This is a genomic window from Acinetobacter sp. WCHAc060006, from assembly GCF_004209135.1.
Classification (GTDB): Bacteria; Pseudomonadota; Gammaproteobacteria; order Pseudomonadales; family Moraxellaceae; genus Acinetobacter; species Acinetobacter cumulans.
Map to the genome: position 1 here is coordinate 1 of NZ_SGSS01000011.1, position 112,708 is coordinate 112,708.

Genomic DNA, 112,708 nt, shown 5'->3' on the forward strand with positions numbered 1-112,708 from the left:
GCTTTATTCAAAACACCAAATCTTGGCTCATCAATTTTCTGACATTAATTTCTCAAATAAACTTCGAGTAATTTCTACCATCAATCAATGAAAATAATTTCGATCGATCAACCAGTAAAAATCCACACAAGTTGTTCTTCATAATCTCTTAATGATCTTCTTGTTGGTTCGTCACCAACAAGCTAGGTCGGCTATATTACACTAAATTTATTTAGTGTCAACAAGTAATTCAAATTATTTTAAACTTTCTTTCTAAAACCAAACTTAATCTTTTCAACCAAGTCCTTGTTTTATCAGAAGTTTTAATCTTCATCACCGCCGATGGATGTGCATTCTACAGCATTTCACATCCGTTGCAACCCTATTTTTTATTTTTTTCCATTTATTTTTAAAAAATCCTACCAGGTGTCTTTTTATTGTTCAAATTCGGCTATTTTTACTTGTTTTTAATCAAAACTGGCATTGAATCTGCTTGTTGAAAAGCCGATAGATGATCTTGATGATGCTCTTGCCAATTTAAATTCCGGCAATCAATATATTCGCTATACCCCTCTTCCCCCTCTTCTTGTTCTTCATTCAACTGCAAACGATAACTAAAACTGCCCGCATAACCCGCACCCAAGCCAAATTTAAAATCACCTCGACTTTGTCCTTGCAAGCGAATCTGCATGGTTTCATTTTGCATAAACCATTCAAATTCACGTGGAAGATACATATTACGTGCATTGGGGGTGGTTATTTTGGGATAAACGCGATGTATTCGGAAATGGACTGCTGTATCGAACATCTGATGTTTATTTGCTTTAAGGTCTCTTAAGTAAATACGTGATTGTACAATCTGATTTCGTGCATCCCGTACTTGCATAAACATGAGTTGTCGATCATTGCTTAGATTCAACATGCTCATGCTGTAAAATGCCACAGGAAAATAAGGAAATGCCCTAGCTCTAGCAAACTCTAAAGTTCCGAGCTGTGCAATATCAAAAATTTGCCCTTTATAAACCACTTTACCAGCACATTGGCTTAGCACACTCCAATACTCTGCCATGCCCATTCGTAACTTGGTAATACATGAAACAAGATCCGAACTATTCACCTGTAGATCTAAACTGAGTTCTTGATGTTCGCGCTGAAATTGGAATTTTGGAAATTCACCATATATATCGACATGATCGGCACATTGAATATGTTTAGACGCCAGATGAAATGTCGCCTCTTTTGTATCACACTGAAACTGCCCAACCATGTGTGCACTACAACTGCTCATCAAATAAATTTGGTTGGTTGCATTTTTGGATTTAGCGTGAGCATGATGCAATATCGGTAAATTCAGCTGCCCTAATTGTATAAATAGGTTGAGGTAATGTAAGGGTGCTGGCAAATTTGGGATTTTAAGTGCAATGAGAATGCTTGGATATTTTTGTGTTTGTATATGAAAAGGTAGTTTTTGTTGTTTGCAATAAGGAGCCTGATTCAGCTGTTTGGACTGATCAAAGAAATCTTGAAATAACTGCATATCAAGCTCCTATTGATTTAGATTTTACATTTATAAGGCGCTCTGCTTTCTCGCCATTATGGTTGTAACAAAACCTGAAAGTGCATAAATGACTGCAATCACCAGTACGCCAACAGGAATATTATAAGTTACTGCAGCTAAAACAAATACCACGATTGGCAACACTGCGAAAGGGACGCGTTTACGGTCTACTGTTTTAAATGAATAGTATTTAATATTTGAAATCATCAGTAAGCCAACGGCAATAATCACCACAGCGTTGAGTGTTTGAATACCCGCTTCACGCAAATCAAAAACTGCAGGGAAATCACGGGCAACCAAGACCAATGAAATAATAATAACGGCGGCTAATGGACTGGCTACACCAATAAAATAGCGTTTATCGACCACACCAATTTGCACATTAAAACGTGCTAGGCGGAAAGCCGCACAGGCGGTATAGACAAAGCATGCAGCTAAGCCAATACGTCCAAGATCGTGCAAGCTCCAGCTATACATTAAAATCGCAGGTGCCACGCCAAATGCAAGCAAGTCAGATAGTGAATCAAACTGTTCACCAAATGGACTTTGCGCGCCAATAGCACGAGCAACTCGGCCATCTAAACCATCTAATAGTGCGGCAATAAAAATAGCATACACCGCTTGAGTGTAATCACCATTCATACTGGCAATAATTGAATAGAAACCTGATAACAACGCTGCGGTTGTAATCAGGTTCGGCCACAGATAAATACCTCGACGTTTGACTTTCTGTCCTTCATGGGTATGTTCTTCTTCCTCCACCTCAAAAGTAATGCCATCAAAGGCACTTTCATCTTTAGTAGAAGCTTCCCGTTCAGGTTTATTTATATTTGTCATTCTTCGATCCTAACTGTGACCTTTTGTCTTACTTAAATATTGTGTAGCGTCTGGCTTATTCGCCAACCAACCAACGTACAGCAGCATGACCACCACTTTCACTCATGCGAAGGTGTGGGAATAACCATTGTAATGCCTCATCTGCATCTTCTGAGAATTTCCAAGGTGGGTTAATCACCAATAAACCACAACCATTTAAGCCCACTGGTGTGTCATCTGGCCATACGCAAACTTCACATACCAACTGACGGCGAATACCCGTTTTGTACATTTTCTTTTCAAAACGTTCAATCATGGCGCGGTCTTTAATTGGATACCACACTGCGAAAACGCCTGTCGGCCATTTTTTATAAGCAGCAACCAATAATTCTACCAATTGTGGGAAATCTTTTCGTTCCAATTCGTAAGGCGGATCAATCATCACCAAGCCACGTTTCTCTTTTGGTGGAATAACACCTAAAAGACCTTCGTAAGCATCGCGCTCATGCAAGCCCGCACGTTTATCAAAAATATTGTGGCGTAACTGTTGAAATACATCACGTTGCATTTCAAAAATAGTGGCCTTGTCGGTTTCACGCATGCCTTCAAGCGCAAACCAAGGTGAGCCTGGATAAGCACCTTTGCCAAAATTTTCACGCATTTTTTCAACAATTTTTAAATATTGTTGCACGCCCTCTGGCGCATTACGCTTAATTGAATCATCTAGTTTGACCAGACGATGAATACCATTTAAAAACTCACCTGATTTTTGTGCTTCAGAGGTTGATAAATCATATTTACCTGCACCACCATGGGTATCTACATAGCGATAAGGTTTGTCTTTCGCATTCAGCCGACTCAATAACTGAAGCAATAAAACATGCTTCATAACATCGGCAAAGTTGCCTGCATGGAAATGGTGACGGTAGTTCATGTTTCTAAAATTCCTAATATCAACGGCTATTTTAGCATGAAAAATAGTTTCATTCCGATGCTATTCTTCTACTAGAATACATCGCTATTTTCTGACGATCATTAGGCTGTTTTATATGGATGCAATGCATCTCCCAAAGTCTTGGCCTGTTGAGCAAATTTTAGATAATTTAGCTCAACATGGCTTTGCAATTATTGACCAAGCATATTCACCTGAATACACAGGCGCATTGGTCCATGAATGTTCAACGCATTTAAATGAATTCCGCGATGCGGCCATCCAAAATGGCGTAGTCTCTAACATCCGCAGTGACCATATTTTATGGATTGATCAGCAACTCAAGGTCGCACAACAACATATTCAAGCTTTAAACGCCCTTTCACAACATTTGAATCAGGCGTTTTTTTTGGGCATTAAAGAAGCTGAAGCGCACTTTGCTTGCTATAACGCAGGTGAATTTTATGCATTACACCGTGATAACCCACAAGGTAAAAATGGACGTATGATTTCTACTGTCTATTATTTGCATGAAGCATGGGAAAATGACTGGGGCGGAGAACTACGCCTGCAAGATAAAAACAATCAATGGCATATTATTCATCCAGAGCCAAATCGTATTGCCATTTTTCAAAGTGATTTGCTCCACGAAGTATTAGAAGCCAAACATCAACGCCTTTCTATTACGGCGTGGCTTAGAACAGACCAGCCACTTTGGTAAGCACAAAACTTTAAATTTAAAAATTCATCCTCATATATGCTTCATTGCAAACATGAGGATGCCACCAATGCGTGACCTAACCAAAGACATCATTCAACGTATTGGTGAAACTGATCAATTGTATTTACAAGGCAATCAACCCGAACTGGCTTTAGAACGTGCTGACTTGCGCTTACAGTTGGTCACCTTAAGCCGTGTACGCCAAGAGCAAATCCATTTCCTACAAGAAGCGGTCGTGCTCTTAGAGCAAGGCCGCCTTGAATTCGAAGAAATGCCTCTGAGCTTATATATCGACTTGTCTTTACACTTGGCTAAAGCCTATATGCTGTATTTTGAAGTAACACGTGAAGAGCGCTTTGCCGTGATTACCCAACAAATCTTAAAGCCTCTTGCACACGATGATGATGGTGATATTTACTTTTTTTTGGCCTACGCAGCAGCTTCAAAAAATGAACCTGCTATGACACGCCACTGGCTGACTAAATATGCCAAAACCAATGCTTTTGACTTACAACTGATGCAAACACATCCTGCATTTGATACTTACCGTGCCGAAGCGTGGATGGAGAAGATTGTAAAAAGTCGCTTGCATTAAATGATGCATAAACTTCTGTAGATGCAAAAGCAAAAAGCCTCAATAAAAATTGAGGCTTTTTTTAAGTCGAAATTAAATTATACCGCTTGGAGTCTATAGGCATCTAAATGGAGTTGTTGATTCAGCTCGTCTACCCAAATGGCCCAATCATCATCTTGTACCAAATGACTGATTAACAGCGCACGCTGCCCCTTATTCCAAAATGGCGCATCATGTAGTGACACATTGGCTGCAAGCTGATGTGTACGCACATAGAGTTCAATAGCAGCAGGACTATTGGCCAAACCGAGCTGCGAAAATAGAAGTTCTAAGGATGGTTTGTTCTTCATGAGCTTTCGCCCTCCTTATCAGCTTAATTGTCATTTATTATTGAATTAACTTATAAGATATCTCAAAAAAAACCTAGTCATAAAACTAGGTTTGTTGTTACTTTTTGTGAGCACTTTTTAATCAGCATGCAATTGCTCATTCAGTTGATCAATAACCATCGCCCACTCATCATCTTTTTTCCAATGGCTAATTAAAAAGTCACGTTGTGATTGAGTCCAGAAATCGGCCTGATGCATAGGAACTTCAAGCGTCAGCTGATGTGTTTGAATAAATTGCTCAATAGCCTCTGGCGAGCTGTCTAAGCCCAATTGCTGAAATAATAATTCTTGGGTTACATCCATATCTAACATGGGAATTTTCCTGTTGTTTTATTATTTTTAACTTAGCATGTTCAACCCTCGGCTTCTGCTGATATTGCTCAACGCATTGTTATTTTTTGTGCATAAAAAAAACGCTCCGAATGGAGCGTTTTTTCTAACTTAATCTAAGTGATTAAATTATTTGATCATGTCAGCAACTGCTGCACGTTCTTCTTCAAGCTCATTAAGAGTGAAGTTGATACGCTCACGGCTGAATTCGTCGATTTCAAGACCTTGAACGATTTTGTATTCGCCATTTTCGCAAGTTACAGGGAAACCGAACATTACGCCTTCAGGGATACCGTAAGAACCGTCAGAAGGAATACCCATAGTTACCCATTCGCCGTTTGTGCCAAGAGCCCAATCGCGCATGTGGTCGATTGCAGCGTTTGCAGCAGAAGCAGCAGAAGACAAACCACGAGCTTCGATGATCGCAGCGCCACGTTTACCAACAGTTGGAAGGAATACGTCTTTGTTCCAAGCAGCATCGTTGATTTTGTCTTTTAAACTTTCGCCGTTTACTGTAGCAAAACGGTAGTCAGCATACATTGTTGGAGAGTGGTTACCCCAAACTGTCATTGTTTTGATGTCAGAAACTGCAACGCCAGCTTTTTGAGCTAATTGAGTCAACGCACGGTTGTGGTCAAGACGTAACATAGCTGTGAAGTTTTTCGCAGGAAGATCTGTAGCAGATTTCATAGCAATGTAAGCGTTAGTGTTCGCAGGGTTACCTACAACAAGAACTTTAACGTCACGGCTAGCAACTTCGTTAAGCGCTTTACCTTGACCGATGAAGATTTCACCGTTTACTTTAAGAAGGTCAGCACGTTCCATGCCAGGACCACGTGGACGTGAACCTACAAGAAGAGCGTAGTCAGCATCTTTGAATGCAACTTTAGGATCATCAGTACCGATCATGCCTTCTAGAAGAGGGAATGCGCAGTCATCAAGTTCCATCATTACGCCTTTAAGCGCTTGTTGAGCTTTCTCAACTGGAATTTCTAATAATTGAAGGATAACTGGTTGGTCTTTACCCAACATTTCACCGCTTGCGATACGGAATAATAAGCTATAACCGATTTGACCAGCTGCGCCAGTAACGGCAACACGAACTGCTTGCTTCATGTAATTATCTCCAATTGAGGAAGGTCATAATGATTAAATAGCTGTTCTATCTAATCTTAATAATCATAAACGGCAAAGATTGTACTCCAATCTTTTGGCAGTTGCATGTAAAAGAGAATGCTTTTCAACAAAAGTATGATAGGAAATATAAATAAAATAGCAATAAAGGCTTAAAAAGAACCTTTAATTGTGAAAGTTGCAGGGCAATTATTTTGTACGTTTTTCGGACAAGCCTTGTAATGCCCATTGTTTTGATAGCAAATTTTAATTTCTGTCAAAATGCTATTCGTTTTGTTCTGCTGGCAACTAAACTCAAATCCTTGGGTCGGCAAACCGGGGTTCAAACGCAACATACGGCTGCGCAAAACCGCTGCTTGCATCACACGGGTCTCTTGGCTGGTTAATTCATCAGGAATTTTGAGCTTTTCCGCATAGTTAATCATCATACGAAAATATTGATTGGCTGGCATAGGCACACAGCCCCCAACGCCTTGCCACAATTGTTTACGTGCATTTTCATCAGGCATGACTCGCGCAACCACTTTCGCTTGAATCGGAGGTAAATTTAAAACCGTATGACTCGTACAATTACGCTGCGCCGCCACTTCAGGATAAAGCCCAAGAACATTCAGGGAATAGCCCTCTAAACATTTGCGCTTTTTATTACGCTGAGGGTCAAGCGAGCATGCTGCAGGCACAAGCTGAATTTCCATAACATAACCCGCTGGTGCTGGGCTTGCATGTACAACTGCAGTACATATTCCCATACCCGCGATGCCATAAAAATATCGCAACAACTTGTTAGCATTCAACCTGCTTAACAGCATTTATGTTGTCCCCAGTTTTTTTAAATTTTTGGCGCCATTGACACAGGTATTATTGCGAATTTCTCAATGGAATCGTTTGCATACGCTGTCCAATCGTTTGTGATCCTTGCCCCAATAAGATACCGTAATGAGTCGCATTCGTCATTACATGTTTGACATAATCACGGGTTTCAGTGAGTGGAATCGTTTCTGTATATTGGTCAGCGGCAATCGGTTGTCCATCGGGTTGCCAACGTCGAGCACGATTTGGACCTGCATTATAGCCTGCTGTAGCAAGCACTGGACTATTGCTCAATTGACGTTGAATCATTGATAAATAGAAGGTGCCATAACGCACATTGGTATTCATGTCACTTAAGGCCGCAGGGTTATAGGTTTCCCCCATTTGGCGTGCCACCAGTTTGGCGGTATCCGGCATAATTTGCATGAGACCACCCGCACCAACATGGGAACGTGCACCAGTGACAAAACGACTTTCTTGACGCATTAAACCATACGCCCAAGCAGGATCAATGCCTGCATTTTGGCTATGTGCAACCACATAAGAACGGTGTGGCATCGCATAACGATAACCATAATTGTGTTTGGTTGTCGTACGATCTGCCGCATAAATGGCACGGTCATACCACCCCATATCGGTAGCACGTTTAGCTGCAGCCAAAATCAAACCATCATCATGTCGCAAATAAGCCTGTCGCACGGCCCAGTTCCATTCACGGTTCACAAAACTGTCCGAAGCACCAACGTTACGTAAAGCAAATGCACGGCGGAAGTGAATATCCTGACTCAAGCGCACTGCATCTTGATTGGTCGCTTCGCTATAGGCTGGAATATTATTATAGGCCTGCCCAATTCGGTCTTTGGCTAATAAATTATGGTAATCATCACCAACGGACAATTGGCGATAAATATCTTGCGCTGCTTTTTTAGATTTTGAATCAGTTTGTTGTTCGTACGCACGTGCTAACCAATACTGCCAACGGTCTTCTTGACGTTGAGTTACACTCATTCCCTCAATGGCACGAAGCAGACTATTCCAGCCATTAAAACGAATCGCTTGGCGTGCGTAAATTTCAGCTTCTTCAGGGCTCAGCGGTAAACCGTAACTGGCATCATAAAAATCGAGTACTTCACGATTAAAATTATTTTTCATCACCGTAGTACCACCGACATAAGCCACTGCACGGTACACAGCCTTTTGAGCATCTTCAGGTAATCCTTCTGCAGCACGACGCGCAGTCGAGAATGCAACATTTAAATCACTATCTGCTAAACGACCAATGGCATAAATAATATAGGCTTGATCTTCTTTGGTTGCTTTAGGTGCATTCCATAAATAGTTTAAAGCATTGGCTTGAATACTATTGAGCTGCGCCAAACTCAAATTGATGCCAATCGTTTGCGCTGTGGCAATGGCTTGACCTGGTTGACCTGCGCGTAACTGCCCCCACAAACGTTGCTGACGATCTTGTGTCGTCATAAGTGGGCTAGAGAGCATCATCCGCCCTAAGCCTGTACACGAATCAGGTTGCGAATTGGTAGTGAGCCATACATCTTTATATTCGGCAAAGACCAATGGATCGCCTGATTTAGCACGAACTTGTGCCATAGCACAGCTTTCTGCTTGGTCAGGATTACTGACATATTGTAAAACTGGCTGAGCCGAAGCAAAGTCTGCCATTTTGACTTTTTCTTCAACATAATCTGCTGACAGTTTTTCTGCCATCGCAGACTGAGGATAACGCTGTGCAAAGTTCGTAATTGAACTGGTCGGTTGCGAAGCTAAATTGGTATTGAGCATCCAATATTCAGGATAATAACCCAATGCATCGTTTTGCATTTGAGATTGGTATTGTTGCAATAACGAAATATTACCGGCATTGGCTGCACGTAGTGCATCATTAAACTGTTCGTCTGCGGCTTGTGCAGAAATGCTGGCACACGCGGTCGCGACACCTAAGGCAAGTAATGGATAATAATTTTGAGATTTGAAAATTCGATTTAGCATCTACGACTTGCCTTCTATTTCTTGCATCGTTTTATGACATCGCCCATGACATTTTTGGTGCTCATGTTTAAATTTAGCTATGCAGCTACATTTGCAGTTTTCAACCAGTTTAATAAGTCTAAACCAACGATATTGTTCTGTTGTGTAACCTTATGATTAAACAATATTAATTTTCAAACATTTTTCGTTCACAAATCAATATTGATCATTGGTTATTTTAAACTATAAGTTTAGCTCGAATTACTGTTAAAATACGGCCCTTTCAAAATTTCCTTATACAGAACTTCGCCACTTAGCGCCAAATTGCGTGCAAAGCAGCCAATAATGTATATCTCAAATCTATCCTAGGAGCCTGCATGACGGTTCAAACCTTCATTCCAAATGCTGCCCCAGCTGCCTCAGAAAACACTGTCTCCCAGCCACAGCACACCCCAGCGAACGATACAGCAGTGAAAAAACTGTACATCGAAACGCAAGGGTGTCAGATGAATGAGTATGATAGTCACCGTATGGCTGACCTGTTAGGCGACTCACACGGTTATGTACTAACCAAAGATCCAAAAGATGCCGATATTCTATTAATGAATACCTGTTCTATTCGTGAAAAAGCACAAGAAAAAGTGTTTTCTGAATTGGGTCGCTGGCGCAAACTGAAAGAAAAAAATCCAGACTTAATTATTGGTGTGGGTGGTTGTGTTGCTTCACAAGAAGGCGACAACATTCAAAAACGTGCCAATTATGTCGACATGATTTTTGGTCCACAAACCTTGCACCGTTTACCTCAAATGCTTGATCAACATTTTGAGCAAGTTGAAAAGCCGAAAAAAGAAAAAATTAAACTGGTGGATATTTCTTTCCCAGATATTGAAAAATTCGACTTTTTACCTGAACCACGTGTGGAAGGTTACAAAGCTTTTGTTTCCATCATGGAAGGCTGTTCTAAATACTGCTCATTCTGTGTTGTACCTTATACACGCGGTGAAGAAGTTTCTCGTCCACTCGATGACGTATTAGCAGAAATTGCAACACTGGCTGAAAAAGGTGTGCGTGAAATTTCACTATTAGGTCAAAACGTCAATGGTTACCGTGGTGAAACCTTCGAAGGTGAAATTTGCACATTTGCAGATTTACTACGTTTGGTTGCAGAAATTCCGGGCATTGGCCGTCTGCGCTATACCACTTCTCACCCGCTTGAATTTAACGACGACTTAATTCAATGCTACCGTGATTTACCACAAATGGTTTCGCACCTTCATTTACCCGTACAAAGTGGGTCAAATGATGTGTTACAAGCCATGAAGCGTAACCACACCATTGATGTGTATATCGAAAAAATTGCCAAACTGCGTAAAGTTCGTCCAGATATGCATTTATCCAGTGACTTTATTATTGGTTTCCCTGGCGAAACAGATGAGAACTTTGAAGAAACCTATCAATTTATTAAAGATATGGACTTTGATCACTCCTACAGTTTTGTCTATTCAAAACGCCCAGGTACGCCTGCAGCAGAGCTTGAAGACACCACTTCTGAAGATGTGAAAAAAGAACGTTTGGCAAAAGTTCAAGACTGGATTAAACAATCAAGTATTGATAAGACCAATGCGATGTTGGGTAGCATTCAACGTGTGTTGATTGAGTCTGTTTCAGAAAAAGATCCAAACTTACTGATTGGTACTGCAGATAACACTCGTTTAGTGGGCTTTATTGGTGATCCAGCTTGGGTGGGTCGCTTTGCAGAGATTGAAATTACCGACATCAAAACTTTGAAGTTTGTTTACGGTGAACTCTTGAATCTTGAGCCTGACGTGGCGTAATGTAGAGGTATTCGCTAGACAACTTAAAGGAATACTCTTGACTGCAGCGATTCGACGTACAGTAACATTTCCTGGTATTTCAGTTGACCGTTTACAAAGCATGCTTGGTGCATATAACGGTCACCTGAAACAAATCGAACAACGTTTAGAAGTCCAAATTGCTCACCGAGGCGATGCCTTTTTTGTCGATGGTGATATTAATGCGGTCGAGCGAGCTGAAGGCTTGCTCCACCGTCTCTTTGAAGAATCCGAAAGCACCGCACAAATTACCGCAGATACCCTTCACCTTATGATTCAAGGCAGTCAAACTGACCGTGAAATTCAAGAAGATTTTGATGATCAGGAACATACTGGCTTAGAAGACGTTTATTTACAAACGCGTAAAGGCCGTATTAACCCTCGCGGTGCAAATCAAAAACGCTATGTACAGCGCATTTTACAAAGCGATATTTCTTTTGGTATTGGCCCTGCAGGTACGGGTAAAACCTATCTTGCAGTTGCTGCCGCCGTTGATATGCTCGAACGCAACGAAATTCAACGTATTTTATTGGTGCGCCCAGCCGTTGAAGCGGGTGAAAAACTGGGTTTCTTACCCGGTGATTTAAGCCAAAAAATTGACCCGTATTTGCGCCCTTTATATGACGCTTTATATGAAATGCTGGGTTTTGAAAAAGTCGCTAAACTCATTGAGCGTCAAGTGATTGAAGTTGCACCCCTCGCTTATATGCGTGGTCGTACACTTAATCATTCATTTGTGATTTTAGACGAAGCACAAAACACCACGCCTGAACAAATGAAAATGTTTTTAACCCGTTTAGGTTTTGGTTCGCGTGCCGTGATTACCGGTGACATTACACAGGTCGATTTGCCTCGTGGCCAACAATCGGGCTTAGCGCATGCGCTTCGCGTGATTGATAAAATCAAAGAAATTCATATTACTCGTTTCCACTCTCGCGATGTCGTTCGTCATCAGCTGGTACAAAAAATTGTCGAAGCGTATGAGGGCTGGGACAGTGAACAACAGCGTTTAAGCGCAGAAGCCCGTGCAGAACGCAAAGCGCGTCAAGAAGCTCTCATTGCAGACAATGACGCCAAAGCCGATGCACAAAATGATGATAATTAAGGATTCATTTTGAAACTTAGCCTCTCCCTACAGCAGGATTTTCAAGCCCCTGAATTGGTATTGAAACGTGCTTATATCAAAAAAGTGGTAGAAACTACCCTTCGCTTTATTGATACCCAAAGTGATTGTGAAATTGGCATTGCCTGTGTAGACAACGAAGAAAGCCATAAACTGAATTTGGAATATCGAAAGAAAGACAAGCCAACCAATGTATTGTCTTTCCCTAGCGATTTACCAGATGAAATGGCTGCCGTCCTAGACGTATTTCCAATTGGTGATTTGGTCATTTGCATTCCCGTTGTACTGCGTGAAGCAAATGAACAACAAAAAGCGCCACTCACTCATTTTACGCACATGCTCGTTCATGGCACCTTGCATTTAATGGGCTATGACCATGAAACTTCTGAAGCCGATGCTGAAGAAATGGAAGCTTTGGAAATCGCAATTTTGGCGAAGCTTGGTTTTGACAACCCTTATTTAGAACAAGATTAAAACCTTAAAAAAGCGAACTTCGGTTCGCTTTTTTAACTTTGAGCTGAATATTCAACATCCCAATACATTAAATACAAAATCGTCAATAATAAGTAGTTAAAACAATGAAATATGTCGTTATTTTTAAAGCTCAGATATTAAATTTTGACGCGAGTTATGATCAGACCGCACAAGCCCTACGAGAAAAAGCCCTGAAACATTTTAACTGCCGCCACTTTGAAGCATTAAGCGAAAATGGGCAGGAAATTGCGTTGTCTTATTGGGACAGCCTTGCTGACATTCGAGCTTGGCATCAAGATGCAGAACATCAAGCCGCCCAGCTTTTAGGGAAAGAAAAATGGTATAAAAACTTTAGTGTCGATATTTGTGAAATTACAAAACAGTATGCCTCATGCTCAGCCACAGCGCACTAAGCCATAGCGACAGCCCCATCAACACTACACGAACGACCAAACCTATCATGACAAATTTAAACCATTCAAAGTGGGTATAACGCACATAGCTTTCGCCAAAGCGTTGCCTCATATTTGCAACTTGCTGACGTACAAATAAAAAATACCACAAGATTAAATACCAGAAAAAAAAGCCATTGACCATTGCGGTATTTGTGGGATAAGCCAAACTACAAATGACCGAGAGTAACCACACAGCTAAACCTGCGATCATCCAATTTTTTGCTTTGCTCGCCGCACCTCGATCATTCAGCTTTTGCGCATTTTTATACAGTAAATAACTACTACATATAGGGCTAACCAGAAGAGCCCAACAACCAGCAGCATTGGGATTCCATAATTTTAACGGCTTTTCTTGTAATTGAATTTCAGACATTGAATTTGCTTTTTCTATTTTAAAAACAAATATATCCTATGTTCTAATTCACTTCAAATTCTGCTTCTGCTGGGTCAAAACGCCATGTTCGCACAACACGAAGTTCAGAGATGTCTTTCATTTTAGAATCGAAATGAGCAAATGGTGCAGCTTTACGTACTGATGCTTTAGCCGCTTCGTCTAAAACAGGATGCCCAGAACTTTCCAGTAAACGAATTGCACGGATCCCCCCACTGGAATTTAAAATCACCATCAATTGCACTTCACCAGCTAAATTTTGTGCACGCGCCTGATCTGGATAGTTTTGGTTGCCATAAAATTCTACTTTTTGGCGGAATTTTTCCATATACGCAGCTGTATCATCTTGCTTGGCTTGCACACCATCAATGGTTTTAATTTTTTGCTGACGACTAAAGTTTTGCTGGCGTTGTAAATATTGCGCTTCAATACTGGCCACCATCGCAGCTTTGGCAGAAAACTGGCTTTGCAATTCTTCAGCTTGCTTTTTACGTTGATTCTCATCGGCCTGTTTTTGCCAACTGAGCGTGGTCATCAGCACTTTTTCTTCAAAGTTCAGTTCACGCTTTTGCTGAATTTTATCTAATGCTTGCTGTGCTTGCTCGCCACTGTCCTGATCAACCATAGGTGCAGGCATGTCAGTCGACATTCGGTGCTTCTCGCGAAACTTACCTGAGCCTTGTTGATCGGCTTGCGCAAGATAATCCGCATCTTCCACAGTCGTATCACTTGGCCGTAGGCTTACAGCAATTTCTTTGGTGGTTTCAAATGTTGCTTGTGGCACACCAAATTGCACCATTAACACCGAGATATGCAACACCGCAGCAGCAGTAAATGCACTGACAAATATTGGATCTTTCCACCACTCATTTTGCAACGGTTTGAATGTCTTTTTCTTCAGCATCACATTAATACGACAATTTGCCGAGTTCCCCAACAAGCATAAAAGAGTATAAAATAAACCTGGTTTTCATATTTTTATGAAAGCGAGAGGTTCATCAACAAATACACAACACATGACTCTGTGCACTTTAAAATCCTAAAAATGGTGCAATTTATTTTGCTAAACTGCAAGAAAGAAAACTTGTATTTTTTCAATTATTCGACAAGATACACTCCGCTAAAAAGCTTATTTGCCAGGATGCTTTCAATATGCAAACGCTTATTTCCAATATTTCTAAACGTATACGTCAGGTCTATCTACGAGCGGAAGGATTTATTGAAGACGAGCGCGAGTTTCCACTTTCTCAAGTTTTTTTAAATGCGACCTTTCAACGTTTTGTTACTGACAACGTCAAAATGCTCCAAGACTTGCATGCTGATTTGCATGATGATTGGTTACGTTTATATGCCACACTCAATTATAACGGTTTAGAAATTACGCTTACAGTTGACCTAAAATTGGTGCAAATGGAGCTTAACAAAACCACCCAATTAATTGTGTTTGAACAAATTAGCGACACCAAAGTTTTAGATGCCAAATACCCCAATATTTTTTATAAATTGGGCGTGAAATTTGCGCTGTTTTTCTATCAAAAAGTATTGAACGATGACCCACTCGGTATGATTTTAGAGAAACTGAATGTTATTAAAGTCAAAGATGATCTCTTGCATTTGGATTTGAACCGCTGGCTTGGCAAAAGCCGTTCGATTATTGACACCTTATCCAAAGTCCATGTCAATCATGCCATGCTCAGAGAAGCTGAATTGGTGGTGATTGGCAACGTCAACATTGCTGCTTTATTTAGTAAAATGGCAGCAGAACGGATAGAAGATTGGGACGAAGCACCAGAGTCCGATAGCGAAGTCACCCCGATCCAACAAAAGAGCAAATAACAGCAACTCGAACCAAAAACTGGTGTTAAAAATAAGCAGAAAATTACATTTCTTACGATATTTCGCTTATTTCTCCACAATCAAGGCGCATAATTCTATTTAATCGCAGAATATTCTGCACAAAATACAAGGCTTAAAAGGAAAGAATACTGATGGCTAAATATGTGATGAAAACTTTTGGCATCGCAGCAGCTGTATCGACTGCAGTCCTTTGTTCAGGATTTGCAAGTACAGCTTTTGCCATGAGTCCCTATCAAGCAAGTTACCAATTTAACTATAACGGCAAAAACGTCGGCTCTGCCTCACGTAATTTGGCGCAGTCAGGTAATAATTGGACCTATGTGTTTGCAGCCAAAGCCGTTGGCATGGCGTCTGCGACTGAGACCAGTAACTTTAGCTTTAGTAATGGCAACATTAATTCAAAAAGCTTTAGCCGTACCAGCAAAATCCTGATTCATAACAATACCATGAGTATTAACTTCAACCCGAACAGCAAAACGATCAACACAAAAAAAGATGATAAAGCTCGTTCGTTTGCATGGCAAAATGGTGTGTTAGATGAACTGAATGCTGAACTGCAAATCCGTGAGGATTTGAAAAATGGCGGTTTAAAATCTAAATACTACTTAGCTGATGCTAAAGAAGTAGAAGCACGTCGCTTTGTCAAACAAGGTAATGAGTCAGTTAAGACCACTTATGGAACTTTCGATACTATTAAAGTCGTGATGCAACACGATAAACCAGGTCGCGAAACAATTTTCTGGCTTGCACCGAAATTGGATTATCTTCCTGTAAAAGTGAGCCATGTCGATCAAAAAACATCATATTCTTTACTTTTGACAGGCTATAAGGGTCCAACTAAGTAAGTAAATTAGCCGATTTTGCTTGCATTTTCTGCGGTGCTTTTTAAAATACGCTTTTGCTTTAATGAGCACCCGCTCTTGAGGATTCTCCCGTGCATGCACTAGAACAGAAAATCTTAGCCGAAGGTATCGTTCTATCTGATGAAGTTTTGAAAGTCGATTCTTTCTTAAACCACCAAATTGACCCCGTAATGATGCAGCAAATTGGTCAGGAATTTGCACGCTTATTTAAAGATGCGGGCATTACTAAAATTATTACGATTGAAGCTTCAGGTATTGCACCTGCAGTGATGGCTGGTTTAGAGCTTGGTGTTCCAGTTATTTTTGCACGTAAATATCAATCTTTAACTTTAAAAGATGATTTATACCGCTCAAAAGTATTCTCTTTCACTAAACAAATTGAAAGCACCATTGCGATCTCTAAAAAACATATCTATGCTACAGACAAAGTTTTAGTGATTGATGACTTCTTGGCAAATGGCCAAGCAGCCTTAGGTCTTGCTGACTTAATTCATCAAGCCGAAGCATCTGTTGTTGGTATTGGTATTGTGATTGAAAAATCATTCCAACCAGGTCGCGATATTTTGCTTGAAAAAGGTTACCGTGTTGAATCATTGGCACGTGTTAAATCTTTGAGCAATGGTACTGTTGAATTTGTTCGTGACTAATTCAAAGACCATAAAAAAAAGCGCCATCTGGCGCTTTTTTTACATTTACAATTACTGTTTTTTCCAAACATGTTCGTTAATTTGTACAGGATTTGGAATTAACTTTAATTCGGAGAATAGGTCTGCAATTTTTTGCTGATCTTTTATCACATCGTCATTCAAATAATAGGTTTGAACCGTATCTGGGCGCTTGGAAAGTACTTTTTCAGCCACGGTACGATCAATGCCTGTGCTTTCTGCCAAAATTTGAATCGCTTCTTGTGGATGTGCCTTAATCCATTCATCTGTTGCATTTAATGTATCAACAATTTTTTGAGCATCTTTTGGATGTGCTTTTAAAAATTGTGGTGTAGATAAATAAAAACTATAAACTGAATGTAATTGTGACGAATCAAAAATAACGCGGGTATCCCCTTTTAGCGCAGCAGCACTTGCATACGGATCCCATACAGCCCACGCATCAATTGAACCTTTATCTAAAGCTGCTCGTGCATCTGCAGGTGTTAACCAAATAGGCTGAATATCTTGCCAAGACAAATTGGCTTTATTTAAAACCTGTGCCACGAAATAATGCGCACTTGAGCCCTTAGTTAAAGCAATACGCTTGCCCTTTAAGTCTGCTAAATTTTGAATTGTGCTGTTTTTAGGCACTAACAAATCATGTGAACTTTTAGAGTTAATTTCATAACCTAAATAATCAATGGGTTTATTTGCAGATAAGGCAAAAATAACAGGCGTATCCCCTGTATAACCAAAATCAATTGCGCCTACATTGAGTGCCTCTAAAGTTTGTGGTCCCGCAGGAAATTCCTTCCATTCAACTTTTACATTTGGAAATGCCTGTTCAAAGGCTTGTGTCTTTTTGGCTACAATTAATTTGAGTGCTGCTTTTTGATAGCCAATATTCAATTGCTTCAAAGATTGTTCTGAAACTTGTTCTTGATTCGTCGTTTTATTTTTTTGATCACAAGCAATCAACCCCAAACTTATACTGATCGCGGCAACAGATGCCAGAATTTTTTGCATGTAGTATCCAATATATTCTTGAAAAATTTATACTGCACACCTTAGCGAGTTTCAGTTTTCAGCTGAAATCATTTTTTATCACAACTAAATCTCAGAAATTAATTTAATATTACAAAATTGCTGAATATAAATTTGGTCGTTTAGGTCAGCATAAGTCAGTGAAAAACCTGTTTTAATAACAACTGAAATCAATACGATTGTGTAGATGGATCTAGATCACACTCTCAAGAATGAATGAGCTCAACACTATGAATGAACTTCCCACTGTACAATGCCTAAAATGCGCTTCAAACGACGTCGAAGCACGTAATCACGAACAAACCCTACAAAAAATTGGTGGCGTTTTACTTAGTGGCGCAGGCACTGCTGCTGGTACAGTCGGAGGCGCAGCCTCAGGGGCATCTATAGGCGCAGCCATTGGCGGCGTAACAGCTGGGCCTTTGGGTGTAATTATGGGTGCAACAATTGGTACATTCGTGGGTGCAATTAGTATAGGCGTAACAGGTGGCTTTTTAGGACATCGTGTCGGTAAAAAAGCAGGCCAAATAGTCGATAAAAATATCTTCCTCGACTATCAATGCAATGCCTGTAAACACCGTTTTGCTGTACAGCATGCTGTGCAAATTAACAAAGAATAACGCGTACACCCATAAAAAAGCGCTCAAAGAGCGCTTTTGGGTTATTTTTTTACACTACTCGCTGTTGCATGCGGTGGTTCAGCCTGCGTCGTCACTGGCTGTTGTGTAGTTGTTTGTTGCTTTTTTTCAGGCGGAAATTCAAAACTATGTAACACACTCATTGCAAATGAAGCAGAAGAAACTGTGAAAGTTAAAAAAACACCAAAAGTAAACCGAAGAGAAGAAGACCACATAAAAGACCCCAAATTTAAAAATATGCGAAAAGCCAATCGGCTTGCATAGATAAGTACAAAAAGCATGTGTATTAAATGTGATCTAGTCGTCTTTTTACATCCCTCAAAATAGGTATATTTCAATCTATAACAATGAGATATTTTGTTTTTATATTTAAATTTTTACAAATATAACTGCTACTTGTATAGTAATAACTTTGCCTGTAGATCATTCAAACAGGCAAAGTTACAGGTTTTAGCCCACCAGCTTTTGTACTACTTGTGCCAAACGTTTACCTTGCTCTTCACACAAGATTTTTTCATCTTGACTGATAGATAAATCATGACGTGGCCCACTCACATGACTTGCCCCATACGGCGTACCACCAGTTTTCGTATTCGACAGCGCTGGGGCTGAATTGCTTAAGCCTAAAATCATCATGCCGTGGTGGAATAATGGTGGAAGCATAGTTAACAGCGTGCTTTCTTGACCACCATGCATTGAACCTGACGACGTAAAGACACACGCGGGCTTGCCATGCAATGCGCCATTTAACCAAAGGCTGGTGGTTTGATCGAGGAAGTATTTCATTTCCGATGCCATATTGCCAAAACGGGTTGGTGAACCCAAAGCCAACCCAGCACAATTGGCCAAATCATCCAAGCTACAATAAATATCCCCTTCTTCTGGAATGCTGGCTGCAGCTACAGTCACCACGGTGGACAATTGAGGAACTGTGCGAATTTTTACTTGCATGCCTGTAGACTCAATACCATTTGCAATCAAGTGTGCCATTTCTTTGGTTGCGCCATTTTTACTGTAATACAGAACTAAAATATAAGGTTGCATGGTGATTTAGGCGGTGTAATTAAAAAATAAACTATACGGTATTTTGTCCAGTTTTTGGTTAAGCTTAGAGCCGAATATTGAAAAATGATGATTAGAACAATTGAGGCTGTAATTTATGATTGCCGAATATTTCAAGAAACTTCCCTTTTATGACAAAAAATGGTTTCAGTTTGTTTTATTCGTTATACGGCGTTTTGAAGCCGATCGTTGTCGTGAACAAGCAGGTTCTTTGACCTATACCACGCTGTTTGCTGTCGTGCCGATGCTGACAGTATTTTTGGTGATTATCTCTTCCATTAAAGCACTTGAACCTGCGCGCCAACAGCTCCAGCAACTGATTTATAGTAATTTTTTACCTAAAACAACCATTGCCTTTGATAAAGCACTCAATGCATTCACTGATAAATCGAGTAATTTAACCGTTATTGGTATTCTATTTTTATTCATCACTACCGTGATGATGTTGACCAGCATTGAAACTGTGTTTAACCGCATTTGGCGTGTAACCGAAACCCGTGGTGGTATTTTAGGCTTTATGCGCTACTGGACCATTATTTCACTAGGCCCAATCTTGTTGGGCAGCGCATTTGTCATTTCGTCTACCATGGCCTCGCTAAATGTTCTTAACAATAACTTTGCAGGCTATGAACTTGATGGTGAGTTTATATTGTGGCTCATCTCATTTGGTTTAACCATTTTAGGATTTTTCATCTTAAATTGGACCATTCCCAATCGGAATGTACCTCTAAAAGCAGCCTTAATTGCAGGCTTATTTAGCGCAACCGTATTTGAACTCCTCAAAAATCTATTTGGGTTTGTAATGAGTAACTTCACCAGCTATGAACTCATTTATGGTGCATTTGCAGCGATTCCTATTTTCCTGCTGTGGATTTTTTTATCTTGGAATATCGTGTTGTTGGGGGTAGAAATCAGTTATGCACTTACCGCCTTTGATGCCGATGCAAGTCGTGACCGCAAACGCCATCCAGTAATTATGTTGCTGGATCTGCTCGAGCTGTTCTATCAAAAGCAAAAAGTTGGTCTGAGCGTTAGTGAGTCCGAAGCTTTGGAAGTGTTAGGTCGTGATGAAATTGGTCGCTGGCCGAGCTATGTCAAATTACTCGAAAAACAAAATTTGATTACCCGTACAGATACCAATAACTTTGTACTCGCACGTAATCTGGCACAAATTGATTTTTGGACTTTTTACTCACAGCTTCCTTATCCACTGCCACATCGTAAAGATATTGGCAATATTCATGCAGATGATGAATGGATGGAAAAAATTGGCCCAGCTTTGATTGAGTCCGATGATTATTTAGCGGCTAAATTGGCCATTCCGTTATCGACGATTTTGGAATCTAAATAAATACTCAGCCTATTGAATCAAAAAGCCTCATGGATTGAGGCTTTTTGATTATTTCGTAGCTTTACATCACTTTTTAGCAACTTGGCTGTTTTGCGCGCCCAGATAAACTCACAATCAGCACGCCAAGCATTACCATACTGGTACCAATAATAAAGGCGCGTTCTAAAGGCTCATTTAAAATAACTACACCAAACAGAATACCAAATAGAGGGGTTAAAAAAGAAAAGACCCCTAAACGTGAAGCTAAATATTTTTTAAGCAACCAAAACCAAATTAAATAGCTTGCAAATGAAATCAATACTGCATGAAACAGTAGACTCGTGAGAGTCAGCATCGACCAACGGATTTCGCTTTGTCCCAATATAAATGTCATAGGTAGCAAGCAAATAAAGCCACCGAATAATTGATAAAACAAAGTTTGTGTAGCAGGTGCTTCAGACAAATTTGTTAATCGCACGGCAAGCGTTGTGGAGGCCCAAAATATACCAGCGCATAGGGCCAGTAAGTCACCCAAAATCACATGACTTAAGCTTTGCATTGATGATTCACGCTCACCTCCCAAAAAGGTGGTCACAATGCCTAAAAATGCAATTGCAATACCGCTCCACTGTTTCCAAGTCAGACGTTCTGCGGGTAATTTCCAATGTAAGCCCAATGCCACAAAGATAGGCGCTGTATATAACAAAACAACCGTATGTGAGGCTGTCGTAAAGCGCAAAGCTTCGGCCAATAAACAAAATTCCGTGGCAAATAGACCTGCAACCAATGCCCCTGAAAACCAATACTGGCGTGACCACAAGGACTGCCCCTGCGCTAACTTAATCAGTGGAAAAACCAGCAATGCAGATAAACCTGAACGCAAAGCCATTTGCATCAAAGGTGAAATATCTGCTGCAGCCAATTTCACAACAATCTGTTGTAGCCCCCACAATATACATAAGCCAAACATGATTGATGAAGCTTTGGCATCCAATGCCTGACGTTCTTGCACACCATTTACTCTTTGCTCTAAACCGCAACACAGTAGCACTGTCGTACCTAAAAAACACGAGCCAACACTGACTTTTTAATTTTTTATCACGCGAGCTTTTATTGATAGATCAAATACTTCCGAGCAGATAACGCTTACATAAAACTGTGAACTACCTGAGCAGACCAAGCTGGCTTATTTTATAAAATGAATATGCGCCCATGTACGTGCAATTTGGCGATGCAAACTTACAGTCATCACACCCAACATCACAAAGCCCGTACCCATCAGAAAATTCAGCTCAATCTGTTCATGCAAAAAAACCACACCAAACAGCATGCCAAAAATAGGCGTAAGAAATGAAAATACCCCTAAGCTATTGGCCAAATATTGGCGTAATAACCAAAACCACAGCATGAGGCTAAAAAACGACATGATCAGCACATTAAATAATGTGCTCCCCAAAACCACCCAGCTCCAATGAATCGTACTTTGGCCTGTGATATATGCCAATGGGAGTAAAATTAAAAAACTACCCAGCAATTGATAAAACAGCGTTTGAGTTGCTGGCGCATCTGCCAATTTTGTTAAGCGTAGTGAAATGGTGGTTAAAGCCCACATCATACCCGCCATTAGGGCCAAAAAATCTCCCCAAAGCGCATGTGTTAAATCACCTGCTGTGTCACCACGCCCCATAAAGGACAACACAATGCCTGAAAAAGCGAGGAAAATACCGCCCCATTGAATCAAATTCAATTGTTCTGCTGGCAATTTCCAATGTAAACCCAGCGCAACAAAAATAGGCGCGGTATACAGCAACACGACCGTATGTGAAGCCGTGGTATAGCGTAGCGCTTCAGCCACAAAAAGAAATTCGGCTGAGAATAAAATAGCCAGCCACAGACCAGGAAGCAGATAGTCTTTATGATATAAATCTGAAAAGTGCTTCAGACGAAGTAATGGAATCACCAACAGAACGGATAAACCTGAACGAAGCGCAATTTGCATAATCGGGCTAATATCGGGCGCGGCCCACTTCAGCACGACCTGCTGAATTCCCCAAATCATACACAATAAAATCATCCAACCCGATGCTTGTGCATCGAGTGCTTTACGCTGTTCCACGGCCATTGCTCAAAACTAAAAGAGCCTGCTACTATAGACCTGTCACAAATCAAATATATAGTTTAAAACAGACAAGTCATTATTGAATTCAGGCAATTTCCAACATGCCAAATCGCACTAATGCATCACGCCCTTTGGGCATGCAACTCAAAACCAATGACCATATAGACGCTGCACTTTGGATTAGCTTCCGAGATGACCCAGCGCAATCCATTTACCCCACACATGGCCATGCATGGGGTGAGTTTATTTATGCCTTTGACGGCATTATGGAACTCAATATTGATCAAATTGATTATATCACCCCACCACCGCACGGCATTTGGTTGCCTCCAAACGTCAAACATAGTGGCTTAAATCGTACGGCGGTGTCTCATGGCACACTGTATATCCATGAAAGCCTATGTCAGGACTTACCCCAACAAGCAGGTATTTTACTAAGCTCGCCTTTGGTTTCTGCCCTATTTGAACATTTAAGACAAACACCAAATGCTGTATCCAACGCCGAACACCAACGCTTACTCACTGTACTGGTCGACCAACTTAAACATGCCCAATTGGTCAGCAGTTATTTGCCTCATTCTGAGCATCCGACACTGCAAGCCTTACTCAATGATTTACATCAAGCCCCTGCCAATCATCTGTCTTTGGCTATGCTTGCCAAACAATACAATATGACTGAGCGTACCCTTGCCCGACTCAGTCAAAAAGAATTAGGCATGTCATTACATGAGTGGCGCCAGCGCCTAAAAGTGATTAAGGCCATGAGCTTACTGAACCGAGGTCATACGGTAGAAAGTATTGCCTTCGACTTAGGTTATGCCAATGCATCTGCTTTTATTAATATGTTTAAACGCTGGATGCATATTAGCCCCGATCAGTTTCGTAAAAAATTTTCCAGATAAAAACCGCTCTCTGTTTACTCAAATTAACTGTTCTAAAGTAAATTTCGCTGTGCCTTACATTCACGCAGACATAAAAAAAGGACTGTCTCTACAGTCCCTTTTAATGAATTCAATTATTTTACAAAGGTCGTCCAAACATAATCTTGTTGCTGACCTTGTAGCGTCATACTCAGCTGATCACCAGCCTGTAAGGCCGCAACACCTGTAGGTGTTCCTGTCATCACAACATCACCAGCTTCTAAGGTAAACACTTGGCTGATGTCTGCCAGCAATGTTCCTACATCAAAAATCAGCAATGCTGTATCACCTTTTTGACGGAGTTCATCATTAACTTGCAAAGTGTAATGCACATCTTTCCAGTCACTAACAACCGATGAAACATCTACCCAATCTGCCAACATGCATGAACCGTCATACGCTTTTGCACGTTCCCAAGGCTGACCTTTCTTTTTCAAATCATCTTGCAAATCACGCAAAGTTAGATCCAAACCTAAAGTTACCGCATCTACCGCTTGCAATGCCTTTTGTGGATCAGTTTCTGCTTTTAAAGTTTGCCCAATACGCAAAGTCAACTCACACTCGTAATGACAACTACCCAGGGTTTTATTCCAGTCAATTCCAGCATCTAAAGTAGATAAAGCACTCGGTGGCTTCATAAACAAAACAGGACGATCAGGTACTGCATTTCCTAACTCTTTTGCATGATCAGCATAGCTGCGGCCGACACATATAATTTTTGATGGACGTGTAGTCATGATCTTCCCTTCTGTTTTAAGCTCAATTATTTCTTAAATGTATTTTCAAAAATGCTTTGATCAGCTGGATTGCTAAACGCGCGCTTAGGAATAATCACCACTGTACGGTTTTTCATTTCCAACATATACGTCAGTTTACCTGAGGCAAAAGTTGCGACTTCGGCATAGTTGAAAATATTTTTACGCTCATTGGCAAAAATTTCACCATGATCTTGATACAGATCAATGCCTTGCTCACTCTTACCAAATTGATACTTAATAAACTGACGCTTAAACATCATTGGTAAAAACCAATAGCGCATGAGCAATTGCATGATTAAAAAGAATGCGCCTAAAGCCACGTAATAGCGACCTACACCACTGAAACCTAAAGAAAAACCCCAAATAATAATACCAATGCTAATCAATGGCGTAATAAAGCGTGTGAACTGCTTCTTACCAAAAGTAGCCAAGGCAAAACCATCTTGAGATTCTTCTAAATTCAAGGTGTAACGTAACGACAATGCGGGTTGAGTCTCTGACATCTGCTCACATACATATTTTAAAATATAAATTGAACTAGATATTACACCAGAATAGGGTGATTTCTTATTCTTTTTAGCATCAGAAATACACACTTCGGCGCTGTTCTTTTGCTTTAAAATGCGCTAAAACTGCCAACAAATAAAAAATGCATATTACAGGATGTCCTATGCAGCAGATTCAAATAAAAACATGGCTGATGCTGACGAGTCTTATCTTTGCAGGAAATGTATCTGCAAAAATTTTGCCTTGGAAAGCTCAAATTCCAAGTGCATTAACTGAATTTAATCATGATCCTCAAACCTTAGCTTCACTCACAGGAGAGCGCATTTTGATTTATGCGCATCCTACGCAGTCCATACAATTACCCACCATGCCAGCAGGCAAAAAAACGACGGGGAAATACTACAGTGCCTCGGTGGTGATTCCAGCCAATGTCCAGCAAGTCAGCCGTTTACTGCTCAACTACACCAATTATGCAGGCTTATTTCCAACACTTAAATCGGCCAAAGTGGTTGAGCAACAAGGCTCCATTAGCCAAGTTAAATACAATATTCATATTCCAACGCCTATTCCTGTGCTGAATTTCCGTGAAACAGTACTCATGCAACATCAGGCCGATGCCAATAGCATTTCCACGCTGATTTTAGATGCACCCGTGCCATACGCGGCGGGTAAAATTAAATGGTTTGAACTCGCGCCGAATCAGACCTTAGTGACCCTCACGCAATGGGGAGACTTAAGCCAACCCAAAGGTTTTTTATTTAGTAAAATTTTGAATGCCATACCCGATGCAAAGCTTGGTATACCTGCGGGTACCAATGCATTTTTGCTCGAATCCTTACAAAAACGCTTTAAGACCAGCCAAGCACAGCCTTTAGGCACTGGTGTATTCCCCACCGTCGGCTTAGACCGAAATGAACAACTCAAAGTGGCACAGCTCAGCCAAAACTCACAAGAGCCGGTCAGTTTTGTGCTCACGGCCAAAAATGTGCCCTACCCACACGGCACAGAGAAATTACGTTTTAGTACCAGCTATCAGTACTATGCCCATAGCCCTGCCCAGCTTCAGCAATGGCTCACACCTAATAGCTATCAACAATTATTCCCCAATCAAATTAAGCAAGTCCGTGTCCGTAAACTAGATAATAAGCAAATGGATGCGAGCTATAAGATCTCGGTGGGCCTCGGTGTCATTAACATTCCTTTTGATTTTAAAATGCGCTTTAACTACGCCACAGATTGGCAAAATGAATTTTATGCCAATGGTGGCGATTTAAAATTTGTCCGCGGTGGCATGCAGTTGACACCAATGAATCAAGGAACGTTATTAAGTGTGACCAGTGCCATGAAAATTGATCAGGATGCCCCATTTTTATTACGTGCCATGCGAAGCATGCCTTATTCCGATATGCTACCTGCTTTAGGGGGCAATACGGTTTTTGTGCTGAAAGTAAAACAAAAGGCTGGCGCTTAAATTTTGAATTTGATTTAGAGTTATTTTAAATAATTCAGACACAAAAAAACCGCAATAAATGCGGTTTTTTCAATTTAAATCAAGTTGGTGCGCCCAGAGAGATTCGAACTCCCGACCCCTTAGTTCGTAGCCAAGTGCTCTATCCAGCTGAGCTATGGGCGCGACGTCTTGATGTGGTGCATTATACGTGAAATTTCAGCTTTGTTAAGCCCTAATTTGTATTAACACGATCAACTGCCTAGTTATTAGGCATTAATAGCTTTATTCTATTAAAAACCAAGCAAATTTAAATGATTTTATACTTTGGGATTCACTGCGGTTTTAGCCCCAAAATTGGTTTTGAGTGTAGTAGCAATACTTGGTGTTTAAGCAGTTTTTGGTTTTGCTTCGTGACTAAGCACGATTCTAATCATAAAACCGCACACAATGCAGCGGTGGATTTAAAGTCTCAGCTTAAAACATACAGCAGGATTAAACGCCTATGCTCAATTCTCAAAGCTCTATATTCTTGGTGATTATGCTTGATGCTAAAATAGCAGTGAATCTGGCTTGTGAACTGACTTTTAGTTTACGCTCCTGCGACCAACATACCGACAAGAGTTTAGATGCATAAATAGCAGGCACAAAAAAACCGCAATAAATGCGGTTTATTGTTCAAGTTGGTGCGCCCAGAGAGATTCGAACTCCCGACCCCTTAGTTCGTAGCCAAGTGCTCTATCCAGCTGAGCTATGGGCGCTTCACTTGTGTCGTCTTAAAAGACTGCGTTATGTACTTTACTTATTGGTGCGCCCAGAGAGATTCGAACTCCCGACCCCTTAGTTCGTAGCCAAGTGCTCTATCCAGCTGAGCTATGGGCGCGACATAAGTAAAGTTGGCGGTGAGAGAGGGATTCGAACCCTCGATACAGTTGCCCGTATGCATCCTTAGCAGGGATGTGGTTTCAGCCACTCACCCATCTCACCGTAACGTGGCGCCATAATACAAAGTTAACCCCATACGTGCAAGCACTATCCCCCACTTTTTTTCATATTTTCGTTCAATTAAATATTTTTTATACAATTTTTCAAATTCAAGCCCAAAAATCACTTTAAAAATGCCACATTAAGCACATTAATTCAGCATTCGTTATAAAATGCCTGTCAAACACACAATATTGCAATCATTTACGTGCAGTCTGCTGTCGCATGACTTATGCTAAACCTATCTTCTGACATGAAGCCAAAGACATTATGAAAAATTGGGTCGATCCTGAAGCAAAAGCTGAAGCCGAACGTTACGAAAATCCGATTCCGAGCCGTACGCTCATTTTAGACATTATTGAACAACGTGCGCCGCTGTCACATGCAGACTTGGTTGAGCATTTTGAAATTGCCGATCAAAAGAGCATTGATGCCCTGAGCCATCGCTTAATTGCAATGGTACGTGATGGGCAATTAATGAAAGATGGATTTAAGTTTCAATTGGCCACTGAACAGCCGACTCATGATGCGACGGTTTATGTCAACTCAAAAGGTATGGGCAGTGCCAATATTAAAGGTGAAGACGACCTTTTATTGCCTGAGCGTGAATTACGTCAGGTCTTTAATGGTGACCGCGTTAAAGTACGTCAGACTTCAGTTGACCGCAAAGGTAAAGCATGGGGCTTTATTACTGAAGTTGTAGAGCGTCGCGTTAAACAAATTATTGGTAAAGTCTCAATCCACGATGGTGAATACTTTATTCAACCGTCTAATCCAAATGCGCATCAGCCGATTACCTTAGAAAAAGAACTGATTGAGCATGCCAAAGTAAAATTAGGCGATTCAGTCCGTGTTGAAATTGACGACTACCCTACCAAAGAAGAATTTGCGACGGGTCATATCATTCAGTCTATGGCCGATAAAGCCGATACCGAAATTATTATTCCACAAACTATTTTAGAATTTGGTTTACCTTACGAATTCCCAGAAGAAGTTGTAAAAGAAGCGGAAAGCTTTAAAGAGCCATCTGCAAAAGACCGTGAAGGCCGTATTGACCTACGCGATTTACCATTAGTGACGATTGATGGTGAAGATGCACGTGACTTTGACGATGCCGTTTATGCCGAAAAACGTCCAGGTGGTGGCTACCGTGTAGTGGTTGCGATTGCCGATGTGAGCCATTATGTGCGTATTGGTAAGCCTTTGGATGACGAAGCACAAGAGCGTGGTACTTCGGTGTACTTCCCGCATTTTGTCTTGCCAATGCTTCCTGAAGCACTCTCGAATGGTTTGTGCTCACTGAATCCAAATGTCGACCGTTTGTGTATGGTGTGTGACCTGAACCTTTCACGTGCAGGCCGTGTGACCAGTTACGAGTTCTACCCTTCGGTGATGCACTCTAAAGCACGTTTAACCTACACCCAAGTGGCACAATATTTTGATGGCGATAGTCAGGCGGTGCCTGAAGATCGTAATGTGCGTAAATCGCTCAACACTTTATTCCAGCTTTATCATGTATTAAAAGATCTACGCGCGCAGCGTCATGCAATGGAATTCGAAACTGTCGAAACCTACATGACCTTTGATGAGCTTGGCGGTATTAATGAAATTTTACCGCGTACACGTAATGATGCACATAAACTGATTGAAGAATGCATGTTATTGGCCAACGTAGCTGCGGCTGAATATGCATTAAAAAATGAAGTACCAATGCTTTACCGTGTACATGAGCCACCAGAGTTTTCACGCATTCAAAAAGTCCGTGATTTTGTGAAGTTATTGGGTCTTAAGTTCCCTGAGCAACCCACACAAGCTGACTATCAAGCAGTGATTGAAGCGACCAAAGACCGTATTGATGCACCAAGCATTCATGCCGTGTTATTACGTTCGATGATGCAAGCTTATTACGGCGCGAAAAATGCAGGTCATTATGGTCTAGCTTATGAGGCGTATACGCACTTCACTTCACCAATTCGTCGTTACCCTGACTTACTGTTGCACCGCGCAATTAAAGCCAGTCTCACACACAAAAAGTATCCACTTTCAGGTGCCTCATTGGATGATGCAGGTCAGCACTTCTCTGCTACTGAACGTCGTGCAGATGAAGCATCGCGCTCTGTAACCACATGGCTAAAATGTCATTATATGCAACAACATTTAGGCGCAGAGTTTGTCGGTACGATTTCTGCAGTGGCTGAATTTGGTTTATTCGTAACCCTCAAAGACCTTTATGTCGATGGTATGGTACACGTGAGCCAATTGGGTGATGACTTCTTTGTGTTTGATCAATCAAGTCAAAGCTTAGTAGGCCAAAACCGTGGCCAAAGCTTTAGTTTAGGCGATGAAGTTCGTATTAAAGTGGCTGGTGTTAATCTTGAAGAACGTAAAATCGACTTTGAACTGATTCAACAGCTGAGCCATGCTGGTCGCCCGATTCGCAACAAAGCGCCACGTGTGACTAAGCCTAAAGTGGTACGCGAAGCGAAAGAGGAAGTTTTTAGCGAACGTCCGAAGAACCACGAAGCGCCAGCTGTGAGTGAAGACGGAGAACGTCCCTTTCGAAAGAAAAAGCCAAAATCAAAACCCAGCACCTACGGCAAAAAGTCTGCTAAAAAATCTACAGCAAAATCTGAAGCAAAGGCTAAAGATAAAGTAAAGAAAAAGACCAAATTAAAAAAGAAAAAGTCAAATGCGAAAGCAAAGACTGAGTAATTTTTACTTGGATTAAAAAGAGCGCTTCGGCGCTCTTTTTTATTGACTCTTTGGTCTACTAAGCTTGACTAATCTTTTGAAAACGCTATCTTTTAGCACTTTACTAGGGGTAATATATGAAAAAAAATTTCAACTTCACTACTCATCGCCAGCATGCTTTTCAGTACAGGTTGTGCGACGATGTTTAATGGTTCAAGCCAAACCATTAATATTAGAAGTAATAACACAGATGCCAAGCTTTATGTCAATGAAGAGTATATGGGCAAAAACCAAGCTGTTTATACATTCAAGAAAAAAGAAAATTATGTCATCAAAGCAGAGAAGCAAGGCTGTAAAACAACAGCCATTACACCGCAAAAAAGTTTTGATCCAACGACACTTTTAGGTCTCTTAATTGACTGGGGAATTATCTCTATTCTCGTTGTAGATGGTGCAGCGACAGGTTCTTGGCAAAAATTTGCGCAAACCAGTTATGTCGTAGATCCTGATTGTCAGTAAAATCTTTGATTTAAAGAGCACTTCGGTGCTCTTTTTCTTTTAATATACTCATATAAAAAATAAGTTACTTAAAAACAATGAATCCACAGAAGATCTCGAAATATGATTATCACAATTATGTGTTGTTCGCATTTTTCTTACTGACCATCACAGCGCTCTTTGCCATTTTTAGTTTAGATTTCACCCCAAAGGATCACGTCAAAATATGTGCTTTCATTTTAGCCATATTCATTTATTTGGTAATTTTGCTCTACTTTTATGTGCTTCATCGACAAGGTGAATGGGTCATTCCACGTACATGGAAAAATGTACAGAACAGACCAAAATTCTATTTCTTACTGCTACTGCCTCTTTTTGCTGTTTTGATTTTTTATTTAAATTTTGTGTTTTATCCCCCTCTACTGCATACCGTACTGTTAGGTACACCGACTGTTGTGACCGTTGAAGCAAGTGCTGTCAAAGGACATGGTAAAAAAGGAAGCGTCTACCATTCCATCCAAACACCTTATGACTCTACTCGTATGTTTCGAATCAGTGCAGATGAATATGAACACTACAAAAATCAAAATCTGTTCATGAAGGTATCGGTCATTCAGGGGTACTTTGGCACCTACATCCAAAAGATCGAATCCATCCAAATTGTCAAACCAACACAGAATAAATAGCCACAAAGCCTTGATTTATGTATTTCAAACCCCTACATCTACTTATAACATCAGAAATTACTACGGCATCTCACAATGACATTAGAAAAGGCAACTTTGCCTGTTCCACAATTCGATCAAATCACTTTAGATCAACTTAAAACGCAAATTGAGCAAGCGATTCAATCAGGCCAAACCTTTTTAGATGAATTAACTGCAGTTCCAGACAGTATTCAGCAACAATTAGCTGTACTCGAACAGATCGATACCCTAGAAAATAATATGAGCGAAGCTTGGGGCGTACTATCACACCTCAATGCAGTCATGAACAATGCAGAAACACGTGAAGTTTATCAATCGCTATTGCCAGCACTCAGTGAATACTATACCGCTCTAGGCCAACATACCGTGTTGTATCAAACTTATCAGCACGTACGTGACGGTGCCTTGTTTGAAACACTCCCTGCCGCACAGCAAAGTGCGATCAAGTTATCTCTACGAGACTTTAAACTTTCAGGCGTGGCTTTAGAAGGTGATGCTAAAAAGCGCTATGCTGATATTTCTGCACGTTTATCACAATTATCATCAGACTTTTCCAATCATGTACTAGATGCAACCCAAGCTTTTGTACTTCCTTTAGAAGAGGCACAGCTTAAAGGCTTACCAGACAGTAGCGTGGAATTGCTAAAACAATACGGTCAGCAGCGTGAATTGCAACAGCCTGTAGCAACTTTAGATATTCCCTCTTATTTGGCCATTATGACTTATGCTGAGGATCGCGCATTACGTGAAACTTTGTATAAGGCCTATACCACACGTGCGTCTGACCAAGCCAATGCATCTGAATTTGATAACACACCAGTAATGGAGGAAATTCTCAGTTTACGTCAGGAAATGGCACAGCTCTTGGGTTTTGGCAATTATGCCGAACTTTCACTGGCCAGCAAAATGGCACCTAATGTAGAAACAGTACATCAATTTTTAGTTGACCTTGCAGAACATGCACGCCAGCCTGCACTCAAAGAAGTTGCAGAACTAAAAAGCATTGCCAGCGCAGATGGTATTCAAGACTTACAACCTTGGGATACAGGCTTCTACTCAGAAAAGCTCAAAATGCAACAGTTTAATCTGTCACAAGAAGCACTTAAGCCCTACTTCCCTGCGCCTAAAATCTTGCAAGGCCTATTTAGCATTGTCAACCGCTTATACGGCGTACAGGTTGTCGAGCGCGAAGCACCTGTATGGCATCCAGATGCACGTTATTTTGAACTTGAAGATCAAGGCACTGTGATTGGTGGTTTTTACTTTGACCTTTATGCACGTACGGGCAAACGCGGTGGCGCATGGATGAGCGGTTTCCGTTCACGCATGCAAACTGAGCATGGCCTACAGAAGCCAATTTGCTATATGGTGTGCAACTTCACCCCACCTGTTGGTGACCAACCTGCATTATTAACACATGATGAAGTGAACACCTTATTCCATGAATTTGGCCATGGTTTACATCACATGCTAACCGAGGTCGATAATATCTCTGTGGCTGGTACTCATGGTGTAGCATGGGATGCTGTTGAACTGCCTAGTCAGTTTATGGAGTTTTGGACATGGGATACAGAAAGTCTAGACCTACTGAGTGAACATATCGAAACCAAGCAAGCCCTACCCGCTGATTTACTTCAAGCATTACTGAATGCACGGTTTTTCCAATCGGGTATGCAAACACTGCGTCAAATTGAATTTGCTCTATTTGATCTCAATATTCACAGCCGAACACCGGCACTCAATGCCACTCAAATTCAGGCAGAATTAGATCAAATTCGTCGCCAATTTGCTGTGGTGCCAACCGTTGCCTATAACCGCTTCCAACACGGCTTTAGCCACATTTTTGCAGGTGGTTATGCTGCAGGCTATTACTCATACAAATGGGCTGAAGTTTTAGCCAGTGACGCTTTTGATCGCTTCGAAAAAGAAGGCATTTTCAACACGCAAACAGGGCATGATTTCCGTAAAGCCATTTTAGCTGTCGGTGGAAAAGATGCTGCACTCGACGCTTTTGTCAATTTCCGTGGACGCGAGCCGAAAATAGATGCACTGCTTCGTCACCAAGGTTGGACGAACGCTTCATAAACTCTTAAACTAAGGACCTTAATTTTATAGTAGGTAAGTATGATGACCATTAAACGCCGATTTATTGCTGGCGCCAAATGTCCGAAGTGTCAAGCGATGGACCGTGTTGTCATGCTTAGCTCAAATGATGATGAATGGATTGAATGCATTGATTGCGGTTATACCGAAAACCGTCCGACGCATGTAGAAGAGCCTGAGACTCCGGCAGTGCCCGATGAAATTGGTGTCATTCAATTCAAACCTCGTCAGCCAAAATAACAATTTAGGTCTATGTATGGCAGAAGATCAAAGAAATAGCCCGAAACTTTTAATCGGGATTATTGGGGGACTCTGCGTACTGGTTGCGCTTTTTTTTGCTTATCAGTGGTTCACTTCTCCAGTAGAAGAGCTAGCACCAGTTTATGATACGGTTGCGAGCGAAGCCTCAAGTCAGCCAACAAGTGAGGCAAGTACTGAAGAAACCGCTGCTTCTGAAATCAACCTTCAAGAAGCAAGTGCAGTAGAAGCGAATCATGCAACTCAGTCAAAGCCGCTGGTCACTGACGATATTTTAACAGCGCCTATTCCTGAAAATGCTTCTTTAGCAAAAGAGGAACAGGCACGGCTTGCCGATTTGCAAGAACAACTCGCAGAGCAAGAAAAGACCCTAAAGGCACAGCATGCTGATGCTGATCAGCTGATTAAATTAAAAGAAGAGCAACTTAAGCTACTTGAGCAACAACTGGCACAAGAACACTAAGTCATTCAATACTTAGTTTTGCATCTAAATCAGGCTAGAATATCATCAGATTTTCTGGCCTATTATTTATGTCTTCACTCCCCTCATCCAATACCACCGTTAAAGCAATTGGCTTTTTAATGCTGTCCGCCTTTTTATTTTCAATTATGGGCGTCTGTATTCGTTTAGCCTCACAGAGTGTAGACAATGCCGCGATTGTATTTTTTCGCAATGTAGTAGGCCTATTCATTTTCCTGCCCCTTATCCTCAAAAAAGGTACTGGCTTTTTTAAAACTCAAAAACTCTGGATGCATACTTGGCGCTCCATAGTCGGGCTGATCGCAATGTATGGTTTTTTCTATGCAATTGCCCATTTAAAACTATCCAATGCGATGGTGTTTACGTATTCATCCCCCATTTTTATTCCTTTAATTGCATGGTTATTTCTCAAAGAGCAAATCACTGCAAAAATGCTGATTGTGGCATTGGTCGGACTCATTGGGGTACTGTGCGTTGCAAAGCCAGATTCTGGCATGTTCAATCAATTGTCGCTCATTGGTTTAGGTGCAAGTTTTTTAGCAGCCATGGCCTTTGTGACCGTACGCGCCCTTACAGCAACTGAACCACCTGAACGCATCGTGTTTTATTTTTGCTTTTTTGGCACGCTCATTTCAGCCATTCCAATGTTTTGGTCATGGCGTCTATATACATTCACTGAATTAATGTACCTCATTTGTGCTGGGCTATTGGCCAATATCAGTCAGCTCTTTATGTCGAATGCCTATAAACTCGCACCTGCTGGCGAAATTGGACCAGTCAATTATATTGCGATTATTTTTGCGGGTGCTTGGGGTTACTTCATGTGGCATGAGCTTCCAGATCTTTATAGTCTAATTGGATTTGCATTTATTTTTATGGCAATTGTCCTCTGTAATCCTTTATTCAAACGACCGCAGTGGTTGAAGGCACGTCGCTAAAATAAAAACGTTTAAATGTCTATCTCCCATAAAAAAATGCACCCGAAGGTGCATTTTTTTATGCTGTTACTTGTACCAGCCAAATAACTTCAATACATACGGCGCATAAGTCACAATCAGTAATGATGGGAACAACACCAAAATTGGTAAGATCCAACGTTCATAACGATAGTAGAAATTGGTGTACATCGCTTTTGCTTCGGCATCCGTTTCACGAACCTCATCATCACCAACGGACAATCGTGTCAGCAAATGATTCAGCGCAACAGGTGGTGAGACATAACCCAACTCGAATGCGACCAGTACAATCATCCAGAAATGAATTGGATGGATGCCATTTTCATACGCTACAGGTGCAACTGTAGCCGCAACCAAAATAACTGCACCAAATGGGTCTGTGGTCATACCAATAATTGCCAATAGCAATGCAATAAAGGCCAATGAAATATAGATATTGCCCAAATGTGTCGGTAATAGTTCTACAACTTCAGTACGTTCAATTAAGCCACCTACACTTGCAGAGAGTGCCATAAGGATAATCAGCGCACCAATATGACCAACTGTTTCTGATGATGCAAACCAAATCGAGCTACCAAAGCCACGACGCTGTCCATCATGCTCACGCATAAATGTTGAGCTTTGAGCATGCTGTTCTGCCAAATGTGCATGTTGATCGACAGGTGTTGGAGTAAAACGATCCGCAAACCAACGGTCAAACATAATGTAAGCAATTAAAATAATTGGTAACACTACAGGTGCAGTGAACTCATCCATCTTGGTGTCTAGACCATATTTGTAGAATGCAATCACAATCAATGTGATCACAATATATGGAATGACTGGAATAAATGCGCGAAGCATGCCTGGAATTGCAACTTTCGGTGAATTCACACGGAAACGTGTTTCCGCCAAGAACAAAGAAATGCCTAAGAAAATAAATGCAGTTAACCAGAATACATAAATACCATGATCAAATAACTCATCTGAAGTGACATGACGACTGTCGAGCATTGAAATCAAAATAATTAATAAACATGGACGAATCACCACGCCGAGCGAGCCCGACATTGCAGACACGGCCAAAGCAAATTGACGACGTGAGCCAGAATTCCAAACTTCTTTATAAATAATGGCACCCGCAGCCACAACGAAGATACCAGATGCACCTGTATAAGCTGTTGGAATAGCAGCTGCAATCAAAATTAACCAAGTCAGTGTTTCAGGGGCCAAGTTCCATGGGCGTAAAATCCCCAAGAACAGATCCATCACCCGTGTTTGCGTGAGTAACATACCTGCCCAAATGAATAACGCTAGGTTTAAGAAAATACCTGAGAACTCAACCAACTGTCCCAAATAAATCCCTTGCCCCATTGGATAGTCCATGAAGAAAGTAAATGCTACGCCTGTAATAATGGCCATATAGGCATACAGTGGTACACTCAGTAATGCAAAACCAATATTCCCTGGGCCTTGTTCTTTTACCGCTGGGGTTTTAAAGAACTGGAAAATACTGATCAGCATAACTAAACCAAATAGCGCCAACCACAACCAATAGACAGCTAAGGTTTCAGTGGTCGATTTCACCCCTGAATTTAAAACCGAATTAAATTGGCTATATACAGAGAAAGTTAATAAACCATTACCTATCGCCATAAACAACGCGTATACACGGTAATCTAATTTGGTTGTTGGTGCACGTAGACCAATATGGTGGAATTTTATTGATGCAGTAATTGCAGAGACTAAAACCATCAACAATAAAATCAAGACACGGTTTTCAGAACCGAATTTGAAAATACCGAAGAATGTTGTTTCAACTGCACGATAAGTACGAATACTTGGATGATCATCCAAATATTTTTTAGCTTTGTCATAAAATTGGAATTTTTCTTCACACTGCTGCACACCCGCCATGATTGATGCACGTACATCCGACTCAGAGGCACTACCGAAGATATCTGCAAACTCATCATTTGCATTTTGCTTCATTTGGGTCTGCACCATTGCATCAACATTCGGATGACGATCACAATCAGGTGCAACAGGTTCAGCGCGTAAAAACGAGTACTGCATCCCAATCGCTTCATTGCCATACAGCTTTTCACCTGTACGCAATAATTGGCCATGAATCATTTCGCCCGTGCCAATGATTAAAGTCAACAGCAGTAAAAGCAGAACGATAAAGGTCGAGATCCAGTTGTTCCATATATAACTTAACAGTCCGAGTCCGGATCTGCTGTTTTGATCATTTTGCATGAATCTTCCTATTTTTATTTTGGGTGTGAGCGCTTTGCTTCACCCTTGTCCTTCTTTCCGAAAAATTCCTTTTTCGGTATTTCTGTTTGTTATTCCGATTTTCTTTCAATGTGCAACAATTAGGCAGATATTAAAATGACAATATGTATTTTCTTTTATGAAAAGAATGTCAACTCGATCACTTCTCTACTTATCATTTCTCTGCAATGAAATAACTCCCAATTACATAGATAACGGCCAGTACAATACCCCAAATCACCCCCAATAAATGGGCTTCGACCAATACAGGACTTCCTATAAGTTGAGCTGTCCCCATACTGCCAAAGGTATTTTCCCAAACCAATTTTGACAAAATTAATAACAGTACAAATGCAGCAAAGCGTCGCTCACGCTTATATAACAAGTGTACGCAAGCAATAGATGCATAAGCCCCATGCAACACTCCCGAAAGCCCCGCATAAGCTTCTATATCGGGTAGAAAAAAGTAAAAACTGAGACTAATTAAAGGCGGAAGTGCCAAGAGCAAGGCTACAAAGTGCCAGAGCGATGCGCGTGGAAATATAAATGGCAAACAGATAAATGCCAGCATATTCAAAAAATAATGCATCCATCCCACATGAACCCAATGAGCTGTCCATAAGCGCCAAAATTCGCTAAACAGCCCATCTTGCCAGTAGATGAATGCATCTTTATACACTTGCAAACAGGCAGAAAAAGATACAAATACTGCTAAAAAAACAATTTTTCGAATTAAAAATTGATCTTGCATGTACCTTACTCCGTTATGTTTGCGCTAAGGTCTTACACTTAGCAATTCACTTCGGTTCTATTTCTGAGGCTCATATTTACTGTGACTTACCCTCTTCAAATAAATCATCTAAATCAGAAGAAGAGCCACTATCATCCCAGAAACGTTGCATGCCATCATCTGCTGTACGTGTACCTGTATGCTCAGTCCAATAGCGATCTGAAATACCTTTCACCATCAACTCAGCCATACTATCAATCAGTTTAAACTGTGGATTGACTGGTTTTTCATCTGAACGTGCCTGTGCAAAACTCTTCAAAGCATCACGAATTTTAGCATCGTCACCACTGGCTTGTGCTGCAACGGCATACATCGCATGCGGTAAGCGGACGCCTTTTTGCTCACCAATCGTCATCGATTGTTTTAAAGTTTGGTATGGATCTGGCTTATCGTCGCCCGCTCCTGGTAATAAGGTCCAAATCACAGCGCGCGTTGCATTCGGTGCACCCCAAAATTTTTCATTATTTAAGCAGGTCATCCCACGCTCAACCACGGCTGCGATATCTTTAGGTACATTCACTGCACCACCAGAGTTAATATCATTGGTCATGGCCTGTAAGCCACTTAACATGCCCAATAAATAAACAGTCTGCTCTATATCACTGTTCATTTTGGCACAGCCATCACCCAATGTTTTTTTGTATTTCTTTTCATAGCGTGATTGGAACAATTGATAGCCTGTATATTGACGCTGTGCCGCTAAACCCGCCCAACGTTTTTGCTCTATACGTGCATCCTGTGCTTCAGTCACTTGATTTGATTTAGATGCTCGAAGATAACGTAACTCTGCATCTAAAGCTTTTTGCTCTGCGCACATACCAGAAGCTGAGTACATAAGTACAGCCACACGTGTTGGATCTGCACCCATATCTTTAGTCGCCATAATCGCAGGCGTCAAAGAGTTGCCGGTGTTGCAGATCATTTCTGCATCATCCATGGCTAAAATTGGCGGTACGATATGATTTTCTGTAAAACCTAATGCCACATTGGCACCTGTCTTGATCACTTGTGAACAGCCAGATAATAAAAATGTAGTTGTTATTGCGACTGCCACACCTTGGCAAATGCGTTGGACGTTCGACATATTCCTGTCCTCTATAATTTTGTTTATGTCCATCTCGACAAACATATCAGAAGCGTTTTCTGTTTAAAAGAGTATTTACTCTAATTTGAGTCTTCACTGTGCCATTATTTTTATGCGTTGCAATTGACTGGAATGAAGAGGATGCCAAATTTTAGGCAAAAAAAAGCAGCATTGCGACGGTTCAGCACATGCTGCTTATTAAGGGTCTAGCGCCTAAACGCTAATCATGTTGTGCAATTCGTTCCTTCAGCACCGTTCCTAGCCGTCTTACTACAATTGCCATAACAATCGCAGCTGCCAGAAGCATCCAAGTTGGATAGTCCATAAGAGACTCCTCATTTCGCTGTTGGTAGAGTTAATGTACATGTATCAAAAAATAGACAGCACAATAATTGTCAGACAATTTATATTTTCTGCCAACTATTCAGCAGTCTGTCTGACAACATTGTGAGAGATGCATTATATTCAATTGATTTTTATTGTTTTTATGATTTTTTTAAAAATTTAGCCTGTCTAACAATTAGATCATTTTGGCCAATACTTTCAATGACTTCCACTGTTTGAAGGCGACTTGATCACACCAAATAATCATTGGTTTTGTACGTGCATGCTGAAAATACACCACGATATACACTTGATGATCAATAATATGACTGATTTGCACACGCTGTGGCTGACCGTACTTGGTCAAGGTCCAATCACGACCATCCAGATATTCCAGCGCACTAATATTGGGGCGCCGGCGATAAAATAAAGCATAGATGACCAAGCCCAATAGCAGAAACACACACCAAAGCCAGATGGCTAAAACCTGATAGAGCAAGGTCATTAAAACCGCAAAAATGGCAAACTGAAACACTAGCGCTATCAGACTAGGTTTCAGCTGAAAATGACGCTTATCCATGAACGTAGTGTTTTAACTTCTGAATAAAATCACGTAATTCTGGGCGTGGCGGTTCACTTACTTCCATAAACCAATCCAATAAATCTGGATCTTCCTGCGCAACCAACTCTGCAAACATGTCTTTTTCAAATTGATCTGCTTGCAAGTAGTAATTTTTTACGTAGGGATCAAAATACACATCAATTTCTTTTAAACCGCGTCGCGCACGGTAAATTACTTTGCGTTCTTCCAAGCTGATGTCATCAGTCATCGCATTCCCCAATGTTAGATTTAAACGCCGTTATTTTACCTTATTCAGCCCTGTTAATTGACACCTTTTCACAAGATTGACCGAAAGCATCAGTAAATTTTCTGCAATTGAGCATTCAGCACATTGCTGACAACTGTACATTCTTATAATTTTCAAATACACGCACACACAATAAGGATAATTCACATGCAATCTGGAGCGATTCGCCCTATTCTCAATATGCTACCGCGCAAACTGTTTAATGCTGATCATGAAGCATTCCGCGATACTGTACGCAAATTTTATGAAAAAGAAGTTGTGCCAAATATTGAAAAATATGAACAACAACAACATGTGGATCGCGATATATGGAATAAAGCAGGTGCGCTAGGTTTATTGTGTACCACCATGCCTGAAGCCTATGGTGGCTCTGGGGTAGACCGTCTGTACAGCATGATCTTAATTGAAGAACAAGCCTATGCCATGGATTCTTCAACAGGTTTTTCTCTGCATTCAGATATTGTGGCCAATTACATTTATAATTTTGGTAATGAACAACAGAAGCAATTTTGGTTACCTAAAATGACCACTGGCGAAACAGTTACCGCCATTGCGATGACTGAACCAGGCACAGGTTCAGATTTACAAGCTGTACGTACAACCGCCGTACTAGATGGCGACGACTATGTTATTAATGGCTCTAAGATTTTTATTACCAATGGTTATCTATGTGATATGGCCATTGTGGTATGTAAAACAGGTCACTCTGAAAAAGGTTCTGCAAACTTATCCTTAATTTTAGTTGAAGCAGATCGCGTAGGCTTTAGCAAAGGCAAGCCACTCAACAAAATCGGCATGAAAGGTCAAGATACCTGCGAACTGTTTTTTGATAACGTGCGTGTACCTAAAGAAAACTTACTGGGTATGGAAGGCATGGGCTTTATGATGCTAATGAAAGAGCTGGCTTGGGAGCGCATGTTGGTCGCAATTATTTGCCAAGCAGGTGCAGAAGCGTCTTTTGCACATACCGTCAAGTACACCAAAGAGCGTAAAGCTTTTGGCAAAGCAATTTGGAGCTTCCAAAACAGTCGTTTTACACTCGCTGAATTGCGTACTGAAATTGACTTCTGTCGTGCCTACTTAGACCGATGCATGGAGTTACAACTCAAAGAAGAACTCGGCATTGATGCAGCAGCAGCGGCCAAATACAAAATTTCAGAAATGTTCTCAAAGGTTGTAGATGAGTGCCTACAGCTCCATGGTGGCTATGGCTATATGCTTGAATATCCAATTGCACGTGCCTATATCGACAACCGTGCAAATCGAATCTACGCAGGAACCAATGAAATTATGAAAGAATTAATTTCACGTACGCTCTAATCTCTAAACCCCTAGCCTATCCTGCTACAGCAACGCAATTCGTTCAGCGTTGCTGTTCTCATTTTACAAGTAACTATGATTAAAACAGCTCATTGAGAAATTCTTGAATAATCTGCAAAACCAGCTCAGGTTGCTCTTTATGCGGTAAATGATGCAACCCTTCTAAAATATGCATTTCAGCGCGACCATCAACACCATCAAATAATTGCTGTGCTTGATTTATACTGCCGTATTCGTCTAATTCACCATGAATAATCAAGCTTGGACAGCTTACTTTTGGCAAGACTGTGGCCAAATTCCAGCTTTGAAACTCAGGTGCAAGCCAGGTTTCCGTCCATGCATCTAATACCCACTGTGCCTTCTGTGGATGGTATTTCTCTAAGCGTTCCAATTGACCTGCTTGTTGAAAACCTTTTTTTGCAAGCATGATCCCCTGCACTGTTTGCTCTTCTACTTCAAACTGGGCTGCAATACTCACTAAACTTACACAGCGCTCTGCTTCTTGAGCCGCAATGGCAAATGCCATAGCACCACCCACACTATGCCCCATCACCACAAAATGTGAGAGCTGAAAATAGTCAATCACAGCCTGAAAAGCCTGCTGTGCTTCACTGAGCACAAAGTCCAGTGCAGGTAAGGCCATACATGCATCAGACAATCCAAAGCCTAAACGATCATAGGCATAGACTTTACGCTTTGAAAGATGTGCCAATTGCGCAGGTAAATCTCGCCATAAATCCACACTTCCTAAAGAATCGTGTAACAAAATTATGGGTGCCAATTCAGCATTTACATCAACCGATTGCCAAGAACGAGCGTTTAATAACAAAGTGCCAAAAGGCACTTGATATTGCTGTGTTTGAATATCCATTACACTACTTCGATTTATGTCCTACACACATCTTGTCCGAATCTACAGATAAGGCAAAGTTAAATTATTGAACGCAGAATTCATAAAAAAAGGAGCTCTTAGAGCTCCTTCTCATATCCAGCTTATAATGAAGTGATGTTAATACCTCATAAAATTATCTTAAGAGACTAAACGAGGCTTTGTCACTGAAGCTGCTGATTTCTTACTAAATTTGAGCACACTATCTTCAAATCCAGCTTTTTTCAATGCTTTACGATCTGCCAAATAGTTATTGGTTACACGCCATGGCCCACTCTTACCTTGTTTCGGCATGACATCCGCAGCACGCGCAATATAACCAGAGCTGAGACTTCCCATCACCGTATCTTGCTCAATTTGTGTTGCATCGCCTTGTGGTAAAACTTCGTTATAGCCTTTCTCATCCATATAGTTCAGCAAACGACAGATATATTCAGCAGCAATATCCACTTTTAAAGTCCAAGACGCATTAATATAGCCAATAATTAGCGCCATATTTGGCACATCACTGACCATCACACCTTGATATAGCATATGCTGAGAAGTGTTCAATGGCTTACCATCAATCGTCGCTTTAATTCCACCTAAAATTTGAATATTTAAACCTGTCGCAGAAATTACAATATCTGCATCTAAATGTTTACCAGACTTCAACTGAACACCTTTGGCAGTAAACTTCTCAATTTGATCCGTTTCTACACTTGCACGGCCTTCACGCAAAATCTTAAATAAGTCACCATCTGGAACAACACATAAACGCTGATCCCAAGGATTATATTTAGGCGTAAAGTGTTTCATATCCACCTTACCCTTTAACTGCATTTTAATAGATTGCAATAAGAATTTGCGAAGCAACTCAGGCTGCTTTTGAGCGACTGCATATACAGCACGCTGCACACCAATATTACGTGCACGTGTTAATTTATAAGCCAAATCTTCAGGCAACACTTTACGCATTTTGTCATAGATCATATCCACCGAAGGAATAGATGCAATATAGGTTGGCGAACGTTGTAGCATCGTTACATGACCAGCCCCACCCTTCGACATCGCTGGTACGAGGGTAATTGCAGTTGCACCACTACCAATGATGACTACTTTTTTGCCTTTGTAATCTAAATTTTCAGGCCAATGTTGTGGGTGAATAAACTGACCTTTAAATGCACTTTGATTTGGAAAATCAGGTTGGAAACCTTTGTCATAGTTGTAATAGCCCGTACAGCCCACGACAAAATTTGCAATCCAAGTTTCTTTTTTATTGTCCGCATTTTCAATTTCAACCGACCATTTTTTCGTGTTCGAGTCATAATTTGCACTCAACACACGATGCTGAAAATGAATTTTCTGTGCCAACTGATTTTCGTCAATAACTTCAGACAAATAGCCTTTAATTGAAGCACCATCAGCCAAAACACTGGCCTTTTGCCAAGGTTTAAAATTAAAACCAAAAGTTGACATGTCCGAATCTGAACGAATACCAGGATATTTAAATAAGTCCCACGTACCACCAAAACTTTCACGACGTTCAATAATTTCAAATGAACGTTGCGGGCAATTCTTTAATAAATGCGCTGCAATACCAATACCAGAAATACCAGCACCAACAATCAGAATATCAACTTGCTTTTCCATATTGTTCTTTTAACCTATCTCAGTTTTATGGTTTTATTAAAGCACATATTTGACAATACGCAATGTCAAGTTTGATAAAATTTGATAAATTCCGTGTCATTTAAGGACAACACTTATTTTTGTCTAACAATTTTTAGGCAAAAAAAAAAGACCGGCTAAAAGCCGGTCTTTCTTAGAACAACTAACGCTATTCTTGTGCGAAATTATTTAACTTCGCGATCTACAAGCTCAACGTAAGCCATCGGTGCAGCATCACCCGCACGGAAGCCCGCTTTAAGAACACGTAGATAACCGCCGTTACGTTCTTTGTAACGAGGGCCAAGAACGGTAAACAATTTACCAACAGTTGCTGCTGAACGAGTACGAGCAAACGCTAAACGGCGGTTTGCAACAGTATCGTTTTTAGCTAAAGTGATTAAAGGCTCAGCAACACGGCGAAGTTCTTTCGCTTTAGGCAAAGTTGTTTTAATTAACTCATGCTCAACTAAAGCATTTGTTAAGTTTTGGAACAACGCCTTACGGTGACTGCTTGTACGGCCTAATTTCACACCACTATTACGATGACGCATGGTGATAGTCCTACTTAATTAACGGCTACGATAGGCAAAGCGGTCGTCCATGCGTAAACTAGCTGGTGGCCAGTTTTCTAAACGCATGCCAAGCTGCAAGCCTTTCGAAGCTAGAACATCTTTAATCTCAGTCAACGATTTTTTACCTAAGTTAGGAGTTTTTAACAACTCAACTTCAGTACGTTGAACAAGATCGCCAATGTAGTAAATATTTTCTGCTTTCAAACAGTTAGCAGAACGAACAGTAAGCTCTAGATCATCTACTGGACGAAGCAAGATTGGATCAACTTCTTCACGAGGTTCTTGAGCAACTGGCGCTTGATCTTTCTGAAGATCAACAAAGATTGCAATTTGTTGTTGCAAGATTGTTGCCGCTTTGCGGATCGCTTCTTCTGGATCTACAGTACCATTTGTTTCAAGATCAATGATCAGTTTATCAAGATCTGTACGTTGTTCTACACGAGCATTTTCCACTGTGTAAGACACACGTTTAATAGGGCTATAAGAAGCATCTAATTGTAAACGACCCACTGGGCGAGTTTCGCCTTCTGGGAAGCGTGAATCAGAAGTCTCGTAACCACGACCTTGAGAAACTTTCAGGCGCATCTTAAGATTGCCTGTAGCACTTAGAGTGCCGATCAAGTGTTCAGGGTTAACCACTTCAACATTATGAGGTAAACGAAGGTCAGCGGCAGTTACGTCGCCAGGACCTTGTTTCTCTAATGTCAAATAAGCTTCATTTTGATCGAACAGCTTAATAGACAATCCTTTTAGGTTCAGCAAGAGCTCGACGATGTCCTGCTGCAAGCCTTCCAAAGTACTGTACTCGTGCTCGACACCTTCAATTTCAACTTCAACCACAGCAGCGCCAGGTAAAGAAGAAAGTAGGATGCGACGTAAAGCATTACCAAGAGTATGACCAAAGCCACGCTCTAAGGGTTCTAGAATAACTTTTGCCGAGGTCCCGCTTGCCGCTTCGACCTTAATCGCTTGCGGAGTTAGAAACTCATTTGCAGTACGCGTCATTATTGCTACCTCAAGGATTATTTAGAATACAATTCTACAATCAAGCTTTCGTTGATTTCAGCAGGTAAATCAGAACGATCTGGAGCAGCTTTGAACGTACCTTCCAATTTAGAATGGTCAATTTCCATCCAAGAAGGAATGCCACGTTGAGCAGCTAATTCAACTGCGTTTTTGATACGCAATTGTTGTTTAGCGCCTTCGTGAACTGCAATCACGTCACCAGCTTTAACTTGGATAGACGCGATGTTAACGCGACGGCCATTTAAAGTGATAGAACGGTGAGATACAAGCTGACGAGCTTCTGCACGTGTAGAACCAAAACCCATGCGATAAACAACGTTATCTAGACGGCTTTCAAGCAATTTCAACAAGTTTTCACCTGTTGCGCCTTTAACACGAGCAGCTTCTTTGTAGTAGTTACTAAATTGACGTTCTAAAACACCGTACATACGACGTACTTTTTGTTTTTCACGTAATTGTAGTGAATACTCAGATTGTTTGCCACCACGAGCGCCGCCATGTTGGCCAGGTGCTTTAGCAGCTTTTTTTGTTTTGACGTCAAATGGTTTAACGCCAGATTTTAATTGCAGGTCTGTCCCTTCGCGGCGAGAGAGTTTGCATTTTGGACCAATATAACGAGCCATGAATGTTTCTCCTTACACGCGACGTTTTTTAGGTGGACGGCAACCGTTGTGCGGGATTGGCGTCACATCGGTAATGCTGTTAATTTTATAACCCACTGCACCTAAAGCACGAACCGCAGATTCACGACCTGGACCAGGACCTTTTACAAGGACGTCCAAGTTTTTCAAACCGTAGTCTAAAGCTGCTTTACCAGCAACTTCAGCAGCTACCTGAGCAGCGAACGGAGTTGATTTACGTGATCCACGGAAGCCTTGTCCACCAGAGGTAGCCCAAGCCAGTGCATTACCTTGACGATCGGTAATAGTCACAATGGTGTTATTAAAAGAAGCGTGAATGTGTGCAACACCTTCAGAGACGGTACGAGTGACCTTCTTGCGTGTGCGAGTATCTTTAGCCATCTTTTAGCTTCCAGAAATCTTATTTCTTAATAGGTTTGCGCGGACCTTTACGGGTACGTGCGTTAGTTTTGGTGCGTTGACCGCGGACAGGCAAGCTGCGACGATGACGAAGACCGCGGTAGCAGCCTAAATCCATTAAACGTTTAATGTTCATGGAAATTTCGCGACGTAAGTCACCTTCGGTAGGAACCTTAGCAACTTCTGCACGAATCGCATCAAGCTGAGCGTCATCTAATTCACGAATCTTAGTTGTAGTAGCGATACCTACAGTAGCTAAGATGTTCTTAGCAGTGTGGCGACCTACACCAAAGATGTACGTTAGAGAGATAACAGCATGCTTGTTATCCGGAATGTTTACACCGGCAATACGAGCCATTCAATTTTCTCCAAAAAGGCAGTTAAGATAATCAACCGCCCCACAAAAATCTTGAGGGGCGGATAATAACCTAATTAGCCTACTGAAATCAACAGGTCTTGATCAGATTAACCTTGACGCTGCTTATGACGAGGTTCAGCGCTACAAATTACGCGAATAACCCCATTACGACGGATAACTTTACAGCTACCACAAATTTTCTTTACAGAAGCTTGTACTTTCATGATGAAACCTCAAGTGCGCTTATCCCTTAGGATGAGCAGTCGTTTTTCTCATTAATGATTGATTATCGTACTGATGCGATGTGAGATGAGCTTGTAGCTGAGCCATAAAGTCCATCACAACAACCACTACGATCAGTAAAGACGTACCACCTAAGCTGAATGGAATACCAAACGAACTTTGTAGAATCATCGGCATTAAACAGATGATTGTGATATAAATCGCGCCGATAAAGGTCAATCGATTGAGAATATGATCTAAGTAACGAGCAGTTTGCTCACCTGGACGAATACCAGGCACATAAGCTCCGCTGCGTTTTAGGTTTTCTGAAACTTCTTTAGGGCTAAATACTAGCGCAGTATAGAAATAACAGAAAAAGATAATTAACGCACCAAAGAGCACCAAATACAACGGCTGTCCAGGCGACAAAACGAGTGCCAAATCTTGTAGGCCACGCTTAATAAAACCAGCATCAACATCATGACTACCTACCCACTGACCTAAGCTCGCAGGAAATAATAGCAATGAACTTGCAAAAATCGCAGGAATCACACCCGCCATGTTAATTTTTAACGGCAAATGTGTCTGTTGTGCTGTAAATACACGACGACCTTGTTGTTTTTGAGCATAGTTTACTGGAATACGACGTTGCGCTTTCTCAATAAACACAATTGCTGCCAATACTGCAATCGATAATACAGCAAAAACTGCCAAACCAATCATACTTGATTGACCATTATCGATAGAAGTAAATGATTGCAGAACCAAGTTCGGCAAACCTGCAACAATACCAGCGAAGATGATCATGGAAATACCGTTCCCCACCCCACGCTCGGTAATTTGTTCACCCAGCCACATTAAGAACATTGTACCTGCAACTAAAGATGTTACAGCGGGAACGTAAAATGCAAGACCAGAAGTCAAAGTAATATTTTGACTAATTAGACCTGCACACATCCCGATCGCTTGCACAAGTGCAAGGAACAACGTGCCCTGACGTGTATATTGGTTAATCTTACGCTTGCCTTGTTCGCCTTCTTTTTTCAAAGCTTCAAGCGAAGGAACCACAGTTGACATCAACTGCACGATAATCGATGCAGAGATGTATGGCATGATCCCTAGAGCAAGAATTGACATCCGCTCTAATGCACCACCTGAAAACATATTAAACAAACCAAGGATCGTGCCTTGGTTTGCATTAAAAAGGTTTTCAAGCGCAGCATTATTAATGCCCGGTACTGGTATATGCGCTCCTAACCGAAAAACCAACAACGCCCCGATGAGGAACATCATACGACGAATAATTTCACGGTATTTCACATGAAATGGTTGACCTTTCATCATGTTAACATGACCTGACGAGCTAGGAGACATAGACACTGGGGATTACTCCTCGACTTTGCCGCCAGCAGCTTCTAGAGCAGCTTTAGCGCCTTTAGTCAATGCAACACCTTGTACAGTGAATGCACGAGTAATTTCACCAGAAAGTACGATACGTGCACGAAGCATGTCTTTACGTACAACGTTAGCAGCTTTTAAAGTTTCTAGAGACACGATGTCGCCTTCAACTTTAGAAAGTTCTGATAAACGTACTTCAGCAGTTTTCAAAGCCATTTGGCTAGTGAAGCCGAATTTAGGCAAACGACGATATAACGCTGTTTGACCGCCTTCGAAACCTGGACGTGTACCACCGCTCTTACGCGAGTTTTGACCTTTGACACCACGGCCACCAGTCTTACCAACGCCAGAACCGATACCACGGCCTAAACGAAGGTTATCACGTTTAGCACCTTCTGCAGGTGCAATTGTATTTAAACGCAGAGTCATGGCTTATTCCTCTACACTAACCATATAGTAGACTTGGTTGATCATACCACGGTTAGAAGGTGTATCTAGCACTTCTACAGTATGACCAATACGACGCAGACCTAAACCTTTAAGGCTAAGCTTGTGATTTTTCAAGCGATGCGATGCAGATTTAGTCTGGGTAACTTTAATCGTTTTCATGATTGATTACCCTTGAATTTGTTCAACAGTAAGACCACGTTTCGCAGCAACCTTCTCAGGAGAAGTCATATCACGCAGACCGTTAAAAGTCGCGTTAACAACGTTTGCAGCGTTAGTAGAACCGTAGCATTTAGTCAATACATTGCGTACGCCAACAGCTTCTAAAACTGCGCGCATTGCACCACCAGCGATTACACCAGTACCTTCAGAAGCAGGCTGCATGTAAACACGGCTAGCGCCATGACGAGCATTGATAGGGTGCTGAACAGTACCATCAACAAGGTCAACAGTAATCATGTTGCGACGAGCAGCTTCAAGTGCTTTAGAAATAGCAGCTGGAACTTCACGTGCTTTACCACGACCAAAACCTACGCGACCATTACCATCACCCACAACAGTTAATGCTGTGAAAGAGAAGATACGACCACCCTTAACAACTTTGGCTACACGATCAACGGCAACCAGCTTTTCAACAAGACCTTCGTTTTGTTCAACTTTAGCCATGATTAGAACTCCAAGCCGTTTTCACGAGCAGCATCAGCCAAGGCTTTGATACGACCATGATATTTAAAACCAGAACGGTCAAATGCAACTTTAGTAACACCAGCTGCTTTAGCACGCTCTGCGATTAAAGCACCTACTTGTTTCGCTGCTTCAACGTTACCAGTTGTACCTGCACGTAAAGTAGCATCTAAAGTAGAAGCTTGAGCTAATACTTTGCCACCATCTGCTGAGATAACTTGAGCATAGATGTGACGCGGTGTGCGGTTTACACACAAGCGAGTCGCACCCAATGCACGAATGTGCAAGCGTGTGCTTTTCGCACGACGCAAACGGGATTGTTTCTTTTCGTTCATAAGAACCTCGCGCCTTATTTCTTCTTAGCTTCTTTACGAAGTACAACTTCGTCAGAATAACGAACACCTTTACCTTTATAAGGCTCTGGTGGACGGTAGCCACGGATTTCCGCAGCAACTTGACCTAAAGCTGCTTTGTCAGCAGATTTAAGGATAATTTCAGTTGCAGTTGGAGTTTCAGCAGTCACACTTTCAGGAAGTGCATAATCAATTGGGTGTGAAAAACCAAGGTTAAGGTTAACAACGTTACCTTTAACCGCAGCTTTATAACCAACACCAATCAATTGTAACTTGCGTTCGAAGCCTTCGCTAACACCTTTTACAAGGTTGTTTAAGACAGCGCGAGCAGTACCAGCTTGCATCCAAGCGTCTTTCGACTCTTTAACTGGAGCAACTTGAAGTTTACCTTCTTCCTGTTTAAGCTCGACCAGCGCATGCAGGTTGAAAGACAAAGTACCTTTAGTGCCTTTCACTTCGACCTGCCGGCCGTTCTGAGTAACTGTTACACCGTTAGGTACAGTTACTGGGGCTTTAGCCACACGAGACATGAGGAATCACCTATTAAGAAACAAAAGCAATAACTTCACCACCGATGCCCGCAGCACGTGCAGCGCGATCAGTCATGATGCCTTTGCTTGTAGAAACAATTGCAATACCTAAACCTTGCTTAACGCTAGGAAGTGCATCTTTACCGCGGTATTGACGTAGACCTGGACGGCTTACGCGTTTCACAGTTTCGATAACTGGTTTGCCTTCGAAATATTTTAACGTAATTGTTAAAGTTGCTTTGCCTTCAGCGTCTGCAACTTCTACGTTAGAGATGTAACCTTCTTGTTGAAGTACGTTTGCAATAGCAACCTTCAACTTAGAATTAGGCATAGAAACAGTTTGTTTCTTCGCCATTTGTGCGTTACGAACACGTGTTAGCATGTCGGCAACGGTATCTTGCATACTCATTTATAGTGCTCCTTACCAGCTTGCCTTAACAACGCCCGGTACATCACCTTGCATTACTGTATCACGTAGTTTGTTACGGCTTAGACCGAACTTACGGAAGTAACCATGAGGACGACCAGTTAAACCACAACGGTTACGCAGACGTACTGGAGACGCATTACGTGGTAATGCTTGTAATTTCATCATCGCTTCGAAACGCTCTTCGTCGCTTGCATTTACATTTGCAATCGTAGCTTTTAATTCAGCACGTTTTGCAGCAAATTTAGCAACAGTAGCTTCGCGTTTCAATTCGCGATTAATCATACCTTTCTTAGCCATATCGACCTCTTATTTGAACGGGAAGCCGAATGCACGCATAAGCGCACGGCCTTCGTCATCGGTGCGAGCAGTCGTAGTGATGGTAATATCCATACCACGAATACGATCAATCTTATCAAAATCGATTTCAGGGAACATGATTTGTTCCTTAAGACCCATTGAGTAGTTACCACGACCATCAAATGATTTCGCAGAGAAACCACGGAAGTCACGGATACGTGGGATCGCGATAGAGATCAAACGGTCTAAGAATTCGTACATTTGTTCGCCGCGTAAAGTAACTTTACAACCGATCGGCCAACCATCACGGATTTTGAAACCAGCGATAGATTTACGAGCTAATGTAAGAACTGGTTTTTGACCAGCAATCGCTTGCATATCTGCAAGAGCACCATCAAGGAGTTTTTTGTCAGCAGAAGCTGCGCCAACACCCATGTTGATCGTGATTTTAGTAATGCGAGGAATTTCCATCACATTTTTAACGTCTAATTGCTCTTTTAACTGAGCTTTTAGTTCGTCGTTGTAACGCGTTTTAAGTCTGGCCATAGCCTAAATCAACCTATTACTTCGCTGCCGCCACTGATTCACCAGATGACTTGAATACGCGAGTTTTCACGCCTTCAACTACTTGGTAACCAACACGGTCAGCCTTTTGGGTTGCAGCATTAAAAATTGCCACGTTAGAAATATGAAGCGAAGCCTCTTGAGTTACGATGCTGCCTTCAGCGCCCGTAGCACGGTTTGGCTTTTGGTGCTTCTTAACTAAGTTAAGGCCTTCAACCTTCACTTGGTCATTCGAAACAGACAATACAGTACCCTGTTTGCCTTTTTCTTTACCTGCGATCACGATTACTTGATCGCCTTTTTGAATCTTAGCCATGATTGCCTCTTATAGAACTTCAGGAGCCAGTGAAATAATTTTCATGAACTGTTCAGTACGAAGTTCACGTGTCACTGGTCCAAAGATACGAGTAGCAATTGGCGCTTTGTTGTTGTTCAAAATAACAGCTGCGTTATCGTCGAAACGAATAACTGAACCGTCTGCACGGCGGATGCCGAACTTTGTACGTACAACAACAGCATTCATCACATCACCTTTTTTAACGCGTGAACGTGGAATTGCTTCTTTTACAGTAACTTTAATAATGTCGCCAACAGACGCATAACGACGATGTGAACCACCAAGTACTTTAATACATTGTACGCGGCGAGCACCACTGTTGTCTGCTACGTCGAGCATACTTTCGGTCTGAATCATTGCCCTACTCCAAAACCGAGCATCACCGGTCACAAATTCGAAAGGCTCAAAGAGTACTCGAATTTGACCGATGATGCAACTAGAACGTTAATTACTCAGCAGCTGCTTCAATAACTTCAACTAGAGTCCAAGACTTAGTTTTAGAAACTGGGCGGCTTTCTTTGATAGTTACAACGTCGCCGATTTTAGCAGTGTTGTTCTCATCATGAGCATGTAATTTTGTTGAACGGCGGATTGATTTGCCATACAACGGGTGTTGAACACGGCGTTCAATAAGAACAACGATAGACTTGTCCATCTTGTCGCTTACTACTTTGCCTGTTAACGTGCGGACTGTATTTTCACTCATTGTCCGTTCCCCTGTTTTTCGGTAAGGAGGGTCTTAATACGAGCAATTGTTTTACGAGTAAGCGCAACTTCGTGCGATTTACCCAATTGACCAGTTGCTTTTGCCATACGAAGACGGAATTGGTTAAGCTGTTGCTCATCAAGCAAAGCTGTCAACTCTTCTACCGACTTTTCACGTAGATCATTAGTTTTCATTACATTACCGTCCGAGTCACGATAGTGGTTTTAAACGGAAGTTTAGCAGCAGCAAGTTTAAATGCTTCTGTTGCCAACTCGTCGCTAACACCATCAATTTCGTACAAGACTTTACCTGGTTTGATTTCGCAAACCCAGTATTCCACAGAACCTTTACCTTTACCCATACGAACTTCTAATGGTTTATTAGTAATTGGTTTGTCTGGAAAAACACGGATAAAGATCTTACCACCACGCTTAATACGACGGCTGATTGTACGACGCGCCGCTTCAATTTGACGTGCAGTCATACGACCACGTTCGATTGATTTAAGTGCGATTGTACCGAAAGATACTGAGCTACCACGATGTGCAAGACCAGTGTTACGGCCTTTTTGCACTTTACGGAATTTCATACGTTTAGGTTGTAACATGGATTATTCTCCTTTTTCAGCAGAACGATCATTGCGACGACCACGACGCTCTTGACCTTCACCACGACCACGACCACGTTTAGCTGGACGCTCTTCTGCAGGAGCTGGGTTCATGACTTGCTTCATGCCACCCAAGATCTCGCCACGGAAGATCCAAACTTTAACACCGATCGTACCGTAAGTAGTCTCAGCACGCATAGTTGAGTAGTCGATATCAGCACGTAAAGTATGTAGAGGTACACGACCTTCACGATACCATTCTGTACGAGCGATCTCAGCACCACCTAAACGGCCTGATACTTCAACTTTGATACCTTTAGCACCAGCACGCATAGAGTTTTGTACCGCACGCTTCATAGCACGACGGAACATAACACGTTTTTCTAATTGAGAAGCAATTGCTTCAGCAACTAGACGAGCGTCTAAGTCTGGGCGATCGATTTCATTGATACTAACTTGCGCAGGAACACCCATAATAGCTGTTAATTCGCGTTGTAGTTTCTCAATGTCTTCGCCTTTTTTACCGATAACGATACCTGGACGAGCAGTGCTAATAGTAATTTTAGCAGCGCCTGTAGGACGTTCGATAAGAATATTGCTGATCATTGCGTTCTTAAGTTTTTTAGTTAAAAACTCACGAACTTGCAAATCTTTAAGCAAGTATTCAGCGTATTGTTTCGGACTCGCATACCAGTTAGCGTTATGACGTTTCACAACACCTAGGCGGATACCGATTGGATGAACCTTCTGACCCATATCAAACCCCTACCTTAACGGTGATGTGACAAGTACGCTTAGTAATACGATCTGCACGGCCTTTAGCACGTGGCAAAATACGTTTAAGGCTCATGCCTTCGTCAACGTAGATCGTAGAAACTTTAAGATCGTCTACATCTAAACTGTTATTGTGTTCAGCGTTTGCAATCGCAGACTCTAATGCTTTCTTAACTAAAACTGCAGCTTTTTTATTGCTGAAAGTTAAAATGTTAAGCGCATGTGCAACAGATTTACCGCGCACAAGGTCTGCAACCAAACGTGCTTTTTGTGCCGAGATAGCGGCACCGCGTAATTTAGCAGTTACTTCCATCATAGCACCTATTAACGTTTAGACTTCTTGTCAACACCGTGACCACGATAGGTACGAGTTGGCGCGAATTCACCTAGTTTATGACCAACCATGTGTTCAGATACGATTACTGGAACATGGTTACGGCCATTGTGTACAGAAATTGTTAGACCAACAAAATCCGGTAAGATCATCGAACGACGCGACCAAGTTTTGATCGGCTTACGGTTATTAGCCGCGATAGCCGCTTCAACCTTAGCGAACAAGTGCGCATCGACGAATGGGCCTTTTTTCAGAGAACGAGGCATTGTCAGATTCCTTTACTTGTTACTTAACGCGACGGTCGCGAATGATCATCTTAGTCGTACGCTTATTGGTACGTGTTTTGTACCCTTTAGCTTTTTGACCCCATGGGCTTACAGGTTGAATACCTTTGTTACGCCCTTCACCACCACCGTGTGGATGGTCTACTGGGTTCATCGCCATACCACGAACGGTAGGACGAACACCACGCCAGCGCGATGCACCAGCTTTACCCAATGAACGAAGGTTGCTTTCTTGGTTAGAAACTTCACCAAGAACTGCACGGCATTCAACGTGTACTTTACGCATTTCGCCTGAACGTAGACGAATGATAGCGTAAGAACCGTCACGACCTAACAACTGAGCAGAAGTACCAGCAGAACGTACTAATTGTGCGCCTTTACCGATTTTAAGCTCGATGTTGTGAAGTGTAGAACCGATTGGCATGTTGCGAAGTGGTAAGCAGTTACCTGGACGAATTGGAGCATCGTTACCAGATTGTACTTGATCACCAGCACGAAGGCCTTTAGGTGCAATGATATAGCGACGTTCACCGTCAGCATATTTCAATAAAGCAATATGAGCTGTACGGTTAGGATCGTATTCAATACGTTCAACTACAGCCGGGATGCTGTCTTTGTTACGTTTGAAGTCAACGATACGGTAGTGCTGTTTATGACCACCACCAACGTGACGAGTCGTAATGTGACCGTTGTTGTTACGACCACCAGTACGTTTTTTAGCTTCTACCAACGGAGAGTACGGTGCGCCTTTGTGAAGGTGATCATGAACCACTTTCTCTACAAAGCGACGTCCTGGAGACGTTGGCTTACATTTTTGAATCGGCATAATTTTCGTCCTTATTCCGCTGCGTTTTCAGCGGTATCGCCCAAGTCAGCCATTTCAACATCTTGGCCAGCTTTCAGGGTGACGTATGCTTTTTTAACATCAGAACGACGTCCTAATGTTTTACCAAAGCGTTTTGTCTTACCTTTAGTGATCGTTGTGTTAACTTTAACAACTTGAACACCAAACAGTTGCTCAACTGCTTTTTTGATTTCAAGTTTGTTTGCATTTAATGCAACTTTGAAAACTTGAACACCAGCAGTTTCGCCTAAAACTTGTGCTTTTTCTGAGAATACAGGTCCTTGTAGGACTTGATATAAACGTTCGTTGTTCATCCGAGTTCTACCTCAATTTTCTTAGCAGCAGCTACAGACATAACAACTTTATCGAACGCGATCAAGCTAACAGGATCGATTGCAGCAGCATCAACAACATCCACGTGTGGAAGGTTGCGCGCAGCAAGGTATAGATTCTCATCTACAGCTTCTGTAACGATCAATGCGCGAGTTGCATTTAAGTCGTTAAGTTTTGCAAGCAATTCTTTAGTTTTTGGAGCTGCAACAGCAAACTCTTCAACCAATACCAAGCGATCTTGACGAACAAGTTCAGCTAGGATGCATTGCATAGCACCGCGATACATTTTACGGTTTACTTTTTGAGACCAGTCTTGTGGACGAGCAGCAAAAGTTTTACCACCGCCAACCCAGATTGGGCTACGAATAGAACCAGCACGAGCGCGGCCAGTACCTTTTTGACGGAATGGTTTTTTACCACCGCCAGAAACGTCTGCACGAGATTTCTGAGCTTTAGAGCCTTGACGACCACCAGCTAAGTAAGCTGTAACTACTTGGTGAACAAGAGCTTCGTTAAAGTCACGACCAAAAGCAACTTCAGATAACTCAACAGCAGAGCCGGAAACAGTATTTAAATTCACAATATTTCCCCTCAGGCCTTGATCGTAGGACGAACAGTAACGTCACCACCAGTAGCACCAGGAATCGCGCCTTTAACAACAAGAACTGAACGTTCTGCGTCAATTGCAACAATCTCAAGACCCTGTGTAGTTACGCGTTCAGCACCTAAATGGCCAGCCATTTTTTTGCCTTTGAATACGCGACCAGGAGTCTGGTTTTGACCAGTAGAACCTAAAACACGGTGAGAAACAGAGTTACCGTGAGTAGCATCTTGAGTACGGAAGTTCCAACGCTTAACGCCACCTTGGAAACCTTTACCTTTAGATGTACCAGTTACGTCAACGATTTGACCAACTGTGAACAAGTCAACAGTTAGAGTACCACCAACTTCACGACCTTCAAGATCAGCTTCTGTAGCGCGGAATTCTTGAACTAGACGACCAGCAGCAACACCCGCTTTAGCGAAGTGACCTTTCTGAGCGTTAGTTACGCGAGATTCGCGACGTTCACCAGTAGTGATTTGAATCGCTTGATAACCATCAGTTTCAAGCGTTTTGATTTGAGTGATGCGGTTAGGATCAACCTCAATCACTGTTACAGGTACAGAAACACCAGCATCTGTAAAGATACGTGTCATACCGCACTTGCGACCGACTAAACCAATAGCCATGTGCATTAACCTCTAAAAAAGCGGCTTAATTAACTTCTATAATTCGTTAATTAACCCGAAAGCCTTAACCCAAAGCGATCTGAACATCAACACCAGCTGCAAGATCTAACTTCATCAATGCATCTACAGTTTTGTCTGTAGGTTGAACGATGTCGATCAAACGCTTATAAGTACGGATTTCGTACTGGTCACGTGCATCTTTGTTTACGTGTGGTGATGTTAAAACGTTAAAACGTTCAATGCGTGTAGGCATTGGAATTGGACCGCAAACTTGTGCGCCAGTACGTTTTGCTGTTTCTACGATTTCTTGAGATGATTGATCAATTAAACGGTGATCAAAAGACTTAAGACGGATACGAATTCTCTGGTTAGACATACCAGTTAACTCCAAGCCAAAAATATAAAGAATCACTCTTGACGCATCTCACCCCACTAATAAAGGCAAGTGTCAAGAGCAGTGAATTATCACTAAGGTCACGATCGATGCCGCGACTGTCACGATGTTAACTACTTTATTCGTAGTCAACCCCCTTCATTAAAGGGTCACCCATTATAACTATTGTTTAATGCATAAGCAAATCTAAAATCGTTTTTTTATCATGTTTTTCAATTTAATTATGCTTTGTGACATTCAGCGAGTTGTCCTGCCACTGTTCTTTGCAATACATACGCTATTGCTTGGTTTAATATTTGATTTCCCTGAATAAATTTACTTTTACTACTTGACTTCAGCTCGCCTTCCGATTGTATATATGCCCCTGTATATCGTTCACAGGCATCATCTGTTTCCAAGAACAGATTTAAAGCATGCGGGGTAATTTCTGGGTGAAACTGGAAGCCCAAGACATTTTGACCAATCTGATACACTTGATTGCGACAACCATCGTTTTCCGCCAAATGTATAGCACCTTTAGGTATTTCAAAACTTTCGCCATGCCATTGCAAAACCTGAAATTCATCTGGCAAGGGAAAACAATGCTCTGGTACATGGGCTGTCTTACGTACAGACATCCAACCCAGTTCTTCATGCGGACTTTTACTGACTGCAGCCCCCAAAGCATTGGCAATTAACTGCCCACCCAAACACAAACCTATTGCAGGCTTCCCTTGTGCCAAATAGCGCCTTAACCAACGCTTTTCTATTTTTAGCCAAGGGAAATTAGCTTCATCATTGACACTCATTGTGCCCCCCATAATGATGAGTAAATCAACATCATCTACATGAGGTAAGGCCTCTATATCTAAAGCCAAATCGATAGGCAAGGCAAAAAACTCAGTGGCAGAAATTTTAGCATTCATACCTTTCAAATATTCATAACAACTTCCGAACCCTTCACCAGCAATATGCTGAAAATAATGTACTTTTAACTGTGGCTTCATTCACTTTCCTATATCTTTTCTCTCTTATAGATAGTGGTTTTGCAAAAATGAAGCCAACTTTTTAGCTTTCTGCTTACATTAAACAATTTATACACATTGTGGTGTATTTAGGATGAATCCCTTAAGCTCAAATACAAGATTTAACGAATGAATGAGTTTCGCTGTGAAAAATAAACCTCAAACCGCCCTCATACATGCACCACGACGTGCCCCTCAATATATAGAAACCGTTCAACCTCCCCTATTTCGTGCATCTACTATTATTTTCAACAATACTGATGCCCTATTTAATCGCCACTGGACAGATGCTTACGACTATAGTTATGGCACACATGGCACCCCAACCACCTTTACACTTGGCGATAACATTGCGCAAATTGAAGGCGGTATATATAGCCTCCTTGCACCGAGTGGCTTATCAGCGATTAACTTAGTCAATTCTTGTTTTTTAAGTCAGGGAGATGAAGTGTGGGTGGCCGATAATATTTATGGCCCAAATATGGAGCATTTACGTAACTTAGAATCACGCTACGGAATTCATGTAAAAGTTTATAACTCACTCGATGTTTCAAGCTTTAACCCTAGCTCAAAAGCCAAGCTTATTTGGTTAGAAGCTGCAGGTTCGGTCACCTTAGAATTCCCTGATCTTGCAGGATTAGTCAAAAAAGCCAAAGCTCAAAACATCTTAACCGCACTCGACAATACATGGGGCGCAGGTCTTGCCTTTAATGCTTTTGATTTTGGAGATGAGCATTTAAGTGTCGATATCACTGTCCATGCACTAACCAAATATCCAAGTGGTGGTGGCGATATTTTAATGGGCTCTGTGGTAACACGTGACCAAAAATTGCATCACAAACTATTCCGTATGCATGCCATTCAAGGGATTTCTGTTTCAGGTGATGATGTGGCACAAGTGCAACGTAGCCTTGCATCTATGCAATTACGGTATGCGCATCAAGCCAAAAGTGCATTAACGCTTTTGAATTGGCTGAAGCAACAATCTGACTTTGTACAAGTATTACACCCTGCCGACCCTGATGCTGCAGGACACGAGTATTGGAAAAACATTTGCAAACAAGGCCAAAGTGCTGGCTTAGTCAGTGTAATTTTCAAACCTGAATATGACATGGAAGCGATCCGTCGCTTTTGTGATGCATTACAGCTGTTTAAATTAGGTTTTAGCTGGGGTGGTCCCGTGAGTCTGGTGATGCTGTATAACTTAAAAGAGATGCGTGTTTTAGAACATACACATTTACAACAAGGTTTGCTGGTACGTTTCTGTATAGGACTAGAAGATCCACAAGATTTAATTCAAGATATAGAAAATGCTTTAAAACAAATGAACCAACAATTACATGAATAATGAGACAAAAGGCTAAATTATGGGTACACCAATTATTATTGCTAAAAAAACCTCGAATACACAACAAGATATCGTCCTACACTCTGAGTTTGCCAATCGCCACGGCTTAATTGCTGGTGCAACCGGTACAGGTAAAACGGTGACCTTAAAAGTGCTGGCAGAAAGTTTTTCCCGCTTGGGTGTACCCGTATTTCTGGCTGATGCCAAAGGTGATGTTTCCAGCCTTGCAAAGGCTGGATCAAGTAGTCCTAAATTTGACGCACGGCTACAAACCCTAAATATAGAAACAATTGAGTTTTCTGCTTCACCAATTGTATTTTGGGACCTGTTTGCAGATCAAGGCCACCCTATCCGAGCAACGATTTCTGAAATTGGGCCACTTTTGTTGGCACAAATGCTGAATTTAAATGATACACAAGAAGGTGTGCTCTCTGCGGTATTCCGTATTGCCGATGATCAAGGCTTACTTCTTATTGATTTTAAAGATCTCAAAGCATTACTCAGTTATGTGAGTGAACATGCTGCTGAATTCAAAGCAGAATACGGCAATTTATCCCCTGCAAGTTTAGGCGCGATACAACGTAATTTGCTTGCACTGGCAGATCAAGGCGCAGATCAATTCTTTGGCGAACCTGCTCTCAATATCATGGATTTTATTCAGACCGATGCACAAGGCCGAGGTAATATTAATTTACTGGCTGCCGATAAACTGATGAACACGCCAAAACTATATGCAAGCTTTTTACTGTGGATGTTATCAGAGCTGTTTGAACAACTCCCTGAAGTTGGAGATATGGATAAGCCCAAATTGGTCTTCTTCTTTGATGAAGCACACTTATTGTTTGATAATGCCAGCCCTGCATTACAACAAAAGATTGAGCAAGTTGTACGCCTGATCCGATCCAAAGGTGTGGGCATTTATTTTGTGACACAAAACCCTCTTGACCTACCTGAAAGCGTACTGGGCCAACTGAGTAACCGCGTACAACATGCGCTACGCGCCTTTACCCCCAAAGATCAGAAAGCAGTTAAAACCGCTGCCGATACCTTCCGCGCCAACCCGGCATTTAAAGTCGATCAGGCCATTACAGAATTAGGTGTCGGTGAAGCGCTGATCAGCTGTCTGGATGAGCAAGGCACCCCGCAAATGGTTGAGCGCGGCTGGATTATGCCTCCGCATTCCGCCTTTGACCCGATCAGCCCGGATGAACGCAAAACCATCATGACGCAAAGCATTGTCGCAGGCATTTATGATCAAGCCGTAGACCGCGACAGCGCTTTTGAAATGCTGCAGCAAAAAGTGACAGACCGTAACCAGCAGGCCGCTCAAGCTGAACAAGATAAAGCTCAAGCCAAAGAACAGGAAGCCCGAGCCAAACAGCACGCCAAAGACCAAGCAGCTTTAGAAAAACAGCAGGCACGTGAACAAGAGCGCATTGTCCGCGAACAGCAAAGAGAAGCTGAACGTGCAGCCAAACAGCGTGAAAAATTGATTCAGGATACGGTGGGCACCTTTGCCAAGAGTGCTGCACGCAGCCTTGGCGGTTCAACTGGACAGAAAATTGTCCGTGGACTCTTGGGTTCTCTCTTCAGCCAGAAATAATCTAAAAGCCCAATCAAAAAGTACAAAATTATGGAATATTTTTATATTCCATAATTTTTTTATGGTTTTTGCTAAAACATGTATTGCGAATATATTTTTAAACATGTATTTTAAATACATCTTATAAATAACAGCCATGAGAGATCAGCTATGACTCCGCAGCAAATTGACCTAGTAAAAGCGACTGTTCCTGTTCTACGTGAAAATGGTGTCGCGCTGACGAATTACTTCTATAACCGCATGTTGGGCAATAATCCTGACCTTAAAGAAACCTTTAACATGGGGCATCAGCGCAGCGGTGCTCAGGCACAAGCCTTGGCAGGCGCTGTATTGGCCTATGCTGAAAATATTGAAGATCCGTCTGTACTTTTACCGGTTGTAGAATTAATTGCGCACAAACATGTGAGTCTTAACATTCAAGCGCCGGACTATAATATTGTCGGTGAAAACTTGCTGCACTCGATCAGTGAAGTCTTAAGCATTTCAATGGAAGATCCATTAATTGCAGCTTGGGCGGCAGCATACGGACAATTAGCAGATTTGTTTATCAGCACTGAAAAAGCGATTTATGAACAGCATCAGCAAACTAAAGGCAGCTGGTTAGGCTGGCGCAATTTCAAAATTGTGAAAAAAGTGGTTGAAAGCGATGAAATCACCTCATTCTACCTTGAGCCTTCCGATGACGGCGATTTACCAAAATATGAAGCAGGCCAGTACATCTCAGTACGTGTATTGGTTGATGAACTGGGTTTAAAACAGCCGCGTCAATATACGCTGTCTACCAGTCCGCAAACCAACTATTTACGCATCTCCGTGAAACGTGAAGACCAAAAAGGTGATTTGGTTGCAGGCTGGGTATCCAATACGCTGCATGGCTTAGAGACCGGTTCAGAAATTGAAGTATCTGCGCCAACAGGCAACTTCTATCTCATTGATCCAAATAAACGCAATGTCTTCATCAGCGGCGGCGTTGGCTTAACTCCGATGATTGCAATGCTGAATCAGCTGGTCACTTTAGACATGCCGCAGCCTGTGACCTTTATCCATGCATGCCGCAGCAAACAAGTGCATGCTATGCATAAACACATTCAGGATTTGAAAGCAAAATATCCGCGCCTTAGCACTTTTACTGCGTATGAGTTCCCTCATGCCAGTGACAAATTAGGTGAAGATTATGACATTGCTGGCCGTCTAGACTTAGGCAGCATGGATACTGCAATCTTGCCAGTCAATGCAGATTACTACCTCTGCGGTCCAATGCCATTTATGGCTGAACAGCAGAAAGCTTTAATTGCCCGCGGCATTCCTGCGGCCAATATCCACAGTGAAGCTTTCGGCACAGGCGGTGTAAAACACTAACTCTCCCGTCCGCTTGAAATAAAATAGGGTTAGTTTAGTTATGCTAGACTAACCCTTATTTATTTCTCCTACACTTACAGTATTATCATGCAGCTGAATAAATTCACCGATTATGCCTTACGTGTTCTGATGTATATCGCTCAGCCCAAAGCGCTGCCGTATACAATTGCGGAAATTGCCGAAGATCTGCGCGTATCGCAAAATCATTTAGTGAAAATTGTGCATTTTATGGGAAAACAGGACTGGCTGATTACCGCCCGCGGCAAAGGCGGCGGCATTCGCCTTAACCCTCAGGCACTCACGCTTCGTCTTGGTGAAATTGTCCGGATTTTACAGCGTGAAAATCCGATTGTGGAATGCAATACGCCTCCCTGCGTGTTACGCAGCAATTGCGGTTTAAAAGGCATTTTAGATCAGGCGATGGAGCAGTTTTATCACAGCCTCGACCAATACAGCTTAGGAGATGTCCTCAGCACCCCGCCCTCATCAAAATACACTACGCAGTCTCCCATTCAAATGATCAATCTATGATGTGGCCGCGCCCATTTTCCATTCGATCAGCGCATCTTTCAGATCAAAGTTCGCTTGCCCGAACGAGTTCCTTTATAATGGCTGCTTGTAAATCAGTCATTGAAGTCGAGTTATGCATCAGCACAGAGGAAAATCTAGAAACAGTAAGGTAGCTCATGCGCCTAAGCAAAAGATCAGCTACGAAAAAAAAGTCGATCCAGCTATTACTGAATACTCTGTACGCGCATTAAACTGGCTGCGTAAAGCTGAATTCTTAATGAGCGCGCCAAAGCTGAATTTATGCGTTGAAGATACAGGCTATGAAATCGCTTTTGCTGGCCGCTCAAATGCAGGAAAATCTAGCGCAATTAATGCCTTAACCAATCAAAAGCAATTGGCCCGCGCATCAAAACGCCCTGGCCGCACCCAAATGATCAACTTTTTCAGCTTGGGCAATCCAGACCAGCGTTTGGTCGATTTGCCGGGTTATGGCTATGCGGCCGTACCTGAAGCGATGAAAATTGTTTGGCAAAAAGAACTCGAAAATTACCTGATTCACCGTGAAAGCCTGCAAGGCCTTGTCCTGTTAATGGACATCCGCCACCCGCTGCAGCACTTTGATGTGATGATGCTGGAATGGGCATATTCACGTAAATTATTCGTGCATGTACTTTTAACTAAATCAGATAAACTCAACCGCGGCCCTGCTTCTAAAGCGCTGCAGGAAGTTAAAGCGCAGCTGAAAAAAATGAAGCTGCAGTTCTCGATTCAAACCTTCTCATCGTTAAACAAACAGGGCTTAGAAGAACTTGCCAGCGTGATGGGTGGCCGTTTGAACTTTACCCTTGAACAGGCTGCAGAATTTGATTTGGCCAGCATTCCAGATGCCGAAGCAGATGATTTTGATGATGCTGACTTCGATTCAGAGTTTGAAGAGACTGAATTTGATGATGCTTTAGACGCTGAACTGCCTGCCGAGCAAGCGCCAAAAGATCCGTCTTAACGGTAAAATGCGTCAGATTGTCTGACCATAATCATCATTTTTTGACAACCAAATGTCCTGTATTGCTAATTACAATACAGGATATTTTTTTCATACTGACCCTATATATAAATGTGAACAGCTTCACAAAATTAAAATAAGGACCGTCAGATGAAATTGCTCTCCCGCCTGAAAAACTCAAGAATAGGCTCTTCCATCAGCTACAGCATTAAACCGCGTAAAGTCAAATTTGAGTGGCAGGATACGCCGGTTGACTGGATTCCCAACCAGCCTTTTGTCAGCTACTTTATTAATGAAATTAATATGATTTTGCCAGCAGGCGAATTTTGGTTCTGCCGCCTGTACAACAAAGTACTGCCTAAAATTACCGATGAAAAACTTGCGGAAGACGTCAAAGCCTTTATCCGCCAAGAAGCCATGCATGCGCAAGCACATAATTCTGCGAATAAAGAATACCTAACGGTGCGCAATATTGATGTGAGCCGTAACTTAAAAATTATGGATTTCTTATTTGGCAAGGTATTGGCTGATCAACCCATGGGCTTAGAAGTACCTAAAGTACTCGAACATCAATGGGATCTGTTCCGTTTAGGAATTATTGCAACGGTTGAACACATGACCTGTGTGTTAGGAAAATACGTGCTGTATAACTCTGAATGGCAACGCTTGGGCGCAGCCCCCAATATGCTGGACTTAGTAAAATGGCATGGCGCAGAAGAAATTGAACATCGCACGGTGGCTTTTGATCTTTATCGTCATTTAGGTGGTGGCTATATTTCTCGCTACTATCAAAGTTTAATTGTGATTGTGGCTGTTATTGGGCTTTGGACTGATGGTGCTGCCCATATTTTAGGACAAGATCCACGTTATGCATCAATTAAGCCTGCGGTATATAAACCTTGGATTTGGCGTGAATGGTCACGCATCGCACAAAAAGACAACCGTCTAATGCCACATCCGCTATGGTTGGTTTCTCAGCAATTGGGTTATTTAATGCCTTGGTATGATCCAGTCCATGAAGCAAAAACAGAAGATGCGATTGCTTACTTAGATCAGTCTCCTGCGGCTAAACGCGCACTACCTAAAGTTGCCGCTTAAGCGATTATCCAAAGCTAATTAGTACTATTTGGGCTGAAATAAAATTAAAAAAGCAGGCTTTGTAGCCTGCTTTTTATTGTGCTCATTTCGTGGTTAAAATGCTTTACAGCGTTACGGCGCAGAAAAAACTCAATATTGAATTAACTTTCTATTACTGTTTCAGCTTCTCGCGTATGACGATCAACCACCACACTAATCATCATATCGCCCTGTACATTCACCACCGTACGTACTGTATCTAATAAGCGGTCAATCGGCAGTAAAATCGCAATCGCTTCAGCAGGCAAACCAACAGACTGCAATACCATAATCATAGTCACCATGCCCGCACTTGGAATGCCCGGCGCACCCAAAGAGGCAATCATGGCGGTGGCACAGACAATCAATTGTTGCCCCAAACTCAAATCTAGTCCCATCAAATTTGCAATAAAAAGTGCAGCAGCAGCTTCATATAGCGCAGTACCATCCATATTCAATTGTGTGCCTAATGGAATTACAAAACCTGCAGTTTGTGGACGGACGCCTAAATTTTCCTGTGCACACTTCATAGACAGTGGCATGGTTGCAGAGCTGGAACTGGTCGCAAACGCTGTGATGAGTGCAGCACGTGTTCCCTTAAAGAATGTGATTGGGCTCATCTTGCCAAAAATCCACAATAAGAGTGGCAATACCACCGCACCATGAAAAATGGTCGTTCCTGTTACCACAGCAGCAAATTCAGCCAAACGGCTCAGCACTGAAATGTCTTCTGTCGCAATTAACTTCGCCAAGAGCGCAAAAATACCCAAGGGCGCTAGTTTCATGACCCAGCTGATCATCAGCATCATAATGTCAAAAAATTGCGCACTCAGTTTACGTACGCTACGGAATTTATCGCCACCTTGTACCAACGCCACGCCAATGAGTAAAGCAAACACGACGACTGCCAGCACATTGCCCTCGGCAAAGGCTTTAAATGGGTTAATTAATGTATTTTGAATAAAGTTGGTAAAAAAGGATGACGGTGTCAGCGTGTCTGGACTTTGATGTTGTGCCATGGCCTCTTGGAACATTTGAATGTCCACACCCTTCCCCACCTGAAATATATGTGCACAAGCCAAACCCAATATCAGTGCCAGCGTGGTCGTGGTTACACAGCAAGCCAAAGTAATTTTCCAGACACGGCCTAACTGACCACCTGCCTGTAAATTAGAAACGCCCACAACGATTGAACTGAAAATGAGAGGGATCAATAGCATTTTTAGTAAGCCAATAAAAATACTGCTCATTAATCCCAAGCCATATAAACTCGAGTTAAAGAATCCACTGTCTGGAAACAGATTCATTAAAAAGCCAAAGGCAATGCCTAAAATGGCTGCAATAAAAATTTGGGTATTTAAGCTCATAGCTGAGTCATTTTTTTCAGTACATACTTCAAGGCACTATGCCATGCGTAGGCCTAAGATTCGATATTTATTTGTGTAAAGGCCTGCAATTTTCCTGCTAAGCATCTCCAATGAACGATGTTAAGCGATAGTAAATTTCTACTACATTCGAAAAAAATATTTAAACTTTAAAGCCAGCTATACATTCTGTGAACAGCTTAAAATAAAAAAGCCGAATCGATCGATTCGGCTTTTTTAATGTACACAACTCAAGGTTTATTGCGTTTCAATTTCACGTAAACGAATTAAACCCTCTTGTGTAGTACTACATACCAACTCGCCATTTTGCCACATACGACCAAAATTCAGACCGCGCGAGCTAGCGCTTATGGTTGCATCCATGTCGTATAGCATCCATTCATCCACACGAAATGGTTTATGGAAATACATAGCATGATCAATGCTGGCACACTGTAAACTTGGCGATAAATAGCTTAAACCATGCGAACGCAGCGCCGTTGTCATTAAAGTAAAGTCTGAATAAAATGCCGCAATCGCCTGATGGAGCGAGATCTCATCTACATGATCTGCAATTTTGTCATGTGTGCGAATGTAATGTGCATAAGATGGCGCAGCAGGTTGTGGCTGGAACGGATTTTGCGGATCGATTGGGCGAATTTCCACATGACGGTCGCGCATAAATGATGCGCGTACATTTTCAGGTACAAACTCAACCAACATATTTTTAAGTTCAGCTTCTGATTTTACATCTTCAACTGCAGGATACTCTGGCTCAGCCACTTGATAATTCAAGCCTTCTTCTTGTTCTGCAAATGACACCATGCACATAAAAATGGTCTTGCCATGTTGAATAGCACGTACCTGACGGCTTACAAAACTACGGCCATCACGAATACGGTCAACTTCATAAATAATTGGCGCATTTACATCACCACCAAACAAGAAATATGCATGCAGTGAATGTGCAGGACGGTCGGTTGTATATGATGCTGCACGAAGTGCTTGGCCTAAGACTTGACCGCCAAACACACGCTTGCCCACCAAATTACGGCTTTGACCGCGAAAGATGTTTTCTTCTAGCTTTTCTAAGCTAAGCAGTTCAACTAACTCTTGAGTTAAAGCATTCATATACGACCTATTTACATGGGATCACCTGAAATCAGGCAAAATTTAAATTCACAGTTCAGCACTATATTGCCATAAAAACCCAGTAAAACCCTAAAGATTGCCTGACTGGACTGTCACATTCTTCTTCGAAATTATCTGCTAAAAATACGTTTTTTAACGATAAAATCTTACAATATGCCTATAAAATGTTAGAAAATGACATACTGTTTTTCGCTAAAATTATGCAAAAATTGTATCCCCCGAAATTTAATCGGGCTGGTTCATTCAAGTAGGAGTCTTTATGTCCAAGCCTGGCTTTGGTCAAATGTATCGTAAGCTTTCAAGTAAGCTTCTTGACCTCGTGGTAACACCACACGTTCTTGGCGAAGTGCCTACTGAACCCGCGATCGCAGAAACATCAGATACCCCGCAATCTAAAAAGATTGTCTGCTACGTATTACAAACACACTCACGTAGTAATGCCTTGGTGGTCGATGGTGAAACCCGTCGTTTAAAATTACATGCCGCGCTCGACCCGCTCAATGTAGGGACACATACTGAAAAAGCCTCAGTATTATTTTTGCAACATCGCGATGAAAATAATTTACTTAACCCACCGCCACATGCTTTTCCACCGCGCCTTTTGCGCTTAGTCGAAGCCTTAGAAAAACAACCTGATTTAGATATTGAATTTGTTCCTGTCACTTTGCTTTGGGGACGTGATCCAGAAAAAGAAGATTCTTGGTTAAAGCTTTTATTTACAGACACATGGTCTACACCAAGCCGTGTTAAGCAACTCATGAATATTGGCTTGCATGGACGTCAAACTTATATCGAATTCCATGAGCCACAATCACTACGTGCACTCATCGATTATGCGAAAACTACGCATCCAAACCTGTCACCAGCCACTTATATCTTAAGCACACTAAATGACTATCTTGATGGTCAACGTGAAGTCGTTTTAGGCCCAGATTTATCTGACCGTCGCAATGTCATGCACGGTCTCATCAAAGCCCCTGATGTGCAAGATGCGATTCGCCGTGAAAGTATTCGTGGCAAAATTAGTATGGTCGAAGCTGAGCGTCGTGCGATTGGTTATTTAAATGAAATCGTGTCCGATTATTCTCACTCAACGGTGCGTTTTGCAGATATTGCATTAACACGTTTGTGGACACAGTTGTATGACGGTGTAGAAGTACATAACTTCAGTACCGTACGTGAATTGGCTAAGGACTATGAAATTGTCTATACACCATGTCACCGCAGTCATATTGACTACCTATTACTGTCTTATGTGATTTACAAACGCGGGATGATGGTGCCGTACATCGCTGCCGGTGATAACTTAAATATGCCATTTGTCGGCCAAATTCTACGTGGCGGTGGCGCATTCTTTATCCGTCGTAGCTTCCGTGGCAATGGCTTATACACCACTGTGTTTAAAGAATATTTATACAGCATTTTGTCGCGTAATACGCCTCTCGAATACTTTATTGAAGGTGGTCGTTCGCGTACTGGCCGTCTGTTACCGCCAAAAACGGGTATGTTGGCAATGACGGTACACAGCCATCTGCGTAACCCTGCAAAACCGATTGTGTTCCTGCCAACTTATATTGGCTATGAACGCTTAATGGAAGGCGCAACCTACGTTGGCGAAATGAACGGTAAGCCAAAAGAAGGCGAATCAATCCTCGGTATTGTTAAAACTTTACGTAAAATTGAACGTATTTTCGGCAAGGTGCATGTGAACTTTGGCGAGCCTGTTTTCCTCAATGATGTTCTAAAACAGCATGGCGTAGACAATGTCAAAATTGAAAAAAATGACGATGCGATGCCACCAGAAGTTTCAGAAGCTGTGACAAGCTCAGCACATGCGATTTTGGAAAACATCAACCGTGCTGCAGTAATCAATCCTGTGTCTTTGCTGTCTCTGATTTTACTAGCTACTGTAAAACATACGCTGGACGAAGAAATTTGTATTAATCAGCTTGATACCTACCGCAACCTGCTCACTGCCCTGCCGTATGATTCGCGTATGCAAGTGACACCGTTGTCAGGTAAAGAAATTATTGCTTACGGCTTAAAGCTTAAACTGATCAAACGCGTGAAGCATGTCTTGGGTGACATTATTGCCATTGAAGATGGTCAAGCCGTGTTACTGACCTATTTCCGCAATAACATTTTACATGCATTCATTTTGCCTTCACTGATTGCGGCAATGGTTGAACATAACGGCACCATCCGCCGTGGCGACTTAATCAATGTGATCCGTACTTTATATCCATTCTTAAAAGCTGAACTGTTTTTAAAATGGAAAGATGAAGAGCTGAAAGATCAGATTTGTGCTTATGCTGAAGCATTGATTCAAGCCAAGCTCATTTCTGAAGACGCCGAAGGCAACTTAGTTTCACCTGCGCCAAACAGTGAACATCACAATCAATTGGTGGTGTTGGCTGCACCTGTGATGCAGAGCCTTGAACGTTATTACATGACCTTGGCTTTAATCACCCAGCGTGGTTCAGGCAATATTTCTACGCGTCAGGTTGAAGAACTGAGCCATTTGGTTGGTCAGCGTCTATCTGTGCTGTATGAGTTCAACTCACCAGAATTCTTTGATAAAGCCTTATTCCAAAGCTTTATTAAGGTACTGACACAGCAAGGCTACATCAGTACCAATGAAGACAATGCGATTGTGTTCGATGAAAACTTCCAAAATGTTGCTCAGTACGCCAACCTTGTATTGGATGATGTGACCTTGCAAATGTTGCAACACATTACGACATTCAGCGATGATGAACTGAAAGAAGCACTGGATAAAGTCGCTGCGGAACAGGCGAAGAAACGCTTGAAGCGCAAGAAGAAGTAAATCCTTATAGCTCCTTCTCCCTTTGGGAGAAGGTTGGGATGAGGGGTGAGTTTTAAGACTTGCCCCTTTTTATTTACTTCGAAGAAAATGGATATTTCTGTTTTGGGCTTACATATGCATTTAGTATAAGAGGTCTTATGTTAAATGAATGTTACTTCCAAAATAAAATTTTCTCAAAAAAGCTTTTTTTCTGTTTATTTACAATTAACTGATTCTCAGTAATATCACCATAACCTAGAGTAATTTTGTTCTCTAAGTCATAAAAATCATTAATCAAATCAAAACCTAGATATTTATTTGATAAGTCACTTAGCAACTGTCTAGCTAAATGGTTGGTGGAATTATTTATAGAGCCAACATAATAAAATTTGTAATAATTCTCCCACTCTTCAATGTCATCCAAGGAAAAGTTTGGATCAGTTATAATTTCTTCCTTCCATTCATCATCTTCTTGATATTCATGTTCATAAGCTATTGATGCATTAAGCCATTCTTTTTCAAAGTCTTGAGGTTCACCATCCTGATAAAAAGCCTGATCTTCAGACTCAGAAACTCGCCTAACCTCTATATTATTTTTAAATATCAAATAACTGGCTACATTAAAACTATCTACACATTCAAAAAATATTACCCAATCATTCAATGAAGATTTTTTAAGCCTTTCACTCCATAAACCCTTATCTTGATAAGCAGAGAAGAAAAAGCTGTAATTATGAATAATGACCACGTTATCTTTAATTAACTCTAATTCAATAGTTTCATTTGCTTTCAAATTAGGGGCTAAAATTTCAAAGCATTTTTCAGTCCAATTGTTAACTAAGTCAACTAATTCGTCTAGATCACCTTTGAATGGAAACACCATCCCACCAGATCTATAACCCATAATTATTAATTTATTTTGATTAAAAATTTATCTTATCAAAAATTATGATTTACTAAAAACCCACTTAACACACGTTACACAAACTATTAATTTCACATAAATATCAAAACATTAAGATAAAAAACCTAATATTAAGCATACTTAAGAATCCTCATACTCCAACTGAAAGCCCGCTGATTTCATCCTGTCCGCATAAATCTGCTTCCCTGTTACCCTATCACTTTCCAAAACCAACTCAGGCAGATTCAACTCACGTTGAATATTTAAAATTTTCTCATGCAAAGGTTGTGGCATATTATTGGTACAAATATATGATTTTTCAGCATGTTCCACGTGAAGCATAAATACCAAGAAACGCGCTAAATCATCAATGTGAATCCGGTTGGACCAGTGAATATTTGGATAGCTTTTTGTTGTCTCTGCCAGCTTCTGCATTCGTGCAGATGCACCGCTATAAATCCCACTCGGGCGGATAATCACGCACTGCGCAGGAAAAGCAGTTTGATATAGTTGCTCCATCTCCAGCAGCAGCCTGCCCTGCGCATCTATAGGGTTTGGCAAGGTTTCATCATCCACACGCTCACCGGCATTTTCGCCATAGACCCGAGTAGAAGACACGACAACGATGCGTTGAATCGGATGCCCTTTTAAAGCTTGAACAATGGACTGAACCGTATCGACATAGGTCTGCTGATAAGCTTCCACAGTAGACGCATTGGGCGATAGCAATACATACACTGCATCTATAGGCGCGATACCGCTTAAATTCAAATGATGTACATCCTGAATCAGATGATTGGCATATTCATCCGTTTTCGGGCTTTGGCTGATTGTGGTAATTTGGTGGCCCTGCTCAAATAACAGTTTTGTAGCGCGCTGAGATGTTTTACCATAACCTATAAATAAAATATGCATTTAGCACCTAATCACAGACTTAACATCTGTCCAAAACAGACTGAGGGGAAATGGCTGCCGTTCATCAACTGCAAGGCGTAGGAAACGCTGCTGCCGCATTGCTTGAAAAACTGAATATTTTCACCACCGACGACTTACTGTTTCATTTGCCGCGTGACTATGAAGACCGCAGCACTATTATACCCATGAATCAGCTGACCGTTGGACGCAGCTATTTGCTCGAAGGCATTGTCAAAGGTGTCGACTTTCCGCCGGGTAAACGCAAATCGATGGCTGTACAACTGGACGATGATACAGGCAAAGTCACCTTACGTTTTTACCATATTTATAAAGGCATTACTGACCGTGCCAAATTGGGCGCCCGCCTGCGCATTTTTGGTGAAGTACGTGTCGGTGCACGCGGACTGGAAATGTATCATCCTGAGCTGCAGCTAATCACTGAACACACGCCGCTGCCACAAACACAGCTCACTGCCATTTACCCAGCAACTGATGGACTCACCCAGCCTAAACTGCGTGAATTTGTGAAGCAAGCTTTAGAAAGCCACAGCGATGACCTACCTGAACTGCTGCCGCAAAAATTCACCAATGGCTATGCGCTGAAACAAGCACTGGACTATATTCACCATCCGCCTGTAAATGCCAATATGCTGCAGCTGACACAAGGCTCACACCCTGCGCAGCAGCGTTTGATTTTTGAAGAATTGGTCGCGCATCAAGTCAGCCTGCTGACCCGCCGTGCTTATGTTCAGCAAATTGAAGCACCCTCATTCAGTCCAAGTAAAACTTTTGCTAAAGCCCTGCTTGGCAGCCTTCCCTTTGAAATGACTGGCGCGCAAAAGCGGGTTTCAAAAGAAATCGCCAAAGATTTAAAACAAAACAAGCCCATGCTACGTTTAGTTCAAGGTGATGTTGGCGCGGGTAAAACACTGGTTGCAGGCGTGGCTGCCTGTCATGCCTTAGAAGAAGGCTGGCAAGTGGCACTGATGGCACCGACTGAAATTTTGGCAGAACAGCATTATCTAAATTTTAAAAAATGGTTTGAGCCTTTGGGCTTAACTGTTTCTTGGCTTTCAGGCAAGCAAAAAGGCAAAGCCCGCACTGCCGCCGAGCAAAGCATACAAGACGGCAGCGCCAACTTAGTGGTCGGAACCCATGCGCTGTTTCAGGACAATGTCGCTTTTGCCAAATTGGGCTTAGTGATTATTGATGAACAGCACCGCTTTGGGGTCGATCAACGCTTGGCACTGCGTAATAAAGGCTTAAATGGCATGACACCACATCAGCTGGTGATGACGGCCACACCTATTCCCCGCACACTGGCCATGTCGGCTTATGGTGATTTGGACACTTCGGTGATTGATGAACTGCCGCCCGGCCGTACACCAATTCAAACCGTGACTATACCGCTGGACCGCCGTGAAGAAGTGCTACAACGCATTGCCACCAATTGCGCCGAAGGCAAACAGGCCTATTGGGTCTGCACGCTGGTAGAACAGTCGGAAACATTAGATGCGCAAGCTGCAGAAGCCACTTTTGCCGAAATTAAAGAACGCTTCCCCGAGCTGAATATCGGACTGGTACACGGTAAAATGAAAGCCGATGAAAAGCAGGCTGTGATGCAGCAGTTTAAGGACAATGAACTACAATTGCTGATTGCCACCACGGTCATTGAAGTGGGTGTGGATGTACCGAATGCCTCGATTATGGTGATTGAAAATGCAGAGCGTCTAGGCTTATCTCAGCTGCATCAGCTGCGTGGCCGTGTGGGGCGTGGCGCTAAAGCCAGCTTCTGCGCCCTGCTGTATAAAAACCCACTGTCGCAAAATGGGCAGGAACGCTTACGTATCATGCGTGAAACCAATGACGGTTTTATCATTGCTGAAAAAGATTTGGAAATACGTGGCCCAGGTGAACTGCTTGGCACCAAACAAACAGGCGATATGGGCTTCCGTGTAGCCAAATTAGAGCGCGATGATCATCTGCTGAATCAAGCGCATTATGCTGCGCAGCAAATATTAAAAGAACATCCTAAAAATGCAGAAGCCTTGCTGAAACGCTGGCTACCTGAAGCACCACGCTATGCCTATGTATAACCCTAAATCTAATTCCATACTCCAGCAATTGACAGGGCTGTTTCGAAGCTTCCAGCCCTGTCAACTTTGCCATGCAGATACCCAACATTGGCATCAGGTCTGTGAGGATTGTTGGAAATCTTTACCTTGGCAAAGGCAAACCATAAAGCGCCAAGGCCTACAAATCATGACACCATGTCGTTACGACTATCCACTCGATCGCATTATTCAACAGTATAAATATCAACAACAACTACAATTTCAACCACTCCTTTCAGGCTTACTCTGCTCGCTCAAACAACCCAAAAAAGTACAGGCGATTGTTCCTATGCCCATATCAACGGAACGCCTAGAAGAACGTGGTTTTAATCAGTCCTTGCTGATTGCACAAGATCTGGCAAAACACTTGGATGTACCCATTTGGCAACCTGTCACACGTTTAAAACAACACGCACAAAAAGGCTTAAGTCGTTTAGAACGTATGAGTGATATTCAACAACAATTTCAATTAACGCCACCAAATGCAGTGCGCTATCGCAATGTTCTGATTGTCGATGATGTGGTCACTACGGGCAGTTCTATTCAAGCCCTACACAATTGCCTAATCGAATTGGGGTGCCAGCAGGTACATGTCACCTGCTTAGCCGTTGCAGAAATTTAAGCGTCTTACTTACTACAAAACTCATCTAACTGCTTAAGAAACCAATTGCTGCTTAATCCAAGGAATAATGATTTCTGTGGTCAATGGTGCCAGTGCTATGTCTTGATCATCTAAATCCACCCAACGCATTTCCGCAATTTCTGCATGCACTGTTGGAATCTGATCTAAGGTCACATGATATACATAGCTCACCAGTTGATGATCAGGTTCATTGGCTGTTGCAGTTTCAAAGCGCCCAAGATAATGCTGAATTTTAGCCTGACAGCCAATTTCTTCTGCAATTTCGCGCACAATGGTTTGTTCTGGATGCTCATTCGGTTCTAGCTTGCCACCCACCTGCATAAAGCAGGCAGTATTTTTCTTACGCACCACCAACATTTGCTGTTGTTCATTTAGCACAATGCCCGCAGCAACAGTAATCACTTTCATCTTAATGTTTCACCAAATCTTTTTGATCTGCCGCCATTCCCCATTTAGGTTGTGGCGCCGTATAGTGCATAAACTGCGTTAAAATATCTTCTATTTGATCGGATACCACCAAAGCATCTGCAAAACGGGTTTGCGTAAAACCTTTTTCCACTGTGAGCTGAATAAACTTAATTAAGTCCGTATAAAAATCATCAATATTTAAAAATGCGCAAGGTTTTAAGTGAATTCCCAATTGTGCCCAAGTCCACTGTTCAAAAATTTCTTCCAAGGTACCAGCACCACCAGGAATCGCAATAAAACCATCGGAGAGTTCCGACATTTTGGTCTTACGTTCATGCATATTTTGCACCACATGTAACTCTGTCAAATGTGGATGTGCGAGTTCACGGTCCACCAATTGCTTCGGAATCACGCCAATAACTTTACCGCCCGCCTGTAATACGCTGTCTGCAACAATGCCCATGAGACCTGAACGTCCTCCACCATATACCAAAGTGATCTGATGTTTTGCTAAGCTTTGCCCGACTTGAATGGCGATTTGCTCATAAACAGGGTCCGTACCTAAAGCTGAACCACAAAAAATTGCTATAGAATTCATCATCTCTCACCCTGTTATTGAATTGTCATGCTTGGAATCTAAACTTCGTTCAGATTTTTTAATAAAATAATCATTCGAGCAGTGTATTTCTAAGCATCCTTGTCTAAAATACACGCATTCATTTTTACATACTGCGCAAGGGAGAAAAGACGGCATGCTGGAAGCCTTTTACGCCACAGAGCGCGGTAGTTTAGAAGATACCACTGTCAATGGTGACTTCGATCTACATCAAGATTTGGTCTGGCTTGACCTCATTGCTCCATCTCAAGAAGAACAGCAATGGATCATGGATGCCTATGATCAAAATATGCCTACGCTTAAATCGCTAGAAGACATTTCCTCATCTGCACGATTCTACCGTGATGATGATGGCATTTTGCATATCAGTACGTATTTTTTAACGAAAAATAAAAACTTTCAGGTCGATGGCGAAACCGAAGAAAACTCCAGTATTTTAGCAACCGTGCAGACCGTTGCTTTCATTCTTCATAAAGAGCGCCTATTTACACTGCGCGGTGAAAAACTGGTGGCCTTCCGTGCTTTTCGTGCACGGGCGCGTCGTAATGACTATGAAATTGATTATAAAGATCCAACTTGGATTTTATTGGGCTTGCTGGAAGCCAAACTCGATGAGCTTGCGGATATCTTAGAAGATATCCACAAGGACTTGGAAAAATACTCCACAGAAGTGCTAAACAATCGTCACCGTGAAATGATTTTAGATTTAGATGACATGATCACGCGCTTGGCACAATTAGAAGACATGCTTGGTAAAGCACAGCTGTGTCTTATTGACTTACGTCGTGTCCTCACCTTCTTATCTCGTCCGCGTGCGCTTGGTAGCCATATTTACGATGCAGATATTCGAGAACTGAGTGAAGATGTACGCTCATTGGTAGAACATGATGCCTTCTTATTCCAAAAAGTACGCTTCTTGCTCGACACAACTTCAGGCTTCATTAATACCGAACAGAACGATACCATTCGTCGGTTCTCGATTTTACCAAGTATGCTTGCGCCTCCTATGCTGGTGGCCAGCATTTACGGCATGAATACCGATGTGCTCCCTTTCGCACATGGAACAACCAGCTTTATCGTGGTCAGCTTAATTTTAATTGCCTTCTTGATTGGCCCACTCATTTACTTCCGCTGGAAAAAATGGATTTAAGCACGCCTTGGCGCATTGCTTCAACCTGAAATACACAGCATGCTACAGATGAAATCACGATTTATCTGTAGCCCACAAAAAAGCGCCCTTAGGCGCTTTTTTTTATGAAGATCACTTTTAAATTACGATAGAATTTAAATAAGTTTCAAATCATGCTCTAAATGACAAGCTTGAATAATCTTCATCATTTTTTCAGGAACAGCTTTAAAGACTAGACCTTCTGCATTTGGTGTTTGTCTTAGCCAGCGAACCAATACCGCCAATGCTAAAGTACTACCATGCTCCAAAGCAGATAAATTCACTGTCATTGGATATTGTTGCTGTGTCTGAATAACTTTCAGCCCTTGAGCGTAATACTGTTCAGCATTACGATAATCAATTTTCCCAGTTACATGCAACTCTTGCGCAGTGAATTCAATCATCTTAAACCTGCTTATTTTTTCTTTTCAACAGCAGCTTCAGCATCAGGCTTGAAGTTCGCAATTGATTTATCCAAGTTACCGCCATTACGTTTTACAGTTGCCGCAAACTGATTACGGAATTGCAAGCCTAGGTCGATACCTGAAACGTTGATATTACGAATTTTCCATTGGCTACCTTTGTCAGCCAATTGGAACGATACTGGAATTTTTTCGCCATTGTTAATGAAGTCGATGGTCACAACAGGATTGGTTGGATTTGTCGACTTAAATGGACGCATGGTGTAGCTTTGGTTGCTGTATTTTGCAAAAGCAGAACCATAGTTTTCAATGAGCGTTTCACGGAAATTCTTTTCGAACTGAGCACGCTGTGCAGCAGTACTGTTCTGATTCGTTGCATAAGTACCCATCACAATACGTGTAAATGCTTGTGAATCAATATATGGGTCAAGATTTTGACGCACAATTGCTTTTACTGCTGCAGGGTTATTTTGCAGTTTAGATTGGTCCGCTTTCAAACGAGTGATCAACCCATCAGCCACTTTCTTAATAAATGCAGGTGGCGTTTCAGATGGTGCTGCAAAAGCGGTACCTGCAAGCATGGTCGAAAGTATGCTAGCTGTTAAGGTTTGTTTCACCAAAGTATTCACGTGTTTTCTCCTCAAAAAACTATTCTGTAAATGACGGTTCTGCATCTGCCGTAGTATCTGTCTCTTCAGCTTTAGCATCAGATGACTTACCAGCACCACCGGTTACAAATTTGGTAATTAAGTCTTCAATTTCCATCGTGCCCTGTGTGTTCACAATTTGAGAATCACGCTTCAAATAGTTCAAACCACCACCCGGTACAATTTTCAAATATTTCTCACCCAACAGACCGTTGGTTGCAACCATAATATAAGCATCTTCATCAATATTCGTGATGGACTTCATGTTAGCAATAAGTTGCTTTTCCATTTCTTTTTGTTGTGCTGGATCGGCCGCCTCATAATCCGAACTATAACGTAGCTCTTCTAAGGCATCTTTTTGCACTTGCTTTAATTGTTCTGGATTAAACGTTGTTAAGCTACCATCCATCGTAAGATGTACTGTCGCTAAACGCGTCATTGGATCGAGTGTAATTGAATCTACTTGTCCAATTTTAACACCACTCATTGCAACTTTTGCACGGGGTTTAATGCCATTCACATTTTCAAAAACAGCAGTCATTTCATAGCTGTCTTTTAAATTATTGCCCACCAAACCACTCACACGCATGGCCAAGAAAAATAAAGCAATACCAAATAAAATAACAAAAATGCCGACGGCCAGCTCACTCGTACGTGATTTCATTAAATACCTCCGAACATGACCGCAGTCAACACGAAATCAAAACCTAAAACACACAGCGACGAATACACCACTGTACGTGTTGTAGAAGTTGCAATACCTTCAGATGTTGGCTCACAAGCATAGCCTTGATACACCGCAATCCATGTACAAATTAGTGCGAACACAAAACTTTTAATAATTGTGCCGTTTAACACATCTTTAAAAAATTGCACGCTATTTTCGATACCACTCCAGTACGAACCTTCATCCGCACCCAAGAAGTCCACACCGACCAACTTACCGCCCATAATACCAACAGCGGCAAATATGACGGATAACATTGGAAGGCTAATAATGCCTGCCCACAAACGCGGTGAAATCACACGTTTCAAAGGGTCTACACCAATCATTTCCATACTTGATAGCTGTTCAGTGGCTTTCATTAAACCAATTTCAGCAGTTAATGCCGAGCCTGCACGGCCTGCAAACAATAAAGCCGCCACAACAGGTGCAAGTTCTCTTAACAATGTGAGTGCAACTGCAGTCCCCAGCATGGCTTCACTACCAAATGTAGACAAAATGCTATACATCTGTAGGCCCAAGACTGAACCAATAAATAAGCCAGATACAGTAATAATCAGCAGGGACAACACCCCAACACGATACATCTGATAAATAAACAGCTTTACCCCAAGCCATGTAGGCAAAGAGCATAAAATTTGCAACAACATAATAAATGCTGTGCCAATGCCTTGGACACGTTCAATGACGCGTCTACCTAATGCGGCAATTGCATTCATGAACGAACCTCTTGCGACAAATATGGCTGATGGCTAAATTGATAATCGACAGGACCATCGACTGAACCTGTAAGGAATTGACGTACAAAAGGTGAAGCATGTGCTTTCAGCTCAGCGGGAGTCCCCTCACCCTGAACTTTGCCTTCTGCAACCACATAAATATAATCGGCAATCGATAAGGTTTCTGCCACATCATGCGACACAATAATAGTGGTAAGATCCAAAGCTTCACGCAAAGAGCGAATTAAACGGGTTAATACACCCATCACAATTGGGTCTTGGCCTGCAAAGGGCTCATCATACATAATCAGCTCTGGATCAAGCGCAATTGCACGTGCCAATGCCACACGACGATTCATCCCGCCAGAGAGCTCTGCAGGCATAAACTGTTCTGTACCACGTAAACCTACAGATTCAAGCTTCAGAGAAACCAACTCTGATACTAAATGTTCAGGTAACTTCGTATGTGCACGGATTGGAAAGGCCACGTTTTCATACACGGACATATCGGTAAATAATGCACCGCTTTGGAAAAGCATGCCCATACGCGCACGTGCAGCGAATAATTCCTGGCGTGACATTTGGCCAATATTTTTACCATCTAGGAGGACTTCACCTGCATCGGGCACCAACTGACCACCAATAAGACGCAATAAGGTGGTTTTACCCGTACCTGACGGCCCCATAATAGCGGTGATTTGACCACGACGAATGGTTAAGCTGACATTGTCATAAATGACACGCTCTCCTCGCTTAAAACTCAAGTTTTTCACTTCAATGAGTGATTGAGCCTGAAGAGGTGTTTGATTATTCATAGCTGAGCTTATTCCTGCATTTTTTCAGCACGCATACTATAAAGGATTCAAGAACATAATGTTACCTTTCCATGTAACACAAGATGACTAAATTATAGTGTGTTTTTATTTTTTATTTTTTCAAAACTGGCGAAAACAAGGCGTACGAGTTTAAACCCAATGATTATAGACATAATAAACAATATTGCTTAAAAATAAAGCTAAACCGATATAAGGCATAAGCACCTCCAAAGAAGAAGCTTGTAAAAACCGCTTGCTAACATTCAACATAATTATCAAATAGAACAAGAAACATGATCAAGTATACATTTTATCAAAAAAAGGACAAATAAAAACCGGCGAATGGCCGGTTTTTATCTTTATTTCAGACGAAATTCAATTAGTCATTGAATTTGCGACCGCGTTCGCCATCTTCGCGACGTGGACGATCTGAATTAAATTCGCGACGTGGACGGTCATCACCAAAGCTACGTTTTGGGCGGTCACCGAAGCCACCTTCACGACGTGCTGGACGATCACCAAAATCACGTTTTGGACGGTCACCGAAAGAACCTTCACGACGTGGTTTGTAATCTACGCGATTGCCACGGTTGTCATCATTCGAGTCAAAACGTGGTTTATCGTTGAAGCCACCTTCGCGACGTGGACGATCATTGTTGAATTCACGACGTGGACGGTCTTCGAAACCACCTTCACGGCGTGGACGATCGTTGTTGAATTCACGACGTGGACGGTCTTCGAAACCACCTTCACGGCGTGGACGATCGTTGTTAAATTCGCGACGTGGACGGTCTTCGAAACCACCTTCACGGCGTGGACGATCGTTGTTGAATTCGCGACGTGGACGGTCTTCGAAACCACCTTCACGGCGTGGACGATCGTTGTTGAATTCGCGACGTGGACGGTCTTCACCACCGAATGAACGGCGTTCGCCATCACGGCCACCTTCACGACGTTTGAAGTTGCTTTCGCCTTCAAAACGACGACCGCCACCAAAACCGCCACGACCACCGCGACCACCGTCACGACGACCACGACCGCCATCACGGCTACCGCGTGCAGGAGGTGGAGATGGCTCAAGGCCTTCAATTTCAGAAACTTCTAAACGTGCATCTAGGTAATCTTCTAAAGCACGGATTTTACCGCGTTCACGGTAAGTTGCTAAAGTGATTGCTTTACCAGTACGGCCCGCACGACCTGTACGACCAATACGGTGTACATAGTCTTCGTTCTTCATTGGAAGACCAAAGTTAATTACGTGAGAGATTGTTGGTACGTCAAGACCACGTGCTGCAACGTCAGTTGCAACTAAGATTTTTGCACGACCTTCACGGATGCTACGTAAACGACGGTTACGTACAGTTTGTGGCATAGCACCGTGAAGCGCTACAACTGAGTGACCTGCTTCAGCAAGTTCTTCAGCCAACATATCTGTGTCTTCTTGAGTAGAAGCGAATACAACTGCTTGATCAAGATCTTCTTCGCTCAACCAGTGAGTAAGAAGTTTTTTCTTGTGCTCAAAACCATCAGTCCAGTGTAAAGTCTGAGTGATGTCTGTATTTGTTGTATGACCTGTTTCAATTGCAATACGTTCAGGTTCATTCATCATGCGTTCAGCAAGTGTAATGATACGTGGTGCAAAAGTTGCAGAGAACATTAATGTTTGTTTACGGTTCGCAGCCAAATCACTGATTGCTTCTAGGTCTTCAGAGAAACCAAGATCAAGCATACGGTCAGCTTCATCGACAATTAACGCGTCAACTTTGTCTAATTTAATTTGACGACGGTTTACCAAGTCAAGTAAACGACCTGGAGTCGCAACAACAACTTGCGCGCCTTTTAATTGTTGGATTTGTTTACCAAAAGGCATACCACCCATAATTGCAGCAATACGAACACCTTTCATGTGACGTACGAATGCAATTGCGTCTTGACTCACTTGTTGAGCCAACTCACGCGTTGGACATAAAACCAAAATATTAGGTTGAGTAATCGCTTTCATACGTTCTTTAAACGGTACGAAAGTATCTTGGTCAGCTAATGCATTTAAAGTTGGGAGTAAGAATGCAGCTGTTTTACCAGAACCTGTTTGGCTTGATACTAAAAGGTCTTTACCTTCTAAAGCCGCAGGAATTGATTGCTCTTGTACAGGAGTTGGCGCAGTAAAACCTAAGCTTTGTAGAGCTTGTTGCAGGGACTCGTGTAGAGGAAATTCAGCAAAAGTTTTGCTCATAGAGTTTTTCACCCGAAAAATGGGTGCTCCATTAAAATAAAGTCAATTGGACATCGGCAAAAAGCGGTACAGCAATAAACGCTGACAATCTAAGATTCAGCGGCGATCCGAGTAACGACGATGTGATATAACGCACGCATGATTACGGCTAAACCTGAAGGAATCGCTAAAGCGATTGGGGCGCGAGATATCGTCCTCTCTTTGGACCGCACGCGCATACACAATGATTTGAAGAGAAATGTTCAGGTAATGAACGAAAATAAGTGCGTGGGCGGATTATATCAGAATAATTTTAAAAGTCATCCTTTTTAGTCAACTTGAAACAACAAATTCAAAAAACATATATTTATTTGCTGTCTATCATGTAAAAATTTGACCGATAGATACTTCAAACTTTATTAAAGTACTCCTTTATTCAACCCTTTAGGCGCCGCGAGAAGTGTCATTAAAAAATTAACAATATTTTCTGGTGTATCGTGGGTAATGACCCGTGTACACGCGAAAGAAGCATATTGATCAAAACGCTGTGAAATTTTTAAGCATTCTTTTTCAGGATCTGCCTGAAGATATGCTCTGTTTAATTGCCTCTGCACAATAAGATCAATACATTGTTTTTTATCTAATGATGGTAAAAATACATAGGTCTGTGCTTCAGCTAACAGTTGATGCTTAATGGTCTTATATTCTGCATCCTGATCTAGTGCATAGGTCATAAACCCAGATGAACACACTAAAATGACAGATTGTTCTGGCTGAATTGATCTTCGCAGTTGTTGATACAAAGTGATATTACGGCGTGCATAGGCCAAATAGCCGTGCTGTTGAATATATAAAGAGATATCCCCTTCCATTTTTAGGAAATATTCATCCAAATCTATACAGACAGCCCCTATTTTAGGAGCAAGTTGCTTTGCGATCGTTGTTTTGCCTGCACCGCCAGGCCCAATAAACTGAATTAACATATTCTGCACTCTAGTTGGAGATGGGCTATTCAAACACCTGCTCAAGCTCTGTCATTTTTTATTTCTTAGATTTATTATTTTTATCAGTCTAAATATAAGCCCAATAAAAAACCCTCATCAATGAGGGTTTTTTTAAACTCGAACTACAGATAAGTTGAATAACTTATTTAGCAGCTTCGCCCCAAGCAGGAACTACAGCTTGCATTAATGGTTTTAACATTTTCATAGAACATGCGATCACTTGACCGTTTTCCATAGAATCTGAACCGCCACGTGCATCTACTACAGTACCGCCCGCTTCTTTCACAATCAGCTCACCTGCAGCGATATCCCAAGGCTTTAAGCCAAGTTCAAAGTAGCCATCTAAACGGCCAGCAGCCACATAAGCTAAATCAAGGGCAGCAGAACCGGCACGGCGGTATTGAGCACCTGCTTCAGTTACATTTAATAATGAATCGAAGTGATTTTTTGCATAAGACACTACTTCACCATTACGGACTTTACGGTAAGCATGGCCTACACCCATAAAGGTATTTTCTAAGCTGTCTTTTACATTTACACGAATACGGCGTTGGTTCAACATTGCGCCACGACCACGGCTTGCAGAGAATAACTCATCTTTTACAGGGTCATAAATAACACCGTGTTGAGTTACACCTTTATGTTGAACAGCAATAGATACACAGAAATGTGGGAAACCATTAATAAAGTTTAAAGTGCCATCAAGTGGGTCAATAATCCAACACCAATCAGCGTCATGACCTTTGCCTTCTTGAAGACCAAACTCTTCACCTAGGAAGCTGTGGTTTTTATAGCTTTTACGAAGCGTGTCGATAGTCAACTGCTCAATGTAGCGATCTACACGTGTTACAGGACCGTCGATGCCTTTTTCTTCAACTTGCAAATCGAGTTTATGACGATTTTGATGCGCTTTTAAAAGCTCTTGACCAACTAATTGAGCCGCACGCGCAGCCATCACCACCATAGGTTCCATTGAACACCCACTACAAATTTGAAGACACTGATAAAGAATAATGCATAAAAGCCCGTACATTTTAGCAAATATACGGGCTTTTAGGCAAAAAAATGTTTCTAAACGTATTTAAAAAAATAAATTCAGCGATTTAAGCGAGTTTCGACCACGCACGTTGTACTGATTTTTCAATACCTTCGGCATCAAGGCCAGCTAATTGCAACATTTGTCCATGTGAGGCTTGATGTAAAAATTCATCTGCCAAACCTAAGTTCAATGTTGGTTTCACAATACCTGCCTTCGCGAGATATTCATTCACTGCACTACCCGCACCCGCCATTACAGCATGCTCTTCAACCGTCACAAATAAAGCCGTGCTATCTGCAAGACGATCCAATAATGCTTCATCTAATGGTTTCACATAACGCATATTGACGATACGAACCGCTAAACCTTGTGTTGCTAAGGCTTGTGCAGCTTCAAAAGCAGGCTGTACACGACTACCAAACGCTAAGATTGAAATGCTTGGGCCTGCCGCCTCATTAAAGCTTGCTAAAACTTCTGCTTCGCCAATGTTCATGGCCTGAAGTTCGCTTTGGATACTTACCCCTAAACCATTACCACGTGGGTAACGTACTGCTGTTGGGCCTGGATATAAATATGCCGTATGAAGCATTTGGCGACATTCATTTTCATCTTTTGGCGCCATGATCACCATATTCGGAATGGTACGCATATAAGCGTAGTCATAGGCACCCGCATGGGTTGGGCCATCCTCGCCCACCAAACCTGCACGGTCAATCCCAAAAGTCACATCAAGGTTTTGTAATGCAACATCATGGATAAGCTGGTCATAACCACGTTGTAAGAAGGTGGAATAAATCGCGACAACAGGTTTTAAACCTTCACATGCCATACCTGCAGCCAAAGTGACCGCATGTTGTTCTGCAATAGCGACATCAAAATAACGCTGTGGAAAATCTTGGGCAAATTTTACCATGCCGGAACCTTCACACATTGCAGGTGTAATCGCGATTAAGCGCTCATCTTGTGCCGCTTCATCACATAGCCACTGACCAAATACATCTGAATATTTTGGCGCAGTTGTAGACGATGCGGGTGCGTTAAGTTTACTAATCGCATGATATTTGATTTGATCCGCTTCTGCTGGTGCAAAACCTTTGCCCTTTTTGGTATAGACATGTACCAAACGTGGACCTTTGCGCTTTTTCACTGCTTCAAAAACTTGAGTCAGTTGCACAACATCATGGCCATCAAAAGGGCCAAAATAATCAAAACCAATGGCTTTAAATAGATTGTCCGCCGCATCTGTGGCTGCGCTGTGTAAACGTGAGTTATAAGTCCATTCAGGATGAGGCTGTAGATAAGCCTCGCCCTGTTCGGTGATATTGACTGACTCACCTTTGCCCCAAATGGCTGCCAAGTGTTTGGCAAAACCACCTGTGCTACATGAAATCGACATATCGTTGTCATTCAATACAACAATTAAATCTGCATCATGTGCAACTGCATCGTTCATGGCTTCAAAGGCCATACCCGCAGTCATTGCGCCATCCCCTACAATAGCAACAACTTCACAAGGATCTTTTTGGTAACGGCGTGCCAATGACATGCCTAAACCTGCAGAAATTGCCGTTGAAGAATGGCCTACGCCAAATGTGTCGTACTCTGACTCTTCACGCGCAGGAAAGGCCGCTAAGCCATCTTTAGCACGAATAGTAACGAGTTGTTCACGGCGCCCTGTTAGCGCTTTATGTGGATAGGCTTGATGCCCCACATCCCAAATCAGGCGATCGCGTGGTGTGTTAAAACAGTAATGCAACGCAACGGTCAATTCAATCACGCCAAGATTTGCGCCAAAGTGTCCGCCGCTTTGTCCTGCTGCATATATAATAAATTGACGTAACTCATCCGCCACTTGTTCGAGCTGCGTGCTTTCAAGCAGACGGAGCTGTTGAGGTAGCTCAATGCTGTCCAGCAGCGATGTAATGGGGCGATGAGACGGTATTTCTGTATACAGCATAATATGGCAAAGCCTTCTAAAGCCTGGCAAATCCTAAGCTAGGTCAAATGGATATTCGATGATTATATCGAATTGTATCACCTTCAATCAGCCATATTTCTAGCGATGCAATTTTAAGTTCAACTCAAAATTGGGTGTTATGTTTAAGTGTAGGAGATTATCCTGAATAATCTGACTATTTATCAACTATTATCGTTCTCTTTATGCAAAAAAAGAAAATGTTCTGCACAAAATCGTAACTGCAATTCTACCAATGTCCAAGCATTACGCTATACTTTAAACAATTTACAATCAATTATTCGGGTTTGACTGTGCCTATAGAATTTGTCGCGACTTCCAGATTACCGACCGCTTTTGGTGAATTTAAAATTTCAGTATTTCAAGACCCACACACCGGCGAAGAACATGTCGCACTCTCTAAAGGCTTAGAAACCGCACCAACGGGTGCTGTTTTAGTTCGCATTCATTCAGAATGTTTAACAGGTGATGCCTTTGCATCACTCAAGTGTGACTGTGGTCCACAACTACAAGCAACACAACAACTGATTAATGATGCAGGTCAAGGCGTAATTTTATATTTACGTCAGGAAGGTCGCGGTATTGGTCTTACCAATAAAATCCGTGCTTATGCCCTACAAGATCAAGGTCATGACACTGTAGATGCAAACCTTATGTTGAATTTACCTGCGGATGCACGTACTTACGATATGTGTAGCATTATGCTGGCGCATTTACAGGTCAACGAAGTCCGCCTCATTACCAATAATCCGTTAAAACTTAAAGCATTAACAGACCTCGGCATTAATGTGGTAGACCGTGTTCCGCTTACAGTGGGTTTAAATAAATTCAATGAAGAATATTTAAAAACCAAACATGATCGGATGTCGCACATGTACGATAAAGATGATTTTTAAATAAAAGCATGAATTAAGAATAATCGGAGATTGAACACATGAAGCTAACCACGATTCTATTTGTGTTCAGTCTCTTCTTATTTGCCAACGTGTGTAAAGCCGATCTAGCACCAGCAAATGCCCAAAACACGCAAGCACCCACCATTCAAAAACTACAACAATTTCAGACGAACAATCGTTTTGCTTATGGCAGCGCTTCTGATGCAACATTACAAGAGCACATTTTAAAAAATCACATTAATCAATCTATTGAAAGTACACGACAAGCATTTATCCGTCTCTATCAAAGCAATAGCCAACCAAGTAAACAACAGTTATTACACATCTTATCCAATGGGATTAACCAAATAGATCCAAACAGTTTATATACTGATGATCGCGAGCAAGTTGCGACTATTTTTGAAAATTTTTTAGATGTTATTGGCTTAGAAAGTTCAGACGGAATACTCAACACATGGATATATGGCAAAGAAATTACTGACCTGATTACCAAACCTAAAATGCAATGACGACAAATCGATGTGAAGCATCCATTTTTTACTCGGCAATATTTTTCTTTTGCTAAACACATCTCCCTCTCTGCAATCAGAACGGGAGACTTAGCAATCTTCTCTCCAAAGTGAAAATCAAATCGTCATCGAGAATATCTGAGTTTCAGGTTTTCTTCGTTTTAAATGTAAATCAAACGCCATACAAATATTTCTTACGAAGGGCTTACCTTGCTCCGTAATCACAATTTGATCCTGTTCTATCTGCAATAAGCCATCTTGCTCCATCTCTACCAGTTGCTGAATGACATCTTCCCGTTCAGGAAAATCCATCGTCTGGTCAGCCCATGAGGTTTGAAACGCACACATTAAATTCAAAATATGCTTACGAATTTTTAAATCTTCCGCACTCAACACATGGCCTTTCACCACTGGAATTTGATGATTTTCCAGACATGCATAATATGCATCTATATTCTTTTCATTTTGTGCAAAGCTATACCAACTGTCGCTGATCGAAGATACCCCCAAGCCAATCATGACTTGTGTTTTAGATGCGGTATAGCCCATAAAATTACGGTGTAAAGCCTGCGCCTGAAACGCCTGATACATTGGATCGGTGCTTAATGCAAAATGATCCATACCAATTTCATGGTAACCATGCGCCAATAATGCTTTTTTGCCCTCTTCATAGCACTGACGTTTCATTTCATCCTTAGGCACATCAGCATCTTTAAAACCGCGTTGCCCATTGCCTTTAATCCATGGCACATGCGCATAACTATAAAATGCCAAACGGTCTGGCATTAAGCGTGTGGTCTGCTCAATGGTATTCAATACATCTTCGAGCTGTTGAAAAGGCAAGCCAAAAACCAAGTCATGGGAAATTGAGCTATAGCCAATCTCTCTTGCCCAAGTGGTCGCACGCTCTACATGGGCAAAGGGTTGGATACGGTGAATCGCTTTTTGTACATTTTCATTGTAGTCCTGTACCCCGTAGCTAACACGACGAAAGCCCACATCATATAGTGCTTGTAAGTGCTCACGCGTAGTATTGTTGGGGTGACCTTCAAAACTAAATTCATGCTCAGGTGCTACATCTGAATCGGCTAAAATCCCTTGAATTAACTGTGTTAAATGTTCAGGAGCAAAAAACGTAGGCGTCCCACCGCCCAAATGAATTTCTTTAATGACAGGTCGTTCGACCAATAATTGGCGGTACAGCGCCCACTCTCTGAGCACCGCCTGAATATAAGGCTGTTCAACTTCATGCTTTTTTGTGACTTTCTTATGGCAACCACAGAAGGTACACAAGCTTTCACAAAATGGCAGATGAATGTATAAACTGATGCCTTCAGTTGCATTGGATGCATCAAAGGATTGTTTTAGTGTGTGTTTCCATGCCTCTGATGAAAATGAAGTTTCATCCCAATAAGGTACGGTTGGATAACTGGTATAGCGTGGCCCGGGCACATTATATTTTTGGATGAGTGATGTTGCCTGTTGCATATCCACAGCCTTAACAAAAAACGAAATTGCATTTAATGCTATTTTGCTTGGCTTATCAGGTGAATTCAACCTAGCCATTTAGTCGGAATAAGCCAGCAGAGCTTCATACAAAATGCCCTTCCGACGACTTAAATTTTGACCTACTTTCAGTTTTTCCGATGCTCAAGATTGGCAAAAAAACCTTAAGTTTTTAGACATTTTATGTTTTGATATTCCTAGTCATTATATAAATCAATGAGAGTGGCAATGTCACATCCAACTTCAGCGGATATACAACGTGTCCGAGATTTCCTTTGCGATTTGCAAGCCCGCATTTGTACGGCACTAGAGCAACAAGAACATGCTGGTGGTGGCCAAGCCGAGTTTGTTATTGATGATTGGCAACGTCCTGAAGGTGGTGGTGGTCGATCCCGTGTGCTGCAAAATGGAACCGTGATTGAAAAAGGCGGTGTGATGTTCTCCCACATCCAGATCTCTAAGCTCCCTGCCTCGGCAACAGAGCGTCACCCACAAATTGCAGGTGCGAAAGCACAAGCGATGGGCGTATCACTGGTCATTCATCCGAAAAATCCAAATGTACCCACCTCGCATGCCAATGTTCGATTATTTGTCGCCGAAAAAGAAGGCCAAGACCCAATTTGGTGGTTTGGTGGTGGTTTTGACTTAACGCCTTTTTATCCTAATGAACAAGATGTCCTGAGCTGGCATCAAACAGCCCACGACTTGTGTGCACCATTTGGCGATAACGTTTATGCCGAACATAAACAGTGGTGTGATGATTACTTCTACTTAAAGCATCGCGATGAACAGCGTGGTGTAGGTGGCTTGTTCTTTGATGATTTGAATCAATGGGACTTTGAGACATGCTTTAAATACATGCAAGCTGTGGGTAATGGCTACCTTGAAGCGATTTTACCCATCTTTGAACGTAACCGTGACAAGCCCTACAGCGAAGCACAGCGAGACTTCCAACTGTACCGTCGTGGACGCTATGTCGAATATAACTTAGTGTATGACCGAGGCACCTTGTTTGGCTTACAAACGGGTGGGCGCATTGAGTCCATCTTGGTCAGCATGCCTCCACTGGCAGGTTGGTCGTACCGTCCAGAATGGGATGCAGATTCTGCTGAGAAAAAACTCACAGACTATTATTTAAAACCACAAGACTGGTTAAACACGCTGAAATAAGTTTTTGTATCCCCGTCTGCTTTAAATACAATCAAGCCTCCAACTCTTGGAGGCTTTTTTACATAGACTGAAAATCCATTACCAAACTGAGCGCTTAACATAGACATCAAAGATCAGCTTCAATTTGAGCTCCCGACTCCCCCTTACTTATTTACCTTTGATGTACACAATATAGACTCAACGTTGGCAGTCCTTGCGATTAACCTACATCTATTATCGTCGAGTGCTGTACTATGAATGCTCAAGTCATCATCATGACTTTAGAGTGTTGAAGATCTATCCTGATGAAATATGCCTCATCATCAAAATGATATTGTCATGATTGCAATCTATGATCTTCTCCTCCTACAGATCAAACGCAGGAAATAGCATGAATATCATCAAAACCCATTCCACACTATTCAGCTTTTGGGGATTTATCGTCCTTATGCTCACAGCTATCAGTATCGCGCTTTTTTCTGAAAGCCAGTTTAATGATCAATTTGCTTATAGCACGATGCCGATCGCATTGATTGGGATTCTTTTGAGCGCTTCTTTTTTAGCTATTGATGCCATATTTGAGCTTTGCAACTCTTAAATACAGCAAAAATTACCCAATAACAGAATGAAGAATCACAAAGCAAAGCTTGGGCTGAAATTTTGATTAAAGCTTTAGACTGACGCATAATTGCCGTATATTGATGCACATTTCTCCACATGGATTTTGTGCGATGAGCAAGCAATTTGCCGTGATCGGCCATCCAATTGAACAATCTCGTTCTCCAGAACTGCACCATGCCTTTGCCCAAAAAATGGGTATCGACCTGAATTATGCGAAACGCCTTGCACCACTCGATGGCTTTGATGCCAGCATGCAAGATTTTTTCGCACAAGGCGGGCTTGGGATGAATGTGACTGTTCCATTTAAAGAACAAGCTTTTAATGCCTGCACGGTGCTTACTGAGCGTGCAAAAATTGCCAAAGCTGTAAATACCCTTTGGATGCAGAATGGTCAATTACATGGTGACAATACCGACGGCCAAGGGCTGGTCGAAGCCATCCTTGCCTTAGGGTGGAACTTAGCACAAAGTCGTATTTTAATTATTGGTGCAGGTGGCGCAACGCGTGGCGTGATCTACCCACTTGTTCAAGCGGGTGCGCAAAAAATTGTGATTGCAAACCGCACCTTGGCACGTGCCGAACAACTGGTTGCAGATCTAAAAGATGCAGTCCCAAATACTGAACTCAGTGCGGTTGAATTGCATGACTTAGATGGCGATTTTGATCTGGTCATCAATGCAACGTCTGCAAGCCTTTCTGGCGATGCGCTGGTTTTGCCTGAAACTTTACAATTTAAATATGCTTATGAAATGGCATACGGCAAAGCATCAAGCTTTTTGGATCAAGCCAAAGCGCGTGGTGTGCCGACATCTGAAGGTTTTGGTATGTTGGTCGGACAAGCGATTGAATCCTTCCGCATTTGGCATGGCGTCAAACCAAACTTAAAAGATTTTCTGTAATTTAGGCTTTTCCTAATATCAAAAAAATGTGCTATTGCCCTGTGATTTATGCAGGTGCAATGGCGCATATTTGTTGGGCCGTGGGGCATTTACACAATTTTTCCCATGCAGTCATTTTGATCATAATGACAAAAATAAAATGAGTTCATGCGATCTTCATTCAAAACTTTAAATACCCATACACAGTCAGCATATAATTAAATATACATCTGTTTTATATTGTTTTATCTCATTAAAAATAATCATTAATTCAATATTTTTTGATTTTTTGTTGTAATTAAACCAACAATTGTATTGCAAAAATATTTCAGCAATTCGCATTTCTGACAGTTTGATCAGTCTATGCTATCAATGTAATTTAATCATTATTGTGAATAATCAAATCATCGAACCAGATAATCCAAAACTATTTTAAATTAGGATTAAATTATGCCTGCTTATAAAGCTCCTTTACACGACATTCGTTTCTTAATGAACGAAGTATTCGACTTCCCTGCACATTTTAAAACTTTATCTAACGGTGACCTTGCAGACGCTGACACTGTAGACATGATTTTAGAAGGTGCTGCCGATTTTTGTGAAAATGTACTTTCTCCTCTAAACCAAAGTGGTGATGAAGAAGGCTGTCACTTTGAAAATGGTGAAGTAAAAACACCAAAAGGTTTTAAAGACGCGTACGACCAATTTGTTCAAGGTGGTTGGCAAGGTCTGTCTTATCCAGAAGAATTTGGTGGTCAAGGCTTACCAATGTCGCTTAACCTGATCAAATCTGAAATGATGGGTACAGCGAACTGGTCATTTACCATGTACCCTGGCCTCAGCATGGGCTGCATGAACACCATCATGCAATTTGGTACAGAAGAACAAAAAAATACCTATATGCCTCACCTCACTGCAGGTACTTGGTCGGGCACAATGTGCTTAACTGAACCTCAATGTGGTACAGATTTGGGCCAAGTAAAAACCAAAGCTGAGCCAAATGCTGACGGTACTTATGCCATTACAGGTACAAAAATCTTTATTTCTGCAGGTGAGCATGACCTAACAGAAAACATTATTCATATTGTGCTTGCTCGCCTTCCAGATGCACCTGCAGGCACACGCGGTATTTCTCTGTTCATCGTTCCTAAGTTCATTCCAACTGCAGATGGTGGTGTAGGTGAACGTAACCCTGTGACTTGTGGTTCTATTGAACACAAAATGGGGATCCGCGCTTCTGCAACAGCTGTACTGAACTTTGACAGTGCAAAAGGCTACTTGATTGGTGAAATGCACAAAGGTTTACATGCTATGTTTACCTTCATGAATACAGCCCGCATTGGTACGGCGGTACAAGGTTTGGCACATGCTGAATTGGCATTCCAAGGTGCATTACCATACGCGAAAGACCGTATGTCTATGCGTGCGCTATCTGGTAAAAAAGATCCAGAGAAAGTAGCTGATGCAATTATTCACCATGCGGACGTACGCCGTATGCTGTTAACTCAAAAAGCCATTGCTGAAGGTGGCCGTGCCATGATTTATCATGCTGCACAGTTGGCAGACAAAATGGCAGATTCTTTAGCTCAAGGCAATCAAGCAAAATTCGAAGAATATGATGACAAGCTTGGTTTCTATACCCCAATCTTGAAAGGTTTCTTAACTGAATTGGGTTATGAAGCGGCGAATCATGGTATGCAAGTTTACGGCGGTCATGGTTATATTAAAGAATGGGGCATGGAGCAAATCGTACGTGACTCACGTATTTCAACCCTATACGAAGGTACAACTGGCGTACAAGCACTGGATTTAATTGGTCGTAAAGTGTTGTTATCGTCTAAAGGTAAAGTCGTACGTGACTATACTGCTGAAATCTTAAAATTCTGTGGCGTACATGCACGCAATAAATATATGCGTCGTTTTGCATGGGATTTAACTAAAATCTGTGCACAGTGGAACGCATTGACTGTTCGTATTATGTTGGCTGCACGTAAAGACCGCGACATCGTATCGTCTGCATCTGTCGATTACTTGATGTTCTCTGGCTATGCCATGATGGCATTCTACTGGGCGCAACAAGCTGCCGTTGCTTCTGCAAAACTGGCTTCTGGCGAAGGTCAAGAAGTACCAGAGTTCTATAAAGCAAAAATCAAATTGGCAGACTTCTATTTCGAACGCCTATTGCCACGTACACAAGGTCATGCTGAAGCGATGGTGAACCCATCTAAAACAATGACATCTTTAGCACCAGAGCATTTCAGTTTCGACTATTAATTTGTTGTTATAAAAAAGACCGCTTCCGCGGTCTTTTTTATGCTCATTACTTTTAAATTCTAAGCAAATAAAGCAGAGCGCATTCCTTCTTAAAAACTCATATCCATAAAACGTCAAAAGACGCTCATTGCGCCTTTTGTCTTTCTTTAAATTTAAAAATATTAGCTTAAAGAAACTCTTCCAGTACTGAATTTAAAAAGATATGCCCCTGCTCTGTACATGACAGCACATTTTCATCAGCCACCATTAACTTGCGCTCACGTAAGGAATTTAAAAGCTCCTTTAAACCATCTAAACTTAATCCTGCACGTTCCGCATAAAGTGCAGCATCCACCCCATGATTCAAACGCAAGGCATTCATCATAAATTCAAATGGCATATCCTCTTGTTCAATTTTTTTAAATTGCAAATGCTCTGCTGGCACTTTGGCTAAATAGTCTTTCGGCAAGCGGGTTTTCTGATAGCGATACACCCCATCTGGCTGTGTCACTTTGCCATGTGCGCCTGCACCAATCGCAAGGTAATCGCCAAACTGCCAGTAATTCAGGTTATGCGCCGAAGGCTTTTCTTTACGCCAAGCCGAAACTTCATAATTGATAAAGCCCTGTGCTTTTAAATAGGCCTCACCCTGTGCTTGAATCTCTTCCAATACATCATCAACTGGCAAGATCGGCTGTGTGCGGAAAAAAACAGTATTCGGTTCAATTGTTAACTGATACCACGACACATGCGTCGCGCCATTTTCTACCGCCAGTTTTAAGTCCAATAAGGCTTGCTCAATCGTTTGCTCTGGCAAACCATGCATGAGGTCAACATTCACACGCTCAAAACCTGCTTCTTTAGCATGCTGAATCGCAGAAATTGCGTCATCGTTAGAATGAATACGGCCTAATTTTTTCAGCTGATCGGTATTAAAACTTTGTACGCCGATCGACAAGCGGTTAATCCCTGCCTCTAAATAGCCCGCAAAAGGATCATGTTCCACTGTGCCCGGATTGGCTTCTAAAGTAATTTCACAGCCATCTTCAAATGGAATAATGCTTTTGAGCTGTTCAAATAACCATTGATAACCTTTTGCGGAAATCAAAGATGGCGTGCCACCCCCAATAAATACGCTGTGTACCGCACGGCCTTGGGCAAAATCGACTTGCGTTTTAAAGTCTTCAACCAGCGCCTGTAAATATTCTTTTTCTAGATCTAAAGACAGTTCACCATTGGGTACTGCATGCGAGTTAAAGTCACAGTATGGACATTTTCGCACGCACCACGGCATGTGAATGTATAAAGACATCGGAATATTTGCAGGAATGAGTTCAGCCAAGGAGAATGCTCAAATGAAAAAAGAGAAGATGAATATTTTAGCATGAGTCCATAAACACACTAAGGCATTCTATATTTCTGTTCTGAAGTTTTATGCAGTACACTCAATCAAATTAAAAAAATTTACAGATAAGAAAATGAAAATAAGTAGCCACCTACTGTATTTACTCCCACTTGCGATGGGTATTGGCATCGCCATGACCATTCAAACTGCAATTAACAGCCAATTGCGTGAATATTTATATTCTCCATTACAAGCCGCCCTATTATCGTTTTTGATAGGTACAATAGTGCTTGCTGTCCTTGTGTTTTTTCAACCTGTCGAAAAGCCTAGCCTTGAAACGCTGCTACAGATTCCTTGGTTTTTATGGCTGGGTGGATGCTTAGGTGTATATGCCATTAGCATCAGTATTTATACGGCACCCAAATTAGGTTTTTTAAGCCTATCTGGCCTGATTATTTTTGGCCAAATTGCCATATCAATGTTTATTGACCAATACGGCTTATTGGGTAATGAAAAAACTCCTATTCATTGGCAGCGCCTTTTAGGTGGCGTGGTGATTTTTATTGGTGTGCTTCTCACTTTACAACGCTAAGACCTCATACCTAAGCACCTCAAAGAAAGAGTATGTTCTGTGTCTACTGTCACAACAACCCGCTTTGAATTAAAGCAACTGTTCCGCTTGATGATTCCCATCTTAATCACCCAATTTGCGCAAGCAGGTTTTGGTTTGATTGATACCATTATGGCTGGCCATTTGTCTGCGAATGATTTGGCTGCTATTGCAGTTGGTGTCGGGCTATGGATTCCGATTATGCTACTGTTTAGTGGCATCATGATTGCCACAACGCCTTTAGTCGCAGAAGCCAATGGTGCGCGTACACCTGAAAAAATTGCCACCATTGCTCGCCAGTCTTTATGGATTGCCTTTATTCTTGGAATCATTGCCTGCCTGATTTTACAAGTTGCACCTTTTCTACTCCCTATTTTAGGTGTACCTGAAGCATTGCTCCCCAAAGCCAGCTTATTTTTACATGCGATTGGTTTTGGTATGCCTGCGGTGACCATGTATGCAGCCCTACGCGGTTATTCCGAAGCATTGGGCTACCCTAAACCTGTCACAGCCATTAGCTTAATTGCACTTGCTGTACTGGTGCCGCTGAACTTTATCTTTATGTATGGACTCGGCCCAGTGCCTGAGCTTGGCTCTGCAGGCTGTGGTTTTGCGACTGCTATTTTGCAGTGGCTGATGTTCTTGGCTTTAGCACTGTATATATTTAAAGGCAGTGCCTATAAAAAAACCCAGCCTTTCGCGGTCTGGGAAAAATTAGACCCCGTGTGGATGAAACGCATCTTTACACTGGGCTTTCCTATCGGCTTAGCGATTTTCTTTGAGGTGAGTATTTTTAGTACTGCCGCCATTGTGCTCAGCCCACTCGGTGAAGTGACTGTAGCTGCACATCAAATTGCCATCTCCATCACATCACAGCTGTTTATGATTCCTATGTCTTTAGCCATTGCGCTCACCATTCGGGTGGGCACGTATTATGGCAGTCAAAACTGGGCTGCTATGCGCCGTGTACAAATAGTTGGTCTGGCAACAGGGACCGTTTTTGCACTCATTACCATGCTACTGCTGTGGCTACTACGCGCTGAAATTGTGTCGCTCTATACCTTTGACTATGATGTTGCGGTATTGGCGGTGTACTTGGTGCTCTTTGCAATTGCTTATCAATTGATGGATGCATGGCAAGTGAGTGCTGCAGGTTGCCTACGTGGCATGCAAGACACTAAAGGCCCAATGTGGATTACCATGCTGGCCTATTGGATTATTGCCTTCCCTGTGGGTATTTATTTGTCACGCTTTACCGACATGGGCGCAGCGGGTGTTTGGATTGGACTGATTGTTGGTTTAACTGTGGCCTGCATCTTACTCATTAGCCGTTTGATGATTATAAATAAACGTATCGCACAGCTTTAAATTTGATTGTCCATACGGTTACGGCTCGTATGGACTTTTCTTCTCAGTACTTTAACTAACCCAAGTCAGCCAACGCTTTTTTTAAGCCCTCAGGCACATCTGCTTCCTCTGCCTCTTTCATAATGGCTTGACCCACAATCACATCTGTACCGTTAAAGGTCATGGTTGGCGAACCATAAAGCTCATAGCCTTCATTTAAGGCCTTGGTCACACGTGCACAAAAGGTCACATCATCTTTACCGGTTAAATATTTATATACTTTCATGGCCTAATTTCGTCTGAGTTACTCAGCTTATTTTAAGCTTAATCCTACAAGATGTAAGGCTGAGTTTAGAAACTTTGCATGAATGGCTAAGCGATACACATGAGCCAACAATGCAAAATGATGCCAAAACAACGATCAGCTTTAAACTGCCTGATAGCCTGTAAGTAAGATTGATTTAACACCCTGATGTCGTCATAGACACAAAGCTTTAACATTTTAAAGTAGGCAACACCTTGATTAACGCCTATGATCAAAACCATATTTTATGATGATCTTGAGGAGCATCACATGGCCAAATCGGCTAGCACCCCCGGTCGCCGCTTTATGAAACTTGCGGGAATGACTGCAAGTATTGCCAGCAAGACAGTTTCAAATTCGATTAAAAACCTCACTGCCGACGAAGAGCAAAAGAATGCTTCGCGCAGCAAATTATTTCAAGATATTGGGGTACAAATTGCCGACACCCTCGGTGACATGAAAGGTGCTGTCATGAAAGTCGGACAGATCGCCTCACAATATAAAGACATTTTCCCACCCGAAGTTGCAAAGGCTATAGGCAAACTACAACGTCAAGCACCGCCTATGCCGTTTAGCGATATTAAAGCGCAAGTGGAAAAGGAACTAGGCAAGCCCATTCTTGAGATATTCAAAAGTTTTGATGAAGTGCCCTTTGCCGCTGCCTCCATTGGCCAAGTTCACAAAGCGACTTTGCCCAATGGCCAGCAAGTTGTGGTCAAGGTGCAATACCCAGGTGTAGATGAAGCCTGTGAAAGCGACTTAAAACAGGTTCGCCTTGCACTCCGCTTAATGGGCGTATTAAAAATTGATCGTAAACTCCAAGATCAATTATTTCATGAGATACAAGAAAGCTTAGATAACGAACTCAATTATCAAATTGAAGCACAAAACCTTGCCGTTGCACGTACCTTCCATGAAGCACTCGATAGCAAGATTGTCATTCCCCAAGTCTATGAAGATTATTCTTCACGCCATATTTTAACTTTAAGCTTAGAAGAAGGCGAAAGCATAGAAACAGCAAGTACTTGGTCACAAGATACCCGCAATGAATTGGGTCGCCGTTTACTCCGTGCTATGGGACAAGAAATTTTCTTCTTAAAACGTTTTCACTGTGACCCACATCCGGGCAACTTCGCCTTTCGTGAAGATGGTACGGTCATTATTTATGACTTTGGTGGCGTTAAAATTTTATCCAATGACACGGTACAACAATTTAAAGCATTAATACGTGCAGCACGCGCAGAAAATATTCCAGAAATTGAAAACCAGCTGGATGCACTGCACTCGATGGCAGAAAAAGGAAAATTCCCAGAAGCCCTATACAAAGAATGGTTAGAAGTGCTCATGCGTCCACTCACAACGCAATATGACTTTGCCGAAAACTCTGCACATCATGATGGTGTTGAGCTGATTAAACCTTCATTAAAATATTGGGATGTGTTTAAGCCTTCGCCTGATACGCTTATGGTCAACCGTACCGTGTCTGGGCATTACTGGAATCTTATTCATTTAAAAGTGAATGACAATTTAAATGATATTTTTGAAGAGTTAATTCCCCCTCTGGCCTAAGTTTGAATTTGCCTTAAAAGCTCGATCTCGATCGGGCTTTTTTTATGGCTTGTAATGAAATGACAAGACGCGCTGACATTCGCTTGTCCAAAGTTCCATTGGTGAAGAAATGTAAATCTGCTTGCAGATATTAATGTTACAATATAACATAACATTAAATTTGAAATCTGCGATAGGGGAAGAACAATGCGTCCGAATATTCATCCTCAATACCAAGATGTACTTTTTCATGACACCAATGCTGATGTGTATTTTGTGATTGGCAGTACACTACAACCGACACAAACACGTGAATATGAAGGTGAGACATATCCTTACGTCACTTTAGATATTTCAAGTGCATCACATCCGTTTTATACGGGTGAACAACGTCAAACTAGCAATGAAGGCCGTGTGGCAAGCTTTAACAAACGTTTTGCGCGTTTCAAACGCTCACACTAAATTCATATTGTTTTAAGCTTTTGCTTTTAAAGTAAAACTATTAAAGAAGTCTAAGATCCCCTCCTCCAGCTTAGACTTCTTTTTTTTGTCTGTGCACAGCCAATTTATACTTTTAGCAAATACTGAAACAGATAAAAACCCAAAGCCAACAGTACTACACCCAACACCACACTCGACCCTACATAAAGCAAGGCAATACTGGTTTGTGCCTGTTTCAGCAATTGAAAGGTTTCTAAGCCAAAACTCGAAAAGGTGGTAAACCCGCCTAAAATACCGACCATCACAAACAAACGAGTTTCTTGTTGCAATACGGGATATTTCTGCGTAAGTGCAAAAAAAATACCTGCGATAAAACACCCAAGTAAATTAATCGCCCACGTGCTCCAAGGAAACAAACCACTCGGCTTATACAACCAAAGCCCTGTGCCATAACGCAGACTTGCACCTATTGCCCCCCCAAGGGCGACCAATAACCAATTCATGGATGTTCCTATCTATTTTTGAGGCAATCTCGCCTGCTTTTCTAAGTTCTGCCTGTCACTATAGCTGAACTTTGACTTCTATTCGGCACCCAAATTCACTCAATTTAAATGCAAAATCTTGCTATATTCGCAAAGCTTAATTTACATTTTTTACGGATGATTCATTCATGGCGCAACAATTATTGGCAGAACTTCAAGCTGGCACAGCAAAATTTGCTGACGTGATTGCATTTATTGAAGCACGTTATGTTCATACGCCAACAGCATTTCAAAATGGCCAGCAAAGCAACGGTGCCAATGAAAACCAAGGCAGTGCCAAAGTATTTTCTTTTGCACAGCTGAATGGCTTAGATCAAGCGCAAACTTTAAGTTTATTTGCTGAACATTATGCATCTGTACTGGCAACACCAGAAGCGACAGATCACCAAAATATTCGCCAATTTATGCTCAATGGCTGGGACGGCATTCAATTTGATGGCCAAGCCTTAACTGCAAAATAAGCCTATGCGCTGAGCAATCATATTCAATCGACTTTAAAGCAATCAAGCCAGCATTCGTGCTGGCTTGATCAGTAGAAATGTACGTAAAAAAACGTTACTACACTCTAATCGCTTAAGAAATTCTAACTCGGCACTGCCATTCGTCAATCGAGTTTTTTTCCCACGGTCGTGCATGCTGTATATGCAGTACCTCTTCACCCGCTTGTTGTGCAGTAAAACGATAAGTTTTTTGACCACCTACACCCACAATAGGCGGATCATTTTGCTTTGGTTGATCCGATTTAAACAATTCTTCAGCTTTAAATAGCTTAGGGCTTTTCGTTAAGCGCCAGACATAACCTGTGGTTGGGTTTTCATCTAATATGACTTCAAGTGTTTGACCACGATCCATCTCTAAGAGTGCTGGACAGCTTTGCTTACCTGTAAAAATATGATTTTTACCATCGACTGTTGAGCTCAAACTACTACACCCACCCAAACCTAAGGCCAAAACCAAAGCCATACCCACTGCTTGTAACTTCATGATGATGCCAACTTAATTCTAACTTTTAACGCGTTCAATCCATTGAATTGAATCTACTCGAAAAACTTCACAAGCCCCATCCCCTGTATCGGTTGGGGTTAAGGATGAGGTCCAAACCAAATCTTTGTCTTTAATTTCGACCAAATCACCTTTTAAGCGGACTAAATCACCGCGTTTAACTTTTTTAATTTCTTTGGCAATCGCAGGACTAGAAGGAATAATGTGCATATTTGACACCATCATCATCGCCTGCTTTTCAGGTACGGGAACTTTATCCATACGCCAGTTTAAATAGCGGTCATATTGATTGACGCTAATACGGCGAGCAATTTCTGGCTCGGCAAATAGCCCCCAACTCACGGCATAATCGATAGGTGAAAATTTAGCTTGTTCATCACTGCTATACGTTTTTGAACCTAAAATTCGAAAGTCACCATAAAATGGCTGTAAGGTGGAAATAGACTGCCCTTGAGCAACCGGTGCTAAACCTTTGGCAATATTATATTCCGATGATGCCTGCGCACCTGTTTGTAGCAGTATTGAAGCCAATACCGTACTGAGTAAAATCTTTTTCATCATCGGGTTACCTCTTTTCATTGCTTCGTTCAGGCCTTTGCAGTCGATGCCTTCGACTAATACAATCCAGCGGATGTTCAATCCCAAATAGACCGATGATCAGCATCTCACCTGAAACTGAACGCTTGCTTAATCATTTATTTCTAATCTTATATTAAGGAAAAATTCGGCAGAAACATTAGTAACTTGGTAACAATTCAGCCCTATTGACGGGTATATGTCTTATCTTTTGAGCCATATTCGACTAAGCTTGGCAACATTCCCATTCATTTATAATAATAGCGCAACAATGATTTATAAATTTTATCAACAACATATCTTTCCACACTTACTCAATCAAGTCATGCAAGTGCCCAGCTTAATGGATAAGCGCCGTGAATTACTGTTGCCCATTCAAGGTGAAGTTTTAGAGATTGGTTTTGGTACAGGATTGAATCTTGCATTTTATCAAGCAGTAGATACCGTGTATGCCCTAGAGCCCAATATTGAAATTTATCAACTGGCAGCACAGCGCATACATGAAACGCCTTTTGAGGTTCAGCATATACAGGCCAGTGCTGAAAAACTCCCTTTTGCAGATCGTAGCTTAGACCATATTGTTTGTACTTGGACCTTATGTAGTATTGCCGATGTGGAACTTGCACTCGATGAAGTGTATCGCGTACTCAAAGTAGGAGGCACCTTCCATGTAGTTGAGCATGTTTTACACAATGAAAATCACAACATCCAGCGCCTACAAAATCTGTTCACCCCGCTACAAAAACGCGTGGCCGATGGCTGTCATTTAAACCGTAATATAGAACAAGCTTTAAAAAATGCAGACCTCGAAATTACTGAACTGCAATATTTTGATGCTGAGGGCATTCCATCCATTGGACGTCGCATGTTGTTGGCACGGGCGGTAAAAAGCTGATGAATAACCTGCAACTGAATGCAGCGTTAAGACAACAGCTGAATATAGGTAATTTTGACGATACTGCATTGTGGTCTAGGTCGCGGTATATTCATGCCTGTCACAAAGCGCTTGCCTGTTTTCAGTTGCTGTACATTGACATATTGCCCTTGTAACTTCACATGCTGACCCGGTTTTAAACGTCGTAGTTGCTTGGTAATCCGCTCATTAGCAGCAATTGCACTCACATTGAGGCTGTCTGCACGGACCTGATCTGCTGTTAAGCTTGAGTTCGGCTTGAGCTGAAAATCATAGCACCGACTGTGCTGATTAAAATCGACCTGTTTCAAAGTATTCGCTTTAGCCAACATCCCCTGTACCAGCAATACATCCACATTGCTCAGATAAGCCAAATCGTTATATTCCCCCACCCATGCCGATGCACGGAATAGCGCACTTCTTTGTGCCGAATAAAAACGCTGACCCGCAACGGTAAAATCTCCAGAAAATTCACCGCGTGTTTCTAGCTGAAAATTTTTAAGAACACCCGGCTGTTCCAAATGTGGAATTTCTCTAAAATACGCATGCCAGGTCCAAATCAGCAATGCTAAACAAGTGAAGGCGATCAGCAACTGTTTCATGCATTTATCTCCCCCGTCAGCATGACGATATGGTTCAGCGCACAATAAAGTACCTTCAAAAAAGTACCCTCAAATTAGTCATTAAAGTTAATTCTTATGGTTTCAAAACGTACACGTCCCTCAGCGATTGCTTGTGCGATTGCTTGCTGACCTTTGGTTAACCGTGCGCCACCACTTTTAATATCAATCAATACCACTTCAATATCATCTGCATGACCATCCCCATCACGATAATCGGTATAACCATCAAAGACCACATAATCGACAGGATCGCCCAGAAACTTGGCATCACTCGGCAGGTACTGAAATTCAGGCATAATAGGTGCCAGTTGCTCTGCCATTTTGCCCTTTAATACTGCGCGACTGGTATTTACACTACGCTTTTGGGCATGGGTTAATGCTTGCTGATGCTCTAACTCCAACTCGGCAATATACTTTTCATACTCTGCTCGAATACGTCCATTGCGCGAGTTACTTAAAATGAGCGTAGTCAACACCGCCCCAATGCATGCCCCAATCAACATGGCCATCCAAACCGACATCTGTTCTTCCTAATTCAATGGCTTAAACTGCAACTACAACTTTCGTTTTCTGTCCTATGCATTGCACAAAAGAATGATATGCTAGGGCCGAGCAGAATAAAATCATTATTGGGTCATGAAAACAATTTTAGTTGCCAATCAAAAAGGCGGATGCGGGAAAACCATAACAGCCATCAGTTTAGCTTCTGCACTGGCACAAAAAGGCTATAAAGTCGCTTTGGCCGATGCTGACAATCAAAAATCAGCTTTGCAATGGTTAAAGCAACGCCCCGAACAAGTCGCTTCTATTCAAAGCCTCGATTGGCGTCATGAAAAATCCATTGGCGATGCACCCAAAAATACTGAATATTTGATTATTGATGCCCCTGGCGCGCTTTCTGGTGAACACGCCGAACAACTGATTAGTGAAGCCCACACGATCATTACCCCGCTACAACCCTCATTTTTTGACATCGATTCAACTCGCCGTTTTCTAAAGCATCTTCAAGACATTAAACGGATTCGTAAGGGTAAAGTTCAAATTTTACTGCTCGCCAACCGTGTCAAACCCAATGCAACCAGTGCAAAAGATATTCAAGATTTTTTTGCCAAAATTGAACAACAACCTGTTGCTTGGATTTCTGAACGTAGTGCTTATGGTCAATTGGCCATGCAAGGCTTGAGTGTATTTGATAAAACCCAAAAAAATTACATTAGCATTCAAAACCAATGGCAACCTATATTGAATGCTATTATTGATGATGAAAGCGACTGGTTTTAAGCCCTCGCTTTTTACTGTACTTTCGTCATCAAGTGAAGTGAAAATAAAAGGTTTTCATTGGTAAATACTCATTTTCGAGTAGTTTTTTTCAGTTAATATGGACCATGTCCTCTTTAATCATCTGAGAACTCAGTGCAACAATACGCGCCTACCTTACAAAAATTCTTATTGTTCGGATTGTTTTTTGTCCTGATCTTTTTAAGCTTTAATGTCTTAAAATATTTTATTGTGCCTGTGGTTTGGGCTGCAATTATTGCCTATATGACATGGCCACTGTATCAGCGCATTTTAAATGCTTGTAAAGGGCGTGCCACGCTCAGCGCTACACTGATGATCTTACTGGTGGTATTGGTCGTTGGCTTACCTGTAATTTTTGCAATCTTCTTGCTCCAACACGAAGGCCGTAATTTATATTATGAATTACAAAAACAAGTATTTTCAGGGCATTTGAACGTACCGCAATTTGTACGTGACTTGCCAATTATTGGTAAAGAAATTAACCGTACGCTACACGATTTAAATACAGACCCAAACAGTATTATTCAATCCGTGCAAATTTGGGTTCAGGGTCATTTAAATTATGGTAAAGCCTTAATTAATGAAGTCAGTAAAAACATTTTTAAATTGTGTTTTGCCGTCATGTCTTTATTTTTCTTTTACCGTGATGGTCAACTCATTTTAGACCAAGCCAGCAAAGCCTTAGAAAAAGTGATTGGTCCACGTATTCATCATTATTTGGCAACCATTTCAGACACCACACGGGCAGTTGTTTATGGTGTAGGTCTGACAGCGGTCGCACAAGCCACTTTAGCAGGCATTAGCTACTTTGTTGCAGGTGTGCCCAACCCCATGTTGCTCACTTTAGTTACTTTTATACTGGCACTCATTCCATTTGGCCCACCTGTGGCTTATACCTCAGTATCCTTATGGCTATTTTCACAAGGTCAAACCATTGAAGCGATTGGGGTCATGGCATGGGGCGTGTGTATTGTCAGTACAGCAGACAACGTGATTCGACCTTTGGTCATTTCGGGTGCAACACAAATTCCATTCTTATTAATTATGTTTGGTGTATTGGGTGGTCTGGCAAGCTTTGGCATGGTCGGTTTATTTATTGGTCCAGTGATTTTGGCGGTGTTGTTGGCCATTTGGCGTGAATGGCTACATGAAGCCAATATTGAACCTGTACAAGTGCCAAAAGCTACCCTAGCACATGACTTAGATGATGATTCAGATCTAAAAAACTAAATCGTCAGGCGCATCAAAATTAGGCGATATCATCATCGCAATAATATTAAGGTAAGGTTCATCCCCTTGCCTTTTTTGTTACAGAGCTAAACCGAATTTACATGGCAGTTCAGGCAAAGCTCTGTTTCAATGAGCTATGACCCTATACACCAAGGACGTATACATGCCACATTTGAATTTTAAAAAAACCACGAAAACCTTAGTTGGTCTTTCATTCGGTTCATTATTTATGCTGGGCTGTGCCAGTACACTACCTTTAAAAGATGGCACACCCAACCAACAAGTTAGCGTTAATGCCGTAACACCTGCGGGTATTGGCGCGACCATTGGAACGATTCACTTGGAGGATAGTCAGTCTGGCTTAGTGCTTCATACACAACTGAGCCAATTGCCTGCTGGCCCGCATGGTTTTCATATTCATGAAGTCGGATCATGTGCACCTGCCAGCAAAGATGGAAAAATGGGCGCTGCTTTAGCTGCAGGTAGCCATTTTAATCCGAATAAAGCCCCAAATCATGGTACGCCATTAACAGGCCACTTGGGCGACTTACCATTACTAAATGTACAAGCTGACGGTACAGCACAAGTGACGCTGGTTGCGCCACGTTTAAAACTGGCCGATGTACAAGGCCGTGCCATCATGATTCATGCTGGCGGTGACAACTACTCAGACTCACCAAAAGCATTGGGCGGTGGTGGTGATCGAATTGCATGTGGTGTGATTCAATAAACACACGAATAAATTGATCAAGCGATATGGCAATAACTGTGGATAAAATTGATTTTATCCGCAGTCAGCAATGACCTAAATAGCGCCCGCGATTCACGGCCTTATCCACGTGATTGCAACTGATTTCTTAAGGCGTAGCGTCTGCAATGCTCTAAGTAACCCGCCTCATGCTCGCTGATGAGTTCGACAATGCTACGCCACAACCAAAACGGCACATCAATGGTTTTAGATTGAGCGCGCTTCAACTCTTTGATCCATGACTTACGTTCGACTTGTGTCATTTGCCTCACATGCGCCCGCCCAACCACAAAAGCCAAATAAAAGGCTAAATTTCGCGCTTCAAATTGATTGGTACCCTCAATTTCTAGCTTCAAATCCTGAGGCATGAGCTCTCGAATAAAGACCGAAGTATCTAAAAACTGAGATGCACGCATGCGACTGCCTAAATAAGGCGATAAATGCCGTGCGCCTTCGACGATCCGCTCAGCATTGTCTCTGGGCATAGAGGCTTCGGTATAGCGTGGCGCGAGAGCACGGGCCGCTTCTTTTAAATCCATGAGGCAAAGGTCACTGCCCTCACTGATGTGATGATGATTGGTATCCATCAGTACAATGTAGCGCAGCAATCCCAAAGAGCTACAGCCTTTGACCCAATACGCCGCATCGAGCATGTGAATACGATCTGCCTCACTGCGTTGCCCAATCATCATAACTAAGTCACTGACATGCTCTTGACGAAACAGCTGTTCAATTGCTTTATGTTCTTTTTTGAGCAAAGGCCAGAACTTAGACCCCAGCTCAATTTTGGGTTCTAAGCCCTGCAAGCGTTCTTTGGCCAAACTTTTCCATGTACGTTTATAAGCCTGTTGCATAACACCATGTACAGCACGTGGCCGATTGACTAAATCAGTAGGCTGGCCTTCATTTTCCAGTGCATGTACATAACCTGCATAGAGCGCTTCAATCATTTGCGCGGTAACCACGCCCGGCAAATCAGAACTGCGAAGCGCTGTTGCTAGCGATAATCCCAAACGGATCAAATCATTCACTGGATTGCCAATGACCGTTTGATCTAGATCTCGAATTTCAATTTCAATCTGACCTTCTACATTGGCCACTGGCCCAAGATTTCCTGTATGGCAGTCACCACAAATCCAAACTGCAGGCCCCTGCGGTATCGAGCTGATTTCAGCAGCTTTAAGCCAGTCATAGTATTTGGCAGTATTGCCTCGCACATAGGCATGAATCGAACGTGCCATTTTTAAATTACGCTTTTCTGTCAGCGCATCACTGCGTTGCCTCGGCTGACAAATATCACTTTTGATTATTTTTGGCATGATTTGTGTCTATTATTTTTGAGTCTTTACAAAATTCTGCATCTAATTCACTCTAAAATGCAGAGATGAATGAATGTTTTCTGTTGGGATTATGTTCTCAACATTTTCCTGCGTGCTAGCAAGCAATATGCTGCTGAGAGCCATATAGGTAAAAATTGAACGTGAATCTGCCACCATCATTACTACAAGGTTTTAAATCCAATGCACTGGCAATTTATTGCGTGCAAATTTGCATTGTGCTGAGTGGTTCTACGCTCGGACTGCATTTTCTTGGGTTAGAAACCCTGATTGTGCCTGTGACTCTGGGTGCAATTGCCACCGCACTGACAGACTTTGATGACCGACTCAGCATCAGGCTCCGTAATTTGGCCTATGTGTGTATCTTATTTTTTAGCGTAAGCAGTATTTTAGATGCCTTGCATCCCTATCCCGTGCTGTTTGCCATATATTTGTCATTCTCCAGTGCCTGCCTCATTTTGATGGGAGCGCTCGGCCAGCGCTATGCTGCGATTTCTTTTGGCACAATTTTGCTATCCATTTACACCATGTTTGGCCTTGGTGAATACACACCGTGGTATTTTCAGCCCAGCGCTTTTGTTTTAGGTGCGCTGTGGTATGGCGCCACCGCAATTGTGTTCTATCTGATTAAGCCGACACTGCCTGTACAAGATCAGTTGGCACGCTGCTTTAAACAAATTGCCTCTGTGCTACATGCGAAGTCACTGTTATTTGATCCAGATAATCGCGCCAATGTTGAAGAACTCTTATATGCCTTACCACTACAAAATAGCGCGGTGGTGGATAGCTTAAATCGCACAAAGGCCTCATTGCTCACACGGCTAAAAGCCTCTCGTGCCAATCAAAAAACCATTTACTGGCTCAAACTGTACTTTTTGGCGCAAGATCTGCACGAACAGGTCAGCGCAAATTATCTGCATTATGAGCAGATTCACCTTAATTTTAGTCGCACAGATCTGATTTTCCGCATTCAAAAAAATATCCGCCTACAGGCAATCGCGTGTGAGGAACTGGCACAGTGTATTTTAAATAGTCAGGTCTATCAGCCCAACGCCAATGCCTCAATCGCACTACAGAATTTGCATAGCTCCATGCATGACTGGATTCAGAATAATCCACACAACATTGAAGTAAAAAATCTACAATTGGTGCTGAATAATTTGGACAGCATGCAGGAGCGTTTTGCGCATTTAAATGATTTAAACAGCCCGCAGGAACATCTGCCGCAGCAGCTAGATCAACTCAATTTATATGATGATGACATTCATGGCGCCCGTGATTTATGGCTTAAGCTGAAGCAGCATCTCACGCCACAGTCGGCGCTGTTTCGCCACGCGGTGCGGATTGCCTTTGTTTTTGCAGTTGGCTACGGTATCTCACTCTTACCCTTTGCACGAAATGGCTACTGGATTTTACTGACCAGTTTATTTGTTTGCCAAATGCGTTACTTTGCCACCAAAAGTCGCTTAAAAATGCGCACGCTCGGCACTGTACTGGGTGTATTACTGGGCATTCCAGTGTTGTATTTTGTGCCGAGTACCGAAGGCCAATTATTGTTGGTGATTATTTTTGGGGTCTGCTTTTTCTATTTAAGTGCCAAAAAATATGCCATGGCGACGCTGATGGCGACCCTCATGGTACTGCTGATTTTTAATTTAAAAGGCGCAGGTTATGCCATTATTTTGCCAAGGATTATGGATACGATTTTAGGTTGTCTGATTGCTTGGTTTGCCGTCAGCTTTATTTGGCCAGACTGGGACTTTCGTAATATTTCTAGCACCATCAAAAAAAGCACACAAGCCACGCTACAGTATTTTAATGCTGTGCTAGATGAATATATCGGTGGCCGTAGCAACAGCATGACTTATCGCCATGCGCGGCGCGATGCACATAATGCGCAAACTGAGCTAGCCAGCATGATTTCCAGTTTAAGTACAGAGCCAAACCCTGACCCTGAACTGATTCACTATGCCTTTCGCTATCTGGTGTATAGCCATAGCCAACTGAGTTATGTGTCTGCTTTGGGTAGCCACCGCGAACAAGTTCAAGATGCACAAGTACTCGACCTACTACAGTGGTGTAAAACTGCACTCGCGGATTCCCTGTTACAACCCAATTTAGCGTTGGATGAAATTCAGCAGAAGCTTTTGAAAATAAAACAACTGAATGCACAGGATAATTTATCCAGCCATTTGCAGCTGGTGCTCAAGCAAATCAGCCTATTGCTCGAAACCTTGCCAGAGCTACTGGCACTGAAAACAGAACTCCTCCAACGCGATATTAAATAGTCAAAGCGCATCTTATATAAAAGCATTGGCACACCAATAACCAAGCGCATAGCTTGGTTATTAGTATTTGATTTATATTAATTTTAATAAAATAATCTTTTGTTTTCCCCATCGCTTTTCAGTACACTCAAGGTTCATTCTCATTCTAGCCATGACCATGAATATTCAAACTTTACGCATTGTGGGTACTTTAGAAGGCCTATCCTTTTTACTTTTACTGTTTATTGCCATGCCCCTAAAGTACATGATGGGTAATCCAATTTTAGTCAAATACGTTGGCATGGGACACGGGGTTTTATTTGTTGTCTTTTTAGCGGTGCTGTTTATCGTTTGCGAAAAACAAAAGTGGTCGCTCAGTGTATTTTTAATGGGTTTAGTCGCATCAATCTTGCCATTTGGCCCTTTTGTATTTGATGCCAAATTAAAGAAATTAGCACAAGAAAAAGCATCGGTTTAATAGAACGGCGCAGTTCAACGGCCGTACATTCAGGCAAGGCGATGCGATCAAGACCATTGATCTGCCCTGCCTGAAGTGGTTTTTGTTATGCCGATTAAAACTCACCCGCCTCACGGCGTTCCTGCAAAATACGCATAAATGCACGGCGCGGGAAACTAAACCACAGTGCAATGAGTGCCAAACAAGAAAAACCATAGGCGCTAATATGAAATTGCTCATACAACATGCGCACCAGCTCAATCACAATAAAAAAGCCAAACATCATCAGTACAGATACAGCAGCCGCGACAGTTCCTTTCGACACCTCCGACGACATCAAAGCAAAACGATACAACACCGAAAAGCTCATGCCTTCA

Annotated in this window: 126 protein-coding genes, 4 tRNA genes and 1 pseudogene (1 of these 131 cut by a window edge); 49 read left to right on the forward strand and 82 right to left on the reverse strand. The window is 41.9% G+C overall.

Features of this window, described 5'->3' with window-relative positions; genetic code table 11:
• Positions 1–436 precede the first annotated feature (436 nt).
• Genes EXE29_RS08165 through EXE29_RS08175 form a run of 3 tightly spaced genes read right to left on the reverse strand, consistent with a single transcriptional unit; the run spans position 437 to position 3,287 of the window.
• Positions 437–1,516 carry a DUF6670 family protein gene (locus tag EXE29_RS08165; protein ID WP_120364452.1) on the reverse strand — a complete coding sequence of 360 codons (1,080 nt, stop codon included), beginning with the start codon at positions 1,514–1,516 and terminating at the stop codon, positions 437–439.
• Positions 1,517–1,546: 30 nt separating this feature from the next.
• Positions 1,547–2,374: a CDP-diacylglycerol--serine O-phosphatidyltransferase gene (gene pssA / locus EXE29_RS08170; protein WP_106984087.1), complete on the reverse strand. Its 828-nt coding sequence runs from the start codon at positions 2,372–2,374 to the stop codon at positions 1,547–1,549.
• A 55-nt stretch (positions 2,375–2,429) separates the two neighbouring features.
• A complete protein-coding gene (locus tag EXE29_RS08175; RefSeq protein WP_106984086.1) occupies positions 2,430–3,287 on the reverse strand; it encodes a 23S rRNA (adenine(2030)-N(6))-methyltransferase RlmJ in 858 nt (285 codons plus the stop codon).
• A gap of 115 nt (positions 3,288–3,402) precedes the next feature.
• Here EXE29_RS08175 and EXE29_RS08180 point away from each other — a divergent pair, with 115 nt between their 5' ends.
• Positions 3,403–4,005, forward strand: coding sequence for a 2OG-Fe(II) oxygenase (locus EXE29_RS08180; protein WP_106984085.1), 603 nt, complete (start codon positions 3,403–3,405; stop codon positions 4,003–4,005).
• 67 nt (positions 4,006–4,072) lie between these two features.
• Positions 4,073–4,600, forward strand: coding sequence for a hypothetical protein (locus tag EXE29_RS08185; RefSeq protein WP_117007456.1), 528 nt, complete (start codon positions 4,073–4,075; stop codon positions 4,598–4,600).
• A gap of 77 nt (positions 4,601–4,677) precedes the next feature.
• Here the strand turns inward: EXE29_RS08185 and EXE29_RS08190 are convergent, their stop codons facing one another.
• The 5 genes from EXE29_RS08190 to EXE29_RS08210 all read right to left on the reverse strand — a co-directional run bounded on the left by EXE29_RS08190 (position 4,678) and on the right by EXE29_RS08210 (position 9,249).
• Entirely contained in the window at positions 4,678–4,929 is a 252-nt protein-coding gene (locus tag EXE29_RS08190; protein WP_106984083.1) for a DUF2789 family protein, read from the reverse strand.
• Positions 4,930–5,046: 117 nt separating this feature from the next.
• The gene (locus tag EXE29_RS08195) at positions 5,047–5,280 is read right to left on the reverse strand and encodes a DUF2789 family protein (RefSeq protein WP_106984082.1); all 234 of its coding nucleotides are present in this window, start codon (positions 5,278–5,280) and stop codon (positions 5,047–5,049) included.
• Between the two features lie 147 nt (positions 5,281–5,427).
• Positions 5,428–6,414 (reverse strand): malate dehydrogenase, encoded by a 987-nt coding sequence (locus EXE29_RS08200; RefSeq protein ID WP_067762865.1) that lies wholly within the window; start codon positions 6,412–6,414, stop codon positions 5,428–5,430.
• 170 nt (positions 6,415–6,584) lie between these two features.
• Positions 6,585–7,241: a ribonuclease T2 family protein gene (locus EXE29_RS08205; RefSeq protein ID WP_228198755.1), complete on the reverse strand. Its 657-nt coding sequence runs from the start codon at positions 7,239–7,241 to the stop codon at positions 6,585–6,587.
• Positions 7,242–7,290: 49 nt separating this feature from the next.
• On the reverse strand, positions 7,291–9,249 hold the full coding sequence (locus tag EXE29_RS08210; RefSeq protein WP_120364454.1) for a lytic transglycosylase domain-containing protein: 1,959 nt from the start codon (positions 9,247–9,249) through the stop codon (positions 7,291–7,293).
• Positions 9,250–9,605: 356 nt separating this feature from the next.
• On the opposite strand from EXE29_RS08210, the gene miaB reads away from it, so the two are divergent.
• The 4 genes from miaB to EXE29_RS08230 all read left to right on the forward strand — a co-directional run bounded on the left by miaB (position 9,606) and on the right by EXE29_RS08230 (position 13,091).
• The gene (miaB, locus tag EXE29_RS08215; RefSeq protein WP_106984079.1) at positions 9,606–11,063 is read left to right on the forward strand and encodes a tRNA (N6-isopentenyl adenosine(37)-C2)-methylthiotransferase MiaB; all 1,458 of its coding nucleotides are present in this window, start codon (positions 9,606–9,608) and stop codon (positions 11,061–11,063) included.
• A gap of 37 nt (positions 11,064–11,100) precedes the next feature.
• The gene (locus EXE29_RS08220) at positions 11,101–12,186 is read left to right on the forward strand and encodes a PhoH family protein (RefSeq protein ID WP_106984078.1); all 1,086 of its coding nucleotides are present in this window, start codon (positions 11,101–11,103) and stop codon (positions 12,184–12,186) included.
• Between the two features lie 9 nt (positions 12,187–12,195).
• Positions 12,196–12,678, forward strand: a complete 483-nt coding sequence (gene ybeY, locus EXE29_RS08225) for an rRNA maturation RNase YbeY (protein WP_106984077.1) — start codon at positions 12,196–12,198, stop codon at positions 12,676–12,678.
• 104 nt (positions 12,679–12,782) lie between these two features.
• Complete coding sequence (locus EXE29_RS08230) at positions 12,783–13,091, forward strand: antibiotic biosynthesis monooxygenase family protein (protein WP_106984076.1); 309 nt, start codon at positions 12,783–12,785, stop codon at positions 13,089–13,091.
• On the opposite strand, the gene EXE29_RS08235 is transcribed toward EXE29_RS08230, so the two are convergent.
• Together EXE29_RS08235 and EXE29_RS08240 are read right to left on the reverse strand one after the other, a co-directional pair.
• Positions 13,051–13,506, reverse strand: coding sequence for a hypothetical protein (locus EXE29_RS08235; protein WP_106984075.1), 456 nt, complete (start codon positions 13,504–13,506; stop codon positions 13,051–13,053). The genes EXE29_RS08230 and EXE29_RS08235 overlap by 41 nt on opposite strands.
• 43 nt (positions 13,507–13,549) lie before the next feature.
• Positions 13,550–14,428, reverse strand: a complete 879-nt coding sequence (locus tag EXE29_RS08240) for an energy transducer TonB (protein ID WP_106984074.1) — start codon at positions 14,426–14,428, stop codon at positions 13,550–13,552.
• A gap of 248 nt (positions 14,429–14,676) precedes the next feature.
• Here EXE29_RS08240 and EXE29_RS08245 point away from each other — a divergent pair, with 248 nt between their 5' ends.
• The 3 genes from EXE29_RS08245 to EXE29_RS08255 all read left to right on the forward strand — a co-directional run bounded on the left by EXE29_RS08245 (position 14,677) and on the right by EXE29_RS08255 (position 16,891).
• Positions 14,677–15,360 (forward strand): hypothetical protein, encoded by a 684-nt coding sequence (locus EXE29_RS08245; protein WP_120364455.1) that lies wholly within the window; start codon positions 14,677–14,679, stop codon positions 15,358–15,360.
• 152 nt (positions 15,361–15,512) lie between these two features.
• Complete coding sequence (locus EXE29_RS08250; RefSeq protein WP_120364456.1) at positions 15,513–16,226, forward strand: DUF3108 domain-containing protein; 714 nt, start codon at positions 15,513–15,515, stop codon at positions 16,224–16,226.
• 89 nt (positions 16,227–16,315) lie between these two features.
• Complete coding sequence (locus EXE29_RS08255; protein ID WP_106984071.1) at positions 16,316–16,891, forward strand: xanthine phosphoribosyltransferase; 576 nt, start codon at positions 16,316–16,318, stop codon at positions 16,889–16,891.
• Between the two features lie 51 nt (positions 16,892–16,942).
• Here the strand turns inward: EXE29_RS08255 and EXE29_RS08260 are convergent, their stop codons facing one another.
• Positions 16,943–17,917, reverse strand: coding sequence for an aliphatic sulfonate ABC transporter substrate-binding protein (locus EXE29_RS08260; RefSeq protein WP_120364457.1), 975 nt, complete (start codon positions 17,915–17,917; stop codon positions 16,943–16,945).
• A 248-nt stretch (positions 17,918–18,165) separates the two neighbouring features.
• On the opposite strand from EXE29_RS08260, the gene EXE29_RS08265 reads away from it, so the two are divergent.
• On the forward strand, positions 18,166–18,555 hold the full coding sequence (locus EXE29_RS08265; protein WP_120364458.1) for a hypothetical protein: 390 nt from the start codon (positions 18,166–18,168) through the stop codon (positions 18,553–18,555).
• A 41-nt stretch (positions 18,556–18,596) separates the two neighbouring features.
• Here EXE29_RS08265 and EXE29_RS08270 read toward each other — a convergent pair whose 3' ends face one another.
• Entirely contained in the window at positions 18,597–18,788 is a 192-nt protein-coding gene (locus EXE29_RS08270) for a hypothetical protein (RefSeq protein WP_106984068.1), read from the reverse strand.
• A 235-nt stretch (positions 18,789–19,023) separates the two neighbouring features.
• Positions 19,024–19,617, reverse strand: a complete 594-nt coding sequence (gene wrbA, locus EXE29_RS08275; protein ID WP_117007449.1) for an NAD(P)H:quinone oxidoreductase — start codon at positions 19,615–19,617, stop codon at positions 19,024–19,026.
• Positions 19,618–19,732: 115 nt separating this feature from the next.
• On the opposite strand from wrbA, the gene EXE29_RS08280 reads away from it, so the two are divergent.
• A complete protein-coding gene (locus EXE29_RS08280) occupies positions 19,733–20,986 on the forward strand; it encodes a YihY family inner membrane protein (protein ID WP_106984066.1) in 1,254 nt (417 codons plus the stop codon).
• A gap of 73 nt (positions 20,987–21,059) precedes the next feature.
• Here EXE29_RS08280 and EXE29_RS08285 read toward each other — a convergent pair whose 3' ends face one another.
• Positions 21,060–21,977 (reverse strand): DMT family transporter, encoded by a 918-nt coding sequence (locus EXE29_RS08285; RefSeq protein ID WP_120364459.1) that lies wholly within the window; start codon positions 21,975–21,977, stop codon positions 21,060–21,062.
• A gap of 174 nt (positions 21,978–22,151) precedes the next feature.
• Entirely contained in the window at positions 22,152–23,081 is a 930-nt protein-coding gene (locus tag EXE29_RS08290) for a DMT family transporter (protein WP_117007465.1), read from the reverse strand.
• Positions 23,082–23,185: 104 nt separating this feature from the next.
• Here EXE29_RS08290 and EXE29_RS08295 point away from each other — a divergent pair, with 104 nt between their 5' ends.
• Positions 23,186–23,986 carry an AraC family transcriptional regulator gene (locus EXE29_RS08295; protein WP_213072340.1) on the forward strand — a complete coding sequence of 267 codons (801 nt, stop codon included), beginning with the start codon at positions 23,186–23,188 and terminating at the stop codon, positions 23,984–23,986.
• Positions 23,987–24,099: 113 nt separating this feature from the next.
• On the opposite strand, the gene EXE29_RS08300 is transcribed toward EXE29_RS08295, so the two are convergent.
• Entirely contained in the window at positions 24,100–24,741 is a 642-nt protein-coding gene (locus EXE29_RS08300) for a fumarylacetoacetate hydrolase family protein (protein WP_120364460.1), read from the reverse strand.
• A gap of 26 nt (positions 24,742–24,767) precedes the next feature.
• Positions 24,768–25,265, reverse strand: a complete 498-nt coding sequence (locus EXE29_RS08305; RefSeq protein ID WP_106984063.1) for a YcxB family protein — start codon at positions 25,263–25,265, stop codon at positions 24,768–24,770.
• Positions 25,266–25,462: 197 nt separating this feature from the next.
• On the opposite strand from EXE29_RS08305, the gene EXE29_RS08310 reads away from it, so the two are divergent.
• Positions 25,463–26,740 (forward strand): SRPBCC family protein, encoded by a 1,278-nt coding sequence (locus tag EXE29_RS08310; RefSeq protein ID WP_228198760.1) that lies wholly within the window; start codon positions 25,463–25,465, stop codon positions 26,738–26,740.
• Between the two features lie 85 nt (positions 26,741–26,825).
• Here EXE29_RS08310 and EXE29_RS08315 read toward each other — a convergent pair.
• Positions 26,826–26,902 (reverse strand) — tRNA-Arg (locus EXE29_RS08315).
• 319 nt (positions 26,903–27,221) lie between these two features.
• Here EXE29_RS08315 and EXE29_RS17830 point away from each other — a divergent pair.
• Positions 27,222–27,353, forward strand: coding sequence for a hypothetical protein (locus EXE29_RS17830; RefSeq protein ID WP_265936310.1), 132 nt, complete (start codon positions 27,222–27,224; stop codon positions 27,351–27,353).
• A gap of 47 nt (positions 27,354–27,400) precedes the next feature.
• Here the strand turns inward: EXE29_RS17830 and EXE29_RS08320 are convergent.
• From EXE29_RS08320 to EXE29_RS08330, 3 genes are all read right to left on the reverse strand, one after another.
• Positions 27,401–27,477: transfer RNA gene (locus EXE29_RS08320), tRNA-Arg, on the reverse strand.
• Between the two features lie 45 nt (positions 27,478–27,522).
• A tRNA-Arg gene (locus EXE29_RS08325) sits at positions 27,523–27,599 on the reverse strand.
• A 14-nt stretch (positions 27,600–27,613) separates the two neighbouring features.
• A tRNA-Ser gene (locus EXE29_RS08330) sits at positions 27,614–27,703 on the reverse strand.
• Between the two features lie 264 nt (positions 27,704–27,967).
• Here EXE29_RS08330 and rnr point away from each other — a divergent pair.
• From rnr to EXE29_RS08365, 7 genes are all read left to right on the forward strand, one after another.
• On the forward strand, positions 27,968–30,412 hold the full coding sequence (gene rnr / locus EXE29_RS08335) for a ribonuclease R (RefSeq protein WP_213072630.1): 2,445 nt from the start codon (positions 27,968–27,970) through the stop codon (positions 30,410–30,412).
• A 153-nt stretch (positions 30,413–30,565) separates the two neighbouring features.
• Entirely contained in the window at positions 30,566–30,910 is a 345-nt protein-coding gene (locus tag EXE29_RS08340; protein ID WP_120364463.1) for a hypothetical protein, read from the forward strand.
• A 260-nt stretch (positions 30,911–31,170) separates the two neighbouring features.
• Complete coding sequence (locus tag EXE29_RS08345) at positions 31,171–31,575, forward strand: hypothetical protein (protein WP_228198758.1); 405 nt, start codon at positions 31,171–31,173, stop codon at positions 31,573–31,575.
• A gap of 75 nt (positions 31,576–31,650) precedes the next feature.
• Positions 31,651–33,681: a M3 family metallopeptidase gene (locus EXE29_RS08350; protein WP_120364465.1), complete on the forward strand. Its 2,031-nt coding sequence runs from the start codon at positions 31,651–31,653 to the stop codon at positions 33,679–33,681.
• Between the two features lie 48 nt (positions 33,682–33,729).
• A complete protein-coding gene (locus EXE29_RS08355; RefSeq protein WP_171356348.1) occupies positions 33,730–33,939 on the forward strand; it encodes a YheV family putative zinc ribbon protein in 210 nt (69 codons plus the stop codon).
• 16 nt (positions 33,940–33,955) lie between these two features.
• Positions 33,956–34,420: a hypothetical protein gene (locus EXE29_RS08360; RefSeq protein WP_120364466.1), complete on the forward strand. Its 465-nt coding sequence runs from the start codon at positions 33,956–33,958 to the stop codon at positions 34,418–34,420.
• 68 nt (positions 34,421–34,488) lie between these two features.
• Positions 34,489–35,376 (forward strand): DMT family transporter, encoded by an 888-nt coding sequence (locus tag EXE29_RS08365; protein WP_120364467.1) that lies wholly within the window; start codon positions 34,489–34,491, stop codon positions 35,374–35,376.
• A gap of 66 nt (positions 35,377–35,442) precedes the next feature.
• Here EXE29_RS08365 and EXE29_RS08370 read toward each other — a convergent pair whose 3' ends face one another.
• The 5 genes from EXE29_RS08370 to EXE29_RS08390 all read right to left on the reverse strand — a co-directional run bounded on the left by EXE29_RS08370 (position 35,443) and on the right by EXE29_RS08390 (position 40,678).
• Positions 35,443–37,632 (reverse strand): TRAP transporter large permease subunit, encoded by a 2,190-nt coding sequence (locus tag EXE29_RS08370; RefSeq protein ID WP_120364468.1) that lies wholly within the window; start codon positions 37,630–37,632, stop codon positions 35,443–35,445.
• 193 nt (positions 37,633–37,825) lie between these two features.
• On the reverse strand, positions 37,826–38,401 hold the full coding sequence (rrtA, locus tag EXE29_RS08375; RefSeq protein ID WP_106984053.1) for a rhombosortase: 576 nt from the start codon (positions 38,399–38,401) through the stop codon (positions 37,826–37,828).
• Between the two features lie 76 nt (positions 38,402–38,477).
• Complete coding sequence (locus EXE29_RS08380; RefSeq protein WP_106984052.1) at positions 38,478–39,524, reverse strand: hypothetical protein; 1,047 nt, start codon at positions 39,522–39,524, stop codon at positions 38,478–38,480.
• A gap of 520 nt (positions 39,525–40,044) precedes the next feature.
• Positions 40,045–40,428, reverse strand: a complete 384-nt coding sequence (locus EXE29_RS08385; RefSeq protein ID WP_106984051.1) for a protein YgfX — start codon at positions 40,426–40,428, stop codon at positions 40,045–40,047.
• Complete coding sequence (locus EXE29_RS08390; RefSeq protein WP_106984050.1) at positions 40,421–40,678, reverse strand: FAD assembly factor SdhE; 258 nt, start codon at positions 40,676–40,678, stop codon at positions 40,421–40,423. The genes EXE29_RS08385 and EXE29_RS08390 overlap by 8 nt, the downstream gene beginning before the upstream one ends.
• Positions 40,679–40,864: 186 nt before the next feature.
• On the opposite strand from EXE29_RS08390, the gene EXE29_RS08395 reads away from it, so the two are divergent.
• Positions 40,865–42,037 (forward strand): acyl-CoA dehydrogenase family protein, encoded by a 1,173-nt coding sequence (locus EXE29_RS08395; RefSeq protein WP_120364469.1) that lies wholly within the window; start codon positions 40,865–40,867, stop codon positions 42,035–42,037.
• Between the two features lie 79 nt (positions 42,038–42,116).
• On the opposite strand, the gene EXE29_RS08400 is transcribed toward EXE29_RS08395, so the two are convergent.
• The 31 genes and pseudogenes from EXE29_RS08400 to EXE29_RS08550 all read right to left on the reverse strand — a co-directional run bounded on the left by EXE29_RS08400 (position 42,117) and on the right by EXE29_RS08550 (position 59,326).
• Positions 42,117–42,908 (reverse strand): alpha/beta fold hydrolase, encoded by a 792-nt coding sequence (locus tag EXE29_RS08400; protein ID WP_117007441.1) that lies wholly within the window; start codon positions 42,906–42,908, stop codon positions 42,117–42,119.
• 159 nt (positions 42,909–43,067) lie between these two features.
• A complete protein-coding gene (locus EXE29_RS08405; protein WP_106984047.1) occupies positions 43,068–44,558 on the reverse strand; it encodes a flavin-containing monooxygenase in 1,491 nt (496 codons plus the stop codon).
• Between the two features lie 203 nt (positions 44,559–44,761).
• Complete coding sequence (rplQ, locus tag EXE29_RS08410; RefSeq protein WP_004641032.1) at positions 44,762–45,127, reverse strand: 50S ribosomal protein L17; 366 nt, start codon at positions 45,125–45,127, stop codon at positions 44,762–44,764.
• 18 nt (positions 45,128–45,145) lie between these two features.
• Positions 45,146–46,153, reverse strand: coding sequence for a DNA-directed RNA polymerase subunit alpha (locus EXE29_RS08415; RefSeq protein ID WP_106984046.1), 1,008 nt, complete (start codon positions 46,151–46,153; stop codon positions 45,146–45,148).
• 17 nt (positions 46,154–46,170) lie between these two features.
• Positions 46,171–46,797 (reverse strand): 30S ribosomal protein S4, encoded by a 627-nt coding sequence (gene rpsD / locus EXE29_RS08420; RefSeq protein WP_004691294.1) that lies wholly within the window; start codon positions 46,795–46,797, stop codon positions 46,171–46,173.
• A 12-nt stretch (positions 46,798–46,809) separates the two neighbouring features.
• Positions 46,810–47,196 (reverse strand): 30S ribosomal protein S11, encoded by a 387-nt coding sequence (rpsK, locus tag EXE29_RS08425; RefSeq protein WP_001040166.1) that lies wholly within the window; start codon positions 47,194–47,196, stop codon positions 46,810–46,812.
• 19 nt (positions 47,197–47,215) lie between these two features.
• Positions 47,216–47,572 carry a 30S ribosomal protein S13 gene (gene rpsM / locus EXE29_RS08430; protein WP_106984045.1) on the reverse strand — a complete coding sequence of 119 codons (357 nt, stop codon included), beginning with the start codon at positions 47,570–47,572 and terminating at the stop codon, positions 47,216–47,218.
• A 107-nt stretch (positions 47,573–47,679) separates the two neighbouring features.
• Complete coding sequence (rpmJ, locus tag EXE29_RS08435) at positions 47,680–47,796, reverse strand: 50S ribosomal protein L36 (RefSeq protein WP_000867907.1); 117 nt, start codon at positions 47,794–47,796, stop codon at positions 47,680–47,682.
• Positions 47,797–47,815: 19 nt separating this feature from the next.
• Entirely contained in the window at positions 47,816–49,135 is a 1,320-nt protein-coding gene (gene secY / locus EXE29_RS08440; RefSeq protein ID WP_171356346.1) for a preprotein translocase subunit SecY, read from the reverse strand.
• A gap of 45 nt (positions 49,136–49,180) precedes the next feature.
• Positions 49,181–49,621, reverse strand: a complete 441-nt coding sequence (rplO, locus tag EXE29_RS08445) for a 50S ribosomal protein L15 (RefSeq protein WP_106984043.1) — start codon at positions 49,619–49,621, stop codon at positions 49,181–49,183.
• A 3-nt stretch (positions 49,622–49,624) separates the two neighbouring features.
• Positions 49,625–49,801 (reverse strand): 50S ribosomal protein L30, encoded by a 177-nt coding sequence (gene rpmD / locus EXE29_RS08450; RefSeq protein ID WP_004809788.1) that lies wholly within the window; start codon positions 49,799–49,801, stop codon positions 49,625–49,627.
• A gap of 6 nt (positions 49,802–49,807) precedes the next feature.
• Positions 49,808–50,305, reverse strand: coding sequence for a 30S ribosomal protein S5 (gene rpsE / locus EXE29_RS08455; RefSeq protein WP_004786901.1), 498 nt, complete (start codon positions 50,303–50,305; stop codon positions 49,808–49,810).
• Between the two features lie 2 nt (positions 50,306–50,307).
• Positions 50,308–50,658: a 50S ribosomal protein L18 gene (gene rplR / locus EXE29_RS08460; RefSeq protein ID WP_106984042.1), complete on the reverse strand. Its 351-nt coding sequence runs from the start codon at positions 50,656–50,658 to the stop codon at positions 50,308–50,310.
• 14 nt (positions 50,659–50,672) lie between these two features.
• The gene (gene rplF / locus EXE29_RS08465; protein WP_106984041.1) at positions 50,673–51,206 is read right to left on the reverse strand and encodes a 50S ribosomal protein L6; all 534 of its coding nucleotides are present in this window, start codon (positions 51,204–51,206) and stop codon (positions 50,673–50,675) included.
• Positions 51,207–51,219: 13 nt separating this feature from the next.
• Complete coding sequence (rpsH, locus tag EXE29_RS08470; RefSeq protein ID WP_053579514.1) at positions 51,220–51,615, reverse strand: 30S ribosomal protein S8; 396 nt, start codon at positions 51,613–51,615, stop codon at positions 51,220–51,222.
• A 12-nt stretch (positions 51,616–51,627) separates the two neighbouring features.
• A complete protein-coding gene (gene rpsN, locus EXE29_RS08475) occupies positions 51,628–51,933 on the reverse strand; it encodes a 30S ribosomal protein S14 (protein ID WP_106984040.1) in 306 nt (101 codons plus the stop codon).
• A 9-nt stretch (positions 51,934–51,942) separates the two neighbouring features.
• Positions 51,943–52,479, reverse strand: a complete 537-nt coding sequence (gene rplE, locus EXE29_RS08480; RefSeq protein WP_106984039.1) for a 50S ribosomal protein L5 — start codon at positions 52,477–52,479, stop codon at positions 51,943–51,945.
• 16 nt (positions 52,480–52,495) lie between these two features.
• A complete protein-coding gene (gene rplX / locus EXE29_RS08485) occupies positions 52,496–52,813 on the reverse strand; it encodes a 50S ribosomal protein L24 (RefSeq protein WP_106984038.1) in 318 nt (105 codons plus the stop codon).
• A 9-nt stretch (positions 52,814–52,822) separates the two neighbouring features.
• Complete coding sequence (gene rplN / locus EXE29_RS08490; RefSeq protein WP_106984037.1) at positions 52,823–53,191, reverse strand: 50S ribosomal protein L14; 369 nt, start codon at positions 53,189–53,191, stop codon at positions 52,823–52,825.
• A gap of 91 nt (positions 53,192–53,282) precedes the next feature.
• Positions 53,283–53,540, reverse strand: a complete 258-nt coding sequence (gene rpsQ, locus EXE29_RS08495; protein WP_106984036.1) for a 30S ribosomal protein S17 — start codon at positions 53,538–53,540, stop codon at positions 53,283–53,285.
• The gene (rpmC, locus tag EXE29_RS08500; RefSeq protein ID WP_005012982.1) at positions 53,537–53,734 is read right to left on the reverse strand and encodes a 50S ribosomal protein L29; all 198 of its coding nucleotides are present in this window, start codon (positions 53,732–53,734) and stop codon (positions 53,537–53,539) included. The genes rpsQ and rpmC overlap by 4 nt, the downstream gene beginning before the upstream one ends.
• A complete protein-coding gene (gene rplP / locus EXE29_RS08505; RefSeq protein WP_106984035.1) occupies positions 53,734–54,147 on the reverse strand; it encodes a 50S ribosomal protein L16 in 414 nt (137 codons plus the stop codon). Before rplP ends, rpmC begins: the two co-directional genes overlap by 1 nt.
• Positions 54,126–54,903, reverse strand: a pseudogene (rpsC, locus tag EXE29_RS08510) (30S ribosomal protein S3). The gene rplP and the pseudogene rpsC overlap by 22 nt, the downstream one beginning before the upstream one ends.
• 1 nt (position 54,904) lies before the next feature.
• Positions 54,905–55,234, reverse strand: a complete 330-nt coding sequence (rplV, locus tag EXE29_RS08515; protein ID WP_106984033.1) for a 50S ribosomal protein L22 — start codon at positions 55,232–55,234, stop codon at positions 54,905–54,907.
• An 11-nt stretch (positions 55,235–55,245) separates the two neighbouring features.
• Positions 55,246–55,521, reverse strand: coding sequence for a 30S ribosomal protein S19 (gene rpsS / locus EXE29_RS08520; protein ID WP_004281508.1), 276 nt, complete (start codon positions 55,519–55,521; stop codon positions 55,246–55,248).
• A 19-nt stretch (positions 55,522–55,540) separates the two neighbouring features.
• Positions 55,541–56,365, reverse strand: coding sequence for a 50S ribosomal protein L2 (rplB, locus tag EXE29_RS08525; protein ID WP_067762915.1), 825 nt, complete (start codon positions 56,363–56,365; stop codon positions 55,541–55,543).
• 11 nt (positions 56,366–56,376) lie between these two features.
• Entirely contained in the window at positions 56,377–56,697 is a 321-nt protein-coding gene (rplW, locus tag EXE29_RS08530) for a 50S ribosomal protein L23 (RefSeq protein WP_106984032.1), read from the reverse strand.
• Complete coding sequence (gene rplD / locus EXE29_RS08535; RefSeq protein WP_106984031.1) at positions 56,694–57,296, reverse strand: 50S ribosomal protein L4; 603 nt, start codon at positions 57,294–57,296, stop codon at positions 56,694–56,696. The genes rplW and rplD overlap by 4 nt, the downstream gene beginning before the upstream one ends.
• 11 nt (positions 57,297–57,307) lie before the next feature.
• Positions 57,308–57,946 (reverse strand): 50S ribosomal protein L3, encoded by a 639-nt coding sequence (gene rplC / locus EXE29_RS08540; protein ID WP_106984030.1) that lies wholly within the window; start codon positions 57,944–57,946, stop codon positions 57,308–57,310.
• Positions 57,947–58,010: 64 nt separating this feature from the next.
• Positions 58,011–58,322 (reverse strand): 30S ribosomal protein S10, encoded by a 312-nt coding sequence (gene rpsJ / locus EXE29_RS08545; RefSeq protein WP_004725677.1) that lies wholly within the window; start codon positions 58,320–58,322, stop codon positions 58,011–58,013.
• A 239-nt stretch (positions 58,323–58,561) separates the two neighbouring features.
• Complete coding sequence (locus EXE29_RS08550) at positions 58,562–59,326, reverse strand: type 1 glutamine amidotransferase (RefSeq protein ID WP_117007439.1); 765 nt, start codon at positions 59,324–59,326, stop codon at positions 58,562–58,564.
• Positions 59,327–59,477: 151 nt separating this feature from the next.
• Between EXE29_RS08550 and EXE29_RS08555 the strand changes: the two genes are divergently transcribed.
• The 6 genes from EXE29_RS08555 to EXE29_RS08580 all read left to right on the forward strand — a co-directional run bounded on the left by EXE29_RS08555 (position 59,478) and on the right by EXE29_RS08580 (position 66,265).
• On the forward strand, positions 59,478–60,692 hold the full coding sequence (locus EXE29_RS08555; protein WP_171356345.1) for a PLP-dependent transferase: 1,215 nt from the start codon (positions 59,478–59,480) through the stop codon (positions 60,690–60,692).
• A 19-nt stretch (positions 60,693–60,711) separates the two neighbouring features.
• Entirely contained in the window at positions 60,712–62,295 is a 1,584-nt protein-coding gene (locus EXE29_RS08560) for a helicase HerA-like domain-containing protein (RefSeq protein ID WP_117007437.1), read from the forward strand.
• Between the two features lie 150 nt (positions 62,296–62,445).
• Positions 62,446–63,654: an NO-inducible flavohemoprotein gene (hmpA, locus tag EXE29_RS08565; protein ID WP_120364470.1), complete on the forward strand. Its 1,209-nt coding sequence runs from the start codon at positions 62,446–62,448 to the stop codon at positions 63,652–63,654.
• 87 nt (positions 63,655–63,741) lie between these two features.
• A complete protein-coding gene (locus EXE29_RS08570; RefSeq protein WP_106984026.1) occupies positions 63,742–64,185 on the forward strand; it encodes an RrF2 family transcriptional regulator in 444 nt (147 codons plus the stop codon).
• A gap of 112 nt (positions 64,186–64,297) precedes the next feature.
• Positions 64,298–65,167 (forward strand): ribosome biogenesis GTP-binding protein YihA/YsxC, encoded by an 870-nt coding sequence (yihA, locus tag EXE29_RS08575; RefSeq protein WP_106984025.1) that lies wholly within the window; start codon positions 64,298–64,300, stop codon positions 65,165–65,167.
• 150 nt (positions 65,168–65,317) lie between these two features.
• Entirely contained in the window at positions 65,318–66,265 is a 948-nt protein-coding gene (locus tag EXE29_RS08580; protein ID WP_120364471.1) for a metal-dependent hydrolase, read from the forward strand.
• 140 nt (positions 66,266–66,405) lie between these two features.
• Here EXE29_RS08580 and EXE29_RS08585 read toward each other — a convergent pair whose 3' ends face one another.
• Both EXE29_RS08585 and EXE29_RS08590 read right to left on the reverse strand, forming a co-directional pair.
• Positions 66,406–67,650: a dicarboxylate/amino acid:cation symporter gene (locus EXE29_RS08585; RefSeq protein ID WP_117007434.1), complete on the reverse strand. Its 1,245-nt coding sequence runs from the start codon at positions 67,648–67,650 to the stop codon at positions 66,406–66,408.
• Between the two features lie 255 nt (positions 67,651–67,905).
• The gene (locus tag EXE29_RS08590; protein ID WP_117007433.1) at positions 67,906–68,778 is read right to left on the reverse strand and encodes an acyl-CoA thioesterase; all 873 of its coding nucleotides are present in this window, start codon (positions 68,776–68,778) and stop codon (positions 67,906–67,908) included.
• A 280-nt stretch (positions 68,779–69,058) separates the two neighbouring features.
• Between EXE29_RS08590 and plsB the strand changes: the two genes are divergently transcribed.
• Positions 69,059–71,626, forward strand: a complete 2,568-nt coding sequence (gene plsB / locus EXE29_RS08595; RefSeq protein WP_120364472.1) for a glycerol-3-phosphate 1-O-acyltransferase PlsB — start codon at positions 69,059–69,061, stop codon at positions 71,624–71,626.
• A 151-nt stretch (positions 71,627–71,777) separates the two neighbouring features.
• Here the strand turns inward: plsB and EXE29_RS08600 are convergent, their stop codons facing one another.
• Both EXE29_RS08600 and EXE29_RS08605 read right to left on the reverse strand, forming a co-directional pair.
• Positions 71,778–72,509, reverse strand: a complete 732-nt coding sequence (locus EXE29_RS08600; RefSeq protein WP_117007432.1) for a hypothetical protein — start codon at positions 72,507–72,509, stop codon at positions 71,778–71,780.
• 141 nt (positions 72,510–72,650) lie between these two features.
• Positions 72,651–73,424: an NAD(P)H-binding protein gene (locus tag EXE29_RS08605; protein WP_120364473.1), complete on the reverse strand. Its 774-nt coding sequence runs from the start codon at positions 73,422–73,424 to the stop codon at positions 72,651–72,653.
• Between the two features lie 50 nt (positions 73,425–73,474).
• On the opposite strand from EXE29_RS08605, the gene recG reads away from it, so the two are divergent.
• Both recG and EXE29_RS08615 read left to right on the forward strand, forming a co-directional pair.
• Positions 73,475–75,520 carry an ATP-dependent DNA helicase RecG gene (recG, locus tag EXE29_RS08610; RefSeq protein WP_117007430.1) on the forward strand — a complete coding sequence of 682 codons (2,046 nt, stop codon included), beginning with the start codon at positions 73,475–73,477 and terminating at the stop codon, positions 75,518–75,520.
• A complete protein-coding gene (locus tag EXE29_RS08615; protein ID WP_410159314.1) occupies positions 75,507–76,160 on the forward strand; it encodes a ComF family protein in 654 nt (217 codons plus the stop codon). Before recG ends, EXE29_RS08615 begins: the two co-directional genes overlap by 14 nt.
• Positions 76,161–76,193: 33 nt before the next feature.
• Here the strand turns inward: EXE29_RS08615 and EXE29_RS08620 are convergent, their stop codons facing one another.
• Together EXE29_RS08620 and EXE29_RS08625 are read right to left on the reverse strand one after the other, a co-directional pair.
• On the reverse strand, positions 76,194–76,589 hold the full coding sequence (locus tag EXE29_RS08620; protein WP_106984017.1) for an NUDIX hydrolase: 396 nt from the start codon (positions 76,587–76,589) through the stop codon (positions 76,194–76,196).
• 1 nt (position 76,590) lies between these two features.
• Complete coding sequence (locus EXE29_RS08625; protein WP_120364489.1) at positions 76,591–77,187, reverse strand: LOG family protein; 597 nt, start codon at positions 77,185–77,187, stop codon at positions 76,591–76,593.
• Positions 77,188–77,341: 154 nt separating this feature from the next.
• Between EXE29_RS08625 and EXE29_RS08630 the strand changes: the two genes are divergently transcribed.
• Positions 77,342–78,355: a CorA family divalent cation transporter gene (locus EXE29_RS08630; protein WP_106984015.1), complete on the forward strand. Its 1,014-nt coding sequence runs from the start codon at positions 77,342–77,344 to the stop codon at positions 78,353–78,355.
• A 134-nt stretch (positions 78,356–78,489) separates the two neighbouring features.
• On the opposite strand, the gene EXE29_RS08635 is transcribed toward EXE29_RS08630, so the two are convergent.
• The 9 genes from EXE29_RS08635 to dxs form a co-directional block, all read right to left on the reverse strand.
• The gene (locus EXE29_RS08635) at positions 78,490–78,777 is read right to left on the reverse strand and encodes an STAS domain-containing protein (protein ID WP_106984014.1); all 288 of its coding nucleotides are present in this window, start codon (positions 78,775–78,777) and stop codon (positions 78,490–78,492) included.
• An 11-nt stretch (positions 78,778–78,788) separates the two neighbouring features.
• Positions 78,789–79,424, reverse strand: coding sequence for an MlaC/ttg2D family ABC transporter substrate-binding protein (locus EXE29_RS08640; protein WP_106984013.1), 636 nt, complete (start codon positions 79,422–79,424; stop codon positions 78,789–78,791).
• 19 nt (positions 79,425–79,443) lie between these two features.
• On the reverse strand, positions 79,444–80,106 hold the full coding sequence (gene mlaD, locus EXE29_RS08645; RefSeq protein WP_117007428.1) for an outer membrane lipid asymmetry maintenance protein MlaD: 663 nt from the start codon (positions 80,104–80,106) through the stop codon (positions 79,444–79,446).
• Positions 80,106–80,885, reverse strand: coding sequence for a lipid asymmetry maintenance ABC transporter permease subunit MlaE (gene mlaE / locus EXE29_RS08650; protein ID WP_106984011.1), 780 nt, complete (start codon positions 80,883–80,885; stop codon positions 80,106–80,108). The genes mlaD and mlaE overlap by 1 nt, the downstream gene beginning before the upstream one ends.
• Positions 80,882–81,700 (reverse strand): ABC transporter ATP-binding protein, encoded by an 819-nt coding sequence (locus EXE29_RS08655; protein ID WP_120364474.1) that lies wholly within the window; start codon positions 81,698–81,700, stop codon positions 80,882–80,884. The genes mlaE and EXE29_RS08655 overlap by 4 nt, the downstream gene beginning before the upstream one ends.
• A gap of 379 nt (positions 81,701–82,079) precedes the next feature.
• A complete protein-coding gene (locus EXE29_RS08660) occupies positions 82,080–83,933 on the reverse strand; it encodes a DEAD/DEAH box helicase (RefSeq protein ID WP_117007426.1) in 1,854 nt (617 codons plus the stop codon).
• Between the two features lie 398 nt (positions 83,934–84,331).
• Entirely contained in the window at positions 84,332–84,895 is a 564-nt protein-coding gene (locus EXE29_RS08665; RefSeq protein WP_117007425.1) for a shikimate kinase, read from the reverse strand.
• 163 nt (positions 84,896–85,058) lie between these two features.
• Entirely contained in the window at positions 85,059–85,889 is an 831-nt protein-coding gene (locus EXE29_RS08670) for an inositol monophosphatase family protein (protein WP_106984007.1), read from the reverse strand.
• A 130-nt stretch (positions 85,890–86,019) separates the two neighbouring features.
• Positions 86,020–87,912 (reverse strand): 1-deoxy-D-xylulose-5-phosphate synthase, encoded by a 1,893-nt coding sequence (gene dxs, locus EXE29_RS08675; protein ID WP_120364475.1) that lies wholly within the window; start codon positions 87,910–87,912, stop codon positions 86,020–86,022.
• Between the two features lie 311 nt (positions 87,913–88,223).
• On the opposite strand from dxs, the gene ribA reads away from it, so the two are divergent.
• Both ribA and EXE29_RS08685 read left to right on the forward strand, forming a co-directional pair.
• Positions 88,224–88,826: a GTP cyclohydrolase II gene (ribA, locus tag EXE29_RS08680; RefSeq protein ID WP_106984005.1), complete on the forward strand. Its 603-nt coding sequence runs from the start codon at positions 88,224–88,226 to the stop codon at positions 88,824–88,826.
• 38 nt (positions 88,827–88,864) lie between these two features.
• Positions 88,865–89,335 (forward strand): DUF4844 domain-containing protein, encoded by a 471-nt coding sequence (locus EXE29_RS08685; RefSeq protein ID WP_117007424.1) that lies wholly within the window; start codon positions 88,865–88,867, stop codon positions 89,333–89,335.
• A gap of 117 nt (positions 89,336–89,452) precedes the next feature.
• On the opposite strand, the gene hemN is transcribed toward EXE29_RS08685, so the two are convergent.
• Positions 89,453–90,823: an oxygen-independent coproporphyrinogen III oxidase gene (gene hemN, locus EXE29_RS08690; RefSeq protein WP_117007423.1), complete on the reverse strand. Its 1,371-nt coding sequence runs from the start codon at positions 90,821–90,823 to the stop codon at positions 89,453–89,455.
• Positions 90,824–91,069: 246 nt separating this feature from the next.
• Here hemN and hemF point away from each other — a divergent pair, with 246 nt between their 5' ends.
• The 4 genes from hemF to EXE29_RS08710 all read left to right on the forward strand — a co-directional run bounded on the left by hemF (position 91,070) and on the right by EXE29_RS08710 (position 95,763).
• A complete protein-coding gene (gene hemF / locus EXE29_RS08695; RefSeq protein WP_106984003.1) occupies positions 91,070–92,011 on the forward strand; it encodes an oxygen-dependent coproporphyrinogen oxidase in 942 nt (313 codons plus the stop codon).
• 370 nt (positions 92,012–92,381) lie between these two features.
• Positions 92,382–92,588 carry a hypothetical protein gene (locus EXE29_RS08700; protein ID WP_106984002.1) on the forward strand — a complete coding sequence of 69 codons (207 nt, stop codon included), beginning with the start codon at positions 92,382–92,384 and terminating at the stop codon, positions 92,586–92,588.
• 133 nt (positions 92,589–92,721) lie between these two features.
• On the forward strand, positions 92,722–93,510 hold the full coding sequence (gene aroE / locus EXE29_RS08705) for a shikimate dehydrogenase (RefSeq protein ID WP_106984001.1): 789 nt from the start codon (positions 92,722–92,724) through the stop codon (positions 93,508–93,510).
• 429 nt (positions 93,511–93,939) lie between these two features.
• Positions 93,940–95,763 (forward strand): acyl-CoA dehydrogenase C-terminal domain-containing protein, encoded by a 1,824-nt coding sequence (locus EXE29_RS08710; RefSeq protein ID WP_120364476.1) that lies wholly within the window; start codon positions 93,940–93,942, stop codon positions 95,761–95,763.
• 166 nt (positions 95,764–95,929) lie between these two features.
• Here EXE29_RS08710 and hemW read toward each other — a convergent pair whose 3' ends face one another.
• Entirely contained in the window at positions 95,930–97,084 is a 1,155-nt protein-coding gene (gene hemW, locus EXE29_RS08715; RefSeq protein ID WP_117007421.1) for a radical SAM family heme chaperone HemW, read from the reverse strand.
• A gap of 136 nt (positions 97,085–97,220) precedes the next feature.
• Here hemW and EXE29_RS08720 point away from each other — a divergent pair, with 136 nt between their 5' ends.
• Together EXE29_RS08720 and EXE29_RS08725 are read left to right on the forward strand one after the other, a co-directional pair.
• Positions 97,221–97,679, forward strand: coding sequence for a DMT family transporter (locus tag EXE29_RS08720; protein ID WP_106983998.1), 459 nt, complete (start codon positions 97,221–97,223; stop codon positions 97,677–97,679).
• 90 nt (positions 97,680–97,769) lie between these two features.
• Complete coding sequence (locus EXE29_RS08725; RefSeq protein WP_120364491.1) at positions 97,770–99,065, forward strand: MATE family efflux transporter; 1,296 nt, start codon at positions 97,770–97,772, stop codon at positions 99,063–99,065.
• A 55-nt stretch (positions 99,066–99,120) separates the two neighbouring features.
• Here EXE29_RS08725 and EXE29_RS08730 read toward each other — a convergent pair whose 3' ends face one another.
• A complete protein-coding gene (locus EXE29_RS08730) occupies positions 99,121–99,330 on the reverse strand; it encodes a DUF1737 domain-containing protein (RefSeq protein WP_117007419.1) in 210 nt (69 codons plus the stop codon).
• Positions 99,331–99,618: 288 nt separating this feature from the next.
• Here EXE29_RS08730 and EXE29_RS08735 point away from each other — a divergent pair, with 288 nt between their 5' ends.
• Positions 99,619–100,917: an ABC1 kinase family protein gene (locus EXE29_RS08735; RefSeq protein WP_117007418.1), complete on the forward strand. Its 1,299-nt coding sequence runs from the start codon at positions 99,619–99,621 to the stop codon at positions 100,915–100,917.
• 186 nt (positions 100,918–101,103) lie between these two features.
• A complete protein-coding gene (locus EXE29_RS08740) occupies positions 101,104–101,358 on the forward strand; it encodes a type B 50S ribosomal protein L31 (protein ID WP_120364477.1) in 255 nt (84 codons plus the stop codon).
• 104 nt (positions 101,359–101,462) lie between these two features.
• Here EXE29_RS08740 and crcB read toward each other — a convergent pair whose 3' ends face one another.
• The gene (crcB, locus tag EXE29_RS08745) at positions 101,463–101,840 is read right to left on the reverse strand and encodes a fluoride efflux transporter CrcB (protein ID WP_106983994.1); all 378 of its coding nucleotides are present in this window, start codon (positions 101,838–101,840) and stop codon (positions 101,463–101,465) included.
• A gap of 167 nt (positions 101,841–102,007) precedes the next feature.
• Here crcB and EXE29_RS08750 point away from each other — a divergent pair, with 167 nt between their 5' ends.
• On the forward strand, positions 102,008–102,340 hold the full coding sequence (locus EXE29_RS08750) for a HopJ type III effector protein (RefSeq protein WP_117007416.1): 333 nt from the start codon (positions 102,008–102,010) through the stop codon (positions 102,338–102,340).
• Positions 102,341–102,452: 112 nt separating this feature from the next.
• Here EXE29_RS08750 and EXE29_RS08755 read toward each other — a convergent pair whose 3' ends face one another.
• A complete protein-coding gene (locus EXE29_RS08755; RefSeq protein WP_120364478.1) occupies positions 102,453–102,863 on the reverse strand; it encodes a protease inhibitor I42 family protein in 411 nt (136 codons plus the stop codon).
• Positions 102,864–102,881: 18 nt separating this feature from the next.
• Complete coding sequence (locus EXE29_RS08760; protein ID WP_372658411.1) at positions 102,882–103,439, reverse strand: hypothetical protein; 558 nt, start codon at positions 103,437–103,439, stop codon at positions 102,882–102,884.
• A 289-nt stretch (positions 103,440–103,728) separates the two neighbouring features.
• Between EXE29_RS08760 and EXE29_RS08765 the strand changes: the two genes are divergently transcribed.
• On the forward strand, positions 103,729–104,352 hold the full coding sequence (locus EXE29_RS08765; protein ID WP_106983991.1) for a class I SAM-dependent methyltransferase: 624 nt from the start codon (positions 103,729–103,731) through the stop codon (positions 104,350–104,352).
• Positions 104,353–104,378: 26 nt separating this feature from the next.
• Here EXE29_RS08765 and EXE29_RS08770 read toward each other — a convergent pair whose 3' ends face one another.
• Positions 104,379–104,972: a hypothetical protein gene (locus EXE29_RS08770; RefSeq protein ID WP_120364479.1), complete on the reverse strand. Its 594-nt coding sequence runs from the start codon at positions 104,970–104,972 to the stop codon at positions 104,379–104,381.
• Between the two features lie 74 nt (positions 104,973–105,046).
• On the reverse strand, positions 105,047–105,514 hold the full coding sequence (locus EXE29_RS08775; RefSeq protein ID WP_120364480.1) for a Holliday junction resolvase-like protein: 468 nt from the start codon (positions 105,512–105,514) through the stop codon (positions 105,047–105,049).
• A gap of 115 nt (positions 105,515–105,629) precedes the next feature.
• Between EXE29_RS08775 and EXE29_RS08780 the strand changes: the two genes are divergently transcribed.
• The 3 genes from EXE29_RS08780 (at position 105,630) to sodC (ending at position 108,252) form a co-directional block, all read left to right on the forward strand.
• Positions 105,630–106,274: a ParA family protein gene (locus EXE29_RS08780; protein ID WP_106983988.1), complete on the forward strand. Its 645-nt coding sequence runs from the start codon at positions 105,630–105,632 to the stop codon at positions 106,272–106,274.
• A gap of 132 nt (positions 106,275–106,406) precedes the next feature.
• Positions 106,407–107,522, forward strand: coding sequence for an AI-2E family transporter (locus EXE29_RS08785; RefSeq protein ID WP_120364481.1), 1,116 nt, complete (start codon positions 106,407–106,409; stop codon positions 107,520–107,522).
• A gap of 163 nt (positions 107,523–107,685) precedes the next feature.
• Complete coding sequence (gene sodC, locus EXE29_RS08790; protein ID WP_120364482.1) at positions 107,686–108,252, forward strand: superoxide dismutase family protein; 567 nt, start codon at positions 107,686–107,688, stop codon at positions 108,250–108,252.
• Positions 108,253–108,353: 101 nt separating this feature from the next.
• Here the strand turns inward: sodC and EXE29_RS08795 are convergent, their stop codons facing one another.
• Positions 108,354–109,589, reverse strand: a complete 1,236-nt coding sequence (locus tag EXE29_RS08795; RefSeq protein WP_120364483.1) for a DUF2252 family protein — start codon at positions 109,587–109,589, stop codon at positions 108,354–108,356.
• 161 nt (positions 109,590–109,750) lie between these two features.
• On the opposite strand from EXE29_RS08795, the gene yccS reads away from it, so the two are divergent.
• Together yccS and EXE29_RS08805 are read left to right on the forward strand one after the other, a co-directional pair.
• Positions 109,751–111,895, forward strand: a complete 2,145-nt coding sequence (gene yccS, locus EXE29_RS08800; protein WP_120364484.1) for a YccS family putative transporter — start codon at positions 109,751–109,753, stop codon at positions 111,893–111,895.
• Positions 111,896–112,052: 157 nt separating this feature from the next.
• On the forward strand, positions 112,053–112,352 hold the full coding sequence (locus tag EXE29_RS08805) for a DUF3817 domain-containing protein (protein ID WP_120364485.1): 300 nt from the start codon (positions 112,053–112,055) through the stop codon (positions 112,350–112,352).
• Positions 112,353–112,446: 94 nt separating this feature from the next.
• Here EXE29_RS08805 and craA read toward each other — a convergent pair whose 3' ends face one another.
• Positions 112,447–112,708, reverse strand: partial view of a chloramphenicol efflux MFS transporter CraA gene (gene craA / locus EXE29_RS08810; protein ID WP_120364486.1) — the final stretch only. Its footprint extends 968 nt past the window's final position; the window shows 262 of its 1,230 coding nt (coding positions 969–1,230); its start codon lies beyond the right edge, outside the window — the gene reads right to left on this strand; it ends in the stop codon at positions 112,447–112,449.

What these genes read in the sequence shown, in the direction of transcription:
- rpsH (WP_053579514.1), bottom strand. Translation starts at nt 51,615, where the DNA reads ATGAGTATGCAAGATACCGTTGCCGACATGCTAACACGTGTTCGTAAC.
- rplN (WP_106984037.1), bottom strand. Translation starts at nt 53,191, where the DNA reads ATGATTCAGACCGAAAGTATGCTCGACGTAGCAGACAACAGTGGTGCT.
- EXE29_RS08380 (WP_106984052.1), bottom strand. Translation starts at nt 39,524, where the DNA reads ATGTCGAACGTCCAACGCATTTGCCAAGGTGTGGCAGTCGCAATAACA.
- EXE29_RS08770 (WP_120364479.1), bottom strand. Translation starts at nt 104,972, where the DNA reads ATGAAACAGTTGCTGATCGCCTTCACTTGTTTAGCATTGCTGATTTGG.
- EXE29_RS08360 (WP_120364466.1), top strand. Translation starts at nt 33,956, where the DNA reads ATGGCAGAAGATCAAAGAAATAGCCCGAAACTTTTAATCGGGATTATT.
- rplF (WP_106984041.1), bottom strand. Translation starts at nt 51,206, where the DNA reads ATGTCTCGTGTGGCTAAAGCCCCAGTAACTGTACCTAACGGTGTAACA.
- EXE29_RS08570 (WP_106984026.1), top strand. Translation starts at nt 63,742, where the DNA reads ATGCAGCTGAATAAATTCACCGATTATGCCTTACGTGTTCTGATGTAT.
- wrbA (WP_117007449.1), bottom strand. Translation starts at nt 19,617, where the DNA reads ATGCAACCTTATATTTTAGTTCTGTATTACAGTAAAAATGGCGCAACC.
- EXE29_RS08240 (WP_106984074.1), bottom strand. Translation starts at nt 14,428, where the DNA reads ATGCTGAAGAAAAAGACATTCAAACCGTTGCAAAATGAGTGGTGGAAA.
- EXE29_RS08615 (WP_410159314.1), top strand. Translation starts at nt 75,507, where the DNA reads ATGCCTATGTATAACCCTAAATCTAATTCCATACTCCAGCAATTGACA.
- dxs (WP_120364475.1), bottom strand. Translation starts at nt 87,912, where the DNA reads ATGCTGTATACAGAAATACCGTCTCATCGCCCCATTACATCGCTGCTG.
- EXE29_RS08700 (WP_106984002.1), top strand. Translation starts at nt 92,382, where the DNA reads ATGAATATCATCAAAACCCATTCCACACTATTCAGCTTTTGGGGATTT.
- EXE29_RS08405 (WP_106984047.1), bottom strand. Translation starts at nt 44,558, where the DNA reads ATGGAAAAGCAAGTTGATATTCTGATTGTTGGTGCTGGTATTTCTGGT.
- EXE29_RS08230 (WP_106984076.1), top strand. Translation starts at nt 12,783, where the DNA reads ATGAAATATGTCGTTATTTTTAAAGCTCAGATATTAAATTTTGACGCG.
- rplR (WP_106984042.1), bottom strand. Translation starts at nt 50,658, where the DNA reads ATGAACGAAAAGAAACAATCCCGTTTGCGTCGTGCGAAAAGCACACGC.
- EXE29_RS08205 (WP_228198755.1), bottom strand. Translation starts at nt 7,241, where the DNA reads ATGCTGTTAAGCAGGTTGAATGCTAACAAGTTGTTGCGATATTTTTAT.
- rpsD (WP_004691294.1), bottom strand. Translation starts at nt 46,797, where the DNA reads ATGGCTCGTTATATTGGTCCAAAATGCAAACTCTCTCGCCGCGAAGGG.
- EXE29_RS08795 (WP_120364483.1), bottom strand. Translation starts at nt 109,589, where the DNA reads ATGCCAAAAATAATCAAAAGTGATATTTGTCAGCCGAGGCAACGCAGT.
- EXE29_RS08395 (WP_120364469.1), top strand. Translation starts at nt 40,865, where the DNA reads ATGCAATCTGGAGCGATTCGCCCTATTCTCAATATGCTACCGCGCAAA.
- rplW (WP_106984032.1), bottom strand. Translation starts at nt 56,697, where the DNA reads ATGAACAACGAACGTTTATATCAAGTCCTACAAGGACCTGTATTCTCA.
- EXE29_RS17830 (WP_265936310.1), top strand. Translation starts at nt 27,222, where the DNA reads ATGCTCAATTCTCAAAGCTCTATATTCTTGGTGATTATGCTTGATGCT.
- rplP (WP_106984035.1), bottom strand. Translation starts at nt 54,147, where the DNA reads ATGTTACAACCTAAACGTATGAAATTCCGTAAAGTGCAAAAAGGCCGT.
- yihA (WP_106984025.1), top strand. Translation starts at nt 64,298, where the DNA reads ATGCATCAGCACAGAGGAAAATCTAGAAACAGTAAGGTAGCTCATGCG.
- EXE29_RS08685 (WP_117007424.1), top strand. Translation starts at nt 88,865, where the DNA reads ATGAAGCTAACCACGATTCTATTTGTGTTCAGTCTCTTCTTATTTGCC.
- rplB (WP_067762915.1), bottom strand. Translation starts at nt 56,365, where the DNA reads ATGCCGATTCAAAAATGTAAGCCAACGTCTCCAGGACGTCGCTTTGTA.
- mlaD (WP_117007428.1), bottom strand. Translation starts at nt 80,106, where the DNA reads ATGAAATCACGTACGAGTGAGCTGGCCGTCGGCATTTTTGTTATTTTA.
- rpmD (WP_004809788.1), bottom strand. Translation starts at nt 49,801, where the DNA reads ATGAAAACGATTAAAGTTACCCAGACTAAATCTGCATCGCATCGCTTG.
- rpmC (WP_005012982.1), bottom strand. Translation starts at nt 53,734, where the DNA reads ATGAAAACTAATGATCTACGTGAAAAGTCGGTAGAAGAGTTGACAGCT.
- EXE29_RS08340 (WP_120364463.1), top strand. Translation starts at nt 30,566, where the DNA reads ATGCTTTTCAGTACAGGTTGTGCGACGATGTTTAATGGTTCAAGCCAA.
- hemF (WP_106984003.1), top strand. Translation starts at nt 91,070, where the DNA reads ATGTCACATCCAACTTCAGCGGATATACAACGTGTCCGAGATTTCCTT.
- EXE29_RS08390 (WP_106984050.1), bottom strand. Translation starts at nt 40,678, where the DNA reads ATGACTGATGACATCAGCTTGGAAGAACGCAAAGTAATTTACCGTGCG.
- EXE29_RS08295 (WP_213072340.1), top strand. Translation starts at nt 23,186, where the DNA reads ATGCCAAATCGCACTAATGCATCACGCCCTTTGGGCATGCAACTCAAA.
- EXE29_RS08305 (WP_106984063.1), bottom strand. Translation starts at nt 25,265, where the DNA reads ATGTCAGAGACTCAACCCGCATTGTCGTTACGTTACACCTTGAATTTA.
- rpmJ (WP_000867907.1), bottom strand. Translation starts at nt 47,796, where the DNA reads ATGAAAGTACAAGCTTCTGTAAAGAAAATTTGTGGTAGCTGTAAAGTT.
- EXE29_RS08350 (WP_120364465.1), top strand. Translation starts at nt 31,651, where the DNA reads ATGACATTAGAAAAGGCAACTTTGCCTGTTCCACAATTCGATCAAATC.
- plsB (WP_120364472.1), top strand. Translation starts at nt 69,059, where the DNA reads ATGTCCAAGCCTGGCTTTGGTCAAATGTATCGTAAGCTTTCAAGTAAG.
- rplO (WP_106984043.1), bottom strand. Translation starts at nt 49,621, where the DNA reads ATGACTCTGCGTTTAAATACAATTGCACCTGCAGAAGGTGCTAAACGT.
- EXE29_RS08710 (WP_120364476.1), top strand. Translation starts at nt 93,940, where the DNA reads ATGCCTGCTTATAAAGCTCCTTTACACGACATTCGTTTCTTAATGAAC.
- EXE29_RS08670 (WP_106984007.1), bottom strand. Translation starts at nt 85,889, where the DNA reads ATGGAACCTATGGTGGTGATGGCTGCGCGTGCGGCTCAATTAGTTGGT.
- EXE29_RS08310 (WP_228198760.1), top strand. Translation starts at nt 25,463, where the DNA reads ATGCTGACGAGTCTTATCTTTGCAGGAAATGTATCTGCAAAAATTTTG.
- EXE29_RS08185 (WP_117007456.1), top strand. Translation starts at nt 4,073, where the DNA reads ATGCGTGACCTAACCAAAGACATCATTCAACGTATTGGTGAAACTGAT.
- EXE29_RS08665 (WP_117007425.1), bottom strand. Translation starts at nt 84,895, where the DNA reads ATGTTAATTCAGTTTATTGGGCCTGGCGGTGCAGGCAAAACAACGATC.
- EXE29_RS08250 (WP_120364456.1), top strand. Translation starts at nt 15,513, where the DNA reads ATGGCTAAATATGTGATGAAAACTTTTGGCATCGCAGCAGCTGTATCG.
- EXE29_RS08175 (WP_106984086.1), bottom strand. Translation starts at nt 3,287, where the DNA reads ATGAACTACCGTCACCATTTCCATGCAGGCAACTTTGCCGATGTTATG.
- EXE29_RS08585 (WP_117007434.1), bottom strand. Translation starts at nt 67,650, where the DNA reads ATGAGCTTAAATACCCAAATTTTTATTGCAGCCATTTTAGGCATTGCC.
- EXE29_RS08655 (WP_120364474.1), bottom strand. Translation starts at nt 81,700, where the DNA reads ATGAATAATCAAACACCTCTTCAGGCTCAATCACTCATTGAAGTGAAA.
- rplX (WP_106984038.1), bottom strand. Translation starts at nt 52,813, where the DNA reads ATGGCTAAGATTCAAAAAGGCGATCAAGTAATCGTGATCGCAGGTAAA.
- EXE29_RS08760 (WP_372658411.1), bottom strand. Translation starts at nt 103,439, where the DNA reads ATGAAAAAGATTTTACTCAGTACGGTATTGGCTTCAATACTGCTACAA.
- secY (WP_171356346.1), bottom strand. Translation starts at nt 49,135, where the DNA reads ATGAAAGGTCAACCATTTCATGTGAAATACCGTGAAATTATTCGTCGT.
- EXE29_RS08620 (WP_106984017.1), bottom strand. Translation starts at nt 76,589, where the DNA reads ATGAAAGTGATTACTGTTGCTGCGGGCATTGTGCTAAATGAACAACAG.
- rplC (WP_106984030.1), bottom strand. Translation starts at nt 57,946, where the DNA reads ATGGCTATTGGTTTAGTCGGTCGCAAGTGCGGTATGACACGTATCTTT.
- EXE29_RS08635 (WP_106984014.1), bottom strand. Translation starts at nt 78,777, where the DNA reads ATGATTGAATTCACTGCGCAAGAGTTGCATGTAACTGGGAAAATTGAT.
- EXE29_RS08765 (WP_106983991.1), top strand. Translation starts at nt 103,729, where the DNA reads ATGATTTATAAATTTTATCAACAACATATCTTTCCACACTTACTCAAT.
- EXE29_RS08365 (WP_120364467.1), top strand. Translation starts at nt 34,489, where the DNA reads ATGTCTTCACTCCCCTCATCCAATACCACCGTTAAAGCAATTGGCTTT.
- EXE29_RS08805 (WP_120364485.1), top strand. Translation starts at nt 112,053, where the DNA reads ATGAATATTCAAACTTTACGCATTGTGGGTACTTTAGAAGGCCTATCC.
- EXE29_RS08725 (WP_120364491.1), top strand. Translation starts at nt 97,770, where the DNA reads ATGATTCCCATCTTAATCACCCAATTTGCGCAAGCAGGTTTTGGTTTG.
- EXE29_RS08730 (WP_117007419.1), bottom strand. Translation starts at nt 99,330, where the DNA reads ATGAAAGTATATAAATATTTAACCGGTAAAGATGATGTGACCTTTTGT.
- mlaE (WP_106984011.1), bottom strand. Translation starts at nt 80,885, where the DNA reads ATGAATGCAATTGCCGCATTAGGTAGACGCGTCATTGAACGTGTCCAA.
- rpsS (WP_004281508.1), bottom strand. Translation starts at nt 55,521, where the DNA reads ATGCCTCGTTCTCTGAAAAAAGGCCCATTCGTCGATGCGCACTTGTTC.
- hemN (WP_117007423.1), bottom strand. Translation starts at nt 90,823, where the DNA reads ATGCAACAGGCAACATCACTCATCCAAAAATATAATGTGCCCGGGCCA.
- rrtA (WP_106984053.1), bottom strand. Translation starts at nt 38,401, where the DNA reads ATGCAAGATCAATTTTTAATTCGAAAAATTGTTTTTTTAGCAGTATTT.
- rplQ (WP_004641032.1), bottom strand. Translation starts at nt 45,127, where the DNA reads ATGCGTCATCGTAATAGTGGTGTGAAATTAGGCCGTACAAGCAGTCAC.
- EXE29_RS08235 (WP_106984075.1), bottom strand. Translation starts at nt 13,506, where the DNA reads ATGTCTGAAATTCAATTACAAGAAAAGCCGTTAAAATTATGGAATCCC.
- EXE29_RS08630 (WP_106984015.1), top strand. Translation starts at nt 77,342, where the DNA reads ATGCTGGAAGCCTTTTACGCCACAGAGCGCGGTAGTTTAGAAGATACC.
- EXE29_RS08625 (WP_120364489.1), bottom strand. Translation starts at nt 77,187, where the DNA reads ATGAATTCTATAGCAATTTTTTGTGGTTCAGCTTTAGGTACGGACCCT.
- EXE29_RS08600 (WP_117007432.1), bottom strand. Translation starts at nt 72,509, where the DNA reads ATGGGTTATAGATCTGGTGGGATGGTGTTTCCATTCAAAGGTGATCTA.
- EXE29_RS08400 (WP_117007441.1), bottom strand. Translation starts at nt 42,908, where the DNA reads ATGGATATTCAAACACAGCAATATCAAGTGCCTTTTGGCACTTTGTTA.
- hmpA (WP_120364470.1), top strand. Translation starts at nt 62,446, where the DNA reads ATGACTCCGCAGCAAATTGACCTAGTAAAAGCGACTGTTCCTGTTCTA.
- EXE29_RS08735 (WP_117007418.1), top strand. Translation starts at nt 99,619, where the DNA reads ATGGCCAAATCGGCTAGCACCCCCGGTCGCCGCTTTATGAAACTTGCG.
- EXE29_RS08775 (WP_120364480.1), bottom strand. Translation starts at nt 105,514, where the DNA reads ATGTCGGTTTGGATGGCCATGTTGATTGGGGCATGCATTGGGGCGGTG.
- sodC (WP_120364482.1), top strand. Translation starts at nt 107,686, where the DNA reads ATGCCACATTTGAATTTTAAAAAAACCACGAAAACCTTAGTTGGTCTT.
- EXE29_RS08560 (WP_117007437.1), top strand. Translation starts at nt 60,712, where the DNA reads ATGGGTACACCAATTATTATTGCTAAAAAAACCTCGAATACACAACAA.
- EXE29_RS08750 (WP_117007416.1), top strand. Translation starts at nt 102,008, where the DNA reads ATGGCGCAACAATTATTGGCAGAACTTCAAGCTGGCACAGCAAAATTT.
- rplV (WP_106984033.1), bottom strand. Translation starts at nt 55,234, where the DNA reads ATGGAAGTAACTGCTAAATTACGCGGTGCCGCTATCTCGGCACAAAAA.
- EXE29_RS08385 (WP_106984051.1), bottom strand. Translation starts at nt 40,428, where the DNA reads ATGGATAAGCGTCATTTTCAGCTGAAACCTAGTCTGATAGCGCTAGTG.
- rpsN (WP_106984040.1), bottom strand. Translation starts at nt 51,933, where the DNA reads ATGGCTAAGAAAGGTATGATTAATCGCGAATTGAAACGCGAAGCTACT.
- EXE29_RS08370 (WP_120364468.1), bottom strand. Translation starts at nt 37,632, where the DNA reads ATGCAAAATGATCAAAACAGCAGATCCGGACTCGGACTGTTAAGTTAT.
- miaB (WP_106984079.1), top strand. Translation starts at nt 9,606, where the DNA reads ATGACGGTTCAAACCTTCATTCCAAATGCTGCCCCAGCTGCCTCAGAA.
- EXE29_RS08270 (WP_106984068.1), bottom strand. Translation starts at nt 18,788, where the DNA reads ATGTGGTCTTCTTCTCTTCGGTTTACTTTTGGTGTTTTTTTAACTTTC.
- EXE29_RS08260 (WP_120364457.1), bottom strand. Translation starts at nt 17,917, where the DNA reads ATGCAAAAAATTCTGGCATCTGTTGCCGCGATCAGTATAAGTTTGGGG.
- EXE29_RS08780 (WP_106983988.1), top strand. Translation starts at nt 105,630, where the DNA reads ATGAAAACAATTTTAGTTGCCAATCAAAAAGGCGGATGCGGGAAAACC.
- rpsM (WP_106984045.1), bottom strand. Translation starts at nt 47,572, where the DNA reads ATGGCTCGTATTGCCGGTGTAAACATTCCGGATAACAAGCATGCTGTT.
- pssA (WP_106984087.1), bottom strand. Translation starts at nt 2,374, where the DNA reads ATGACAAATATAAATAAACCTGAACGGGAAGCTTCTACTAAAGATGAA.
- recG (WP_117007430.1), top strand. Translation starts at nt 73,475, where the DNA reads ATGGCTGCCGTTCATCAACTGCAAGGCGTAGGAAACGCTGCTGCCGCA.
- EXE29_RS08280 (WP_106984066.1), top strand. Translation starts at nt 19,733, where the DNA reads ATGATTGCCGAATATTTCAAGAAACTTCCCTTTTATGACAAAAAATGG.
- EXE29_RS08580 (WP_120364471.1), top strand. Translation starts at nt 65,318, where the DNA reads ATGAAATTGCTCTCCCGCCTGAAAAACTCAAGAATAGGCTCTTCCATC.
- rpsJ (WP_004725677.1), bottom strand. Translation starts at nt 58,322, where the DNA reads ATGTCTAACCAGAGAATTCGTATCCGTCTTAAGTCTTTTGATCACCGT.
- rpsK (WP_001040166.1), bottom strand. Translation starts at nt 47,196, where the DNA reads ATGGCTAAAGATACTCGCACACGCAAGAAGGTCACTCGTACCGTCTCT.
- EXE29_RS08180 (WP_106984085.1), top strand. Translation starts at nt 3,403, where the DNA reads ATGGATGCAATGCATCTCCCAAAGTCTTGGCCTGTTGAGCAAATTTTA.
- EXE29_RS08200 (WP_067762865.1), bottom strand. Translation starts at nt 6,414, where the DNA reads ATGAAGCAAGCAGTTCGTGTTGCCGTTACTGGCGCAGCTGGTCAAATC.
- rpsQ (WP_106984036.1), bottom strand. Translation starts at nt 53,540, where the DNA reads ATGAGTGAAAATACAGTCCGCACGTTAACAGGCAAAGTAGTAAGCGAC.
- EXE29_RS08555 (WP_171356345.1), top strand. Translation starts at nt 59,478, where the DNA reads ATGAGTTTCGCTGTGAAAAATAAACCTCAAACCGCCCTCATACATGCA.
- EXE29_RS08265 (WP_120364458.1), top strand. Translation starts at nt 18,166, where the DNA reads ATGAATGAACTTCCCACTGTACAATGCCTAAAATGCGCTTCAAACGAC.
- EXE29_RS08550 (WP_117007439.1), bottom strand. Translation starts at nt 59,326, where the DNA reads ATGAAGCCACAGTTAAAAGTACATTATTTTCAGCATATTGCTGGTGAA.
- EXE29_RS08755 (WP_120364478.1), bottom strand. Translation starts at nt 102,863, where the DNA reads ATGAAGTTACAAGCAGTGGGTATGGCTTTGGTTTTGGCCTTAGGTTTG.
- EXE29_RS08605 (WP_120364473.1), bottom strand. Translation starts at nt 73,424, where the DNA reads ATGCATATTTTATTTATAGGTTATGGTAAAACATCTCAGCGCGCTACA.
- EXE29_RS08660 (WP_117007426.1), bottom strand. Translation starts at nt 83,933, where the DNA reads ATGAGCAAAACTTTTGCTGAATTTCCTCTACACGAGTCCCTGCAACAA.
- rpsE (WP_004786901.1), bottom strand. Translation starts at nt 50,305, where the DNA reads ATGGCTAAAGTTGAACAAAACGAAGGTCTTGTTGAAAAGCTGGTTGCC.
- EXE29_RS08245 (WP_120364455.1), top strand. Translation starts at nt 14,677, where the DNA reads ATGCAAACGCTTATTTCCAATATTTCTAAACGTATACGTCAGGTCTAT.
- EXE29_RS08190 (WP_106984083.1), bottom strand. Translation starts at nt 4,929, where the DNA reads ATGAAGAACAAACCATCCTTAGAACTTCTATTTTCGCAGCTCGGTTTG.
- EXE29_RS08210 (WP_120364454.1), bottom strand. Translation starts at nt 9,249, where the DNA reads ATGCTAAATCGAATTTTCAAATCTCAAAATTATTATCCATTACTTGCC.
- crcB (WP_106983994.1), bottom strand. Translation starts at nt 101,840, where the DNA reads ATGAATTGGTTATTGGTCGCCCTTGGGGGGGCAATAGGTGCAAGTCTG.
- EXE29_RS08740 (WP_120364477.1), top strand. Translation starts at nt 101,104, where the DNA reads ATGCGTCCGAATATTCATCCTCAATACCAAGATGTACTTTTTCATGAC.
- EXE29_RS08195 (WP_106984082.1), bottom strand. Translation starts at nt 5,280, where the DNA reads ATGTTAGATATGGATGTAACCCAAGAATTATTATTTCAGCAATTGGGC.
- aroE (WP_106984001.1), top strand. Translation starts at nt 92,722, where the DNA reads ATGAGCAAGCAATTTGCCGTGATCGGCCATCCAATTGAACAATCTCGT.
- EXE29_RS08720 (WP_106983998.1), top strand. Translation starts at nt 97,221, where the DNA reads ATGAAAATAAGTAGCCACCTACTGTATTTACTCCCACTTGCGATGGGT.
- EXE29_RS08415 (WP_106984046.1), bottom strand. Translation starts at nt 46,153, where the DNA reads ATGACGCGTACTGCAAATGAGTTTCTAACTCCGCAAGCGATTAAGGTC.
- rplE (WP_106984039.1), bottom strand. Translation starts at nt 52,479, where the DNA reads ATGGCCAGACTTAAAACGCGTTACAACGACGAACTAAAAGCTCAGTTA.
- EXE29_RS08300 (WP_120364460.1), bottom strand. Translation starts at nt 24,741, where the DNA reads ATGACTACACGTCCATCAAAAATTATATGTGTCGGCCGCAGCTATGCT.
- EXE29_RS08590 (WP_117007433.1), bottom strand. Translation starts at nt 68,778, where the DNA reads ATGAATGCTTTAACTCAAGAGTTAGTTGAACTGCTTAGCTTAGAAAAG.
- EXE29_RS08165 (WP_120364452.1), bottom strand. Translation starts at nt 1,516, where the DNA reads ATGCAGTTATTTCAAGATTTCTTTGATCAGTCCAAACAGCTGAATCAG.